Origin of the sequence: Escherichia sp. E4702 (genome assembly GCF_963883545.1) — a bacterium.
Lineage (GTDB): Bacteria > Pseudomonadota > Gammaproteobacteria > Enterobacterales > Enterobacteriaceae > Escherichia.
The window spans coordinates 57223-172565 of sequence record NZ_CAWORF010000003.1 but is presented as its reverse complement, the minus strand read 5'-3'; the positions used below and the strand labels follow the sequence as shown (position 1 = coordinate 172565).

The window sequence follows — 115343 nt, the reverse complement described above, 5'->3', positions numbered from 1 at the left end:
GTTAGAGGCAGGTAACAAAATGAAGAATTAAACGGCATAAAAAAGCATTATGCCGTCTTAAACTAGAGGATTATTTCAAATTCCCGACCAGGGCTTTACGGCTGTCTTCCAGAGTCACAACACGGCTACAAACATCTTTGCCAAATTGCTGGAAATCTTTTTCCTGCTTTTTCCACTCGGTCTGGATTGAGGATTGCAGTCCCCCCAGGCTTCCCAGCACATTCTGTAACGGGTTGCCGCCGCTTTTCAGCACCGCTTTCGCGCCCATTTCGTTAATGCTGTCCTGCAAAATTCCGCCCATCGCCTGATTCACTAACTGCTGACCTTCGGCGCGAACCTGATCAATGGCTTTATAGTGAAATGTCAGGCCATCGCTGCGCGTTTCGATAATACGATTCATCTGTTCTTTCAACTGCGCATCAAGTTTGGTCAGACGGCTGCGCATTTTGCTGCTTTCGCCCATCTCCTGAACGATAATTTTATCCAGCGCAACACGTGCTTTCTCTACGCGGCTTTTCGCACCTTCATCAATCCACGGCAGCGTGCTGCGCAGTTCGGCCTGATAATCCTTCGCCTGCTCGCGCTGGGCGGCGTTCAGTGAATATTGCTTGCCGTTGTACATCACATTGCCGTCTGGCGTGATCACCAGATTGCCGTTTTCGCCCTTCACCTGCACGGTTTGCGGGCTGACAATCACATCGTCACGCGGCGTGACGCTGCACTGGTAGTCGGCGTGAGCGGTCATTGCCGTCACTGAAAGTGCTGCCGCCAGCAGCATTTTGCGCATCATAGTCTTCCCTCAAGAACAAATCAGGCCAGCATTTGCTGGCCCCAGATTGATAACAAAGTACACGTTGTCCATGCCGGATGCGGCGTAAATGCTTTATCCGGCCTACTCGATCGTGCATCTTTGTAGGCCTGATAAGCGTAGCGCATCAGGCAGTTTTGCATTTGTCATCGCCCGTATGCTTTCTTAGTCCCACCAAACATCGAAAAGTTCGCTGGTGCGTACCTCATCCAGTTTGCGCTCTTCCAGCCACTTACGCACAATCGCCTGATGTTCTTCGGTGCATTTGCCGATTTCCTGCATGCAGATCAGACCTTCCCAGGCCAGATACCCGCTGCCGTCAAAGGCCAGTTTGTTCGGTTCGATAACCTCGTTAATAAAGTCATCAACGGTTTTATCAATCTGCTCTTCCGATGTACCTTCCGGGAATCGCCATGCCACCGAAAATCCTAATTCCTGGAATTCGTCGATGTGCATTTTTTTACGCAGACGACGGCTACGGTTCTTTGCCATTATTTCACCCTCTCGAACATTAAGTCCCATACTCCGTGACCAAGACGATGACCACGTTGTTCAAATTTCGTCACCGGACGTGATGCCGGGCGCGGTACGTAATCATTGCTCTCTGACAGGTTTTTATAACCGTCAATGGAAGACATCACTTCGAGCATATGTTCCGCATAAGGTTCCCAGTCGGTCGCCATATGGAATACGCCCCCCAGCTGCAGTTTGCTTTTTACCAGTTCGGCAAACGGCACCTGAACGATACGGCGTTTATTATGGCGCGCTTTGTGCCACGGGTCAGGGAAAAAGAGCTGAACCATGCGCAATGAATTGTCAGGAATCATTTTATGCAGCACTTCAACCGCGTCATGACACATCACGCGCAGGTTGCTTAAGCCCTCTTCATGCGCAGAAGCCAGGCACGCACCAACGCCCGGAGAATGCACTTCAATGCCGAGGAAGTCCTGCTCAGGGCGATCTTTGGCCATTGCCACCAGCGACGCGCCCATGCCAAAACCAATCTCAAGCGTCACTGGCGCTTCACGGCCAAAAAGCGCAGGGAAATCCAGCATATCTTCGCTGAACTCAACGCCCATCACCGGCCAGTAGTTTTCCAGCGCATGTTCCTGGCCTTTGGTCAGTCGCCCCTGGCGGCGCACAAAACTACGGATACGGCGCAGTGGGCGGCCGTTTTCATCAAATTCCGGTGAGATGACGTCGTTTTTCATAAAGATTTAGTCGCTTGTGAAAGTGTTCTGAAAACGGGCATTATCCAAAGTTAGTTGCCGGATGCAAGCATGATAAGGCCGTAGCTGCGGAAAGTTCCGGTTTACACCCCGCCGCGGCTGTGCTGCAATCTTGCCCCCAACAACAGTGAATTCGGTGACCATGCAAGCGTCGCAATTTTCAGCCCAGGTTCTGGACTGGTACGATAAATACGGGCGGAAAACGCTGCCCTGGCAAATTGACAAGACGCCCTACAAAGTATGGCTCTCAGAAGTGATGTTGCAACAAACTCAGGTTGCGACCGTTATCCCCTATTTTGAACGCTTTATGGCGCACTTCCCGACGGTGACCGATCTCGCCAATGCGCCACTGGACGAAGTTCTCCACTTGTGGACCGGGCTTGGCTATTACGCCCGCGCGCGCAATCTGCATAAAGCGGCACAGCAAGTTGCCACCTTACACGGTGGTAAATTCCCGGAAACCTTTGAAGAAGTCGCGGCGTTACCGGGCGTCGGGCGTTCCACTGCGGGCGCGATTCTCTCACTTTCTCTGGGTAAGCACTTTCCGATTCTCGACGGTAACGTCAAACGCGTGCTGGCGCGCTGCTATGCTGTAATCGGCTGGCCTGGGAAAAAAGAGGTCGAGAATAAACTATGGAGTTTGAGCGAGCAGGTGACGCCCGCGGTCGGCGTGGAACGGTTTAATCAGGCGATGATGGATTTGGGCGCGATGATTTGTACGCGTTCGAAGCCGAAATGCTCGCTCTGTCCGCTACAAAACGAATGTATTGCCGCCGCCAATAATAGCTGGTCGCTTTATCCGGGCAAAAAACCGAAACAGACGCTGCCGGAGCGCACCGGCTACTTTCTGCTGTTACAGCACGAAGATGAAGTATTGCTGGCGCAGCGCCCGCCGAGCGGATTGTGGGGCGGTTTATACTGTTTCCCGCAGTTTGCCGACGAAGAAAGTTTGCGGCAATGGCTGGCGCAACGGCAGATTGCTGCCGATAACCTGACGCAACTGACCGCGTTTCGCCATACCTTCAGCCATTTCCATTTAGATATTGTGCCTATGTGGCTTCCCGTGTCGTCATTCACCGACTGCATGGATGAAGGCAATGCGCTCTGGTATAACTTAGCGCAACCGCCGTCAGTTGGCCTGGCGGCTCCCGTGGAGCGTTTGTTACAGCAGTTACGCACTGGCGCGCCGGTTTAGCGCGTGAGTCGATAAAGAGGATGATTTATGAGCAGAACGATTTTTTGTACTTTCCTGCAACGTGAAGCAGAAGGTCAGGATTTTCAGCTGTACCCCGGCGAGCTGGGAAAACGCATCTATAACGAGATCTCCAAAGAAGCCTGGGCGCAGTGGCAGCACAAACAAACCATGCTGATTAATGAAAAGAAACTCAACATGATGAATGCCGAGCACCGCAAGCTGCTGGAACAGGAGATGGTTAACTTCCTGTTCGAAGGTAAAGAGGTGCATATCGAGGGCTATACGCCGGAAGATAAAAAATAAAAACAGTGCCGGAGTACGCCTCCGGCAACTTGCATAAAAACAAACACAACACGCACCCGGAATGATGAAAAAATATCTCGCGCTGGCTTTGATTGCGCCGTTGCTCATCTCCTGTTCGACGACCAAAAAAGGCGATACCTATAATGAAGCCTGGGTCAAAGATACCAACGGTTTTGATATTCTGATGGGGCAATTTGCCCACAATATTGAGAACATATGGGGATTCAAAGAGGTGGTGATCGCCGGTCCTAAGGACTACGTGAAATACACCGATCAATATCAGACCCGCAGCCACATCAACTTTGATGACGGCACGATTACTATCGAAACCATCGCCGGGACAGAACCTGCCGCGCATTTGCGCCGGGCAATAATCAAAACATTATTGATGGGCGACGATCCGAGTTCGGTCGATCTCTATTCCGACGTTGATGATATTACGATTTCGAAAGAACCTTTCCTTTACGGTCAGGTGGTGGATAACACCGGGCAGCCGATTCGCTGGGAAGGCCGTGCGAGTAACTTCGCGGATTATCTGCTGAAAAACCGCCTCAAAAGCCGCAGCAACGGGCTGCGTATCATCTACAGCGTGACCATTAACATGGTGCCGAACCACCTTGATAAACGTGCGCACAAATATCTCGGCATGGTCCGCCAGGCATCACGGAAATATGGCGTTGATGAGTCGCTGATTCTGGCGATTATGCAGACCGAATCTTCCTTTAACCCCTATGCGGTCAGCCGTTCCGATGCGCTGGGATTAATGCAGGTGGTACAACATACTGCCGGGAAAGATGTGTTCCGCTCACAGGGGAAATCCGGCACGCCAAGCCGCAGTTTCTTGTTTGATCCTGCCAGCAATATTGATACCGGCACCGCGTATCTGGCGATGCTGAATAATGTTTATCTCGGCGGAATTGATAACCCAACGTCGCGGCGTTATGCCGTCATCACCGCCTATAACGGTGGTGCAGGCAGCGTATTACGCGTCTTCTCGAACGATAAAATTCAGGCTGCCGCTATTATAAATACTATGACGCCGGGCGATGTTTATCAGACGCTGACAACCCGCCATCCGTCTGCGGAATCTCGTCGCTATCTTTATAAAGTGAACATGGCGCAGAAATCTTACCGCCGCCGATAATTTCACCTTTGTCTCTGACAATACTCCGAGACAAAGTGTTATACACATCACAATTTCGCCTTGCAAATTGAGATTATTTGCAATTATTTGCTACGGATAACAAAAAAACAGTCAGTGAAGTTGATAGAATCGCATCATCTTGCACGGTCAAATGTGCTTTTTAAAACACTCATCCGCATCACGATGTGAGGAAATTAACATGAATCTTAAGCTGCAGCTGAAAATCCTCTCTTTTCTGCAGTTCTGTCTGTGGGGAAGTTGGCTGACGACCCTCGGCTCATATATGTTCGTTACCCTGAAGTTCGACGGTGCTTCCATTGGCGCTGTTTATAGCTCGCTGGGTATCGCTGCGGTCTTTATGCCTGCTTTGCTGGGGATTGTGGCCGACAAATGGTTAAGTGCGAAATGGGTGTATGCTATTTGTCACACCATCGGCGCAATCACCCTCTTCATGGCGGCACAAGTTACCACTCCGGAGGCGATGTTCCTCGTGATATTGATTAACTCGTTTGCTTATATGCCAACGCTTGGGTTAATCAACACCATCTCCTACTATCGCCTGCAAAATGCAGGAATGGATATCGTGACTGATTTCCCGCCAATCCGTATCTGGGGTACTATCGGCTTTATCATGGCGATGTGGGTTGTGAGCCTGTCTGGCTTTGAATTGAGCCACATGCAGCTCTATATTGGCGCAGCACTCTCCGCCGTTCTGGTGCTGTTCACCTTTACGCTGCCGTATATTCCGGTTGCTAAACAGCAAGCTAATCAGAGCTGGACGACGCTGCTCGGCCTCGATGCATTCGCGCTGTTTAAAAACAAGCGTATGGCGATTTTCTTCATCTTCTCGATGCTGCTGGGCGCGGAACTGCAGATTACCAACATGTTCGGTAATACCTTCCTGCACAGCTTCGACAAAGATCCGATGTTTGCCAGCAGCTTCATCGTGCAGCATGCGTCAATCATCATGTCGATTTCGCAAATCTCTGAAACCCTGTTCATTCTGACCATCCCGTTCTTCTTAAGCCGCTACGGTATTAAGAACGTAATGATGATCAGTATCGTGGCATGGATCCTGCGTTTTGCACTGTTTGCTTACGGCGACCCGACTCCGTTCGGCACCGTACTGCTGGTTCTGTCGATGATTGTTTACGGCTGTGCGTTCGACTTCTTCAACATCTCTGGTTCGGTGTTTGTCGAAAAAGAAGTTAGCCCGGCGATTCGCGCCAGTGCGCAAGGGATGTTCCTGATGATGACCAACGGCTTCGGCTGTATCCTCGGAGGCATCGTGAGCGGTAAAGTGGTTGAGATGTACACCCAAAACGGCATTACCGACTGGCAGACCGTATGGCTGATTTTCGCAGGTTACTCCGTGATTCTGGCCTTCGCATTCATGGCGATGTTTAAATACAAACACGTTCGTGTCCCTGCCGGTACACAAACTGTTAACCACTAATTACGCAAAGAAAAACGGGGGGCCAGAAGGTGCCCCGTTTTTTATTCTTACTTCAACACATAACCGTATAACCGTTTCATTCCATCCGCATCGGTTTCGCTATAGACACCTTGTAGCTCCGGCGAAAATCCCGGCAGCAAATTCACGCCTTCTTCCAGCGCAAGGAAATAACGCTGGACCGCTCCGCCCCACATTTCTCCTGGCACCACGCAAAGCACGCCAGGTGGATACGGCAGCGCGCCTTCCGCCGCAATTCGCCCTTCGGCATCACGAATGCGCACCAACTCCACTTCACCACGAATATAAGCGCTATGCGCGTCCTGGGGATTCATCACCACTGGCGGGAAGCTCTGCTGGCGGAACATCGCTTTTTGCAGGTCTTTGACGTCGAAACTGACATACAGATCGTGCATCTCCTGACACAACTGGCGCAGGGTATAGTCGCGATAGCGCACCGGGTATTTGTTATAAACACTCGGCAACACTTCAGACAGCGGCGAGTCATCCTCAATATGTTGTTCAAATTGCGCCAGCATCGCCACCAGCTGTGCCAGCTTCTCGTGGCTTTCCGCCGGAGTTAATAAGAACAGAATGGAGTTGAGATCGCACTTCTCTGGCACAATGCCGTTCTCACGCAGATAGTGCGCCAGAATCGTCGCTGGAACGCCAAAATCACTATATTCGCCTGTTTCGGCATCGATACCCGGCGTGGTGAGTAACAGCTTGCACGGATCAACAAAATACTGATCCGCGGCATATCCTTCAAAGCCGTGCCACTTCGCCCCCGGCTCAAAACTGAAAAAACGGCGGTCGTTGGCTAACACTGACGTCGGATAATCCTGCCACAATTTGCCATCAACAACGGGCGGGATAAACGGGCGGAACAGCTTACAGCGCGCAAGAATCGCTTTCCGCGCTTCAATCCCTATCTCAACGCACTCAGCCCACAGCCGACGCCCACTCTCCCCTTCATGAATTTTGGCGTTAATGTCCAACGCAGCAAACAGCGGGTAAAACGGGCTGGTAGAGGCGTGCAGCATAAAAGCATTGTTCAACCGTTTATGCGGGCAAAAACGCGCCTGTCGGCGGATATGGTTATCTTTTTTATGGATCTGCGACGTCTGCGAGAATCCCGCCTGCTGTTTGTGCACCGACTGAGTCACAAAGATCCCCGGATCGTTTTCGTTAAGTTCTAACAGCAGCGGCGAGCTATCTGCCATCATCGGGATAAACTGTTCGTAACCGACCCATGCAGAATCAAACAGAATGTAATCACACAGATGCCCAATGGTATCGATCACCTGGCGGGCGTTGTAGATAGTGCCGTCATAGGTTCCCAGCTGAATAATCGCCAGGCGAAACGGGCGCGGCAGGTCGGCTTTTTCTGGCGCAACGTCTCGAATTTGCTGGCGCAGATACTCTTCATTAAAACAGTGCGCATCAATACCGCCAATGAAACCAAACGGGTTACGTGAAGCTTCCAGATAGACCGGCGTCGCCCCCGCCTGAATCAGCGCGCCGTGATGATTCGACTTATGGTTGTTACGGTCGAAGAGCACCAGATCGCCACGCGTTAACAGCGCATTCGTCACCACTTTATTCGCTGCCGATGTGCCGTTCAGCACAAAATAGGTTTTATCGGCATGAAAGACTTTGGCTGCGAATTTCTGCGCATCTTTCGCCGATCCTTCATGAATAAGCAGATCGCCCAGTTTCACATCGGCATTACACATATCGGCGCGAAAGACGTTCTCACCGAAGAAATCGTAAAAATGGCGTCCGGCTGGATGCTTCTTAAAGAACGCACCATGTTGATGCCCAGGGCAAGCAAAGGTGCTGTTGCCCATCTCAACGTACTGCGTCAGCGTGTCATAAAACGGTGGCAGCAAATTCTCTTCATACTGACAGGCTGCGGATTCCAGCTCCAGCCACTGCTGCTCATTGCCGTTGATGATAGCCGTAACGCCCGCGGGTAATTCAACCGCATCTTCAGAATACAAAAACACCGGCAGATGAAAACCGGTGCGCTTAAGTAACGCAAGGATGCCGCTACGACTATCCGCAGCGGTAATGACGACTGCCGCGACGTCCGTAAAATCAGTATCTTCCAGCGCCACCACGCGGCGATGGGTAGAAAGTCGGGAAACCAGTTCACCACTGGCGGCAATACTCATTGATTTCATAAGCGCAAAACCCGTTTCGGGGAAGTAAAAATACCGGGCAAGGTGGAACCCCCTGCCCCATGAGATGTGGGTCAAACTGGTCATCAGCTCCGACCGCCAGACATCAGTAAAAGCAGAAACGCTCTGATTTTACTGTTGCCCTGCAGTGAGCATACGTTAACGTCACCGCATAAAAAGCAGCGTCACAGAACAGGATACATTTCGCGCGAAACGGCGATAAGCGAAAGAATGTAAGGAGGCGGCGTGCATCAGGCAAGCTCCGTACAGGAAGGAGAAAATTCGCGCAATCATGGCACTTTTCGCTAACGCGTGCAAGCCAGGACTTTGCGACCAGACAAGCAATCGACGGGGCAAAAAGTTCATAATAAAAACATCAAACAACACAATTAACAGGAACTCTTGTGGTCATCGGCCCTTTTATCAACGCAAGTGCAGTATTACTGGGTGGCGCCCTCGGCGCACTGCTTAGCCAACGCTTACCGGAACACATCCGAGTCTCTATGACATCGATTTTTGGTCTGGCATCGCTGGGAATTGGTATTTTACTGGTGGTGAAATGTGCCAACCTTCCGGCGATGGTTTTAGCTACGCTACTCGGGGCATTAATCGGCGAAATTTGTCTGCTGGAAAAAGGCGTCAATACTGCGGTCGCTAAAGCGCAGAATCTGTTTCGTCACTCGAGCAAGAAATCTGCGCATGAATCTTTTATTCAGAATTTTGTCGCGATTATTGTCCTGTTTTGTGCCAGCGGCACCGGGATCTTCGGCGCGATGAATGAAGGGATGACAGGCGATCCGAGTATTTTAATCGCCAAGTCATTTCTTGATTTCTTTACAGCGATGATCTTCGCCTGTTCACTTGGCATTGCGGTATCGGTGATTAGTATTCCATTGCTCATCATCCAGTTAACGCTGGCGTGGGCTGCTGCGCTGATATTACCGCTGACCACACCGTCGATGATGGCGGACTTCAGCGCCGTAGGTGGTTTATTGCTGCTGGCAACCGGCTTACGCATCTGCGGCATAAAAATGTTCCCGGTGGTCAATATGCTTCCTGCCCTCCTTCTGGCAATGCCGCTTTCCGCTGCCTGGACCACCTGGTTTGCATGACATTACGAGCGATAACGGCAAACTGATGATAGATTGTGCAGTCTGCCGTAAATTGAAGAAATTTGATTGACGAGACGAGGCGAATCAGGTTTAATGCGCCCCGTTGCCCGGATAGCTCAGTCGGTAGAGCAGGGGATTGAAAATCCCCGTGTCCTTGGTTCGATTCCGAGTCCGGGCACCAAATTTATAAGGCCTCGCTGCAAAGCGGGGCTTTTTCTTTTTCTGGCTACGGTAAATTTCAGATCGTTGCTACAGGTCATTCGTAATCGTTAACGCCTTTTAATTTCAAAGCATTCTGTCTAATGTCGGCATATCTGGCGATGAGCTGTTTCAGATGCATCTCTGCCTCAGCCCCTGCGGCAGGAGGAAGTGGTTGTCCCGCCGACGACTGTTCCAGTATCCGCAGTTGCTCTTCAGCCGGTATGGATTGATTAAAAGACTGTATCGTTGAAAACACCACTGACTTCAGCTCGCTGACCGTCATGTATTTCCCCTTATGCTCATCCAGTCCGTTTAGTCGTTCACTCAGTTTCTGTAGCGTAACCATTCCCTGATGCCAGCCATTCAAATTTCCTGTCGGCAACGCAGCGACATTAAATTGTTGCTGCCACTGCTGTATCAGGGGCTTTGCGCGCTCCGGCCATATCACCTGGGCCTGTTCGACAAGCTGCCTTTCCCGGGTTATGAGCCAGTCCGGCGGTAGCTTGTCCAGAAGCGTAAGCTGCTGTTGTGTTTGCGTAATTAAAGCTTGTGGCAACGGCGATTGCTGACGCAATAAATCCAATTGTTCAGGCGTGAGTACGGCGGGTAACGGTGCCAGAGAGGCAGTAAACTGGGTTTGTAACGGGTCCGGCCGATGAAAAAACTGCCACGTCCATAGTGTTGCTGCACCTATCACCAGCATGGTACACATCCCACCGACAAAAGATTTCCATTTTTTTACTGGCTCAGGTATTGCCGGCAGAACCTCCACGTTCGGCTGTGTAACGTACACCCATTGCACTGCACTGTCTGGCGCCCGGATATCTTCAAACGAACGACCAGTATGGGAACCTGTTGTTATACCCACGTCATTCATGACCGGAGCATGCGAAACGATACCCGACTGAATTGTCGCCCCTGTACAGATTGTGTCATCGCTGTTCTCCAGCCTGACAGCGTTGTTATGTATCAGGGTACGCAATGTATCCAGCTGACTGAGATGTCTGAGTTCCAGGCGCTGTAAAACTGCCCCCAAACGGGTAAGCAGTTGCTCTGCCCGATACAGTTGGCTAAGGTCGCTGTATTTCAGCGGGAGTGAGCGCATCCGTTGTTGCAAACGCTGGCTCAGATTACTGAGGATCTCAATCCGAACATGGACAGGCTGTGGCCAAAGCACGCCCCACTGATGGCTTATCAGAGCCTCCAGTATTGCCAGCCCTTCATTCAGACCAAACAATCCGGCCAGCTGCGTACGGGCCAGCGTATACCAGGCCGCAGTCTGCAGCTCAACACCATTTTGCTCAAACAGTGAGAGACACAGTTTTTCGGCATAACGCCAGTTCACATCAGGACGTGCCGGATGCGTTAGCTTATTGAGTTCATCACACAAAGCGGCATAATCCGGTAGCCTTCGCGGGTCACCGCCGGTTTTGATTCTACGTGGGGTAATGTCATTCATGACCAGTTATCCATCTGACGTACTTGCGGTTATAGAAGATGATTGTTTATGCAGCTTCGTGTTCTGCATATTCAGGGCGTAGCAGAGACTGACGGGGTTAGGGAGAAACGCTAAAACCAGGCCTTAAATACGAGCTGCCGTGTCGAGATACTGCTGTTTCATGTGTCTCAACAGGACTCGCCCTTCAGGCATAAATTCAGTGCCATAACGCACCAGACCAACATCTTTGAGTTCAGCGTCAATGGCATAGCACAGCTCGCCAGGGACTGCCTGTTCCAGCAGAACAACGGTTATTTTTTTCAGACGCGGCTCATATTTGAGCAGTACGGTAGATAACGTCCCCATCATTTCATGCGCCGTCCCCGGCATTCCCTGGAGAATTTTGGTCATATCCGGTAGACCATAGTCCGGCAGATGTGCCAGCGTGCCGGCACGACTGTTAAGAATGCGCTGCATATTGTCCAGTACTGAAAGGATTATCTGGTTCTGCTCGCTAACCTGATTCAGATCCAGACCTCCGGTAAAATTCCCAAACAGGGTTTCATATAGCGACGGACGCGGAGTGTCATTCATCTTTCAACGCCTTCAGAGTCAACCGTTCACTCCCTGCTTCAATGATTCTGGCTGAATCCGGGTCAAGGTCGTCACGACTCAACACGATCCGCCAGGTGTTATTCACCGGATCCGGAGTGCCGGCCTTATCCAGGTCTAACATCGCTGCCCGGTCCGGATAACTTTGTGCAAACTCTTTCGCGGCTTCACGCAGGTAGCGCATTTCTGCGTCGTAATAACGCAGGGTTAAATCTTCCATAAAATAGTTACTCAAAATATAGGAAACAATGTTCTCTTCCCCAAAAGTGGAAGTTATCTCACCACTTCGCGAGTAGTCAGAGACATAGGTTTTATCTCCTCATTTAAAATCTCAAATTCAGTAGTTATTTTTCTGAATGACTGACCAGATGAAAAAATGTGAGAAAGTACCTTGCTATAAATTATGAGCCACGCTTATTCATCCTCCTTTTATCCAGCCAATAACTTTCTCTAACCACATAACACCGTGGCCCGCGCCGGATCGAGCTGAATCAGCCCGCCTAGCAATTTTTCCATAGCAGGCCCGAGGCGAATCTTGTCAGCCTCACTGCGGCTGGCTTTCAGTCTGAGGAGTTTCAGATGACGGGCCTGTACCTCAAACAGCAGCTCAGGTTCCCAGTCGCTAAGGGCCACTTCTCTGGCTCGCTCACCCAGTTCAGCAAACAGATGCACCGCGAGCTCATTTTTTCCGTACTGTTCTGCAATACGCCCCATTAGCAGGCGCAGCAGCCACTGCTGCCGCACAGTGGCGATGCCCGGTCGATGCTGTAACCAGCTCAGTGCCACATCCGGGCTTTCGCTGTCCGCCAGCGCCACGGCCTCCGGCTCCAGTGCCAGAATGTCGTCGTTCACTTCGGCCATACGGGCGGAAGGCGTTTCATTGCCCCACCCAGCACTAGTATCCAGTACGCTCTGCTGGATCCAGTTAAGCGTCACTTCATCAGCAAACGGCGTACCGTCACTGAATGCCAGCGTCTCCAGCCCGGATAGCCGGGTCAGTAGCCCCTTCAGATCAGCGGCAATAATGTCAGCCACTATCTCCTTACCGGACTTCGTCAGCGCCTGATGGATATACCATTGCAGATCCAGCCACAGGTGGTTGGCACCGCGGGAAAAGGTACTGTCTGCCGTTTCCAGAATTTCAGCCCAGTTTTGCTGCAGGTACAGGCGTTTGAGCAGCGCTCGCTGGTCTGCTCTTGGGGGTTCGATGCGAGTTCGCCCCTGTGCATCTGGAGCCGGAATAGCCTGCAGGGTATCGTGACGCAGACTTTTCATCAGATGGTGCGCCGACAACCAACCGTCGGGCTGTTCGCGCAGGTATTCGCTGAGAGTGCGCGCCTGCGCCAGCAAATCCTGACCGGAAGTGATTCTCCCGATAGCAGGGGCATCGCTGTGGCTCGCCGTGGAAAGTGTCTCAGTAGTACTGGCGTTCTGCGGTACAACTGCATCCACACCGCCCGCTTTCTGCAGTCGGTTTTCCAGCGCACCATACAGTGCGTTAAGTTCTGGGCGGGTTTCATCCGGCTCATTTTCGGTGAGCTGCGCTATCAGCAGCAGCGCACCGATGGTACGCAGCGCATCTTCCCTGACCACTTCAGGATACAGCGAAAGAGAGTCCGTCATGCGTGAACCTGCCAGCCACTCCAGTGCTGCCTTACGGCTGCGGTTGCGCTGTGGATGCAGTTGCACACCGAAGCGGTCTATCAGACCCGCCAGCAGTTCGAGCCCCTCTGCCAGCCCCTGCTCGCCTTCACGATGCAACCTGGCCCAGCAGTAATACGTCGCCACACGAATGTCTTTAGCGGTGGTGGTGAGCACTTTCTCCGCCAACTGGCAGATAAGCTCAGTATCCGCCCCGGAAAGTTTGTTGACCTCCTCGCGCATTTGCTGGAAGCCATCGTCATAACCTGGGTCATCTCCCACTGATGACTCTCCGGGTAACGGCTGCAGCCAATTGTTCCACTGCGCCACTCGCTCACGGGTCGCGTCAAGGAGTGTCGTCGGCTCTGTCTGACAGGCGCTAACCAGGGCATTTAACGTGCTCATCAATTGACCTCCGCTGCATCACGGTTCGTGCTGGCGACCGGGTCTGTCACTGCCACTTTCGCCGTGCTGAAGATGGTATCTGTCAGACTCATAAGGTTCCTTCAGTCATATTTAAACTCCAGCACAACCCCTTCTTCATCATTCCACCCCAGCGTCAACGACGCTGGCTTTTGTTTCGCCGCCATATGAGTCAGCAATTGCTGACTCAGCACCGGCAGAATTTGTTGGTTGAGTAGGCTGTCGACATTGCGCGCCCCGGTGTCCGGCAGCAGGCAGGCAGCGGTCAGCGCGTCGTACAGGCTTTCGTCAATCAGCGTGGTCAGGCCGTAGTGGCGCTGTAAGCGCTGGCTGACATGGGAGAGTTTCATCTCCACAATCGTGTGCATGGCTGCTTCTGCCAGCGGACGGTAAATCACGGTCTGGAAACGGGCGAGCAACGCGGGCTGGAAGTGGTCGCGCAGTGTCGGGCGCAGCAGTTCGTGCAGGTCTGCCTCGGTGGCTTCCGGTTGTTCGTTCAGCAACTGCATCAGGTGGTCGCTACCAAGGTTGGAGGTCATCAAAATAACGGTATTACGGAAGTCGATTTCTCGCCCTTCGCCGTCGCGCATAAAACCACGATCGAATACCTGATAGAACAGATTCATCACGTCACGGTGCGCTTTTTCGACTTCATCGAGCAGCACCACACTGTACGGACGCTTACGTACGGCTTCAGTAAGAATGCCGCCCTGGCCGTAGCCGACGTAACCAGGTGGAGAACCTTTCAGCTGGGAAACTGTGTGTGGTTCCTGGTATTCCGACAGGTTAATGGTAATCAGCGATTTTTCGCCACCGTACAGCGCATCCGCCAGTGCCAGCGCGGTTTCAGTTTTTCCTACACCACTTGGGCCAACCAGCAGGAATACACCCTGTGGACCGTTCTCAGAGGTGAGGCCGGTTTTAGCAGCGCGCAGGCGCCGGGCGATGGCTTCAAGCGCAATATTCTGACCGACTACACGTTTGCCGATTTCATTTTCCAGGGTAAGCAGTTCGGTCTGTTCGTCTTTCATCAGCGAAGAAAGCGGCACGCCGGTCCAGTCGGCAATCACTGTTGCAACAGTGCGCACATCCACATCCACCGACAACAACGGATTGCCCTGCTGTAAACCGCCCAGCTCCTGTTGCAGGGCATGCGTTTCGCTCTGACGGGAAATGTCCTGGCGGCTTTCCCGTAGTTGTTCAGTAAGTTTCAGTTCCTGGCCGTACTGGGTTTCAAGTTCGTGGAGTTCAACGATGACGTTTTTCTCTTCCTGTTCAATTGCCGTCAAGCGTTCACCGTGGTTTTGATTACCGACGGTAATGTCTTCCTGTAGCGCTTGTCTCTCCATTTCAAGAGAAGTAATCCGGGAACGGATACGGGTCAACTGTTCGGGTACGGTGTCGAGACTCATACGCACGCGAGCGCTTGCAGTGTCGAGCAGGTCAACGGCTTTGTCCGGGAGTTGACGGCCTGTCAGATAACGTCGGGATAACGTAACGGCAGCGCACACCGCATCATCAGTGATGTGCACATTATGATGTTCGGCATACCGGGATTTCAGGCCACGCAACATCAGACAAGCCGTGTCGTCGTCCGGTTCGTCAACTTTCACCATCTGGAAGCGGCGTTCGAGTGCGGCATCGCGCTCAAAGTATTGTTTATACTCAGACCAGGTCGTCGCGGCGATGGTACGTAACTCACCGCGCGCCAGGGCTGGTTTCAGCAGATTGGCAGCATCAGCACCACCCGCCTGGTTACCTGCGCCGATGATGGTATGGGCCTCATCGATAAACAGCAAGACAGGTACCGGAGACTGCTGTACAGCATTAATCACGTTTTTCAGGCGCTGCTCAAATTCCCCCTTCACTCCCGCCCCCGCCTGCAGCAGCCCGAGGTCAAGAGTGCGTAGCACCACCGGTTTGAGGGATTCAGGGACATTACCGTCAGAGATTCTGAGCGCCAGACCTTCTACCAGTGCGGTTTTCCCGACACCTGGCTCACCGACCAGGATTGGGTTGTTTTTTCGGCGACGAGAAAGAATGTCCACCATCTGGCGGATTTCACTATCGCGGCCAAATACCGGATCAATTTTGCCTTCACGCGCCTGGGCGGTGACGTCATGGGTGAATTTGTCCAGCGCATTCTGCAGCGCCGGACTCAGTTCCCCATCTTTCATCTCACTCCCTACTGGACGCCCGATAAACTCCACGTCCCCACCATGGCTCCCCGTGAGTTCGGCTTCCTGCTGTACCTGCGCACGCTCGTCTGACTGAGCATCCAGTAGCGGGCGCAGGCACTCCAACTGGCTCTGGCCCAGAGTCAGCAATGGCCACAGACCATCGCAGCGCACCAGCTTCTGTTTAGCCACCAGCGCCATCAGCAGGTGGTGACTTCGAATCTGTTCTTCTCCCGCCAGTGAGGCAATCAGCCAGGCTTGTTGCATCAATACCTGGATATTTTCTGAAAGCTGCGGGCGATGGCGCACCGAGCGCGGTTGTTTGTCGAGCCAGGCAAGTAAATCTTGCCAGAGAGTGTCCATGTCCCACTCGTAGCGGCGTGCCAGCACCGTGAGATCCCCCTCGCCCTGCTCAAGAAGTTTCAGCAGCCAGTGCTCTGGCAAAATTTCCGCATGCGCGCGAATCTGACAGAGTGAAGCCGCGCCTTCCATCGCACGGGCGCAATAAGGGTTCAGACGTCGCAGCAAAATGGCTGGATTTTCCATGAATATCTCTCTTTGTCGGTTTCTGAACACACTACCGCCCCTCGCTGTTTTCCGTGAGGAAGACCAAAGCGCATACGGTCGTGCTGACAGATTGTGGAGTTTTTGCTGAAAGCCCGTTGGCTTCAGACGTTCAGCAAAAACAAAAAACGGACAGAGAAACTCTGTCCGCTCGTGGCTTAGGCGGTGGCGCGTTCGTTCCAGGAATCGGAATGAATGATGTTGCCGTCTTTGTAGGTCCAGGTGATTTTTTCGTAACGCAGTTCAATGCGCTCAAGGTGGTTGTGCTTCTCTTTAGAAGGATCCTTGATGTCATACATTTCAGGATTCACCTTCACCACTTTCACGTTCTCAAGTTTGGTGTTGAAGTACTCCACTTCCTGGCCTGCGTCGTTGATTTTGTACCACTTGAATTCGGCAGACTTGAGGGTCTGACCGGTGGTCACTGCCTTGTACAAGTACGGGCTGGAGGAGTCGATTTCCTTGGTGAACAGGAACGGGGTATGGATACGGGTGCCGGTCAGTTTGCCTGTGTTGTTATCAGTCGGGATGTACAGGTTGTGTTCCTGAGCCACGACTTCGATGCTGCCTTCACGATCCTGAACGTCAACAGACCCTTTGATGTCCGCGCCGCCATCGTCCTTCAGCCAAAGATAAACAGGTATTGCCATGGAATTACTCTCCATTATGTTGTGATGCGCCATCATCCTGCGATGACGCCAGGGTGTGTCCAGGTATCTGACAGGCATTAGCCTGCGGTACCAGACTGATTTCGACACGGCGGTTGACCGCACGGCCCTCCGGGGTGTCATTGGTTGCGATCGGACGGCTTTCGCCATAGCCCTGTACCGCAAAACAGCTTTCCGGTACGTCACCGGTTTCATGCATCCAGCCGCGCACCGCTTCGACACGTTGCTGAGAAAGCGTCTGGTTTAGTTGTGCGTTCCCGGTGTTATCCGTGTGGCCAGCGACCACAATCAACCAGCCCGGTTTTGCTCTGGCTCCCACCAGTGAATTAACCAACATTTTGGTGGACCCGGCCTTCAGCACCGATTTGCCGGAATCAAATAGCGACATACTGTCGAGGCGGATAATCTTCTGCCCCGGGACGATTTTTTGGATAACAGGTGAAGAGAACGACGGTGGTGCCAGGTCATCCATGACGGCTTCAATAACAGGTACAAGACGCAGTCCCTGATACAGTCCGAGGCGATAACGCACAGGCTCACCGCGACGATGCCAGTCATCCAGCAGTGCACCATCAGCGCGCAGACGCTGTTGGGCCTGGAGTTTAGGTTCTGCCGGTGTGTCAGTAAGATGGTGGTATAAGGCAAGGTGGTCGCCGACATTGCGACGGATAAATCACAAACCGGAGGAAGATTATCCGCCAGGTCGGTATCAACAATCGTGCCATCCTGGAAACGTACTACCAGACGGGTAGCATTTAGCCGTGACAGCGCCAGGGCGGCGGTGTCAAATTCAGCATTCACCACGCCCCAGGGATGGGAAATCCCCATCCTTGCAACGGTATCGGCAATGTGCGCATTCCAGCGGGCCTGCTGCTGGAACTGTTGCGGGGCCAGCGCAGCCCCGTCCTCCCAAAGTGGGCGAAAAATTTTCATCCTTGATTTCCCCTCGCCTTACGACTTGGCTTTTGGCATCTGGGAAACCAGTGATAGGTTGATGTCCATCCCTTCCACCTGGAAGTGGGGGATAGCAAAGAGTTTCACGCGGAAGAAGCCTGGGTTATCCCCGATATCTTCCACCAGCACTTTCGCGTCACGCAGCGGGTGAGAAGCCTGCAAGTCATCGCCCGGATCGGTCATTTCTGTCACAAGACCACGAACCCAGGTATTAAGCTCCAGTTCCAGCAGACGACGATCCTTGGTTGTACCAATGTTTTCCCGTTGAATCAGCTTCAGGTAATGAGCGATTCGCGACAGCAGGAAGATGTACGGCAAACGCGCATTGATGCGGCTATTTGCAGTGGCATCAGCAGTGTCGTAGAGCGCAGGTTTTTGCGTGGAGTTCGCCGAGAAGAAACAGGCATAATCGCGGTTTTTGTAGTACGACAGGGGAATAAATCCAAGATTTGCGAACTCAAATTCGCGGGTTTCCGGGATCATCACCTCTGACGGAATTTTGACCTGATTACCCGTACCGAGATCATACAGATGAATGGGCAAGTCCTGCACTGCACCACCGGCCTGTGGGCCACGGATTTGCACGCACCAGCCGTTGTTGATGAAGCTTTTCACCATGTTGGCCGCAAAAGCGAAGGAGGCATTGGTCCACAGGTATTTATCGTGATCCGGGCCTTTTACTTCTTCAACATAGTTAAAACTACGTACCGGTACTGTGTCCGGGCCATACGGCAAACGGCCCAGCACGCGAGGCATGACCAGCCCCATGTATCGGGAGTCATCCGTATCCCTGAAACTTTTCCATTTAATGTACTCGGCGCGATCAAAGTAGTTACCAATATCTTTGATGGCCGCGACCTCTTCCATTGACTCTTTCAGGAAAAATTTCGGCCCCGCAGAACCGATAAAAGGCATATGTGCCGCAGCAGACACTTTTGACAAATTACGCATCAGCGCCACGTCCTGCGCAGAAGCATCAAACTCGTAAGAGGAAATCAGCGCGGCAATCGGCTCGCCGCCCGGCGTGTCATACTCATCGATGTATGTGTGTTTGTACAAACCACTCTGGATAATTTCCGGGCTATCTTCAAAATCCTGACGCAGGTCTTCTTTAGAGATATCCAGCAGTTCAACTTTCACGTTCTGGCGGAAATCGGTTTTATCAACCAACGATTTCACGCCCCGCCACAGGCTTTCTACCGCCTGAAAGGCCTCGTGATGCATAACTGCATCAAGTTGACGACTTATCTGGTAATCCAGTTCAGCGATATGGTGGTCAATCAAATTTTTGTCGAGCTTTTCAACTTTAGAGCCGGATTTAGTCAGACATTCCAGGAACACTTGCATCCCGGCCGTTAAACGTTCATCCGCGGTTGCATCCGACATCGCCTGTGCATCCTGCCAAATATCCAGTGCACTCAACTCTGAGACTGGACTCAGATTAATTTTTTCAAACAGGGACGCATAAACTCCACTTGCCACAGGACGTTCAAGGACCACACTCTCGCCAGCAGTGGCATTCTCATTATTTACAGACATCAACATATTCCTTATTAATCCGTTAAATCGTCATGATCGTTATGGCTGTTTTGGGGCCAGGGCTGAGAGTTCGGCTCTGAGTTCTGCGCTTAATGCCGGGTCCAGCAGAATATTTTCCAGTTCTTTGCGGAAAGCCTGGTTATCCAGAAGATTTGCTTTTAAATCACGAAGTAAATTACGCATGGAAAGCATGGCCTTCAGCTGTGGTATTTGCCGGGAGACTTGTTCCGGGGAAAAATCCTTTATACTGCGGAATGTCAGTTTGATGCTTTCTTCGCTATCGTCATCAGCAAGCGTATTTTTAACGATAAGATTTACTTTTGGCGAATAATCAAAAAGGACTGCATCAAAGTTATTTTTGTTAAGATTAACTTTTTTACGCTCTGATAATGGCGCGGATTCCTGACCATTACTAAAATCACCCGCAATAAGTAACTTAAGGGGTAATTCCATTTTTTTGCTTGCGCCACCTGTATGCAGTTCTAATTTTAGATTAATACGGGCCTTCGGGATCTCCCGCTGGAAGCTGTCACTCATAGTTCCCTCACGTAATTCAGTTAAAGTCAAATTAACAACAATATTTCCTTAACCGGATACTAGGGCAATATCAATTCCAAAAAAACAATATAGATCAATAAATTGAATATAAAAAACAATAAGAAATCTGCCAAAAAACAAGAATAATTTTAGACATATCAAGCAATTAAAAAACGACTTTATACATGTTCTGAATTATATTTTCATTACGTAACTACATTATTTTTTATACCCTAACCCAGATTGTACAAAGTGCGAAATGCTGACTTATTATATAACAATATTCTTCATGATCCTCAGGCGGCAGCCCTGAGTGTTTTTGCGATGTAATATCGAAGTAATTCGTTTGTATATAAAATCCATCACTATAGTAAACCGTGAATATTCACCATGCACTGGCATTTCCTCTTTGTACGCTCCAGCTTAAAGTCAAACCAGTTTCTATTAGGTTAAATACCGTAGAAAGAAGATTTACTTATTAATATTTTTATTTCAGGTAATCAGAATTTTGCATTTTTGCATCCAGAAGCACCTTCAGGAATACTCTGATTAAGCATAAACATTGATGCAGCGCAGCAAATTATTTATTTTCACCACTTATATTCACATAGACATTGTAATTGCACAGTAAAAGTAGGTACTTATGCGTAATGGAGTATTTCGGATTAGTAAGTATTTGGTTGTTATTACTGCGATATCCTGTATGTATACCGGATTTGCATTTGCAACGAACGTCACATTGAACTCTGTCCAGGTAAAACATCTGAATAGCGTTATCAATCGTGAGGTAAAAGGGAAGAATGACCGTAATTTTGTCAATAACAACTGGACTGAAGCTCAGCGCGTAGCCGAATTTATTTGCCGACCGCTCGCAATAAAAGAGCTGCAGAAGCAGTACCCCGACGTAGATAAGGTTATTTTCGATCAGGGAAAACATAATATGCAGCGACTGATCTCACCTGCACTACTGACAGGCAATGGCCAGTACCGTAGGGGGATTAGCTGGACGCCGTTTCACTACGAATGTCAACTGTCAGTAAAAACCGGGGAAGCAACAGGATTCAGGCTGACGAGAAACAGAGTCCTGACCATGGCTCCTGGGCCAGTTATCCGATCTGAAGGAGCCAACCAGTGAAAAATATACTTACGGCATTTCTCATCATTACGTTGCCTGCTTTCTCTGTCACGGCAGCCAGTTTTGACTGTCGGCTGGCCCGCAGTGCAGATGAAAAAGCGATTTGTGCATCGCGTACCCTCAATGACATGGATGTGGAGATGAGCGTTAAATACAAATTTCTCCACGGGCTTTACGCAATGGGCGCCGCCGGGGAACTAAAAGAATCACAGGCACAGTGGCTGGCAGAACGACGCCGTTGTGGCGGTGACAAACCCTGCCTGAGAGAAATATACAGAAAGCGCTTAACAACGTTGAACCATCTTTATGACGCGATTAACAAACCACTCTGAATCCAGAGTGGGCTCGTTGGTTGTTGGAAGTGCCTTCATGCGAGGCACTTCCTTATCAGTGTGCACAGTTATTGGTTAGCGAATGATAATCCCCATCATTATTTTTTAATTTAATAATAGTTTCCACGGAAAATATATACGGTGATAAATGCGCCCCTGTTTGATTTAAAAACATATTTATCGCCATAAATAATCAATCGCAAAACTATCATGCTGGTCAATATTCACCGCAAAAAATTTGTTATTCTCTTCTGCTTTACAGGGGGATTGTAAACCTGTTTATTATATTCAGCTTAAATAGTTAATCACAAAATATCATCGCCATTACTGACGTGTTTTATTTATTGATAACAGTGACATACGTTCTTTTTTTTATAAGCAAACAATCAATCACTAAATTGTTTTTCGACTTAATAGTTAATCGCGAAACATTTTAATGATTGATAAAAATCCTAAATTCCTTGTTCATAATGTAGGGGTGTGTTAAATAGGTGGGCAAAATTTGGTTCCCCCTTCTCGCCTGTAATATTGCAGCATCTTCGCACTTCCACGAGACATTGCGACTTAATAAGAAGGTGATAAGCCCTGCATAAGCACATGGGCTGACCATAGTTTTATATTCATTAAAACACTTTGTTATAACCAATTGATTTAATATCAATAATTTATTGTTGGTTCGGGTTTGTTGTGACTATGGCATTATTTCCGAGCAAAGGAGTTGATATGTCTGAAAGACATTTACCTGATGACCAGAGCAGTACTATCGATCCATATTTAATTACCTCGGTTTGCCAGACTCTGGCAGAACAAGGTGCTGCATTACAAAACTTGTCCAAACAGTTGGATTCCACTCAGTACCAACGTGCTCTTGAATTGATAATTAATTGTAAAGGACACGTTATTCTTTCGGGAATGGGTAAATCAGGGCATGTTGGTCGAAAAATGTCTGCTACTCTGGCCTCTACGGGTACGCCGAGTTTCTTTATTCATCCCGCAGAAGCTTTCCATGGCGATCTGGGCATGATTACGCCTTACGATCTTCTGATCCTTATTTCTGCCAGCGGCGAAACAGATGAAATCCTCAAGCTCGTCCCGTCACTGAAGAATTTCGGCAACCGAATTATCGCCATTACCAATAATGGAAATTCCACGCTGGCGAAAAATGCCGATGCCGTGCTGGAACTCCACATGGCGAATGAAACCTGCCCGAATAATCTTGCACCAACAACGTCTACCACGCTGACCATGGCGATCGGCGATGCATTGGCGATTGCCATGATCCACCAACGCAAATTTATGCCGAATGATTTTGCGCGCTATCACCCGGGCGGTTCATTAGGTCGTCGCCTGCTGACCCGCGTTGCGGATGTCATGCAGCATGATGTCCCTTCGGTTCATCTGGATGCGCCCTTTAAAACGGTGATTCAACGTATCACCAGCGGTTGCCAGGGAATGGTGATGGTAGAAGACGCAGAAGGCGAGCTGGCGGGCATTATCACCGACGGTGACCTGCGTCGCTTTATGGAAAAAGAGGATTCTCTGACATCCGCCACGGCGGCGCAGATGATGACGCGTGAACCGCTGACGTTGCCAGAAGAAACCATGATCATCGAAGCGGAAGAAAAGATGCAAAAACACCGCGTCTCGACGTTATTGGTGACCAACAAGGCGAACAAAGTCACTGGTCTTGTGCGCATTTTCGACTAATTAAGCAACAGGGCGCGAGAGTTAAGTCTCTCATTGAATTTGCGCCCCACTGAAACTCTGATAATCGTTACATGTTGATAAAATTGAAGTCTGCCGTATCCTGGATGCGTGCTCGTTTGTCTGTCATCTCACTGGCAGATATCCAAAAACACCTGGCGAAAATCATCATTCTGGCACCGATGGCAGTGCTGCTGATCTATCTGGCTATTTTCAGCCAGCCTCGCTATATGAGCGAGTCGAAAGTCGCCATTAAACGCTCAGATGATTTAAACAGTGGCAGCTTAAATTTTGGTCTGCTATTGGGTGCCTCTAACCCGAGTTCCGCAGAGGATGCGTTATATCTGAAAGAGTACATCAACTCTCCAGATATGCTGGCAGCGTTAGATAAGCAACTGAATTTTCGCGAAGCGTTTAGCCACAGCGGGCTCGATTTTCTTAATCATCTTAGCAAGGATGAAACCGCAGAAGGCTTCCTGAAGTACTACAAGGACCGTATCAACGTTTCGTATGACGATAAAACCGGATTGCTCAATATTCAGACGCAGGGCTTTAGCCCGGAGTTTGCGCTTAAGTTTAACCAGACCGTGCTGAAAGAGTCAGAGCGCTTTATCAATGAGATGTCACATCGCATTGCGCGTGACCAGCTTGCCTTTGCGGAAACGGAAATGGAAAAGGCACGCCAGCGTCTGGACGCCAGCAAAGCGGAACTGCTCTCTTATCAGGACAACAACAACGTTCTGGATCCACAGGCACAGGCGCAGGCAGCGAGCACGTTAGTGAATACGCTGATGGGCCAGAAGATCCAGATGGAAGCGGACCTGCGGAACTTGCTGACGTATCTGCGCGAGGACGCCCCGCAAGTTGTGAGTGCACGTAATGCGATTCAGTCATTGCAGGCACAAATCGATGAAGAAAAAAGCAAAATCACAGCGCCACAGGGTGACAAGCTAAACCGTATGGCGGTGGATTTTGAGGAAATTAAATCAAAAGTAGAGTTCAACACCGAGCTCTACAAACTGACGCTGACCTCCATTGAAAAGACCCGTGTAGAAGCGGCTCGTAAGCTCAAGGTGCTGTCTGTGATCAGTTCGCCACAGTTGCCGCAGGAATCCTCTTTTCCAAACATCCCTTATTTGATCGCCTGTTGGTTACTGGTGTGCTGCCTGCTGTTCGGCACCCTGAAACTGTTGCTGGCTGTTATTGAAGATCACCGAGATTAACGCTGTCGCTGAATGAGTTTGTGATGAAATTATTTAAATCAATTTTACTGATTGCCGCCTGTCACGCGGCGCAGGCCAGCGCGGCCATTGATATTAACGCTGACCCAAACCTGACAGGAGCCGCACCACTGCCCGGTATTCTGAGCGGACAAAAGTCGGATACGCAAAACATGAGCGGCTTCGACAATACCCCGCCGCCCGCACCGCCGATGGTAATGAGCCGTATGTTTGGTGCTCAACTTTTCAACGGCACCAGCGCGGATAGCGGTGCGACGGTAGGATTCAACCCTGACTATATTCTGAATCCTGGCGATAGCATTCAGGTTCGCTTGTGGGGTGCGTTCACCTTTGATGGTGCGTTACAGGTTGATCCCAAAGGTAATATTTTCCTGCCGAACGTTGGTCCGGTGAAAGTTGCTGGCGTCAGTAATAGTCAGTTAAATACCCTGGTCACATCCAAAGTGAAGGAAGTGTACCAGTCCAACGTCAACGTCTACGCCTCCTTATTACAGGCGCAGCCAGTAAAAGTGTACGTGACCGGATTTGTGCGTAATCCTGGTCTGTATGGTGGTGTGACGTCTGATTCGTTACTCAATTATCTGATCAAGGCTGGCGGCGTTGATCCAGAGCGCGGAAGTTACGTTGATATTGTAGTCAAGCGCGGTAACCGCGTGCGCTCCAACGTCAACCTGTACGACTTCCTGCTGAACGGCAAACTGGGGCTTTCGCAGTTCGCCGATGGTGACACCATCATCGTCGGGCCGCGTCAGCATACTTTCAGCGTTCAGGGCGATGTCTTTAACAGCTACGACTTTGAGTTCCGCGAAAGCAGCATTCCTGTAACGGAAGCGTTGAGCTGGGCGCGCCCTAAGCCTGGCGCGACTCACATTACGATTATGCGTAAACAGGGACTGCAAAAACGTAGCGAATACTATCCGATAAGCTCAGCGCCAGGCCGTATGTTGCAAAATGGCGATACCTTAATCGTCAGCACTGACCGCTATGCCGGCACCATTCAGGTGCGGGTTGAAGGCGCGCACTCTGGCGAACATGCCATGGTGCTGCCTTATGGCTCCACCATGCGTGCGGTTCTGGAAAAAGTCCGCCCGAACAGCATGTCGCAGATGAACGCGGTTCAGCTTTATCGCCCATCTGTGGCCCAGCGGCAGAAAGAGATGCTGAATCTCTCGCTGCAAAAGCTGGAGGAAGCATCTCTTTCCGCCCAGTCCTCCACCAAAGAAGAAGCCAGCCTGCGAATGCAGGAAGCGCAACTGATCAGCCGCTTTGTGGCGAAAGCGCGCACCGTGGTTCCGAAAGGTGAAGTGATCCTCAACGAGTCCAATATTGATTCTGTTCTGCTTGAAGATGGCGACGTCATCAATATTCCGGAGAAAACATCGCTGGTTATGGTTCATGGCGAGGTGCTGTTCCCGAACGCGGTGAGCTGGCAGAAGGGAATGACCACCGAGGATTACATCGAGAAATGCGGTGGCCTGACGCAGAAATCGGGTAACGCCAGAATTATCGTCATTCGTCAGAACGGTGCGGCAGTCAACGCGGAAGATGTGGATTCACTCAAGCCGGGCGATGAGATTATGGTTCTGCCGAAATATGAATCGAAAAACATTGAAGTTACCCGTGGTATTTCCACCATCCTCTATCAGCTGGCGGTGGGTGCAAAAGTGATTCTGTCTTTGTAAGGAATTGAGATGAGCAAAGCAGTTATTGTCATTCCGGCCCGCTACGGCTCCTCGCGCCTGCCGGGTAAGCCACTGCTCGATATTGTTGGCAAACCGATGATCCAGCATGTTTACGAGCGTGCGTTGCAGGTGGCGGGCGTTGCGGAAGTTTGGGTGGCAACAGACGACCCGCGCGTTGAACAGGCCGTGCAGGCGTTTGGCGGGAAAGCCATCATGACGCGCAACGATCATGAATCCGGCACCGATCGGCTGGTCGAGGTGATGCATACGGTGGAAGCAGATATCTACATTAACCTGCAGGGCGATGAACCAATGATTCGCCCGCGGGATGTAGAAACGCTGCTACAAGGAATGCGTGACGATCCCGCGTTGCCAGTGGCAACGCTATGTCACGCGATTTCTGCCGAAGAAGCGACCGAGCCAAGCACGGTAAAAGTGGTGGTAAATACCCGCCAGGATGCACTTTATTTCAGCCGTTCGCCGATTCCGTATCCGCGTAATGCTGAAAAAGCTCGCTACCTGAAACACGTCGGTATTTACGCTTATCGTCGCGATGTGCTGCAAAACTACAGTCAGTTACCCAGGACGGCATTAAGTCAAATCGAGGAACTGGAGCAGCTACGGTTGATGAACGCGGGGATCAACATTCGCACATTTGAGGTTGCCGCAACCGGTCCGGGCGTCGACACCCCGGCATGCCTTGAAAAAGTGCGCGCCCTGATGGCACAGGAACTGGCTGAAAACGCATGATTGGCATTTACTCGCCTGGCATCTGGCGTATTCCGCATCTGGAGAAATTTCTGGCGCAACCGTGCCAGAAACTTTCTCTGCTGCGCCCTGTTCCGCAAAACGTCGATGCTATCGCCGTGTGGGGGCATCGCCCCAGCGCGGCGAAACCAGTCGCCATCGCCAAAGCAGCGGGAAAACCGGTCATCCGTCTGGAAGATGGATTTGTGCGCTCGCTGGATCTTGGCGTCAATGGTGCGCCGCCGCTTTCTCTGGTGGTGGATGATTGCGGCATTTACTACGATGCCAGCATGCCTTCGGCGCTGGAGAAACTGGTACAGGATAAAGCCGGAAATGCAGCTCTGATAAGCCAGGCCAGAGAAGCGATGCACACCATCGTGACCGGGGATTTGTCGAAATATAATCTGGCGCCTGCGTTTGTGGCTGATGAATCAGAACATTCAGACATCGTTCTGGTTGTCGATCAGACATTTAATGATATGTCAGTGACGTATGGTAATGCGGGTCAGAATGAGTTTGCCGCCATGCTGGAAGCCGCGATTACGGAAAATCCTCAAGCCGAAATTTGGGTGAAGGTGCATCCGGATGTCCTGGAAGGAAAGAAAACAGGTTATTTCGCTGATCTGCGCGCCACGCAACGAGTACGTTTGATTGCCGAGAATGTCAGCCCGCAGTCGCTGTTGCGACACGTTTCCCGGGTTTACGTCGTGACATCCCAATACGGCTTTGAAGCCTTACTGGCAGGAAAACCAGTGACATGTTTCGGTCAGCCCTGGTATGCAGGCTGGGGCTTAACCGACGATCGCCATCCGCAGTCCGCTTTGTTATCCGCTCGACGCGGTTCTGCCACGCTGGAAGAACTTTTTGCCGCAGCATACCTGCGTTACTGTCGCTATATCGACCCGCTCACGGGGGCCGCAAGCGATCTATTTACCGTACTGCAATGGCTGCAATTACAGCGCAGCCATCAGCAGCAGCGTAATGGCTATTTATGGGCGCCAGGCTTAACGCTGTGGAAGTCGGCGATCCTGAAACCTTTCTTGCGAACGGCAACAAACCGGCTGAGTTTTTCACGTCGCTGTACTGCGGCGAGCGCCTGCGTGGTATGGGGTGTAAAGGGAGAACAGCAATGGCGAGCCGAAGCGCAGCGAAAATCACTGCCATTATGGCGAATGGAAGATGGTTTTCTGCGTTCATCCGGACTTGGCTCTGACCTGTTGCCGCCGCTATCGTTGGTACTGGATAAGCGCGGGATCTACTATGACGCCACGCGCCCCAGCGACCTGGAAGAGCTGCTTAACCATAGCCAGCTAACGCTGGCGCAGCAGATGCGGGCTGAGAAGTTGCAGCAACGCTTGGTTGAAAGCAAACTGAGCAAGTACAACCTGGGGGCCGATTTCTCTCTGCCTGCCGAGTCCAAAGGTAAAAAAATCATCCTGGTACCGGGTCAGGTAGAGGACGATGCATCTATTAAAACAGGCACTGTCTCGATTAAGAGCAACCTTGAGTTATTACGCACAGTACGCGAGCGTAATCCGCACGCCTACATTATTTATAAACCGCACCCGGATGTATTAGTGGGGAATCGCAAGGGCGATATTCCGGCAAAACTGACTGCTGAACTAGCTGATTATCAGGCACTGGACGCAGATATTATTCAATGCATTCAGCGCGCAGATGAAGTGCACACCATGACATCATTGTCCGGGTTTGAAGCGTTATTACATGGCAAGCAAGTTCATTGTTACGGCCTGCCCTTCTACGCCGGTTGGGGTTTAACCGTTGATGAACATCACTGCCCGCGCCGCGAGCGCAGATTAACGCTAGCAGACTTGATCTATCAGGCGTTGATTGTTTATCCAACCTATATCCACCCAACACGGCTACAACCTATTACGGTTGAAGAAGCTGCGGAATATTTAATCCAGACGCCGCGCAAGCCGATGTTTATTACCCGAAAAAAAGCGGGGCGAGTCATACGCTATTACCGCAAATTAATTATGTTCTGCAAGGTCAGATTTGGCTAAACAATTTCATAGTTGACTATTACGCAAATTATTTATGCAAGACAACGCACTAACCATTTTATTATCGGGTAAAAAATATCTGCTTTTGCAGGGACCGATGGGACCTTTTTTCAATGACGTCGCCGAATGGTTAGAGTCATTAGGCCGTAACGCTGTGAATGTTGTCTTCAACGGCGGGGATCGTTTTTACTGCCGCAATCGACAATACCTGGCTTACTACCAGACGCCGAAAGAGTTTCCCGGTTGGTTGCGAGATCTCCACCGGCAATATGACTTTGATACCATCCTCTGCTTTGGTGACTGCCGCCCATTGCACAAAGAAGCAAAACGCTGGGCAAAGTCGAAAGGGATCCGCTTTCTGGCATTTGAAGAAGGATATTTACGCCCGCAATTTATTACCGTTGAAGAAGGCGGAGTGAACGCATATTCATCGCTACCGCGCGATCCGGATTTTTATCGTAAGTTACCAGATATGCCTGCGCCGCACGTTGAGAACTTAAAACCTTCAACGATGAAACGTATAGGTCATGCGATGTGGTATTACCTGATGGGCTGGCATTACCGTCGTGAGTTTCCTCGCTACCGCCACCACAAATCGTTTTCCCCCTGGTATGAGGCTCGTTGCTGGGTTCGTGCGTACTGGCGCAAGCAACTTTACAAGGTAACACAGCGTAAGGTATTGCCGAGGTTAATGAATGAGCTGGACCAGCGCTATTATCTTGCCGTTTTGCAGGTGTATAACGATAGCCAGATTCGCAACCACAGCAATTATAACGATGTGCGTGACTATATTAATGAAGTCATGTACTCATTTTCGCGTAAAGCGCCGAAAGAAAGTTATTTGGTGATCAAACATCATCCGATGGATCGTGGTCACAGACTCTATCGACCATTAATTAAGCGGTTGAGTAAGGAATATGGCTTAGGTGAGCGAGTCATTTATGTGCACGATCTCCCGATGCCGGAATTGTTACGCCACGCAAAAGCAGTGGTGACAATTAACAGTACGGCGGGGATCTCTGCGCTCATTCATAACAAACCACTCAAAGTGATGGGCAATGCCCTGTACGACATCAAAGGCTTGACGTATCAAGGGCATTTGCACCAGTTCTGGCAGGCCGACTTTAAACCGGATATGAAACTGTTTAAGAAGTTTCGAGGGTATTTATTGGTGAAGACACAGGTTAATGGGGTTTATTATGGGGATAGATGTTTTGAACATGATTTTAAGGTGGATAAGGATTTTGGTAGTATTACGCGTCAAGTATGAAACATAATAGTTTAATAGATAATTTAAATTTAAGCCTCAATGAATTTTAATTAAAAAAACACAACTAACTATTAGATATATGCTAAAAAATTACGCTTTACAATTTGATTTATTAAGGTAGATATAATTTTCGATAGTTAACTACATCGCTAGAATTTTTACATATTGACTACAGTTCCGCTTCCAATATTTTTGATATATAATCTCTAGTTACATGTAAAAAACCATGCGTGATAACTAGTTTTATCTCGCATGGGAATTCCTTACGTGAAAATATTTTTATACAGCGAAATAGACTATTAAATCAATTCTTCTCCTGCTTTTTATTTATTTTATTCAATTCCAAAGCATTATATTTAAAATCTTCATAGTTTCCCTCAAGAAGGTATTGTGAAAGATTTTTAAATTTCTTATAAATAAAATCAATATTTGTAAGTTCTGGATGGGCTGCTAATGATTTATGCATCTGACTAAAAAAGTATTTCTTTTTTCTCATTCGATAGATTTTTATTTCTTATGATGGCTGCTAAATGTTCTGAGCATATGATCATCCATGCGTTGAACATTTTTTATTTTTTCAATCATTCCATTTTTACTAAGCAAAATATAGTTTAATCCACTTTGCAAAACAAAAATTCTATTTTCAACTGGGAAACTAACTTTAGAAAGATGTGGTTGATCGTGCCCGTTAAGAATATAATAATCCTTATCTGCTAAAACTGATACAGTATTAGCAACAGTTAATGCGTGACATGAAAAAATCATATCTTCGTAAACAGGTATTGATGGGTTGAATAAAACCCCATTATCAATAAGTAATTTTCTTTTAAATAATTTGAAAATTTTCAGTGATCTGAATAAATGATTCTTGATAATATCTGCTTTGTTAGCACTTTTTCTGAATGCCCGTACAGGTATTCCACGCCCTGTAGATGAGGCTTGTTTAAAATATACAATATCACTATTATTTTTATCTGCAATACGTAGTCCATCATAAAGTAATTCTGGATGAATTGCATCATCAGAATCTAAAAAGAAAACATAACGTCCTTTGGCTGCTTTTATTCCTTCATTGCGTGGAGCGGAAGCATTTCCAGAAGGAATTTCTCTGCGAATAACACGCCAATTTATGTCCGATGCAATAAAATACTCAATTGCTGAAATACTTTTATCTGTTGAACCATCGTCAATAAAAATCACTTCAAATCTGTTTTTATCTAGCGTTTGTGAATTAATGGACTTTATACATTCAACAATTAAAGCTTCCCTATTATGAACAGGAATTATAACTGAGATATCGAATTTAATATTTGAATCGATAGTATTTATAACGGACATTATTTTATATAAAGCACAGGGAAGAGCTTCAATTAAAATAACACAAGATGAAATTCTTTCTTTTTTTTCACTACCTTTTATGGTAAAAAAAGAACAGTCAGTACGAAGCACAAAATCCACGTTCAAGACTGTCTGGTTGGCGGTGAAGTCTAATGCGAATTTCACATCCTTATATTCAAAATCAACAACGAAGCAATTTTCATTGTAGAACCATGTTTTTTTGATGTATTCGCGTAGTGATGTCTGCTCAAAAAATCTCACTATATTTTCAGGCATAGCAGCAATATCATCTTTCATTTTTCAATCTCTAACATCAACAGCATTTAACAATATAAAAACACTACCACCTTAAGATGGAGAATTATATCTAAATATTATTACATAATTTAATGTTGTCATCTGTATAGAGTACTACAAAATGACACAATATACTTAATATTCATAACAGTTTTACTAATGGTTGTTTTGTCGCAGTTGAGTTTAGCATATCTAAATCTGTCTATATGCATTTTGAATATCTTTAAGCGCAGCGAATTATATGTATACATATAGTGGATGTGAAGTTCTGGTTATATAAAAAAACTCCACATTCTTTCGAAAGCGGGGAAGGCACGAAACAAAACTAATGGTACAAATTGTGTGATTGTATATCTTATTCCGCATTGAAGTAAAAGTGAATATCATAGTTTCTTTTTAGGGATAATTTCACTAAAAAAGCCCGCGGAAGCTGCGGGCATAAAACGCGGAAATGGTTAAATTCCAGATAGTTTAGGTCATGATTTTATCATATATATTATTCACAGTGAAGTAATTATATATTTGCGCATGTGCACTATTTCATCTAATTTAATAACAAATGGAATTATGCTGGGGTCAGTAGGGAAATTCATGATAGAAATACTCCCCATTTTCATGTGCTTTGTGCTGTGGTTGCACTGGTACTGGTCGGCTTTCTTACTGGAAATTGGACCTATTGTGTTATAGCTGGTTGGACATTCTTCATTGCGCGTGAACATGTCCAACCTGAATATCGCTGGATAAAAATATTCTGACATAGCAAGTGAAATAACATGCCATGGTGGGATAGTTTTAATTTCAGCATACAGGAAGGGCAATTCTGTTGGATTTTGCGGCTCCTGTTATGACGTGTTTGCTACTCTAGTTGTTGGTTAATCGCGGGTGGAAAATAAAGCTTATTGTGCTTCGGTGAAAGTAATTATTGTGGGTTAGTGTATTAGAAAATTAGCATTATATGCTGTATTGCTAAACTTTGTACTGACAGGTAACGATTCCACTTCAGACTGAAAGATCGGTTGTGAAAGCCCCAGAAGTAAATTCATCGTTGTTGACTGCCAAGAAGAAGTTTCAAGTACAATATAACCGTGTTGATGCATCAACCGCGCCAAGTATCGAGTGACTATCATTATGATTTTTATCTATGTAATGTGAGTCAACAAGATATAGATATGAATGAGAAGTTGAACGCTTATCGTCTAAAATCGAAGACGGGTTATGTACATAATGAGAGAATATTTAGTCATGAAGTGTTGCATAAGAGTAATCAATTAAAATAAGTTGAGACAAGATTAATAAAACATTCATTTTATACTCAATAATTCTCTTTGAAGAATTTATTTCTTTTCCGCATGTGCATCGTTGTATACTGGCAGAGCCATTGAATACGATCGGAATATGACATGCCAGCAATTTCCTCTGAAGGATAAGTTATAAAATAATCAAATAACTCATCTCGGATTTTTTCTGAATCTGAATCATACGATAAACAATCATTAACATCAAAAAAAGTTTTTGATGTATACGTGTTAAGCCTTTTAGGAATGTATAATTCATTGGTGTATTTTCTATCAATTAACGTTAGGCATGGTATTTTTTTTTCGTATAAATTGCATTTCCATTGCAGAAATATCAGTAATAGCAAACTTAACCGCCCCCCAATCATTAATTTTTTTAACATCTCCATTTTTTGCAATTAGTAAGAACTTAAAAACATTGAATTTTTTATTTTTTGGCGTGCAAACAAATACAAAGATCCCATTTTTCCTAAAATTTTTAATGGCTAAATTTAATTGTGATATATAAATCTTATCTCTGTGCCCTAGATTTGGATGAGGCTTAATGTATACATATTTTATTAATTCCCGCTTACAAAAATCAATTATTTTATTTATGTTTACCTCTTGTAATGAGCAGTAATTTTCTTCAGGCACTCCACCTTCCCATGTAGGAGCATAAACTAAAGCATTGCTATTAAAATCATAATGAAACTCATTATTTCCTAAAAACGTGTCTCCTAACGTGATTATACGTCCGCTTTGAACATCATAGGGAGAAAAAATTCCAGATTTAAGGAAACGATCTATCCCAACATTTCCTGATGTTACAACATAATCATAAATTCTTATAATTGGTTTAATTGAAGCTAATTTATGACTTTCACCATGAGTAACAAAAATATGTACCAAACTCCTATTGGCGACTAGTCTACAGTTAGACTGTGCATTGAAAAGATATAATACCACTTTTCCTTTATCGAGTTTATAATCTGCTTGTTTGCGTACAAATCTGAAAGGAATTTTATGTTTAATAAAAACATTCTTAAATGTATCTGCTATCTCTTTATAGTATTTACATATTACTTCAATACATTTATTTGAGTCAAAAACTTGTGTCTGGAAATAACCAATAAGTTGTTCCAAAGCTCCAATTATTTTAGTATCCAAATAAATATAATATAAATTACTTCCAGACACTTGCATCACCTCTTAACGACCATCTTTTCGAATATCAACAATCAACCCTGTATTTCTGGTTCCTAATATTTTAATAGTTGTTAATGCAACATCTTTTGCATTTAGTAAAAGTTCAGCTGGTTCAAGACCAAAATTAGCTGTACGCATTGGTGTTGCAGTTCTTTCCGGATTAATACAATTTACGCGAATATTCTCTGTTGTCCATTCTTCAGCAAGTGCTTGAGTGAAGTTAACTATTGCTGCTTTAGATGATGAATAGAGCGCGTATAATGAGCGTCCACGAGTATATGAACTTGACGTGAAATTAACAAGCATACCTGAACTTTCAGTTAAATATTTTTTAGATGCAATTGCAACATTTACTGCACCTGTATAATTTATTCCTATTAAATTATTAATTTCAGACTGAGATAAAGAATCAATAGGTTTTTTTATTAGCAGCCCAGCGGTATTGATAACATAATCGATTGTGCCACGTTCTTTTTTAACCACAGCCAGAAATTTATTGATAGAATGAATGTCAGTTATATCTACATTATTATAAGAGCGACTTGCAACATCCACATTTGCGCCCAACAAAATTGCTGAATTTTTTATTTCTAAACCAATACCACTTGACCCTCCAAAAATTACCAGATTCTTATTTTTTAAAAATGATAAATCATCTTCAGGATTATAAGAAATTTTATTAGCTTCTTGCAATAATTTTTCAGCAATAAAGAGATCTATAGGATGAGTAATTTTTATATTAGCTTCATTTCCTTTAACTGTAGCGACTCTAATACCCGGTATCATTGATCTAACAACACCACAGTCACAAGTAAATGTGAATCTCTGTTCTTTTATTGCTTTTTGATAAGCTTTTTTTATTGTGCCAAGTTTAAAAGCTTGTGGTGTTTGCCCTCTACGCATGAAAGCTCTATTGGGTATATTGGAAATACATTCATCATCAAAAACTTCGACTAAAGTATCTGATGAAGGGATTACAACATCGACAGCATCAAATTCTTTGAGAGCAAAAATACAGTCATTTATAATATGTTCATTTATCAATGGCCGTACTGCATCATGAATAAGAATATTACATTCATGATTATATCCCTCTAATCCAACAATAGCTGAATAAGTTGAATCAAACCGCTCTTTACCTCCAGCAAAGACTTTAACAACTTTCTTCCATTTATTTTTTTTGATTATATCCCATGTTAAATGCATATGCTCTGGTTGAGATACAATAATTATTTCATCAATATTATTAGATTTTTCGAATGCGTCTATCGTATACTCTATAACAGCTTTACCAGCTAGTTTTGTAAATTGTTTTGGCAGGGTGCCTCCGAAACGAGAACCTGTACCTCCAGATAAAATCACAGCGATATTCTTCATGTTTCAACTCTAAGCTTATAATTAAAGACTATAATAAGTAAAAAACAATAAATTACAGATATTGTTTTGATAAGATTTTTTAATTTATAATTAGTGTAGAACTTTAACGTTTTTAGCAATATTCGCGAGCACAGTTATTCATTCTTACTAATCGATATGCTTACTTTTATTTAAGCTGCGTTATTTTTTGAGGTTGTTCATAAATTTTTTTTTATTTCTTTAACAAACTTATCATTAAGAGTTTCTTCATAACCTAAAATGTAATTCATAGCAAATTTTCTTTTTTCCTCAAGATAATCATTGCCAGCTAATACAGAGCTTAACTTCTCTTCCAGTTCATTAAGTGTAGAAAAAGTATAACAATAATCGCCATAAGCCATATTAGAATTTGAGATATTAATTTCTCTATCTTGAGGAATATATACAAATATTGGCCCATTACCAGCGAGACATTCACTGATGACAGCAGAAATATCGCAAATGAATATGTTATAAGTAGCTAAAATTGTATCAACAGGAATAGTTCGCGGAATTATAGTAACTCTGCTTTCCTCATCAGAGTTATATTGTGATAAATTAACATCAAGGTTTTTTAACTCACTAATTCGTGACCCTGTTATATGGTGAAATTTGGCATCAATATGTAGTTTTAGATTATTTGCAACAGTTTGTATGATACCTCCAGAAATCAACGCAGAGGAATAGTTGCTTTCTTCAAAATGGCCTTCCCAGGTGGGCAAATAAAGTACACGATAGTTTCTTTCTTTCCAATTTGATTGGCATGCTTCTATAATTTTTTTACTGTTTGGCCTCCCAACTTTATTGAATATCATATGCTGGGTATTAAAATCACTGTTGCGAAATCTATCAATATGTGCTTCTCCTGCCGTCCATATCTCATCATATAACCTTAATCCCTTGTGCGCACTAGAGGCCTTATCGCTATCACCATGCCCAATAAAAATATGATTTAAATAACTAAACCGCACAAGATGTATATTGTTACCCGTACTTGAAGGATATAGAACAGTATTAACATATGGCATTTTATTTAAAAGATTTTCAATATCCTGAGCTCCTTTCGCATAGGATACATATGTCCAAGGAAAGTTCATCTTTACCCACTCAAATAAATTCAAATTACGCACTAATATTAAAAATTTAACATTACTGCGCATCAATACTGCAATCCAGGGTTTTAAATGTGCCACACCGGCATCGAAACTTTCTCCTGAATGTAAAATAACCCTGATGTCATCTAAGATATTAAAATGATCAAGACTATTTATTTTTGGCTTGGTTACGACTTTCTCTTTTTTACTTTCCACTTTTTTTTGTACCGGCATGTTTTTTTTCGCAACTGGTTTAGATGGTTCTGTATTACTTCGATTTATTTTCGCATCTCTAAAAAAAAAGTCTCGGTTTCGTGATTAACTTTGTTAGTTTACTCATTTTATCTCCTTGATTTTAAGATAAATATAATTTCACACACACATTTATATAATTCATGGCACGAGAGATAATTTATAAAAAATCAATTGCATTATTTATTAAACGCACAGATTTATGATAAATGTATCTAATGACTATATTTTTTGTTCTACAACATACTCCTCGATCCCCTCCTGAACATCCTCATGAAAACTAACCGCATTATCATCCTTAAACACAATCGCCACATCACAAAACTCTTTCAATGAATTCAAACTATGTGAAACCATTAAAAAGCTAGATTCTTTATGCCTTTCTTTAAACAATTGAGCGCATTTTTCTTTAAACCTGGCATCACCGACCGCCGTTACTTCATCGACGATATAATAATCAAACTTAAATGCCATGCTTAAACCAAAGCCCAGGCGAGATCGCATACCTGAGGAGTAAGTTTTAATCGGCATATCAAAGTACCTACCGAGTTCGGCAAATTCTTCAACAAACTCAATTTTCTCTTTCAGTTCTTCTTGCTTCGCGTATAACCGCGCAACAAATTTTACGTTTTCGCGTCCGGTTAAACTTCCCTGAAATCCACCTGCGAGGCCGACTGGCCATGATATTGTTTTATTGGTGATGATCTTTCCACTGTCGGGGCGGTCAATGCCGCCAATCATTCTCAGTAACGTTGATTTACCCGCTCCGTTGCGACCAATAAAGGCGACACTTTTTCCTGAAGGGATTTCAATATTTAAATCCTTAAAGACATAGTGTCGCCCCGTTGGCGTGCGATAGGACTTCGTCAAATTTTCAATCTTAATCATGATGTCAGCATTGCCTCTTCACGCGTTCGGTATAACGCCAGACCGATGAACAGGGTGACCAGAGTAAACATTGCCAGGTAGTTCAGACTCACGCCTTCGCTGATATAGCCAGGCATAACTGCCTCGCGGCTTAACTCCACGACATGTACTAATGGGTTCCAGAGTAGATACGACCAGTATTGCTTTGGAATCGAGTGTAAAGGGAACATGATGCAGGAGATGAAATACAGCGGCTTAAGTAGTATCGGCAGGACCTTTTGCATTTCAGGGAAGGTTTTGCCAACGACCATGAATATTAAGCCGACGCCACATGAAAGAATGATCAGCAGACTCCAGGTAAGCACAAGTTGTAAAAAGTTTGTTATTTCGAAATATTCGCCTGCCATCCAGACGATAAGCATGAGCAATATATAAACAGCAACGTAAATCAGTGTCTCAAGCAGTGCGCGTGCAATGATCGTATCGATGGGTTTTACTGGTCGATAATTAAACAACCCCTGGTTCGCTTCAATAGCACCTACAGAACGTTTGCTGATACTGCTAAAGATAAAAAAGGGAATCAGGCCATTAAGTAAAAACACCGGGAATGAGATGTCTGGCATCGTGCGGTGCATAATGTAACCAAAAATGCCCAACAGTATCAGCAAATGCGCAGAGGGTTCGAGAATCGCCCACAGATATCCCAGACGAAACTTACCAAAGCGTGTTCGTATTTCTCGTAGAAATAATGCCTCTACGGTGACTTTCTGGACTTCAAATCCACTTCTTGCCATTTGGTGATGTGATCCTATTCTCTTCAGGTATGCTACCGCCCCTGGCTTAACAGCTACCAATACACTGGAGGTAATACTTGTTTGTAACTGGATAAAATTCAGTCAGACGGTTTGACCTTTTTAATAGCCGCAAACAATTTCAGCAGAAATTATTTCCGCAGGGATAAATAGATCTATTTCCGTCTCGTTTCTTCTAATCCATTCTTCAGGCATGAATGTATTCGGTCTTCTGGTAATTTCAGAAAACTGGCCGTTTCAGAATGTTGAGTTAATTTCTCAGGAAATTATTTCTACCTCTTTTTGCTTAACCAATATGGCTTGAAAAAGACGTAAAGCAGCATGCGTTCTGGATTACTCCGGAACACACTTATTCAAAATGGGCTGCTAATTTCGCAAGAAATTATTTTTTACTATTACTGTTAACTACTTGATTATAATGCCACCTATGAATTTTATGCGTAACAACACCTGCAATCTGCCTCAAACCAGAACGCATGCGATTGATTACCAATAAATTGTTCACTGAGAAACTATTTCTCTATTTAAAATTCACTCGTGTACTTCTTATTTATATCTACAGCCCCCTCTTTACAGCCATATTTGTGATTTATATCACATTTAAATGGTGTTATTTAAGTCGCATCAATAATCCCGAAGGTAATTATTTTCGTTGATTAAAATATACATCTTGATTATTTTGTGTATTTATTTTAACCAGTGTTACAACCAACATCATCCCTCAGTAGATATACCTGAGCAGACATTTCTTAAAATCGACGAATAGTTTCCCTGGAAATTATTATACTTATTTGAAATTCCATTTCTGATTATCTCCAGGAATTTTACTAATTTCCAGGCTACACAAAATACAGATCACACAAGAATTATCCTATATGTTTTGGCCTATCAATTGTTACTCAATGATTTATTGCAACTATTAATAATCATACTGTGTCAAAACACTTAAGCAACTTTACAGTCTGAAAAAGGTGTCGATTCACAGGGACTACATGGTGAAAAACGAATTCCTACAGTATTGTCGATCATTCCGTGGTGGTCTGGAGGGATATAATTCTTGCTACATCGGAACTCAGCCCGGTGAGTGGGTTTGACAGTTCCGCACTCACCATTGGGCTAAGGGTTATCAGGTGGGGTTAAGGAAATGGCAATACCTACCCCCGCCCAAACTCCAGTCGCTGCACATTCACCATCCCCGGCTTCTCACCTGCGCTGACATCAATTTGTGTCACCCGCAGTGCATATTTTTCGTCCAGCGCGTTTAACCAGTTCAGCAGATCATTAAACACCACAGGTTCTATCCAGACCTGAATATTCTCCCCGCGCTCAGCTATCCGCTTGATGACCACTGAGTGCGCGGAAGCACTGTCACTGATGACCCTCGATACCTGTGCAGGCGTTGTCGTGGCGGATTTTCGCGCCGCAATAATATCCGGCGCGGCGCTCTTCATCCGGGAGTTCATCGCCACCAGCTGCTGCAACATCGTCTCCTGTTGCTCAATCCGTTCGCTCAAAGGCTGCCAGATGAGGACGTAATATCCTGCGCTAAACAGAAACACCGCCGCTGCCAGTAACATGCCCTTTTCACGCGGCGAACGCCCCGCCAGGTGTTGTGTCAGCCAGTGTTCGCCACGGCTTAACTGGCGTTCACGCCATTGCTGAAAATAGTGAATAAATTTATCGCGTAACATGTTATTTCCTCCGCAACGTTACGCCGCCGGAAACCGCATCACCCTCTTTCTGTAACGCGTCCTGTTGCACAACATAATCTGCCGCCAGTGCACTACGCAGTTTGTCGAAACTGGCAAAGTTCGCAGCCCGCAGCTGGAGGTGAAGAGTCTGCCGTTTTTGATCAAAGGTGAAACCACGCATCTCAATGTCGGTAAGTGACGCCGTTTTCAGGGTACTGGCGATCGCTGACAATTCTGCGAGCAGCCGGGTATCGTCGGCCTGCGGGCGATATTTTTTCAGCGCCATCGTCACCTGAGAGCGTAAATTCACAATCCGCTTCTGCTCCGGGAACAACGTTAAGAACTGTTTCTCGGCCTGGGCGCGGCTTTGCGCCACCTGTTCGCTGACGCTCCATAACGTCACGCCCCGTTCCACTGCCAGCGTAACCAGAATCAGCAATATCGGCAGAACCATCACCCGCCAGCGCGCCCACTGTTTTCGGTAGCTGACGCGAGGCTGCCATGGCCCTGTTAGCAGGTTCCCTTCCGGTTCGCCATAAGTGGTAATGGCGGGCAGGGCCGTAACGGTCAGGCGTTCGGCGTCTGCGCCAGACCATGCAGATAGCTCTTCCGGTGCAATACCGACCACGGTTAGCGAAAGCGGTAAATCCTGCTCATTGAGCTGGGCGCGGAACATGACCGGAGCCAGCGCCAGCCCGGCGCTCCATCCCCGGCATTCATCGATGCGGCAGATAACCCGTTGCGCATCGCCAACCATAAATCCACAAGGAATAGACATCCAGTCTGGCGCGACGGTAGCGCGGGTGATGCCGTTTTCCTGCAACCACTGCGCAATGTTGCGCATATGCTGTTGGTGAATCACTGCCACGGTTGCCAGTTGCTGGTCGATTTTCAACGGGGCGAAATGCAGTTCATCGATATCCTGGTTCAGCTCTTCTTCCAGTAAGGCGGGCAGAATAGTCGGTATCTGCTTGCGGGCGACATCAGGCAGTTCAACCTGCCAGACGCTGATCCATTCGCCGGGAATGTAGAGTCGAATCGCATCGGTTTGCAGCCATTGCTGAAGCTGTTCGTTGTCGACGTCAGGCCAGATACCGCACTCCACGTCGGGTGTACGGCGCTGCCAGCGGATGGGGTCGGTGGCGCAAAGCGGGAAAAAAATCTCAAGCATGGAACTCACTCACTTTCTCCTGTCTGATGCCAGAGAACCGAAAAGTGTTGTGGCCCCATGCGGACAATTAACGAATTCATCGTCAGTTCAATCTCATTCACGGTGATATCTGAACGCAGCCAGAAGTAATTGCTGTCCACGCTCAGGACGGTTTTTAGCTGTTTTTTAGTACGCTCATCGACGTCAGCAAGTAGCGGCTGTGCAAGAAACTGATCGACATCTTCCCAGCCCTTCGCCGGACGTTGTTGTAATAACGCCCGCGCCTGAACAGGACTTAACCACGGGTCAAACAGCGCCTCAAGAATCACACTTTGCGTGACGTCTAAGGTATTGATGTTGATTTGCTGGCGGGTCATCGGCAGCGCACAGACCAGCGGTTTCAGTTTTTGATAAAGCCCGGCGTCCATTCCCTGTACCACGCGCATCTCACTGATATCCGCCAGCGGTTGATTCGCGGCGTAGAATGGCACCGAACGGGCAAGATATTCGCTGTCTTCACGCCCCAGACGCGTCTGCACGCTGCGGTCCTCGTCAATAAACTCCCACAGGCTTTCGGCTATCAGTTCGGCCCGATAAGCAGGCACATCCAGGCGCGAGATCAGGGCAATCAGTTGTTGCACTGCGAGCGGACGCGACGCCGTTGTCGGCTGAGCAAGGGCATTCAGGTTAAAGCAGGCTTGTGCGTCACGCAGAGTGACAGCGATTTGCCCCTGCGGCAGTGGGAAAAAACGAGGACCAGAAGCCCACGGCTGTGCCAGATGCACGCGTTGTTCATTTTTCAGGCTCAGACTGAGCGCGCTCAGCGCCAGGCTTTCCGCACTGGCGCTGTACCACAGCGCCTGCTGATACTCCTGCTGGCTGCGCGTTCGCCCAAGTTGTTGCTGCATCCGCCCGGAAAGTGTGATGGTTACCAGCATCATAACTGCCAGCAATACCAGCACCACGACCAGTGCCATTCCGCGTTTTGGTGGTGAGATGATCATGATAATTGCGGCCCGCGTAACAACCAGATGCGTTCAATCTCGCCCCATTGCGGCGAATGCAGGGTCATACGCACCGCCACGGGGATCGCCTGAAGTGATGACCAGGTTTCCTGCCAGCGCGTGCCGTCGTAGAACTGCAAACGGAGCGAATCCGCCGGGATTAATTTTTGCGTTGTTGGCTTCACGCTGCCTGCTGCATCGGTCAGCGGCCAGGATAACCGTTCGATATAACCATCATGAATGCGGTAACCGACGGTGAGCAGATTACTGCGCGGCAGGCGCATCAACGGATTAACCACGCCGCCGCGCACAAAGCGCATCCCTTCACTCTCAGACGCCAGCACGCCAGCGCCAGCCAGTAACGCTGGTTCACGCTGGCCCTGCTCGCCTCTTACCGGACGCGGCATCATTTGTGTCAGATCGTGGGTCAGAAAACTCATCGTTTGCTGCATGAGGTTTAGTTTTTGATCGTGTCCGGCGACGGCGCTATTCACGCGCGTGACGCCGTTTGTCACCTGCTGCGCCATCAGTGCCAGCGAGGCAAAAATGGCAATTGCCACCAGCATTTCCAGTAACGTGAAACCAGCGCGAGTCCTTCTCACTGTTGGCCTCCCACGGCGCTAAACCAGGCGCGTCGTGACTGAATCACTGGCGAAAAGTCTTCGTGAAGACTGACTTCAATATCCACTGCCTGGAGCAGCGCGTTACCTGTATTCAGCGGTGTGGTTCGCCAGTACCAGCGGCTTCCTGCCATATCACTCTCACCCTGGTGCCTGACCGCTCGTTGTTCACGGGTCATCAGGTAAAGCAATGCGGTCTGGTTTTCAGCTACCCAGCCTGCTACCGTTTTTTCCTCAAGAACGTGCTGATTACTCAGCGCACCGCTGGCAATCTGTAACACCGCCGTGGCAGCCAGCGCAAAAATCGCCAGCGCGAGCATCACTTCCAGCAAGGTAAATCCGCGCTTCATGGCATCCTCTCATCACATTGATTGAGGGATAACGCGCCATCGTGCGCCAGTTTTACCGCCCAACATGCGTTTTGCGCCGCCGAGTAGAAGCGCAGCGTAAACGGCGTGGCGGGTTCAAAAGGCGAAAAACGGATCTGCGGAGTCTTCTTTTTCGCCTCTTTTTGCAGCTCCAGTTCAATATCGTGCAGCGTCAGGCGACGGCGTTGCAGCTCCAGCGCATACTCCTTCTGCCAGATATCACTTCCGGGTTGTAACAGCATTTGCACCTGTTTCGGCACCGTCACCTGTGCCGATAACCGGGTCGCAGAAACGGGCAACCACTGCCCCTGCCGACGCTGCATAAACTGGTATCCCGGCGGGTCGATTAGCACACCGAGGGTTTGCCCTTCAATCACTGCCCTGTCCTTAAACTGCGCAAAGCGAGTCAGAAAATCCTGCGCCGCTTTTTTCGCGGGCGATTCAGAATCGGTCGCAAACGTCTGTACCACGCCTGCACTGGCAAGGCCGATAAGGAAAATCACCAGCATGATTTCCAGAAGAGTGAATCCGCGTTCAGGCACTGATTACTGAAACTCCTGCAAATTCCAGTTACCGATATCTGCACCAGCACCTTCCCCGTTTTCCTGACCATCCGCCCCCAGGGTATAAACATCAAACAGTCCTTTTTCACCCGGGCTGAGATACTGATAATCATTACCCCACGGATCTTTTGGCAGCCGTTTGATGTATCCACCGGTACGGTAGTTGCGGGCGTCCGCCATATTGGCTGGTTGCTGGATCAGCGCCTCAAGCCCCTGCTCGGTAGTCGGATAACGCCCGTTATCCAGTCGGTACATATCCAGCGCATTCTCCAGCGCCACGATATCGCTGATGGCTTTTTGCCTGTCCGCTTTCTCTTTGTTGCCCAGCAGGTTAGGCACCACCAGACTTGCCAGAACGCCAAGAATAACAATCACCACCATCACTTCCAGCAGGGTAAAACCTGCCCGTGGTTTTTGTGTGCGGGATAACGAATTCATGTGATAACTCCGTAAATTACATTCCAACCATATTGTTCAGTTGCAGCATCGGTTCGAGGATGGCGATGACGATAAACAGCACCACACCCGCCATCATCACCACCAGAGCAGGCTCAAACAGCCCCAACGCCAGCCCCACCTGGGTATCAAATTCCCGTTCCTGGTTGACCGCGGCCTGTTCAAGCATGGTTTCCAGCTCGCCGCTCTGTTCGCCGGAGGCGATCATGTACAGCATCATCGGTGGGAACAGGCGCAACTCCGCCAGCGCGGCACGCAGGCTGCTTCCTTCGCGGATGCGATCTGCCGCCAGCAGCAGTTGTTGCTCGACATAGCGATTTGCCGACACAGCGGCAGCGGTCTGAATGCCTTCCAGTAGCGGAACACTGCTAGCGGTGAGGATGCTTAATGTGCGGGAAAACCGCGCCGTATTCAGCCCGCGCGCAACACGCCCCGTCACGGGCAGGCGCAGCAGGGTTTTATCCCGGCGCAGGCGCATAGCAGGATTTTTGAGTAGCCGTTGCCCCAGCACCAGAAGCCCCAGCAATCCCGCCAGCCAGTAAACACCACTGGCCTGTAACGCGTCGCTCATAGCGATGAGCATTCGGGTGGAGGCGGGTAGCGCGTGTCCGAGATGATCGAACTGTTCGATGATTTTCGGCACCACTGCCGTTAGCAAAATAGTGACCACACCCGTTGCCACCACCAGCAGAACCAGCGGATAGAGCATGGCTTGCAACAGGCGTGATTTCAGGCGCTGGCGTTGTTCGGTGTAATCTGCCAGGCGATTGAGCACCACATCGAGATGCCCGGTTTTTTCTCCGGCAGCAACCATCGAGCAAAACAGAGAATCAAAGACGCGGGGATGTTCGCGCAGGCTGTCCGACAGGGTATAACCTTCCTGAATCCGGCTGCGCAGCGCCATTCCGAGGCTTTTCACATGCAGTTTTTCACTTTGCTCACTGACCGCCTGCAAGCAGGTTTCCAGCGGCATTGCTGCCTGCACCAGCGTTGCCAGTTGGCGCGTGAACAGCGCCAGATCTGCCGCCGCCACGCGTCGATGTGCATGTCGCCGACGCTGCAACATTCCCCCTGCCGATGCATTCATCCGGGCTTCAATGTGCACGGGAATGAGGTCTTTACCGCGTAACAATTGACGGGCATGACGCGCGGAATCCGCCTCAATCATGCCTTTGGTTTTGCGACCATTACGCTCCAGCGCCTGATAGTAAAACAGTGCCATTACGCCTCCATGGTTACCCGCAGAACTTCATCGAGAGAGGTTTCTCCGGCGAGCACTTTCTCAATGCCGTTACTGCGGATACCCGCAGAGTGTTGCCGGACATAACGTTCCAGCTCCAGTTCCCCGGCCTGACGGTGGATCAAATCACGCAATGTGGCGTCCACCACAATCAGTTCATGGATGGCAGTACGTCCGCGAAAACCTTTGTGATTACAGGCGGGGCAGCCCTGCGGATGGTACAGGGTGACAGTACGGGCGTCGGTAATCCCGAGCAGGCGTTTTTCTTCGTCAGTGGCAGGCTGGGCCTGGCGGCAGTCGGTGCACAGCGTGCGGACCAGTCGCTGCGCCATCACGCCCGTCAAACTGGAAGAGAGCAGGAAAGGCTCAACGCCCATATCCTGCAAACGCGTGATCGCCCCCACCGCCGTGTTGGTATGCAGGGTTGAAAGTACCAGGTGTCCGGTCAATGACGCCTGAACGGCGATTTCTGCGGTTTCGGTATCGCGGATTTCACCGACCATCACCACATCCGGGTCCTGACGCAAAATCGCGCGCAGCCCACGGGCGAAGGTCATACCGACGCGGGTGTTGACCTGCGTCTGACCGATCCCTTCAATCATGTATTCGATGGGGTCTTCAACCGTGAGAATGTTGCGCGAGTGGTTGTTCAGCTCCTGCAATCCGGCGTACAGCGTGGTGCTTTTGCCGGAACCTGTCGGCCCCGTCACCAGAAAAATGCCGTGCGGTTTGTGCAGTAGCTGGCGCAACTGCACGGTCAGTTGCTGACTCAACCCCAGACGCTCCAGCGTCAGGCGGGCCTGGTTTTTGTCCAGCAGTCGCAGCACCACGCGCTCGCCCCAGGCAGAGGGCATAGTGGAGACACGCACGTCAATCGCCCGACCGCCCAGCAGCAGCGCAATACGTCCATCCTGCGGTACGCGCTTTTCGGCGATATCCAGCCGCGCCATCACCTTGATACGCGATACCAGCAGCGAGGCCAGTTTGCGCCCCGGGCGCAGCATTTCATGTAATGTGCCGTCAACGCGAAAACGGATCACCAGACTCTTTTCAAATGTCTCGATGTGAATATCCGAAGCGCCTTCTTTAATCGCCTCTGCCAGCATGGCGTTGATCAGTTTGATGATCGGCGCATCGTCGTCACTTTCCAGCAGATCTTCCGTTTCTGGCAGTTCTTCAGCGAGGGTAAAGAAGTCTTCGGCGGAACCGAGATCTTCCATCAGCTGGCGGGCCTCGGAAGAGTCCCGCTGCCAGACCGCATTCAGCCGCTGTTCAAATTCGGCCTCGTCGATTTGCCGCAGCGTAAAGGGCGCGTTCAGCCCCCGTTGCAGCTCCTGCAACACAGAGAGCGACAACGGATGAACATGGAGGATCTCCAGCGACGCTTCGCACCATGCCACCAGGCTAAACCGACGGCTGAAACTGTAGGGCAGACGCACGGTGTTAGCGGTGGTTTCCTGTGCTACAGGCACCATTAACGCGTTCTCCCGGCATTAAGGAACGCGCGAACTTCCGGCGGTAGAGCCTGATTTTGCGCAGGCAGTACCGGCTGCGCGGTGTGCGGCATCAGGCTTAAGCCTTGCTCATCGCGATAGATCTGCTCGGCGCGCATATAGTTATATTTGCGCTGCGACACGCCGTCTGCCGCCATACCGTCACGCAGAATGGTCGGGCGGATAAACACCATCAGGTTACGTTTTTCTTTTTTATCCGCCGTGGATTTAAACAGGTTACCAATCAATGGGATATCGCCCAGCAGCGGCACTTTCGCCACGCTTTCTCCCGCCTGGTCGTCCATCAGACCGCCAAGCACAATCAGCTCACCATCGTTAGCCAGCACGGTAGTTTTCAGTTTGCGCTCACCAAACACGACGTCGAGGCTGGTCTGTCCTTCCACCTTCGAGACTTCCTGCTCAATCACCATCTGTACCGCGTTACCTTCGTTAATCTGCGGCGTGACTTTCAGCATGATGCCGACTTTTTTCCTCTCTACCGTATTGAAAGGATTGCTGTTATTGGAACCAACGGTAGAGCCGGTTAATACCGGAACGTCCTGGCCCACCATGAAGAAGGCTTCCTGGTTGTCCAGCGTGGTGATGCTCGGCGTGGAGAGAACGTTCGAGCTGGAGTCGTTTTTAACCGCCTGTACCAGCGCCATCCAGTCGCCTTTCACCACGCCAACCGCGGTACCGCTAAAGCCGGAAAGTAGCTGGGCGAGCGTGGAGAGATCGCCGTTGGTGTCCGGGTTAATGGTGGTAGCGCCGTTTTCGCTGATCACCGTGGAGCCTTTCTGCGGTTTCGCCTGAGAAATCGCCGCCCCCAGCGTGCCGATAGGGATCTGCGTACCGTTAGCAAACTGCATTAATCCAGCATCTTTCGACGCCCACTGCACGCCGAAGTTGATATTGCTGCCTTCGGCAACTTCCACGATCAACGCCTCGACATGCACCTGAGCACGGCGAATATCCAGTTGTTCAATCACGCTTTGCAGCGACTGCATGATGTCCTGCGGCGCGGTAACAATCAGGGCATTACTGTGTTTGCTGGCGGCGATGGAGACAACCTCACGCCCGCTACCGACCGTGCCTTCCGCCTCTTCTTTAGCCGCCGTGAGCGTGCCGCTGACCTGCTTCAGCACATCGACCAGATCTTCGGCTTTGCTGTATTTGAGATAGAAAACCTGGCTGTTGCCGCTGCGCTCCATTTCTGAGTCCAGCCGACGGATCAGGCGGCGCATTTTGTCTCGCGTGGCGGGGTCACCGCTGACAATCACACTGTTGGTGCGTTCGTCGGCGACAATCTGTGATTTCAGCGTTGCAGGCTGGTTCTCGCCGCTATTTTTGGTCAGGCTTTCCAGCACGCGGGCAATTTCCGAAGCCGAGGCGTTATCCAGCGGGATCACCTCTTCGGTGCGGTTTCCCGCGTGATCCACACGCTGGATCACTTCCGTAAGGCGCTCCACGACTGAGGCGCGTCCGGTGAGCATAATTACGTTGGAGGGATCGTAATTAACAACGTTGCCTGAGCCCGCGCTGTCGATCATCTGGCGCAAAATCGGCGCCAGTTCGCGTACCGACACATTGCGTACCGGCACCACTTTGGTGACCATTTCATCGCCCGCGTAGTTGTCGTTGCCTTCACCGACCAGCGGCAGCGGCTCGACTTTCGCGGCGCTGGATTTCACCACCTTCAGCACGTCGTTTTCCATCGGTACGACGGCATACCCCTGTGCTTCCAGCAGGTTAAGGAATAGCTGGTAATACTGACGTTCATTGAGCGGGGTCATGGTGCGAATACTCACTTTCCCCTGTACGCCCGGCCCCATAATGATGGTCTTATTAAGGTTAGCGCCGACGGTTTCGATGAACGATTTCAGGTCGGTATCTTTAAAATTAGCGGTGAAAGTGGCTTCTTCCGCCCAGACCGGTGAACTGCATAATGCCGCTGCCAGCACCAGCGGCAGTAAACGCTTTTTTGTTTTGAGGCCAGTTGTCTTCTTACGCCAGACCGACAACGTAATATCACGCCAAAACACGATGAATGATTCTCCTGGATTAAATGCGGTTAGCGCAGCGCGATGGAAATGTCGTAGCGCGCACCCTTGCGTAAAACCGTAAGTTGAATGGAATCCATTGAAGGTAACTGCCGCATCAGAGCAATCATTGCTCGTGGATCAGTGAAATCCTGCTGATTTAGCGCAATGGCGATATCGCCTTCCTTGAAACCGCTGGCATCGAACAGAGAACGATCTGCCCCCGGTTTCACTGCATAACCGACAATCCCCTCCTTACGCACAGGCGTAAGCTGGATATAGTTAAAAATTTTCTGTGGATCTTTCGCCAGCGCCTGACGCACGGCAGCCGGGATCTCAACGGGCGCACTGACAGCAGGCTCAGCAACAACTTGCTTTGCTTCGTCACTGGCGGCTTTTTTGTTGGTCACGGCTACGGTGGAACGTTCCTCTTCTGCCAGGCTCAGGCGCTCTATTTTTCCCTGATAGCGCAGCATCACATGGTCGCGGTTGATTTCCTCAATCACCGCGTTGTGAGAACCAAGCCGTTCGCCCTGCAAATAGACCTGCTGTTTGCCGCCTTCTTCAATAACCGCGCCGGGTCTGGCGCCAAAGGCGATCCCGCGCAGTACCACGTTAAGACGCGTTTCTGCCACTGGCGCAGGTTCGGGTTGTTTTACGGGCGCGGCAACGGGCTGATATTTGCCAAACCAGTTTTGCTGGCTGATTAATTGCACGTCGTTTTTATCGAACGTTTTTGCATCCGCACGGGTCGGTTTATTCACCGATGGGGAAACCGATGCATATTCCGCAGAAAAGGAGATATAGCGCCAGAATGAGTACGCCATTTTTGCAGAAATAATAAGCAGCATCAGCCAGAACATCCCGCGTATAATTTTTCGCAGATGCTCTTTGTCTGTATTAAGAGATTGTCTCTGATTAAGAGTGTGACGAATTTTAGTCAGCCACTGAATGAGATAAATTCGTGCGTCACGAAAAACAACCCGCGCCAATTTATATACCCGACGTTATGCTTTGACTATTCCACAGGTGGTACGATCCAGTTTCCGCTGATACTGGTTACCTGTGCGTGTATCATTAATCGTTATGCTGTAATTAATTCCCTCGGTGATCATTAATTTCACCGTCGGATCAGCGCACATTTGTCGTTGATAGCTGGTTAAAAAGGCGTCAGGCGTCTGCGTGGTTTGTGTACCCGCTTCGCTGATAATGGTCATTTTTACCGTCGTGCCACTACTTTGCGCCAGCACTAAGGTATATCCCGCAGATTTAATTGGCAGGTTTTGACTGATATTTTGCGCCTGTTTTTTCGCCAGTAAACTGGCGTTTTCATTATGGCTGGCGCAGCCACTTAATAATCCTGTAACGCTCAACAATAGCGATATTAATACCCTCCCTGGCATCTTTTTTATCGACATGGTAAATAATCTCTAAGGTTATTAATAAGAGTAAAAATGTCACTTCGATAATGACGTTGTTATCATTAAAGCAATGCCTGTAGATAAAGTGTTGCTATACCGCCCAGACTTAAACACGGTCCAAAAGGCAGCGTCGTTGATCCTTTCTTTGTAATAACGGCATATATCAGGCCGCAGCATGAGGCGATTAAAGCAACATTGGGCAGCGACAACGCCCCCACCCAGCCACCTAAAGCGGCGAAGAGTAATACATCGCCCATGCCTAATGCTTCTTTACGCAGAACTATTCCGGCTATCCAGCGCAGGGAGTAAAAAGTGACAAACCCCACCAGTACGCCGGTAACTGCGTCTTGTAGCGTGAGCGGACTCTGCTGCGCCCATGCCGCAATCAGCCCGGTCCACAATACGCCCTGAGTAAAAACATCGGGCAGCCATTGGTTGTCGAGGTCGATGATGCTCGCGGCAATCAGCCAGGCGGATAATATCATCACCGCCAGCCCCCATCCACTTTCCGGCCACACCAGACTCGCCAGCAAAAAAGCGAGTGCCGTCAATAACTCCACCAGCGGATAACGCTTGCTGATTTTCGCCTGACAGTCGCGGCAGCGCCCTCTGAGCATCAGCCAGGAGAGCAGCGGAATGTTGTCACGTATCCGGATGGTCTGCTGACAATGTGGGCAGTGCGAACGCGGAAGCGCAAGGCTTATTTTTGACTGCGCACTCGGCATTTCACCATGGAACTCCGCCATTTGTTGGCGCAGCATGATGGGGTAACGCCAAATCACCACATTCAAAAAACTGCCGATGATCAATCCTCCGACGGTTGCCAGGACGGGCATCGCCGCGGGGTATTGCTGAAAAACATCAAAAAGCATGGTTAAAGGTTATTTGTTGTAACTTGCCGGATGCGGGCCTGCAGGTGTATGCCATATGGCTTTCCTCCAGGCCCGATAAGCTGGCGCATCGGGCAAATGTGTTAACCCGATGCGCCTTATTTCATGCCGGATGGGGCGTGAACGCCTTATCCGGGTTATTCAGCAGGCATCGAATACTCTGTAACCTTATTAATGGTTTCCGGCCCTTGCTTCGGTTTCGGCAGATCGAGTGACGCCAGCGTGTTGTAAGCCGACTGGCTCACACCGCCCTCGAAGCTCATCTCGCTTGCCCCCGGCAGCTGGTAAGCATTCGCGCCCGGATTCCATTTCTTAAAGAACTCCGAAAGATCCGTCTGGGCGACCCAGGAGGCGCACAGCATCAGCGTGTCGGCAGCGTTACCATTGGATTCAGCACAGTAATTCTTGCCACCAAAGGTCTTGTCACCAACATCATCGCCGCGCGCTTTACGATGCATCAACTGGAAGAGGTTCCAGCCTTTCATCCCCTCACGCTCGCTGTAGAACTCTGGCAGCTTGCTATCTGGATACCATTTCTTGATATCAAAGTTTTTCTCTGCCCATTCCTTCAGCTGCGCGTACATCAGCAGACGGTCACCCGCACCGCCGCGCGCCCATGCCTGACCGTTGCTCTCGTCCAGATATTCCGGCGCGACGGTAATATCTTCAGCGACACGGTTCATCTTGCCGAGATAGCGATCCTGCATGTACAGCGCCAGCACGTTGTTCGCCACTTCAGTTGCGCCCGGTACAGTCAGTGGTGTTTCTGCGGCGTTATGCCCTACTTCATGCCAGATCAGCCAGTCGTTCAGCGGCGTCGTCGGCAGCGTGGTGCTGTTCGTCGAGAAGCTGCTGTTCATTACCGGATAACCAGAGTGCGCATCACCGATGGAGATCTGCACATCGTTGGTGAAACGGTGTTTGTGACCCGGCAAGTTTTCAAAGGTAAACATCCGGTGGTCGCCGTTTTCGCCATCGCGTCCGTAGAAGTCATTCATCGAGCTGGCAAAGGTATCCAGATCCTCAGCGAATTGTTTCAGGCCGCCCGTGTAATTGCTGGCATTCAGGTTCTTCTTCGGAGTGGTATAGACGAACGACGCAGACTCCAGTTCGCCCAGCGGCGCAGGGGAGTTCAGATCGTTTTTCCATTCGCCGTCTTTATAGAACGGCGCTTTTACCACACCGGTAAAGGTGAAATTGGCTGACTCATTCTTTGAGCTGTTGCCCTTGATATAAATCAGACCACCGTAAGGCACCTTGAAGGTCACCGTGCCTTGAGCATCCAGATCATAGGTTTTCGTCACTTTTGGCGGACGGTTCAGAGCAACTTCATGCTTCTCACGTCCGGTCAGGTCGTCGGCCAGCGCCACGGTGACAGTCACAGGAACGTCCGCATTGGACTTAATGGTGACCTCTTTCTGAGCCGGAGCCCACAGGCCAGTAGACTGCATGTTACCCGCAAACCATTTGGTCGGATTCGAGTACAGGCTGATGCTTTCAGTAACCTCCTGCCCCTCTTCCGATACCGCCCCCGGATACTTCTCGACATCAACTTTGATGTTCAGATCCCACCAGGAACGGCCCAGCATCAGGCGCGTCAGCGGTTTTTCCATATAGTTGAGCGGATAGCTCGGGTTCATCATGCCCGCTTTGCTGCCTTCACCGTAGATCATCTTGTTATCGATCAGCGATTGTTTCAGCTCTGCGGAGCACAGCGTACCTTTGGTGTAAGCATCGTTGGCGTAGCAGTTCAGGAACTCGGTGAACGTTTTAAAGCCCAGCTCGTCATCCTTGCTGCTGTCATAGCTATATTCAATTTCATTCCACAGCCAGACCGACATGTTCTGGTACAGACGTTCCAGATCGACGCTGCTCAGACGCTCACCTTTGCGACCATTGGTCCGGAAGTAGAGCTCATGCTGATACAGGCGCTGAATGTTGGTGCCTAAATCCGCAGCCTGCACCATCGCTTTCGCAGTGTCGGCGCTGAGATTCAGTTGCGTATAGCGCGGAACAAACATGCCAGTATTATTCTCTGGCGTTACAGGAACTCCCGTGCCCGGGCGGTATTCCAGACAGTTGACCTCATAGTGATATGCCGGGTCCTTACATTCCTTTAATCCAGGAAACGCCTCAAAGATTTTTGCCTTTGCCGCCTCCAGAGACTCTTTTGTTTTAAACTCCGCCTCATCGATAAAGGCATAGCGTTTGACCTGTTTGCCATCGACATCTTCCTGCCAGCTGGCAACTTCCAGTTTCGGTTTCTTATCAGGTTTGTTATCAATCTGATATTTCCAGGTAACTTTTCCTGTTTGGGAATCAATGGTGTACGGCAGTTCACCTTCCACAACCGGATAACGTTCATAAACCCAAATGCCAGTCGCTCGACGCTGGCGCACGCGGTCTGGATAACCCTGCGGATCGGTATTCACCACCGATTTGTTAAGCGCCATCGACAGACCTGCGGCATCAAGCAGACGTACAAAGCCTGATGCGCTCTCTTCCTTAAGATTGCTCATCACATTTTCCATGATCAGCACCGATCCGCCTTTGTTCAGATAGGCGATCAGATCCGTCACATCCTGCTGGGTCAGCTTCGGTTTGCTGGTATCTGCACGCAGAGGCACTGCATAGGGATCGCCAGACCACTGAGTCACATACTCAAAGCCATTGAGGATCAGCAGAGGAACTTCATCTGGATTCAGATTGCCATAACTGGTCAACGGTTTAACCGTGATACCTGCGAAATCCTTATGGAAAGCAAACGGAGCACTATTTCCTAATACCTGACCCGCTTTTTTGAAATAAACCGTATCCAGGTTAGTGCCCACGGTCATACTGCTCTTCGCATCCGGCAGCCAGCGTTCATTTGACAGATAGCGCAGTACGTTCTCCATGAAGTTCTTCATGTCGTCCGGATCGCTGTCGAGCGTACACTGTCCGTCTTTATTAACGCTCCCGTTCCAGCTGTAACCGTTCGGGCAACGTAAAATGCTGTTGTAGTGCGGGTTACCGATAACCATCAGTTTGCCCTCACCGACTTGCCCCAGCGAGATAAATGGCAGGTTGAAGGTCGCGGTATCGCGCGTAACGTTTTCAGGTACCACAAGAGAAGGCGCTTCAGTAATGTACGCCAGCTCGTTTTTATCCCAGGCGCGTTTTTCGCCGAAGGCCAGCCAGTAGTTTTTATCATTACGCGCCATCAGAATCGGGAAGGCCGCGTTGGAGATATTCACCACTGCCTGACCGCGCGCATTACCGGTGCTGCCATAGAAGTTGGTAGAGTCATGGAAGACGTGGAATTTCGTCACAGATTTGTAATCTTTATCCACACCCCACAGCTTGTTGATAACGCCCTGAATCTGACCTTCGTTAACATTGCGTGCTGTCAACGAGAACCAACGCTGAGAGTTGCAGCCCCCAAGGGAGTCACAAATCGCCGTATCAATCTCTTTAGCCTGCCCGGATTCAAACTGCTCAAGAAATTCGTTTGTCCGCTCAAAGGTTTGATCGCCTTCGCTCAACGCCTCGCCATTGGATAACGAGAGATTGATAATCTCGTTGATCACGTTGGGATACTCGGCAAAGACCTTACGCACTACGTCCGGCACTTCACGCTCATCATTTTTTCCGGCCTGGGAGTAACGATGAATAAGCTGATCAATATTCGCGCCGCGAACTTCGTCGCCCAGTTCCGTCAGCGCAATAGTCGACTTATTGCCGCGTACTGAGCCCAGTTCAAAGGTGTCGATACCAAAGGAGATGGTTTCGCCCCAGCTGAAGTTGAATTTGCCGTTTTCTCCAGTTACGCCACGGCCTGAGCTGGTGTAGTAATTTACGCCAACCACACCATTGCCCATGCTATCTACCAGTCGGCCTTCGGAGAGAATGATTTCCGTAGGTTGATACTGATAAAACTGTTCCGCGTTAGCCGACACGAAGGAAGCGTTCAGATCCGGTTTTGTTCCCGGCGTGGTGACTGGCACAACCGGTGAAGTATGAGTGGATGGCGCTTTATCAGTCGCAGCATTGTTTTCCACCTCTTCATTGACCAGCTTTTTGAACTCTTCCGGTGCCAGATCGATTTGCTTATACAGCGAGTCGAAGCGTTTACTCTCGATCACCGAGGAGAACGTCAGGCAAACCTGTTCTGTATCCGCCGGACAACTATTCATGGAGGTTACCAGCGAGAGCGCATTGCTTTTCTTGTCATCGGACCCCGCCAGTTCTTGCGCATCCTCAAGGCTAAACGACACTTTTTCAACCGCACGCAAGCTACGCGCAGCTTCTGACTGAGTGTTGAAGGTGGCAATTGTCGTGTTACCTGCCACGCAAGTAACGTTCTCGCCAGGTGTAAAAGTAAAGCCGTCGCTGGATTCACCATTACAGGTAGCACCGATTACCCGCTGGCTTCCGCCCAGGGTCAGATAACCGGTTTTCGTAGGAACAGGTTCTGGCTCCGGTTCTGGTGTTGGCTCTGGATCAGGTGTCGGATCCGGCGTAGGTTCCGGGTCCGGCGTCGGCTCCGGGGTTGGCGTTGGATCGGGTTTCACTTCCGGCAAAGACCCAGTTCCAGAATCTACAGGCGGAGTATCGGAGGAAGAACCTGAACCGCCGCCGTCACAACCGGTTAATAAGGTTGCGCTTAAAATAGCCGCTAAAAGCGATTTTTTATATTTAAATTTCTTATTCATTAATAACGCAAGTGACAAAATATAGTTAAAAAATTCGTAACTGGGGAAATAGTTTTATGTTTTAGCTTCTCTAATAACTTCCTCCATTCTTAAAAAAACTGCATTATTGATAACGAAACAGGTGAAATTTATAAGAATATCCCCTATTCGATGTCAGACGGGGTATTTATAAAAAGATTCAACAAACAAAAAAGTAACAATTATTCACAATGTAACTATCCCAAGTTGTTGATAGTTTTAACGATTGCGATTGCAAAAGCAACAGATAGCACGGTGTTTGCTCATCAAGCGAACACAATTAATACAGACTTGTTTTGCGTGACAAAAAAATAGATATTCTCAACCCCTTAATTATTTAGCAAGTTATCTGAACATAAAATATTATTTATGCGTGGATAATAAACCACGAAATAATTTTACAATTATTTAGCCAGGATAATGAAACGAGAATAGAAAGAAGCCGGATGATATTAACGATCATCCGGCATTATTGACTTACGAAACTAACATCCCGGTAAACACATACGCCTGCAGCAGGGTGATAATGCCGATAACGCTGGCAAAAATCAGACTGTGCTTCACGGTGTAGCGGAACAGTTCAGATTCTCGGCCCACCATGCCCGTCGCGGCGCAGGCCACGGCGATAGATTGTGGGGAGATCATCTTGCCAGTTACGCCGCCGCTGGTATTTGCTGCCACCAGCAGAGTGTCAGAGACGTTGATTTGCTGCGCCGTGGTTGATTGCAGTGAACCAAACAGAGCGTTCGAGGAGGTGTCCGAGCCGGTAAGGAATACCCCCAGCCAGCCGAGGAATGGCGAAAAGAACGGGAACATCACACCAGTACCCGCCAGTACCAGCGCCAGCGTGGTGGACATACCGGAATAGTTGGTCACGAAGGCAAATGCCAGCACCATGCCAATCGATAGTATCGGCCACTTCAGGCTAATTAGCGTTTCGGCAAAGACGCCAATACCTTTCTTGATCCCCACGCCGAGGATGAAGATAGAGATAATCGCTGCAATGAAAATAGCGGTGCCGCCAGCAGAGAGCGGGTCGAATTTAAACACCGCGTCCATTGGCGTCGGCTGGGCGACAATGGGGGCCGCTTTCAAGACTTGTTGATGCAAATGAGGGATCTGGAAATTAATCACCAGCGAATAAAACGCGCCGCCCGGAGCAAATAACGCTTTAAACGGTTTCATGGTCCAGATGGTGACCAGTACCGTTAAGATTAAAAACGGTGACCACGCGCGAATGATTTGCCCCAGACTATATTCTGACGGTACCGGGCCGCCAGAAGACGGTTTATTCACCACCATCGCACCTGCGGATTGCCCCATGCTGATTGCCGTTTCGGTATTTTTCGGTCGCCAGACTTTAAGGAATAAAGAGAGTGAGACGATACTCACCAGCGCCGAAGTAATATCCGGCAGTTCCGGGCCAATATAGTTAGAGGTAAAGAACTGAGTGACAGCGAAGCTTCCCCCTGCAACCAGCGCCGCGGGCCACGTCTCTTTCACCCCTTTCCAGCCGTCCATCATTGCTACCAGCCAGAACGGCACCAGTACCGACAGGAACGGCAACTGGCGTCCTGCCATAGCACCAATGTCGAACGGATCGATTCCGGTCACCTGACCGGCGACCAGAATTGGCACGCCCAACGCACCAAACGCCACCGGCGCAGTGTTAGCTATCAGACACAGCCCCGCCGCGTATAACGGTTTGAAGCCCAGCCCCACCAGCAGTGCGCCAGTAATCGCCACCGGCGCACCAAAGCCAGCCGCCCCTTCCAGCAACGCGCCAAAGGAGAAACCAATCAGTAACACCTGCAAACGCTGATCGTCGGTGATGGAGATAACCGAGCTGCGGATAATATCAAACTGACCGCTGGCAACGGTTAATTTATACAGGAATACCGCCGCGACAATAATCCACGCAATAGGCCATAATCCATAAATAAAGCCATAGCCCGCAGCAGCAAATGCCATATCAATCGGCATTTTAAAGGCGAATATCGCAATCAGGATAGATAATATAAGGGTTATTGCTCCGGCGACATGTCCTTTCAGACGTAATACCGCAAGTGCAACGAAGAAGAATATTATTGGGATCAGGGCAACCAGAGCGGATAGCCCCAGTCCTCCCATCGGCATATACATTTGGGTCCAGGTAACCATATTGTTCAGTCTCTTATTATCTTTATATGCTTGATATGATTAAGGTTGTAATAAGCAAAAGAGGACTGAACTGTAAAATATAGGCGTTATACTTTACAGCAACAGTACGCTGCTAACGCAATTGCTACCTCTGGCATAACAAGTATATCGGGTAAGGGTTTCTGTTCCGCACACGCAGGTGCAGAGTATCGTTAAGATGTCCATATTGTTGTTTTAATCCCGCTAGTGATGCGCTACGGGTATTTAATATTGTTAAACCCTGATAATCGCTCCGGTTATTTCCGGGATAAATGTACTAGCGCAGTAACTATAATAGCCCCGACAATAAAACTTGCCGGGGCTTTTTTTGACGCTATTAATGACTTTCTTTTTCACGTAAACGCCAGGCGTGTAATAACGGTTCGGTATAACCGTTTGGCTGTTTCACGCCGAGGAAGATCAAATCGCTGGCGGCTTTAAAGGCACACGAGTTAGCGAAATTCCCCGCCATCGGACGATAAGCCGGATCGCCAGCGTTTTGCTGATCAACCACCTTCGCCATGTTCTCCAGCGACGCCTGCACCTGCTCTTTGGTCAGGATGCCGTGACGTAACCAGTTGGCAATATGCTGGCTGGAGATGCGCAGCGTTGCACGGTCTTCCATCAGCGCCACGTTGTGAATATCCGGCACTTTTGAACAACCAATCCCCTGCTCTACCCAACGCACCACGTAGCCCAGAATTCCCTGCACGTTGTTATCCAGCTCTTGTTGGATCTCTTGCGCCGACCAGTTAGCGTTTTCAGCAACCGGAATGGTCAGCAGATCGTCCAGCAGCGGTTCAAATTCAGCATTGAACTCGGTCTGGGCAATGTTGGCTTGCACGCTCTGTACGTTGGTTTGGTGGTAGTGCAGCGCATGGAGCGTAGCGGCAGTTGGCGACGGAACCCAGGCCGTGTTTGCCCCGGCACGTAACTGGTCGCCCTTCTGGCTGTACATGTCTGCCATCAGGTCCGGCATTGCCCACATGCCTTTGCCGATTTGCGCTTTACCGCGCAGCCCGCAGAACAGACCGGAAAGCACGTTATTGCGCTCGTAGGCTTTGATCCACGGCGTCGATTTCATCTGGTTTTTACGCAGCATCGGGCCCGCTTCCATCACCGAATGCATCTCATCGCCAGTACGGTCGAGGAAACCGGTATTGATGAACGCCACGCGGTTGCGCGCCTGAGCGATACAGCTACGCAAGTTCAGCGAGGTCCGGCGTTCTTCATCCATAATGCCCATTTTCAGGGTATTCGGTGCCATACCGAGCATTGCCTCAACGCGGGTAAACAGTTTGTTGGCGAACGCCACTTCCTGCGGACCGTGCATTTTCGGCTTCACAATATAGACGCTGCCAGTGCGCGAGTTTTTCTGCACTTTTAAATCATAGAGGGCGATCGCGCCAGTCATGACGCCATCAAGAATGCCTTCCGGGATTTCATTGCCTTCGCTGTCCCAAATCACAGGAATGGTCATCAAATGACCCACGTTGCGGATAAACAGCAACGAGCGTCCGTGCAGAGAAATTTCAGAGCCATCGGCGGCGGTGTACTGACGATCGTCATTCAGTTTACGCACGATTTGCCGACCGTTTTTCTCCATTTTCTCTTGCAGAGTCCCCTGCATCAGGCCCAGCAAGTTGCGGTACAGCAGGATTTTATCTTCCGCATCAACCGCCGCGACCGAATCTTCACAGTCGAGAATGGTACTGATGGCGGCTTCAACGATAACGTCGTTGATGTGCGCCGGATCGTCTTTGCCAATCCGCCCGTTGGCATCGATTTGCAGCTCAATATGCAGGCCGTTATTTTTCAGCAAAATGCAGGTCGGCGCAGCGGCATTGCCACGGTAACCGACAAACTGTGCCGGAGTACGTAACGTGGTTTCTTTACCATTTTTCAACTGGATACGTAATTGTTTGTTGACCACCTTAAACGCCACGACATCCTGATAGCTGCCGTTTTCCAGCGGTAGAGATTCATCGAGGAAACGCCGAACCCAGGCGATAACCTGCTCACCGCGCTGCGGATCGTAGCCGCTGACCATCGCCCCTTCCTGCGGGATGATGTCGCTGCCGTATAACGCATCGTACAGTGAGCCCCAGCGAGCGTTCGCCGCGTTCAGCGCGTAGCGGGCGTTCATTGCCGGAACCACCAGCTGTGGCCCCGCCTGACTGGTGATTTCACTGTCGATGCCCGTGGTTTCCACCGTAACGTGGTCCGGCTGCGGCACGAGATAGCCCAGTTCACGCAGGAAAGATTTATAAGCCGCTTTGTCTTTTACCGGACCCGGATTGCTGCGATGCCATTCGTCCAGCGCCGCCTGAATGCGATCGCGTTCTGCCAGTAAGTGACGATTTTCTGGCGCCAGATCGTGAACGATCTCATCAAAATTGCGCCAGAACGCCGCAGCGTCCAGCCCTGTTCCCGGTAAAACTTCTTCATCCACAAAACGTTTAAAATTGGCGTCAATGCGTAAACGGCCCTGGGTTATGGTTTGACTCATTGTTTATCTCCTCGTTTTCGCTTATTTCGCCAACACCGCTGCTGCCGCTTTCGCGACCTGCGCATCCTGTGCTCCGGTTAAACCAGAAACGCCCACGGCACCAATAATTTGTCCATCAACAACAACCGGTACGCCACCTTCCAGCGACGTCAGTAACGGCGCAGTCACGAACGCGGTACGTCCGTTGTTCACCATCTCTTCATAGCCCTTAGTTTCACGACGCCCCAGCGCGGCGGTACGCGCTTTCTCCTGGGAGATGTAAGCCGCAATCGGCGCGCAATCGTCCATGCGACTTAACGCCAGCAGATGACCGCCGTCATCGGCAACAGCAATGGAAACAGACCAGTTATTTTTCTGCGCCTCTTCCTGACCTGCGGCAATAATTGCACTCGCCATTTGCTGGCTAAGAATGACTTTAGTTTTCATTTTGTTATTCCTTTTCAAGGGCTTGTTCTACAATTTCAATCCAGTGACGCACAGAGGTTCGACCGGCGCTCGCCAGATGCGTCTGGCAACCAATGTTGGCGGTGACGATCATTTCCGGTTTGCCGCTTTCCAGCGCATTCATTTTGTTATCCCGCAGCTGGCGCGCCAGATCGGGATGCGTTAATGCATACGTTCCCGCCGACCCGCAGCACAGATGGCTGTCGGGAACGTCCGTTAAGGTAAATCCAAGACGAAGTAACACTTTTTCCACTTCGCCGTTCAGCTTTTGCGCATGTTGTAGGGTACACGGGCAGTGGAAGGCCAGTTTTTTATCGCCGCGAATTGCCAGTTTTTCCAGCGGTTCCTCGCGCAGAAGTTCGACTAAATCGACCGCCAGCTCACTGACCTGACGCGCTTTATCGGCATACAGCGCATCGTTTTTCAGCATCTGCCCGTACTCTTTGACAAACGCACCGCAGCCGCTGGCAGTCTGCAAAATTGCCTCGGCACCTGCTTCAATCGCGGGCCACCAGGCATCAATATTATTTCGCGCCCGCGCTAGCCCTTTCTCTTGCGCATTAAGATGATAGTCCACCGCGCCACAACAGCCTGCTTCATTAGCTGGCGTGACGCTGATCCCCAGACGATCCAATACTCGCGCAGTTGCCGCGTTGGTGTTGGGCGAAAGCGTAGGCTGGGCGCAGCCTTCCAGCATTAAAACCCGACGCTTATGGCGCAGCGGTGGACGCGGTTTAGCTTTCACCATTTCGGCGGGCAATTTTGCTTTTATCTGTTCTGGCAAAAACGGTCGCAGCACCAGCCCTACCTGCGTCAATGCGCGAAAGACCGCCGGACGCGGCACTACCTGGCGCAATCCTTCGCGCAGCATTCGCTCCGGCAGTGGGCGTTTCACTTTCTGCTCGACAATATCACGCCCGATATCCAGCAAATTGTGATAGCGCACACCAGAAGGACAGGTGGTTTCACAATTGCGGCAAGTGAGACAGCGATCGAGATGCTCCTGTGTTTTAAGCGTGACTTCGTTGCCTTCCAGCACCTGTTTAATCAGATAGATGCGCCCGCGCGGCCCGTCCAGTTCATCGCCCAGAAGCTGATAGGTTGGGCAGGTTGCGGTACAAAATCCGCAGTGAACACAGGCGCGCAGGATGCTGTCGGCTTCCAGCGCACGCGCGTTCTGCCGCATCTCTTCGGTTAACCGGGTTTGCATAGCCTGCTCCTCAAAGTTCCGCGTACATGCGACCGGGGTTAAACACGCCGCAAGGGTCGAGCTGCTGTTTAAGCTGCTGGTGATAGCGCAATAAAGGAGCCGGTAGCGGGGCAAAGCCGCCATCTCCGGCACTAAAGCGGGTCGCATGACCGCCAGCGTTGCGGGCGATGCGATGGATTTGATTGTCATCGGCTGTCGATTTCAGCCAGCGTAACGCCCCGCCCCAGTCGATCAGTTGTTCGCCGGGTAAATCCATCATCGGCGCATCGCTGGGTAATGAAATGCGCCATAAGGTACCTGGTAACGAGAAGAACGGCAGTTGTTGTTCACGCAATTGCTGCCAGAACTGATCCGCAACCTCTTCGCCACCCAGCAGTTCACGTGCCGCTTTCACCGATCCTTCACCGCCTTCAAGACGGATCCACAACGCGTTGTCGAAGTAACATAAGCCACTAATGGGTAGCGGCTGAAGTTGCCACTGGGCGATTTCACTCATGGCTTCTTGCAGGCTGATTTCCCGACGCAGGCTCAGGGTGGCGCGCGGTCGCGGTAACACTTTCATTGAGATTTCAGTGAGCACGCCAAGACAACCGTAGCTTCCGGCCATTAATCGCGAGAGATCGTATCCGGCAACGTTTTTCATCACTTCGCCGCCAAAACGCAGATGTTTTCCTGTGCCGGTAATGATGCGCGTGCCGAGGACAAAATCGCGGACCGAACCGCTCCACGGGCGACGCGGCCCCGCCAGCCCGCAGGCGACCATCCCGCCCCAGGTAGCTTCTTCACCATAATGCGGCGGCTCGCAGGGGAGCATTTGCCCGGCGCTCTCCAGCGCCGCTTCAATCGCCACCAGCGGCGTTCCGGCACGCGCGGTGATCACCAGCTCGGTCGGGTCGTAATTAACAATGCCGCGATGACAACGCACATCCAGCGTTTGCCCGGTGACAGGGCGACCTAAAAAGGCTTTGCTATTGCTTCCCTGAATCACCAGCGGCGCTTTATTACTAATCGCCTGATTCACCTGTTCCAGCAGCGCCTGGCTGTAATCACACTCGCGTAGCATCAGAAACGCTCCAGTTCAGGGAAAGGTAAATGACCGTGATGTACGTGCATGGCACCAAATTCAGCACAGCGGTGTAGCGTGGGAATGTTTTTCCCTGGGTTCAGCAAACCATCGGGATCAAACGCCGCCTTGACCGCATGGAAGGTCGTGATTTCATCGCTGTTGAACTGGGCGCACATTTGATTGATTTTTTCGCGCCCGATGCCATGTTCCCCACTGATGCTGCCGCCAACTTCAACGCAGAGTTCGAGGATCTTCCCGCCCAGCTCTTCCGCGCGGGCAAATTCGCCGGGTTCGTTGGCATCGAAAAGGATTAACGGGTGCATGTTGCCGTCTCCGGCATGAAAGACGTTGGCGACGCGTAAATCATATTGCTGCGATAAACGGGCAATGCCTTCCAGTACGCCAGGCAGGGCGCGACGCGGGATGGTGCCATCCATGCAGTAGTAATCCGGGGAGATGCGCCCCACCGCCGGAAAGGCGTTCTTGCGGCCAGCCCAGAAACGTACGCGCTCTGCTTCGTCCTGTGCCAGACGGACGTCAGTCGCGCCCGCTTTCAACAAGATGTCGTTAACCCGCTCGCAGTCTTCCTGTACATCAGACTCCACGCCGTCCAGCTCGCATAACAAAATCGCTTCGGCGTCGACGGGATAACCGGCATGAATAAAATCTTCCGCCGCGCGGATCGACAGGTTATCCATCATCTCCAGCCCGCCGGGGATAATGCCATTAGCGATGATGTCACCAACCGCAAGTCCGGCTTTTTCTACCGAGTCAAAGCTGGCTAACAACACGCGCGCCACGGGCGGCTTCGGCAGCAGTTTTACCGTTACTTCGGTGGTCACGCCGAGCATACCTTCCGATCCGGTGAACAGCGCCAGCAGGTCAAAACCAGGTGAATCCAGCGCGTCCGATCCCAGCGTCAGCGCCTCGCCGTCCAGCGTTTGCACTTCAATTTTCAGCAGGTTATGTACGGTCAGACCATATTTCAGGCAGTGGACGCCACCAGCATTTTCCGCCACATTGCCGCCAATCGAACAGGCGATTTGTGAGGAAGGATCCGGCGCGTAATAGAGATTATGCGCCGCTACGGCCTGGGAGATCGCCAGGTTACGCACGCCCGGCTGCACGCGCGCACGGCGCCCGACGGGGTTAATGTCGAGGATCTCTTTAAAGCGCGCCATCACCAACAACACACCTTTTTCCAGCGGCAGCGCGCCGCCAGAAAGCCCGGTGCCTGCGCCACGGGTCACCACCGGCACACGCAGGCGGTGGCACACAGCCAGAATCGCCGTCACCTGTTCCATCTGCTTAGGCAGAACAACCAGTAATGGACGCGTGCGATACGCGCTCAACCCGTCACACTCGTAAGGAGTGATCTCCTCATCGGTATGCAGGATCTCCAGTCCAGGGACATGCTCACGCAGTGCCATCAGTACCGATGTGCGGTCGACATCGGGTAAAGCGCCATCAAGACGCTCTTCGTACAAGATGCTCATGAGTAGGGTTCGCTTTGTTGTGTTGTGTGGCAGCTGATTTTTGCGCGCTGCTTCTGTGAACAGTTATTAAGCGGGCTTTTCGTTTTCGTCTATCTCTTTAGCTACCGGTCAGACCATTTTTTTTCCAGCTCTGTGACTTCGCATTGGTTAACTTAATGTTAAATTGATGTAACATAATCACTTGCGTGATGTGCGTGTTTTGCGAGTTAAGAACAGAAAAATTGGTCCTACCTGTGCACGAGGTCCGGGAATGAAAGATGAACGTCGCCCTATTTGCGAAGTAGTTGCTGAAAGTATCGAACGGTTAATTATCGACGGCGTGCTGAAGGTCGGGCAGCCGCTTCCTTCGGAGCGTCGACTGTGTGAAAAGCTCGGCTTCTCGCGTTCCGCACTGCGTGAAGGGCTGACCGTGCTGCGCGGGCGCGGGATTATTGAAACAGCGCAGGGTCGCGATTCTCGTGTCGCACGGCTTAATCGGGTGCAGGACACCAGCCCGCTAATTCATCTGTTCAGCACGCAGCCGCGAACGCTGTACGATCTGCTTGATGTTCGCGCATTGCTGGAAGGCGAATCGGCAAGGTTGGCGGCTACGCTGGGAACCCAGGCTGATTTTGTTTTGATAACCCGCTGTTATGAAAAAATGCTCGCCGCCAGTGAGCACAACAAAGAGCTTTCGCTGATCGAACATGCACAGCTGGATCACGCTTTCCATCTCGCCATTTGTCAGGCTTCCCACAATCAGGTGCTGGTGTTTACGCTGCAATCATTGACCGATCTGATGTTTAATTCGGTGTTTGCCAGCGTGAATAATCTCTACCATCGACCACAGCAAAAAAAGCAGATCGATCGCCAGCATGCGCGGATCTATAACGCGGTGTTGCAGCGACTCCCGCATGTCGCCCAGCGCGCCGCCCGCGATCATGTGCGGACCGTGAAAAAGAATCTCCACGATATCGAGCTGGAAGGCCACCATTTGATTCGTTCGGCGGTGCCGCTGGAGATAAACAAAGGGGGGATGTGAGCAGCGTTTTCCACCTATCCCCGAGGCGAGGGGGCTGTCTTGTGCGCTTAATGGGATCTGGAGTTAAATCTGCTTTTCATACAAGCGGTAACGCTTGTACGGCTCCGCCCCAATGCGTTCCAGCATGTTATTCATGCCTGTATTGGTTTCGAGGATCCATGACATCTCCAGCGCATCGATATTCCGGCGGGCAAACGGATCATGTAAGGCTTCAATCAATAACAGAGCAATCACCGGGCCGATGCGGCTGAACTGATACTCGTCGCGAACCCCCATTAGCGGCACTCGCGCGGTCCGCACACCGCTGACTTTCAAGCGCCACAGCAATTTTGCCCAGCCGAAGGGAAAGAGCGATCCGTTCAGATCGGCAATCGCCTCGTTGATGTTCGGTAAGCCGACAATAAACGCGCAGGGTGCAGAATCAATCTCGGCGATGTAGATCATATCGTCCGGCACCAGATACTTAAGTTGATCGCCCATGGTCGCAAATTCATGTTCGGTAAACGGCACAAATCCCCAGTTGTGCTGCCAGCCGGAGTTGAAAATCTCACGCAGGATCTGCATCTCTTCGGCAAACCGCTGACGATTGATGCAGCGAATGGTCACCTTTTTGCGCACCTGATCCATCAGTTTTTTTAGCGCCGGAGAGAAAGTGAGATCGGTTCGCTGCATCCACCACGCCAGTAAATCAATACCTTTGTGATAACCCAGTTGTTCAATATGCGCGGCATACCACGGTTTACCGTGCGGCATCATCGCGCAGGGAGGTGTATCGAAACCTTCAATCAGTAATCCACTTTCCTGATTGATATTCAGGCTAAAAGGTCCGCTGATCTTGCTTGCACCTTGTGACTTCAACCACGCTTCCGCTGCGCCAAACAACGCGGCAAAAACCTGCGAGTCATCAATGGCGTCAATCATGCCGAAATGACCGGTATCTTCGCCGTAACGCTCGCGGTGTAAGGTATCGATTTGCGCGGTAATGCGCCCTACTACCTGCCCTTCTTTTTTCGCCACCCATGCCTGCCAGATGATATGGTCCGTCCCCGGATTCTTCGCTGACAGATGCTCGCTGCGTTCAATGAATAAAGGAGGGATCCAGTTCGGATCATCGGGATAAAGTGACGACGGAAAAGCGATAAATGCTTTTAAGTCGTTTTTATTTATTACTTTTTCAATTTTAATCATCAGCAGATCGCATTCCATATCTTAGTGGATAACAAATAATTAATGCTGAAAATAAACAGCAACGGACGGCACCTTAAAAATCCATTCGGTGAATACAAGAAAAAATAAAATAATATTTATGAATAATTACGATAAACCAGAGCTACCATTAGCCGATCAACATGACTATTGTGGACTTAATGCGACCCGCCAGAGCATTATCTTAATATATTCATCAATTAAATATTATTCACAATAAACAGAGTTAAGATTTAAAGCATTATTTAAATCAATGTTCAATATCACACCAATGAAAATACTATCTCATTTATCTTTTATGCATATATAATCCACCGCATTATTGTCACTTTATTTTTGATATCCAATTTTTTCGTGGTGTATATGTCCAATAAAATTTTTACGCATTCCCTGCCTATGCGCTATGCCGATTTTCCAACGCTTGTTGATGCTTTGGACTATGCCGCGCTGGGAAGCGCCGGAATGAGTTTTTATGACAGGCGTTGCCAACTTGAAGAAAAATTGGAATATCAGACACTAAACGTGCGCGCCGAAACAGGAGCAAAGCGGCTGCTATCGCTGAACCTGAAAAAAGGCGATCGCGTGGCGCTGATTGCCGAAACCAGTAGCGGGTTTGTCGAGGCATTTTTTGCCTGCCAGTATGCTGGATTAGTTGCCGTACCATTGGCGATTCCAATGGGCGTCGGTCAGCGTGATTCCTGGAGCACCAAACTGCAAGGTTTACTGGCAAGCTGCCAACCAGCCGCGATAATCACTGGCGATGAATGGTTGCCGCTGGTCAATGCCGCGACGCATGACAACCCCAAATTACATGTTTTAAGCCACGCCTGGTTTAAGGCATTACCAGAAGCCGATGTTGCACTCCAGCGTCCAGTTCCAGACGATATCGCCTACCTCCAGTACACCTCCGGCAGCACCCGTTTTCCCCGTGGCGTTATCATCACTCACCGCGAAGTGATGGCCAATCTACGGGCCATCAGCCACGACGGCATTAAATTACGTCCGGGCGATCGCTGTGTCTCCTGGCTGCCTTTCTACCATGATATGGGGCTGGTCGGTTTTCTCCTGACACCTGTCGCCACGCAGCTTTCGGTGGATTATTTACGTACCCAGGATTTTGCCATGCGCCCACTCCAATGGCTTAAATTGATCAGTAAAAATCATGGCACGGTTTCCGTTGCGCCGCCGTTTGGCTATGAATTGTGCCAGCGCCGCGTGAATGAAAAAGATCTCGCTGAACTGGATCTTTCCTGCTGGCGCGTTGCGGGTATTGGCGCAGAACCCATCTCAGCAGAACAACTCCATCAGTTCGCTGAATGTTTCCGTCAGGTTAACTTTGACGATAAAACCTTTATGCCCTGCTACGGACTGGCAGAAAACGCGCTGGCCGTTAGCTTCTCCGATGAAGCCTCGGGGGTTGTGGTTAACGAAGTGGATCGCGACATCCTTGAATATCAGGGTAAAGCCGTGACGCCAGGTGTTGAAACACGTGCCGTATCAACTTTCGTCAACTGTGGTAAGGCGTTGCCGGAACATGGCATTGAAATCCGTAATGAAGCAGGTATACCAGTAGCGGAACGTGTGGTGGGCCATATTTGCATCTCCGGCCCCAGCCTGATGAGCGGTTACTTTGGCGATCAGGCTTCACAAGACGAAATTACCGCGACGGGCTGGTTAGATACCGGCGATCTCGGCTATCTGCTGGACGGTTATCTGTATGTCACCGGGCGCATTAAAGACCTGATTATTATTCGTGGGCGTAATATCTGGCCGCAGGATATCGAATACATTGCGGAACAGGAGCCAGAAATTCACTCTGGCGATGCCATTGCGTTTGTTACCGCCCAGGAAAAAATCATTTTGCAGATCCAGTGTCGGATCAGCGACGCAGAGCGCCGCACGCAGCTTATCCACTCGCTGGCGGCGCGGATACAAAGCGAATTTGGCGTAACCGCGGCTATCGACCTGTTACCGCCCCACAGCATTCCTCGCACATCTTCCGGCAAGCCCGCCCGCGCAGAAGCCAAAAAACGTTATCAGAAAGCCGTTGCCGCCAGTTTCCATGTGCAGGAATCTCTCGCATGAATCAAACTGTCGCGGTGACGGGCGCTACCGGGTTTATCGGTAAATATATTATCGATAATCTGCTCGCCCGCGGCTTTCACGTCCGCGCATTGACGCGTACTTCCCGTGCTCACCATAACGATAACGTTACCTGGGTGCGCGGTTCGCTGGAAGATACGCATTCACTTAGCGAGTTGGTTGCTGGTGCCGGTGCTGTGGTCCATTGCGCCGGACAAGTGCGCGGACACAAAGAAGAGATTTTTACCCGCTGTAACGTTGACGGCAGCCTGCGCCTGATGCAGGCGGCAAAAGAGAGCGGTTTTTGCCAACGTTTTCTGTTTATCTCTTCGCTGGCGGCGCGCCATCCCGAACTCTCCTGGTACGCAAATTCCAAACACGTCGCCGAACAACGGCTGACTGCAATGGCGGACGAAATTACGCTGGGCGTTTTTCGCCCGACAGCCGTGTATGGTCCCGGCGATAAAGAGTTAAAACCGCTGTTTGACTGGATGCTGCGCGGCCTGCTGCCACGTCTGGGCGCACCAGATACACAGCTCTCTTTCCTGCACGTCACCGATTTCGCGCAAGCCGTGGGTCAGTGGTTAAGCACCGATTCCGTACAGACGCAAACGTATGAATTATGTGATGGTGTCGCCGGTGGCTATGACTGGCAGCGCGTGCAACAACTGGCCGCAGCCGCCCGTCAAGGAGCTGTACGGATGGTCGGCATTCCTCTGCCATTGCTCACCTACCTTGCAGATGTCAGTACCGCGTTGAGTCGCCTGGCAGGTAAAGAACCTATGCTGACCCGCTCAAAATTGGGTGAATTAACTCATGTTGACTGGTCGGCAAGTAATAACCGTATTTCTGAAGATATTAATTGGTTTCCCGGGATTAGCCTGGAACACGCATTACGCAACGGGCTATTTTGATTGTCTTGTTTAAAGGTGTGTTAACGTTTCTATGGTAAATCGTGAAATAGTAATGGATTACATCCTTTCCTGTTTACAGGATTTGGTCGAAAACGGTGTGGAAATTAAGCCTGACAGCGATCTCGTCAACGATCTCGGCCTGGAGTCGATCAAAGTGATGGATCTCTTAATGATGCTTGAAGACAGATTTGATATTTCCATTCCTATTAATATTCTGCTGGATGTCAAAACCCCTGTGCAATTAATGGAAACACTACTTCCATGGCTGGAGAATAAATAATGGGGCTATACGATAAATATGCGCGTCTTGCGGGCGAGCGACTGCAATTTAGCGATAACGGGTTAACGCCGTTTGGCACCTGTATTGATGAAGTGTATTCCGCCACCGAAGGGCGTATCGGCAATAAAAAAGTGATCCTGGCCGGGACCAATAATTATCTCGGTTTAACCTTCAATCATGATGCCATCGCCGATGGTCAAGCAGCGTTAGCGACGCAAGGCACCGGCACCACCGGCTCACGTATGGCGAATGGCAGTTATGCACCGCATCTGGCGTTAGAGAAAGAGATTGCCGAGTTTTTCAATCGCCCTACCGCTATCGTTTTTTCAACCGGTTATACCGCTAATTTGGGCGTCATCAGCGCACTCGCCGACCATAACGCCGTGGTGTTGTTGGATGCCGACAGCCACGCCAGTATTTATGACGCCTGTTCTCTCGGCGGCGCGGAGATTATTCGTTTCCGCCATAATGACGCCAACGATCTGGAGCGTCGCATGGTTCGCCTCGGTGAACGGGCAAAAGAGGCGATTATCATCGTTGAAGGCATCTACAGTATGCTCGGTGACGTTGCGCCGCTGGCGGAAATTGTTGATATCAAACGTCGTCTCGGCGGATATTTAATTGTCGATGAAGCTCACTCGTTCGGCGTGTTAGGCGCAACGGGGCGCGGACTGGCTGAAGCTGTCGGCGTTGAAGATGATGTGGATATTATCGTTGGCACCTTCAGTAAAAGCCTGGCTTCTATTGGTGGTTTTGCCGTGGGTTCGGAAGCGATGGAAGTGCTGCGCTACGGCAGCCGTCCGTATATTTTTACCGCCTCTCCTTCTCCTTCCTGCATTGCAACCGTGCGCTCGTCGTTAAGAACCATTGCCACTCAACCAGAGCTGCGGCAAAAGCTGATGGATAACGCCAACCATCTGTATGACGGTCTGCAAAAACTGGGTTACGAGTTAAGCTCACATATTAGCCCAGTAGTGCCAGTAATAATCAGTTCGAAAGAGGAAGGTTTACGCATCTGGCGTGAGCTTATTTCGCTGGGCGTGTATGTGAATCTTATCCTGCCACCTGCCGCGCCGGCGGGCATGACGCTGCTGCGCTGTAGCGTTAATGCTGCCCACAGTCGCGAGCAAATTGATGCCATCATTCAGGCGTTCGCTACTCTGAAGCAGTAACGTGAGCCCGCCGTGGTGTTGCGCCACGGCGGGTTTAATGTTGACTGTCATACCAATACACCAGGCTCAACGCCACCAGTACAAACGCTATCGGTAAACCGAGCGCGGTAACGGGTGCGCTCAACGCAAATAGCAATCCCAGATTGACCATGATTTGGTAGCTGATCCAAGTGAGTAAGCCAACGATGACGCCTACAGCGAGACGGCTACCCATCCCTGGCGAGCGCGGGGCGCTAAAGGTAAACGGTACAGCCAGCAAAATCATCGCCAGGGTTAAGATCGGTTGCCCCAGTTTTTCCCACAGTGCAAGGCGGTATTCGCTGCTGGGTTGCCCGGTTTCCTGCAAATAATGGATGTAATGATTAAGCTGACGGACAGAAAAAGTATTCCCCGGCATCGATAACTCTTCAAGATTCATACTGGTGAAGGCCGATTGCCAGGCAAGATTATCTAATGTTTCCAGCGTTTCTTTGCCATTCAGCCATTTTTTATGATTCACACCATGCAAGATCCACGTTTTGTCGTCTTCAATGGTGGCGCTGCGTGCATAAATGTAGGATTCGAGCGAGAGATTGTCGCGGTAATGAAATATCTCCACGCCCACCGGCTGGCCCTGCTCGTTTAGCGATTTCACCGTCACAAATTCATTACCGCGCCTGGCCCACAGCATATTGCCAGTAATGTCATTGTCCTCCCCCAACGCGGTGGCGGTCGATTTGATTTGCAACGCCTGTTGCTGCAATGGCGACGCCACCCACTCATCTATCGCGCCTAACGAAACAGTCCACAATATCCCGGCGACCAGCGCCACCAGTGCAATACGGAAGATAGAAAACCCCGTGCTGCGAATGGCGGTAAGCTCACTGTTTTTCGATAACTGCCCGAGACCAACAATCCCACCCAATAAGGCGATAAACGGCGAAAGTTCGACCAGTGTGCGCGGTAAGGTCATTAGCACCACCAGCACTGCCTGAGTCCAGCGATAACCGCCCGGACTGACATCATCCAGTTCGTTAATCAGGTTGAAGGTGGTAAAAAGCGGCAGCAATAGCCCTGCGGCGGCGGCAAAACCGAGAAAGAGGTAACGGATTAAATAGCGACTGAAAACATTCATCGGGAAAATTTCTGCAGCAAGGAGAAGTCGCGTGCGACCAGCATCAACAGGCCCATTAGCATGAGTCCGGGCACTAACCACAAACCAGGAATGAGGGGAATAGCGCCGTTAGCCACCAGCGTACGGCAGACGTCGCCGCCATAAAAAATGGCAACAAACAGCAACGTCAGTGGCAGTAACGTTGAAAATCGCCCTTGCCGCGGTTTTACCCGACTTAAAGAAATAGCCAGCAGAGCCATTAACAACGCTGTCAGGCCACGGCTTTGTCGCCATTGCAGTTCGGCATGATCGGCAGGAAATACAGAGCGCGCCAATTCCGCGACCGATTTCGCTTTACGTTTGACGTTGGCACTTTGATCCAGTGGATTGAGATGTAACTGCAGATTACGGTAGATCTGTTCGTTGTCGTCACTGCCCTGATGATCGAGTATATAAGCCGTGCCGGTATGCAACATAACGGTTGGCTTCTCCGGAGAGGGGTCAACAACATCAAGCGAACGGGCGCGGAAAACGCGGGTTCGATTGGCGGTAGAGGTGTAAATCAGCGCGTCAGTCAGGCGATTATTGTCTTGATCAACCGTCTGCGAAAGGATCATTCGTCCGTTATCGTTAGTGTTAAATTTCTTTGCCCGCAACTGGCGAACATCCAGCTCCGACTGCGACTGTTGTTCCAGTTGATAAATCTGCGCATAAGCCCAGGGCCGACCATACATCGACAACAGCGTGACAAAAATGCTTAATGGAATTGCCAGATACAGAACGGCTTTATACAAACGTGTGGGACTGGCGCCCGCCGCAGAGATAGCGGTAATTTCCGAGTCGGTATACATCTGCCCTAGCGTCACGCCAACTGACACATACAGGCCCACTGGGAGTAACATTTCAAGCGCTATCAGCACTTTGTAGAAAACAACATTAAGTACCACATCAAGCGCTAAAGTCCCATTGGCTGCTTCGGTCAGGTAACGCTGTGCAGAGTAACTGGCGAAGATAAAGATCAAAAAACCAACGATAATCAGCACCAGACGGCGTGTACCACGCATGATGTAGTGTTCAACCAGCTTCATCTCACTAACGCCCTCAATCCTTTGAGTTTTTTATTCATTGATCAGCTTCTGCGCCAACGCAATGACCTGATCAACTTCTTCTGGCGTCAGGCTGCCGTCCTTCGCCCACTGAATTTGCCCGTATTTATTCAGCACCAGAATGGTTGAACTCTGTTCCGGCAGTTGCCAGGCAACGCGCCCCAGACCGCTGCCGTCGATTACGAATTGCGCCCACGGATAACGGCGTTTATTTTTTTCAATTTTACCTGTCACAAAATAGCCGGTGCCAAAGATGGCATCATCGGTGTTCACAATGGTGGTGGGCTGAAAACGATCCTGAGGAAAGTTTGCTGTTTCTACTGCTTTGATTAACAGAGAGTTCTTCTTCTTCGCTGACTTTCGCCCGGCGATATACTGAATAATGCGGACTTTTCCTTTCAGTTGCGTGCTGTTCCACTTTTGATAGTAAATTTCGTCATTTTTGAGCAGTAATTCGCCACCGTCCTGAATATAAACAGGTGTGACCGGTTTTCCGATGACGAAATTGTGCGCAGTAGCGCAGAACGAGAAGAGTGAAAATATCAGCGCAGTAATCAGACGAGAGGGCATCATTACTCCGGTTATAGCGGAAAACGCGAAATCAGCAGTTCTAAGCGCTGACGAATATCGCTGTCGAGTGCCACTGGCGCATCATACGATTGGCGATTGTCCAAATCATCCGCCACCATGTCGTCGTGCTTATCCCCCATCAGGCCATTAATGGCCGCCAGGAAGCGGGAAATCTGCAACGCCTCTGTATTTTCGGGATCAAGCGATCTTAGAGTGTCGTAATAAGAAACCTGCTGACTGATGATTTTTCGCACATCATGAAATTCCCTGCCGGTTAGCTGCGGCCTGGCAATAATTTCTTTCAGGATGCGCATTTGCTTCTGCCGATAAGCGATAAAACCATTAACGCTTTCTAGCTGGCTATGGCGTAATGAATAGTTCACCAGCCACCAGACAGGAGAGCTTAAATAAATACGTAACAGGTTGCCGTAATACGACACAATATTTTTCTTACCGTTACGAAAACCATCCTGAAAACGCCCCAGAAAAACGGTCGTTTTGCCAAATAAAAAACCAGCCTGATGCTTCTTTAAATACAGCCGTTGCGCAAAACGCAGATGCTTGTAGCGCGCTCGCATGTATTTATACTGTTTGCGTTCTTCGTCGGTAAGAGAGTCACCTTTAGCCTGCTTCAGAGTCAGGTGGAGCAACGCCTTGCGATTGACGCCGTCCAACCAGAATCTCAGGCATAATGCATAATTATCATGAATAATTTCCGATGAACAACGCAGTGCGATCGTTGGTGGTAAGCTAACTTGAGCGTCAACAACATCATCTTCTTCGACCGCGATAAATAAACGCTCACTGACCTCAAGTGGAAAATATTTTTTCATCATTGGGATTTTTCTCCCACTGCGTTATAGGCCAATAAATGGCGTTGAAAGAACGCCTTTAATGTCGGAATTAACGAGAGCACCACATCAAGACATTGCCCACCGAAGTAAGCAAATGCTGCCCCCAGCACGCCAAACAGATGGCAGAACATGAACAGCAACACGATGTAGCCGATAGAGGCGATGGTTTGTGCCACGAGAAAAGCACGCTGTTTCCCTGCCATTAGCAATAATGACTCCTGTGGGAAACCCAGCATCGAAATAACAATGGCTCCGAGCATCACCTGGATCAGGTCATACGCTTCGAGATACTTAACACCAAACACCAGTGAAATAAGTGGCTTGCCAACGATTAACACGGCCAGCGCCACCAGAATGCCAATCCCACCTGCCAGCAATCCAGACTTCACGCCCAGGAGCCACGGTCTGGTGGTTCGTGGATCTAATCGCATGACTTCAGGGTAAAAACTCTTACCCAACAAACTGGCGGGCGTCCCGGCGGCATCGAAGAATGTCATGGCGATTTTAAATAACCCGGCAGCAGCTGGCCCTAATACGATCCCCACCAGTACCGTGCTACATGAATTACGCGCCGACCAAATGGAATGGGCAATGTTGGTTGACCAGACAAAACTCCATGCGCCTTTGATGTGTCGGGCAGACTCAAACAGATTCAATTTGAACGCGTTATGGATATTTCTGCGGCGTAATTCGCGCGCGGCAAACCACCAGTACATGGTGCCGCCAACCAGATTCGATGCGTACCAGGCGATAACAAATCCGGCAAAGCCAAAGTTAAAATACCAGGCTATTACGCTGCCCGCCGCACGCAGAAAAGGTTTCGTCGCCTGCTGTACAGCAATTAAGTCGAAGCGATCAACCGCACGCAGAATGCCGGTCGGCGTGGAGGAAGCCATTGAAGGAATGAGCGTGCAATAGAGCGCCGCCAGCCAAAAGCTTTGGTCATCCAGACCTAATGAATGGGAAAGGAATGGCAGTAAGGCAATGCCGCCGACAATCGCCACCGCGCCGCTGACGATATCCAGCGAGAAGGAAAATGAGACAACGTTACGGAATTGCTGGGGATTATTGTTGGTTAATGCTGGCGTTCCGTACTGCACCACCAACTGCCATGTCTGAAACTTAATAAAATCACTAATCGACTTGGCATAAGACTGTATGACGACAAGTACGCCAAACATCGCTGGCGTCATTCCTTTACCGGCGCACGAAAGCGCCAGTAAGCCCAGCAAGGCACTCACGACATTGCTGGAACCTAACCAGGCGCTGTTACGAATAATGGTGCGAAAGGCTCCATCTGCAAACCAATGTTTGATGTTAAAACCTGCCAATTCAGCCTGACCTTATCGTTGAAAAATGAAAAATATCCAGCCTGCCTTAAGTCAAACTTCGGCGGTCAGAAACGATGGCAACCAGAGAAACCGCTTTCAGTGCCTGTTCCAGCACTTCGCTGTAGGGCGCTCTGGAATCAATCTCTAAAATTTTTGTGCCGTTATAGCCAATCTTCGACATGACGCCGATTTTGTCCTGCAGCTCGGCATAGTCATGGTCAGGCTTGCGGGAAATGGCAGTATCAATATCAATCCCCAAACGAATGATTAATTCAGGACGGTACTGCGCCATTTGTTGGTATAACTGTCGCTCGCGCTGCGCCAGAAATTGGTTGATTTTCCCGGTCGCGCGCTCGACGCCAATCCCCGGCCCGTCATAATAAAAACCGGAAATTTCCGCCTGCGGAAAGCGATCGCTGACCACCAGAACGCCGCTTTGCGCCAGTCGCTGGACCTTGCGCAGATTCGCCATTCTTCGCAGCGAGAAGCAGTACATAATCACCGCCGCCCAGAGCGCCGGAGAGCGAGTTTTCATGCTTTGGGTTTTCGAGGATTTTGCCGCCAGTCGCCGCTCCAGCCAGACACCAACCAACGGTAATCGTTTGATTTTGTCACCGTCTTCGCCCGAGAGCAGCCCCAGATAGCGCCGCTCGGTTTGCCAGTGCTGTTGCAATGATTTCACCAGATCGGTGGTCAGCGTGGATTTGCCGGTGCCATCGCACCCGACCACCGCAATTAGCCCCGGAATGTAGCTGGGCTGCGGCGCGGTAGTGCTGTTAACAGCTTGCGTTTGTAGTGCATCCATTCTTTAAATCATCCCCTATCCATTTTGGTGATCAGGAAAGTGCGGCGTGAATTGCACGTAGTGACGCTTGCAGGATTTCATCGGCTGGTTGCCGACCATCCAGTTCAAGGATCCTGGCGCCGTTGAAAGTCAGTTGCGGCGTAACGGCGATTTTTTCCTGTAACGCTGCCAGTTGATGGTCAGGTTTACGCGAAAACGCGGTTTGTTCATCAATGCCAAGACGAATCAACAATACGGGCAAATAAGACGCCATCCATTGGTACAGCTTCAGCTCGCGCTGCCTTAACATTTTTACCCAGCCATTACCGCCTTTAGTTTTAGCCAGTTGTGGGCCATCAAAACGAAAGCCAGGGACTTCAACCTGCGGGTAACGGTCGGTAATCAACAAAAAGCCATGCTGGCTTTTTCTCAACATTTTGCGAAACTTGTACGCACGCCAGCAGGAAAGCGAATAGATAACCAGCGCGGTAATATTGCCGGGCGGTGTTGAGGGCTTTTCATGCACATGAGCTGCCTTACCCCGCAGATAACGCCCAAAAGGGGCGCCAATTATAGGGAACTGTGAAATCCATTCGCCAATTCGTCCGGACGATTGCCCGAGATAAATGTGTTCTGTTGGCATTATTGCTGCCAGTTCATTCACCAGGCTTGCCGTGAGGGTCGATTTACCTGAACCATCACATCCTACAATGGCAATAACACGCACTGGCGTGGAATTAATTATTGACATATTACGTTGATTCACGAAAAACCCGGCAGCAAATAATGTATTGAATATTACGTGGTCCGTGCTCAGAATATCCGTTCAACCTTATTGTGACAATGGTTAATTGTGACATTGACCTGAATTACGCTTTCATAAAAACATATTAACCAGATAAATATTTTGGATGGATATTTAAATTTAAGGATATATTCATGCAGTCAATAACACCTCCATTAATAGCCGTTATTGGTAGTGATGGTTCAGGCAAGTCAACGGTGTGTGAACATCTCATTACCGTTGTCGAAAAATATGGCGCCGCAGAAAGAGTTCATCTCGGAAAACAAGCCGGTAATGTCGGTCGTGCAGTGGTAAAACTGCCCTTAATGGGAAAGTCGCTTAATAAATCTATTGAACGCAATAAAGTGAAAACAGCAAAAAAATTACCTGGACCAGTTCCGGCGCTGGTAATTACAGCGTTTGTCGCCCGCCGCTTACTGCGCTTCCGTCATATGCTTGCCTGTCGTCGTCGCGGGTTAATTGTTTTGACCGACCGTTATCCGCAGGACCAGATTCCTGGCGCTTATGATGGTACGGTGTTCCCGCCTAACGTTGAAGGTGGCCGGTTTGTGTCATGGCTGGCAAGTCAGGAACGTAAAGCATTTCACTGGATGGCGAGCCATAAGCCCGATCTGGTCATCAAACTCAATGTCTCCCTGGACGTGGCCTGCGCACGTAAGCCTGACCACAAACGAGAATCTCTGGCGAAGAAAATTGCCATAACGCCAAAGTTAACCTTTGGAGGCGCGCAACTGGTTGATATCGATGCCAACCAACCGCTGGAACAAGTGCTGGTTGATGCGGAAAAAGCGATAATGGATTTTATGACAGCGCGAGGTTATCGCTAGTCAGAAGTGATAATGCCCGATCGCAGGACCGGGCATTAACAGGAAGGTTAGATAAGCTGCAATGCAATCCAGTACAGACTACCAGACAGAAAAATTGCCGCCGGTAAGGTAAACACCCACGCCATCAGGATACTGGTTACCGTTTTACGCTGTAACCCACCGCCATCTACCACCATCGTCCCCGCCACCGCAGAAGAGAGTACGTGAGTTGTGGAAACAGGCATCCCAATATAACTGGCAAGACCGATAGATACCGCCGCCGTCATCTGCGCCGCCATCCCTTGCGCATACGTCATGCCGCGCTTACCAATTTTCTCACCGATGGTCATCGCTACACGGCGCCAGCCAATCATGGTGCCTATACCCAACGCCAGTGCTACCGCCATGATGATCCACACCGGAGCGTACTCAATGGTGCTTAACATATCGCTGCGCAGTTTTTTCAGCAGGCTCTGGTCTTCTTTGCTAACGCCTGGCAGTTTCGCCAGCTTCGCAGAGGTATCAGAGATACAAAGCATAATACGGCGCAGCTGACTGCGTTGACTTACGTTTAACGGCTCGTAGCTTTCCATATTGCCCGGCAGCATCGTTTTAACGCGCGCAATCGCATCAAAGGTATTTGCCGGATGACAGTGAAACTCCGTCACTTGCGTGCCATCAGTCGATGCCGCAGGCAATGGAGGTTCCATCGCAATTAACTTCTGCGGCAGTTCAGGATGCTGTTGCAGATAGTGTTCGAAGTTAGTCACTGCATCGCGGGTACGGGTAATTTCATAGCCAGACGCATTCATATTGACGACGAAACCAGCGGGCGCTATCCCCACCAGCACCAGCATCACCAGGCCGATCCCTTTCTGCCCGTCGTTCGCGCCGTGCGAAAACGCCACGCCCGCAGCGGAAACAATCAGCGCAATACGCGTCCAGAATGGCGGCTTACGTTTGCCTTTTTTCTTTTTGCGATCTTCAGGAATGCGGTGAATACGGTCACGCTTTTTCGTCCCGCTCCAGAAACGGCGCAGCAGGAAAATCAGACCACCCGCAATGACCAGGCCGACGATGGGGGAGACAATTAACGAGGAGAAAATCTTGGTCACTTCACGCAGGTTTAACGCATCCATCACCGACGAGCCGGTTAACAGCGCGTTGGTCAAGCCGATGCCGATAATCGCGCCAATCAATGTGTGTGAACTGGAGGCCGGTAAACCAAAGAACCACGTTCCCAGGTTCCAGATAATCGCCGCCAGCAGCATGGAAAAGACCATCGCCAGACCGTGGGTTGACCCCATATTCAGCAACAAATCGGTTGGCAACATATGGACGATGGCATAGGCGACGCTAAGTCCGCCAAGCAATACGCCAAAAAAGTTAAAAAATGCCGCCATCACCACGGCAAGTTGTGGCTGCATGGCACGAGTATAAATAACGGTTGCCACCGCATTCGCCGTGTCATGAAAACCATTGATTGCTTCGTAGAACAACACAAATGCCAGAGCAAGTAATAACAAAAGCCCTGTGTATATATCAAGGCCAACAAATAAATTTAGCATATATTAGATTACGCCATTTTGAATTTACGAACGGACGCATTATCAGTGACTTTAACGGCGTGGGCAAAGTGAAATATCATTTTTTAACGATAAAAAGAGTGTTATTTCTTTAGTATCAGATAATAAGTTGCTATTCAAAATTTTAAGAAATAATTAATGGCGAATCATTTCAATCATTAATACATTCATATTGTGAATTTATTAAGTTAATGTATTTCAATATTCAATATTTTGAGCATTCCATGAACAATTTTCCGTGCTGATTATTTTTGATAATCAGCACGGGTTTGCGAAAAAGTCTATTACTCTTTCAGCACAATTAACGGTTCAATATCACTCTCTTTTTTGATGACCAGAGATTCATCGCCGCGCAAACACGTCCCGCCGTAGTTGCCGCCCACGGTGAAGGTACATACCTGAATGTATTTACCGTCCACTTTTGGCAGGCACCACAGTTGCTGGTAGATATTTTTCTGCTCGGCAAATTTACCGCTGGTTTGGTCGAGCACCTCTTCATGATGGCTGACCAGGTCGATATTGCTACCACAGCGACCGGCAATCGGTTTCACGGCGTAACCAGTTTTCACCAGTTCATCATTAACAGTGAAATCGGTATCCAGCAGATAACGATGATGCGGGAACAGCGACCAGAGAATTGGCAGAATCGCTTTGTTGCCAGGGATCACCGTCCATAGCGGTTCAAAGACCAGCACTTCCGGGCGTAGCAGAACGTCGATCAGGCGCACTTCATTTTGCGGGTGACCAGTGCGAATTGGCACCGCAGCAAATTCACGGTCACTGACTTCACGAATCTGATCAAACGCCGTTTCCCACGCCCAGGTCTTCCACACGCAGTTAACCAGTCGCCCTTCCCCATCAATCAGTTGTCCGGCAGCATCCCAGCCCAGTTCATCTAGCCCGCGCAAGATACGCGTTTCAAAGCCCGCCTGTTGCAGCGCCTGCTCCATAAACTGCGCGTGATAGTTTTCCTCGATATCTTTGTCCTGCATGATATGGACAAATGGACGCGCGCGACTGTGTTTCCACGCGCCAGCCAGTTCGTTAATCAGCCCTTCCGCCGGATTGAAGCCATTGCCTTTATAGCCCTGCTCCGCCCAGCGTTCGAGGATCAAGCCCGCTTCAGTATGACAAGAGGCTGAATCGGCGTTGTATTCATAGACCTTCAGGCCACGTTCATCCATACAGAAATCCATACGACCGGTGATCATATGGTGGCGACGACGCTGCCAGGAGAGGCGCAAACGCGGCCAGAGGATTTTCGGAATGTCGAACAACGCCAGCAGGTTGTCATCTTTCAGCACTTTATCGGTGGCGTGAAGATACATCAGGTGCAGCTCGTTGGTGGCTTTAACCAGTTCCTGTTCGGCGCTCTCCGTAATGGTGTAGTAATGATACGGATCCTGATTGATCACCTGACCGTTGGCCTGCACGTAGGCGTTTTGCAGCGGATCTTTTTCATCCAGCCATTTACCGTCAAACTGGCCTTTGTCTTCCAGGCGCGCTCCGCTGATCTTCAACAAATCGCCTGCGATTTCCGGCTGCGGTAAGCTGTATTCAGTATCTTCCGTCTGGATCATCCAGCCCAGAATAGTGGTGTCATCGAAGGTGTCTTTGAGGGTATAGCAGCCGTTTTCTACCACCATCTCCAGCTCGCGCGTCCACTGTTGCCCTTGCGGCAACGGGGAATGAATCACGTTCTGTTCCGCAATACGGACTTTGTTGCCATGCAATTGGGTAATGATGGCGACATGGCCGGTGTCTTTAAATTCACCGCCTTTATCCCAGATAAGAAGCGCGCCCGCGACCGGCGCACGCGGCGAACCGTTAGGAAATGCCTGCAATGGCAGAATGTTGTCATTAACCACTTCACGCAGGAAGCGCAGCGAGAAAATCTCCCACGCCATGCCCACGTCAGTGAAGACCACACCGTAGTTCAGAAAGAGAAAACGGCGAGCAAACTCAACGCATTGCCATTTGTGGCCCATATATTCGTCGTCGATATAGCTACGGAATACGGCGTCATCTTCGTATTCCTGCGGATCGAGAGAACTGTAATCTGAAGAGTAGATTGCTACACCACCGGGGGCGTAGCCCAATAACGTCCCGAACGGGGCATCCTGGCTGGTCGTTCCTTTGCTCATCACTTTACCTTTAACAATACAACCTAAGCAGTTGGCGTAATTGTTGTGCTCTGATTACCTGCTCAGCGACATTAACCGGACAGAGGTTAGACTTATCATACACCTCAACGCAGCGGCTGGCGCAAAGGGTTAAAAAATTCACATTCTGCACAGCAAGTGACCTGCTACACTGCTTCAACACTACCACTCAGAAGGCAACTCACTATGGCAGACAATACTTATCAGCCCGCGAAAGTCTGGACGTGGGATAAATCCGCTGGCGGCGCGTTCGCCAATATCAATCGCCCGGTTTCTGGTCCGACACATGAAAAAACGCTGCCCGTTGGCAAACACCCATTGCAACTCTATTCGCTGGGAACGCCGAACGGTCAGAAAGTAACGATTATGCTTGAGGAGCTGCTGGCGCTGGGCGTCACCGGCGCAGAGTACGACGCGTGGCTGATTCGCATTGGCGATGGCGATCAATTCTCCAGCGGTTTTGTCGAAGTGAACCCGAACTCGAAAATTCCCGCTCTGCGCGATCATACACATAACCCGCCGATCCGCGTGTTTGAGTCAGGATCGATTCTGCTTTATCTGGCCGAGAAATTTGGCTACTTCCTGCCGCAGGATCTGGCGAAGCGAACTGAAACGATGAACTGGTTGTTCTGGTTACAGGGCGCTGCGCCGTTCCTCGGCGGTGGTTTTGGTCACTTTTATCATTACGCGCCAGTGAAAATTGAGTACGCCATTAACCGCTTTACCATGGAAGCCAAGCGCCTGCTCGACGTGCTGGATAAGCAACTGGCGCAGCATAAGTTTGTTGCGGGCGATGAGTACACCATTGCGGATATGGCGATTTGGCCGTGGTTTGGCAACGTGGTGTTAGGCGGCGTGTATGATGCCGCAGAGTTTCTTGATGCGGGCAGTTATAAGCACGTGCAACGCTGGGCGAAAGAAGTGGGCGAACGTCCGGCAGTGAAACGTGGGCGTATTGTTAACCGCACCAACGGACCGCTGAACGAGCAGTTGCATGAACGCCATGACGCCAGTGATTTCGAGACAAATACGGAAGATAAGCGCCAGGGGTAATGGTTACCGTTCGTCGCAGCAAGCCATCCAGACCAATGTAGGCCGGATAAGGCGTTCACGCCGCATCCGGCAATCAGGCACAATGCCTGATGCGACGCTCGCGCGTCTTATCAGGCCTACGAAAGCATCCGGCTTTAATCATCACGCGCTGGTAATGTCGTAATCCATTTGGCGCAGCGCGTCTAATGTGGCTTTGGCTTCATCTTCGTCGATGATGCTCATGGCAAATCCGACGTGCACCAGTACCCACTGGCCCAGCAGATCGGCAGGGTTACCTTCGCAAATCAGGGCGATATTCACGTCACGCTTGATACCACATACTTCAACCTGCGCAAGCTGGTGAATATCTTCACCGACAGCCAGCACCTGGCCTGGAACGCCAATACACATTGTTAACTCCGGTTATTCAACTTCAATACTTTTGACGATCAGCGAATCGCCGGTATCGACACGCAACCGCTCGCCGTGACAGAGCGGGCACTGCGCATCGTGCTGATGAATCTCCACCACCTGGCTGCAATCCCAACACCAGGCCTGGGCGGGTTTATAGACGATATGTAAATCGCACCCTTGCGCCACCGTTCCCTGGCAGACAATTTCAAAACTAAAACGGACGGCGCTCTCCTCAACGCAGGAGAGCGCACCAATTTCCAGCCACACGGCGGTGACGCGCTTAACATCGTGCTGCTCCGCCTGCCGTTGGATAATCTCAACGGCGCTCTGGCAAAGCGACAACTCATGCATTTTCGCCACTCCTGCGACCAAACAGCAGGGCGCGACGCCCTGCATGTGGTACATCCGGATTAGTGACTGGCAGCGAAAGGATCATTCGTGCGCAGTCATCCGTCAGGCGTTGGCCCTCTTCAATCGACATGCTGTGCGAAAGCGGCGATATCAGCGAACAGGAGAGGTATTGCGACACACCGTCCAGTTCGCCAACGGTAAAGGTCATAGTGCCATACGGCAGTTGCAGACCGATTTTTTCACTCACTTTGCGCAGCGGCCAGAGTTGATCCGGGCCGGGGAAGATAACTGCACTCAGCATCCACGGGGTGATCACACACCCCGTCCACTGACCTTCGAACAGCGTAAAATCAGAAACATACACCGGCATTGAAGGATGCAGAAAAGAGAGATCGTGCATCGAACGCCGGGCAATTTCTTCAAACGCTGCCTGTACTTGCGCCTTCGGGGAGGTCTGGAAACCTGCTATCTCTTCAGTCATGAATCGCCTCCCGTGGGATAGCTTCCACGCCAGATTCACGCAGCGCAGCCAGAACCTGCTCAAGCGCAGGTTCAATCATCGCTTCGACCGTCGGCGTCAAGCCGATGTGCGGCTCCAGTGATTCCGGAATTACGCCGACCAGGGTCAGCTTTTTCGGAAACTCGCCGGTGAAGCGCAGGGCCGACAAGACGTCGGCCAGGCCAAGCTGATGCGGAGAGATTTTGTTGGTAAACAACGCCGGAACTTCTTCATCCCGCAGGATCATCATCGTTCCCGGCGCGCTCTTCTTCGACACAATGGCATCCGCAATAATCAGATGATCGCGATTTGCCATGTCGCCAAGCAGCTCCATTCCCGCCGTGCCGCCATCGAGGATCTCAACATAATCCGGCAGAATGTATCGTTGCTCTAACGCTTCAACAATCCGCACACCGATGGCTTCATCGGTCAGCAAAATATTGCCAACCCCTAAGACTAAAATACGCATTACAGAACCTTCACTGAAACCACTTCGTTGCCGTCGGCATCCACTACGTGCACCGCACAGGCCATGCACGGGTCGAAGGAGTGAATGGTACGCACCACTTCCAGCGGTTTATTCGGATCGGCAACCGGTGTACCCACCAGCGACTGCTCGTAAGGACCGACGTCATCATTGAAGTTACGCGGACCAGAGTTCCAGGTTGATGGAACAACCGCCTGGTAGTTGCTGATGATACCGTCTTTAATAACCATCCAGTGAGAGAGCATACCGCGCGGCGCTTCGAGGAAGCCAACGCCTTTGAACTCGCCCGTTGCCGGAATGTTCGGCTTCACAAAGGTGGTGTGATCGCCTTTGCCGATATTGGTGATCAGTGCACTGTATTGGTTTTGCAGGATATCCTGCAATTCGCAGCAGTGAACGGTACGACCAATAATACGGCCCAGCGTGGAGTGCAGCTGCGCCACTTCCAGCGTGTTGCCAGTCAGTTTCTGATAAATCGCAACGATTTCATTCAGTTTGTTCTGGGTAGACTCGCGACCTGCCGCCAGTTTTACCAGCATGTTAGCCAGCGGACCCACTTCTACCGTTTTGCCGTAGAAAGTCGGTGATTTCACCCAGGAATATTTACCGTCGTCAGACCAACCATCATAAGCCGGAATAGTGGTACCTTCCCACGGTGCCTGCGGCGCTTCGTCCTTATACCAGGAGTGCTTCGCGCTTTCCTGAATTCCTTTGATCAGGTATTCATCGGAATGAGAAGTGATCGGACGATACGAGGACAGATCCGCATTCTCAATGTAGCCGCCCGGGAACAGGAAGCTACCGTTTTTGCTGTCGGTCGGGAATTCCGGCACGCTCAGGTAGTTCACCGCACCTTTACCGCGCGTCAGCCATTCCGGGTAGAACGCGGCGATAACTGCGGTATCAACCTTGTAAACCAGCTCAACAAAGTCGCTCAGCTTGTCGATGAAAGACTTGATGTACATCAGGCGCTCAAGGTTCAGCACGCCCAGACCGTCGAGGTTGATCGGGTTCGCGACCCCACCTACCGCCAGGTTCTGAATGTGCGGCGTTTTACCGCCCAGCAGCGCCACGACGCGGTTAGCGTCACGCTGGCACTCCAGCGCTTGCAGGTAGTGCGCTACCGCAATCAGGTTCACTTCCGGCGGCAGTTTCATCGCCGGGTGACCCCAGTAGCCATTGGCGAAAATACCCAACTGACCGCTGGCAACCAGATCTTTGATCTTGTTCTGAACTTTGGTGAACTCTTCCGGGCTGTTCAGATGCCAGGTCGAAACGCCTTTCAGCATTTCGGAGGCTTTGGTTGGATCAGCTTGCAGTGCAGAAGTGATGTCCACCCAGTCCAGCGCCGAGAGCTGATAGAAATGAACGATATGGTCATGCGTGGTGTGCGCAGCCAGAATGATGTTACGGATGTATTGCGCGTTAACCGGAACGTCGATATTCAGCGCACTTTCTGCCGCACGGACGGAAGACAGCGCGTGAGTAGTAGTACATACGCCACAGATACGTTGCACAATCATCCATGCATCGCGCGGATCGCGGTTTTTCACGATCTCTTCCATGCCGCGCCACATGGTACCGGAAGCCCATGCTTTCGAAACGACGCCATTTTCGATTTCGCAATCGATGCGTAAATGCCCTTCAATTCGGGTTACCGGATCAATAGTAATTCTCTGGCTCATGCTTTGCTCGCCTCATGACGATTATGATCGTTTTGTTTTAAAGGAGGAAGTATCGGCAGTAGACGAATGAGTACGATGTAAGCGCAAATCTCAATAGCCACAAAACCAATAGAAATCAACAGTTCTTCCCAGGTCGGGAAGTAGGCGTAACCGCCGCCCGGGTTGAATGCCACCAGCGAATAGGTCAGACGCCAGGTTGCACAACCTAACAGCGCGCTCAGTGCCGACAGGAACAGCATGCGGGAATCATTACGCAGCTTCGCCACACGCAGAACCACCAGCGGGAAGAGCATCAGCAGGACTTCAATCCAGAACATCACGGAGTAGAAGTCACCGGCAAACGCTAACGACAGCTTGTCGCGATAGATAAGCTCGCCAAAGCGCAGCACGATGAAAATCGCCAGCAACACACTGATGGTGTTGGTCAGCTTGACGAACAGACTCTTTTCATCCGGACCGTTGCCACGCAGACCCGCCTGCACCAGCGAACCTTCAAAGATGACAATCGAGAAGCCCATGATGAACGCCGTCAGCAGCGAGAACAGCGGCAACATTTCATAGCTCTGCCACAGCGGATGCACCTTGTAGCCCGCCGAGATCATCAGCGACCCCATTGAAGACTGGTGCATAGTTGGCAGCAGCGCACCGAGCGCGATGATGAAGAACATCACCTTGTTCAGACGCTTGAGCGACACTTTCCAGCCCAGACGTTCAAACAGTGCCGGAGCAAACTCCAGTGCCATCACGCCGATGTAGATGGTCATACAGACCGCCGTCTCGAACAGTACCGAGTTCACGTTGAAGTGACCCGGAATGTAGAAGTACGGCAGGTTCCAGTAGCGACCAACGTCGATGGTGATCGACAAACCACCCAGTGAGTAACCAAACAGACTCGCCAACAGCGCCGGACGCACCAGCGGATGGTATTGCCCACGGTTAAAGACGTATACCGCCCACGCCAGCGCCCAGCCGCCACAGGCGAAGCCGGTGCCGATCAGCAGGTCAAACGCGATCCACACGCCCCACGGGAAGCCGCCGTTCAGGTCAGAGACAGAGCCCAGACCGAACACCAGACGCTTCACAATCAGGAGCATACAGATGACGATTAACGGTCCAAAAATCATGACCGGTTTACTGATGATTTTGCCGCCCAGCGGTTGTGGATCATGACTCATGATCGTCTCCTCCGTCGTGATGGTCGTTTTTGGTGTTGCGACGAACCAGCACGGTTAAGCCCGCCAGCACAGCCAGTGGTAGCATCATGCCTTTATACAGGGTGTGTTGAATATTTTCTGAACGCGCGCCAGTTGAAAGATCGTCCAACTTCGGCAGGTCGAGATTTTCATAAGGCACACCCGTCAGTACCAGAACCTGAGTACCGCCGCCCTCTTTCTCGCCGTACAGATGCGGATAATATTTCGGCACCGTATGCAGGTAAGTGTCGCCAGATTTCAGCGTCTGACGCGGATAGTGGTATTCGCTGCCAGGCTTTAGCGCCAGACGTTTTTTCGCCTCCGCCATCAGCTCTTCACGCGTCCCAAAAATCACCGCGCCCGCTGGGCATACTTCTACGCAGCCAGGCAGACCGCCTTTATCGAGACGTTCCACACCTTTCTGGTTGCACAGTTCGCACTTATGCAGCGCACCAAACGGGTTGTTGTAGTCGTACTTCGGCACGTTGTACGGACAGGCAACCATGCAGTAACGGCAGCCGGTGCACACATCTTTGTCGTAATGGACAATGCCGGTTTTCGGATCTTTTTTCAGCGCAGAGACCGGACACACGGAGACACAGTTCGGATCAACGCAGTGCATACACTGTTTCTTAATGTACGCGTAGCCGTTCTCCTCCTGGTCTTTGTTGACGCCAGTGCCGCTGGTCCACACCTGAATGATGTTATTGGTATACGGCGACAGTTTGTCGTTGTTCGACCAGGTCTGTTCCCCTTGCGGGTTACGTTCAGGGAAGTTGATATCCTGACACTTGGTGACGCAAGCCTGACAGCCTACGCACAAAGTCGAGTCGTACAACATCCCCAGCGATCCCGGAATTGGCGGGCGGTTTTCAGCAGCCGCATGGCTGACAGATGGCAGTGCGCCCGTCAGCAATGCCCCGCAGGAGGCTGCTTTAATAAAATTACGTCTGTTCACGGTTATTCTCCCCGTGAGTCAGCGTTATCTTTCTTTTGCTGACGACCCAGTTCACGCACCGCCATCACGCTGACACCGGCAACCAGCCCAACCACACCGCCGAGCAAACCGATAGCGCCCGCAGAGACGTTGCCGCCTTCTTTAGCGTTGACATCCGGTTTCTGTGAACGCGGAGTCTGGTTTTCGACGTTGGCAAGCTGATGGATGCCTTTATGGAAGCCGATACCTTCTTCGTTACAGCCATAGCATGGGTGACCAATTGCCACCGGCCACACGCCGCCCACGTCGCAGAATTGCAGCGTTGAGCAGTTGCCGTAAGTTTCTGGCCCTTTACAGCCGAGGTGGTACAGGCACCAGCCTTCGCGGTGGCCATCATCACCGAACTCTTTGGCAAAACGACCAGCATCAAAGTGCGGACGACGTTCACAGTGTTCGTGAATCAGACGACCATAGGCGAAGGTCGGACGGTTTTTGTCATCCAGCTTCGGCGGTTTGCCGTAAGTGATGAGGTGCGCAACGGTCGCGAGGAAGTTGTGCGGGTTTGGCGGGCAGCCAGGAATGTTGATTACAGTTTTGCCTGGCAGAACTTCTTGCAGGCTGACTGCGCCGGTTGGGTTAACCCCAGCCGCGGCAACACCGCCCCACGCGGAGCAGGAACCGATAGCGATAATTGCTGCTGCGCCTTCTGCCGCTTTGCGGATGTGGTCCACAATCGGCTCACCGGCAACCATGCAATAAATACCGTTATCTTTTAATGGGATGGAACCATCCACAACCAACACATACTGCCCTTTGTATTTCTCGAGCGCGTTGTGTTTGTTCTCTTCAACCTGATGGCCGAAGGCGGCAGAAAGCACTTCGTGATACTCCAGAGAGATAGTCTCCAGCACGAGGTTTTCTACCGTTGGATGCGTCGCACGAAGCAGAGATTCCGTACAACCGGTGCATTCCTGCGCGCCAATCCAGATAACCGGCGGGCGCTGCGGGTTAGTGACCGATTCGGCCATCTCTGCGGCGGCTTTGCTACTTAACCCCATGGTGGCGGCTAATGCTGCACAAAGCTTCATGAAATCACGACGATTAATGCCGTGAGAATGGATGAGGGTGTTATCTCCAGTCATTTATAGTTATTCCGTTGCGAAGACCTGGCATATATTTTGCCTCAACCGCAAAATCAATAATGCGATCGATGCGCCATTTACCACACATTTATTATGGTTATCATTACAATGATACTGCGGCGGGGCGCTAAAACGAAGGGAATAAGCATTAGTGTAATTAATTAAAGCAAGATAATACGTATGTTTGATCAATTTTCGAGGCGATAACAAGCCATAAAAAAGCGCAACGTAGAACAGGAATTATTCTCACGAAAGAAATCCATTACCATCTCTTTATCCAGCCCATAACGGCGCGTCAGAATACCCGCTTCCCAGGCGCTGAGCTGGCGATCGCCGGTCTTTTCATACATCCGGTGCGAGTAGCCTAATACAAAACCACGTTTATAATCGGCGCAAAATTTAGTCACATAAACTGCACTGTCGGCATGCGTTGCTTTTAATCCCGCCATTAAGCCTTTACCGAAATGGTTATTCATCGTTTACCTCAAACGTTATATATCAGTATATATAGCGATATTTTAGGCAAACTCCGACTTTTACGCACGCTATTTTTTCCTGCACATGTAGGACGTTATCCTTTAAGGGATAAACACTTCAGGAAAGATATTTATCGAACCATGTCAGCGTCCTTTGCCAGGCAAGATCGGCGGCTGATTTGTCATAACGTGGCGTGGAATCATTATGGAATCCATGGTTAACCCCCGGATAAATATACGCTTCATAGACTTTGTTATTGGCCTTCAACGCCGCCTCGTAAGCGGGCCAGCCCTCGTTGATTCGGGTATCCAGTTCCGCGTAGTGGAGCAGTAAAGGCGCTTCAATCTTCGCTACATCGGCAGTGGGTGCCTGACGACCATAAAACGGCACCGCGCAGGCCAGTTCCGGATACGCCACGGCAGCCGCGTTCGAGACACCACCGCCATAGCAAAATCCGGTTATGCCAACTTTGCCCGAGGCTTGGGGATAGCGTTGCATAAACTCAATTGCGGCAAAGAAATCATTCATCAGTTTGGTTGGATCAATCTGCTGTTGCAGTTCGCGGCCTTTATCATCATTTCCCGGGTAACCACCAACGGAACTTAAACCGTCGGGTGCCAGAGCAATGTATCCCGCTTTAGCCACCCGCCGTGCTACATCTTCGATATACGGATTCAGCCCACGATTTTCATGCACGATCACCACAGCGGGTGTTTTGTCGCTCATCTTCGCAGGCTTCACCAGATAACCACGTACCTCGCCGTGACCATTTGGCGAAGGATACGTGATGTACTCAGCGACAATCTCCGGGTCAGTAAACTCCACCTGGGTCGCCCACGCGTAATTTGGCTTGAGCAAATCAAACAACGCTAACGCCGTCATCCCGCCCACCGCGTACTTCGCTGCCAGGTTGAGAAACTCACGTTTTGATATTTTCCCATGAGCGTAATAGTCGTAGTAATCCAGCAACTCTTGCGGAAAATCTTTGGCGGTCAAACGCGGCATCGTTTTACTCCTCAGCTGTTGTTTTTTTAAGCAAAGCATAAGCGTGTGTTTTTGCCCAGTTTTTCGTCACTCTGTGAGCCAGACTACGGGATACGCGCAGGCGAATCGCTAAACTAGAAACATTGTTTCGAAATTGAACGGTGGAAAGGAGAGGTCATGGTCTGGTTAGCGAATCCCGAACGTTACGGGCAGATGCAGTACCGCTATTGCGGAAAAAGTGGTTTACGCCTACCCGCGTTATCGCTCGGTTTATGGCACAATTTCGGTCACGTTAACGCGCTGGAATCACAGCGTGCGATCCTGCGTAAAGCGTTTGATTTAGGCATTACGCACTTTGATTTAGCCAACAATTACGGGCCGCCTCCAGGAAGCGCAGAAGAGAACTTTGGTCGCCTGCTGCGCGAGGATTTTGCCGCTTATCGCGATGAACTGATTATCTCTACCAAAGCCGGATACGATATGTGGCCCGGCCCATACGGCTCTGGCGGTTCACGTAAATACCTGCTTGCCAGTCTCGACCAAAGCCTGAAACGTATGGGGCTGGAATATGTCGATATCTTTTACTCGCACCGTGTCGATGAAAATACGCCGATGGAAGAAACCGCCTCTGCGCTGGCTCATGCGGTACAAAGCGGCAAGGCGCTGTATGTTGGGATCTCCTCTTACTCGCCAGAGCGGACGCAAAAAATGGTCGAGTTGCTGCGCGAGTGGAAAATTCCGCTGTTAATTCATCAGCCTTCATACAATTTACTGAACCGCTGGGTGGATAAAAGCGGCCTGCTGGATACCCTGCAAAATAACGGCGTGGGCTGCATTGCCTTCACCCCACTGGCCCAGGGATTGCTGACCGGAAAATATCTCAACGGCATTCCTGAAGATTCACGGATGCATCGCGAAGGTCATAAAGTGCGCGGCCTGACACCGAAAATGCTCACCGAAGCTAACCTCAACAGCCTGCGGTTATTGAATGAAATGGCACAGCAGCGCGGTCAGTCTATGGCGCAAATGGCGTTAAGCTGGTTGCTGAAAGATGAGCGAGTGACGTCGGTATTGATTGGTGCCAGCCGTCCGGAGCAACTGGAGGAGAACGTGGAGGCGCTGAATAATCTGACGTTTAGCACCGAGGAGTTAGCGCAGATTGACCAGCATATCGCTGATGGCGAGCTGAATCTGTGGCAGGCGTCGTCCGATAAATGACGTATTGATAACGGGCGCGAGAACCGCGCCCGAATCAGATCAGTGATTATGACGAGTTAGTCGGTCAAGATAGCCCATCACAAATGCAGAAAGCACAAACGTCAGATGGATAATGACGTACCACATCAGTTTGTTATCCGGGACATTTTTCGCATCCATAAAGACGCGCAGTAAGTGAATGGAAGAGATTGCCACAATCGACGCTGCCACTTTGTTTTTTAGCGACGTTGCGTCCATTTTCCCCAGCCAGTTCAGTTTCTCTTTGTTCTCGGAGATATCCAGCTGCGAGACGAAATTCTCATAACCGGAAAACATCACCATCACCAGCAAACCGCCAACCAGCGTCATATCCACCAGCGACAGCAACACGAGGATCAAATCTGATTCTGCCATTGAGAAGATATTCGGCAGGACGTGAATAATCTCCTGAAAGAACTTCAGCGCCAGGGCAACCAGCGCCAGCGAAAGGCCAAAGTACACGGGGGCAAGCAGCCAGCGAGAAGCATACATTGCATTTTCAAGAAAACGTTCCATACATTCCTGTCGTGTAGTTAAAACGGGCAACAGTATATCGCAATTGAGTAAACAGCGCGCAACAGCAAATCAACATATACGTTAAACCGTTGTCGCATGATTCTGAGATTTAGGGATCTTCCTGGTTCCCTGATTACCGTGGCGCGTGCGTCTACCCTTAAAGGACGTTGAACCTGAAGGGAGAAAAACGATGTCTCATTTAAAAGACCCGACCACGCAGTATTACACTGGTGAATATCCCAAACAGAAACAACCGACGCCAGGCATCCAGGCCAAGATGACACCGGTACCGGATTGCGGCGAAAAAACCTATGTTGGTAGCGGTCGCCTGAAAGATCGTAAAGCACTGGTGACAGGGGGCGATTCCGGAATAGGTCGCGCTGCCGCCATCGCTTACGCGCGTGAAGGGGCTGACGTGGCGATCAGTTATCTTCCCGTGGAAGAAGAAGACGCTCAGGATGTGAAAAAGATCATTGAAGAATGCGGACGCAAAGCCGTTCTGCTGCCAGGCGATTTAGGCGATGAGAAATTCGCCCGTTCGCTGGTTCACGAAGCGCATAAGGCCTTAGGCGGGCTGGATATTATGGCGCTGGTCGCCGGGAAACAGGTTGCCATTCCTGATATTGCAGAGCTCACCAGCGAACAGTTTCAAAAGACCTTTGCCATCAACGTTTTTGCGCTGTTCTGGCTAACCCAGGAAGCAATTCCCCTGCTACCGAAAGGCGCCAGTATCATCACCACTTCGTCAATCCAGGCCTACCAGCCAAGCCCGCATTTGCTGGACTATGCGGCTACGAAGGCGGCGATTCTGAACTACAGCCGTGGCCTGGCAAAACAGGTCGCGGAGAAAGGTATTCGGGTGAATATTGTCGCGCCAGGCCCTATCTGGACAGCACTGCAAATTTCCGGCGGACAGACGCAGGATAAGATCCCGCAGTTTGGTCAGCAAACACCGATGAAACGTGCGGGGCAACCGGCGGAGCTGGCCCCTGTATATGTTTATCTGGCAAGTCAGGAGTCGAGCTATGTCACCGCAGAAGTGCACGGCGTGTGTGGCGGCGAACATTTAGGCTAAAAAAATGCCCGGTTGTGTGATAGCAACCGGGCATCATTGTGCTTTTAACCTGGCCGGATGCGGCGTAAACGCCTTATCTGGCCTACAAACTTATGAAAACTCAATATGTTGCGATAGATTTTGTAGGCCTGATAAGCGTAGCGCATCAGGCAATTCTCTTTACTTCGCTTTGGCTGTTTCTTCGCCGACCAGACCAATCTTCAGGTAACCTGCCTGATGCAGCTTATCCATTACCTTCATCAACATCTCGTAGTCGACGGTCTTATCTGCACGGAAGAAGATGGTGGTGTCTTTCTTACCTTCGGTTAACGCATTCAGCGCCGTAACCATCGTTTCATCGGTGACCGGATCGTTACCGATAAACATTGAGTTGTCCGCCTTCACCGACAGATAAACCGGTTTTTCCGGGCGCGGCTGCGGCGTGCTGGTAGAAGCAGGCAAGTTCACCTTCACATCTACCGTCGCTAACGGTGCCGCCACCATAAAGATAATCAGCAGAACCAACATCACGTCGATAAACGGCGTCACGTTGATATCATGCATTTCGCCGTTATCGTCGAGGTTTTCGTTAAGATGCATTGCCATCGGACATTATCCTGCGCGTAATTTTTGTGCAACACGAACCGGATGCGCAGCGGCGCTGGCTTCCAGATCCAGGTCACGGCTTTGCAGCAACAATACCTGCGCTGCGACATCGCCAAGCATCGCTTTAAAGCCGCCAATCTGGCGTGCAAATACGTTATAGATAACGACCGCCGGAATCGCTGCCACCAGACCGATTGCCGTTGCCAGCAACGCTTCTGCAATACCCGGTGCAACCACTGCCAGGTTGGTAGTTTGCGTTTGCGCGATACCAATAAAGCTGTTCATGATGCCCCAGACCGTACCAAACAGACCAACGAACGGCGAAATTGCGCCGATGGTAGCAAGATAACCGTTACCGCGGCCCATTTGACGACCTACTGCGGCGACCCGACGCTCAAGGCGGAAACTGGTACGCTCTTTAATACCTTCGTTATCGTCGCTGCCTTCCGACAGTTCCAGCTCATTTTGCGCTTCATTGAGCAAATGCAAGCTTAAGCTTTTGCTACCAAAATCAGCGGCGATATCGCTGGCCTGGTTTAAAGAGCGTGCTTCAGCCAGCAGTTGCTGCTCGCGCTTCAGGCGACGCTTCTGGTTGAAAAACTCTACGCTCTTACTGAAAAAGATTGCCCAGGTGACTACGGAGGCCAAAATAAGCCCAATCATCACGCACTTAACGACAATATCGGCGTGCTGATACATACCCCAGACGGAAAGGTCCGTCTGCATTAAATTATTACCCACTGTGTATCTCCAGGACGCAAGTCACAAAATCTGCGCACAATAATATCAAAACGACGTCGAATTGATAGTCGTTCTCATTACTATTTGCATACTGCCGTACCTTTGCTTTCTTTTCTTTGCGTTTACGCAGTAAAAAAGTCACCAGTACACCTTTTGCGAAATTTTTCTGCTTTATGCCAATTCTTCAGGATGCGCATAACCTCATTCGTGCTAGTTTAGACATCCAGACGTATAAAAACAGGAATCCCAACATGGCAGACAAACAACTTGATACTCAACTGGTCAATGCAGGACGCAGCAAAAAATACACTCTCGGCGCGGTAAATAGCGTGATTCAGCGCGCCTCTTCGCTGGTCTTTGACAGTGTGGAAGCCAAAAAACATGCGACGCGCAATCGCGCCAATGGCGAGTTGTTCTATGGACGGCGCGGAACGTTAACCCATTTCTCCTTACAAGAAGCGATGTGCGAACTGGAAGGTGGCGCAGGTTGCGCACTGTTTCCTTGCGGGGCGGCAGCGGTTGCCAATTCCATTCTTGCTTTTGTTGAACAGGGCGATCATGTGTTGATGACAAATACCGCCTACGAGCCGAGCCAGGATTTCTGTAGCAAAATCCTCAGCAAGTTGGGCGTAACGACATCATGGTTTGATCCGCTGATTGGTGCCGATATCGTTAAACATCTGCAGCCAAACACTAAAATCGTGTTTCTGGAATCGCCAGGCTCCATCACCATGGAAGTCCACGACGTTCCGGCGATTGTTGCCGCCGTACGCAGTGTGGTGCCGGACGCCATCATTATGATCGATAACACCTGGGCTGCCGGAGTGCTGTTCAAAGCTCTTGATTTTGGTATTGATGTTTCTATTCAGGCCGCCACCAAATATCTGGTAGGGCATTCGGATGCGATGATTGGCACTGCTGTGTGCAATGCCCGTTGCTGGGAGCAACTGCGGGAAAATGCCTATCTGATGGGGCAGATGGTCGACGCCGATACCGCCTATATGACCAGTCGTGGCCTGCGTACACTGGGCGTGCGTCTGCGCCAACATCATGAAAGCAGCCTGAAAGTGGCTGAATGGCTGGCCGCACATCCGCAGGTTGAGCGAGTTAACCACCCTGCTCTGCCAGGCAGTAAAGGCCACGAGTTCTGGAAACGAGACTTTACAGGTAGCAGCGGACTATTTTCCTTTGTCCTGAAGAAAAAACTTAATGACGAAGAACTGGCGAACTATCTGGATAACTTCAGTTTATTCAGCATGGCCTTCTCATGGGGTGGGTATGAATCCTTGCTCCTCGCGAACCAGCCAGAACATCTCGCCGCCATCCGCCCGCAAGGTAAGATCGATTTTAGCGGCACCTTGATTCGCCTGCATATTGGTCTGGAAAACGTCGACGATCTGATTGCCGATCTGGACGCCGGCTTCGCGCGAATTGTGTAACATTGCCAAATTTGGACAATTTTGCAGACATTTAATTGTGAATAGTCTTAAATTGTTGCGTCCGGGATCAAGGCGTCCCGGACGATTCAGGAGTACAATAGTCAAATTAAGGCTTAAACGCTGTTCCACAGGAAAGTCCATGGCTGTTATTCAAGATATTATCGCTGCGCTCTGGCAACATGACTTTGCCGCGCTGGCGGACCCTCACATTGTTAGCGTTGTTTACTTTGTCATGTTTGCCACGCTGTTTTTAGAAAACGGCCTGCTGCCCGCCTCATTTTTGCCTGGCGACAGCTTGTTGATTCTGGCTGGCGCATTGATTGCCCAAGGGGTTATGGATTTTCTGCCAACAATCACGATACTGACTGCCGCAGCCAGCCTGGGTTGTTGGTTGAGTTATATTCAGGGGCGCTGGCTGGGTAATACCAAAACGGTGAAAGGCTGGCTGGCACAGCTTCCGGCCAAATATCACCAGCGCGCCACCTGTATGTTTGACCGCCACGGTCTGCTGGCGCTGCTTGCTGGACGTTTCCTCGCCTTTGTCCGCACGCTGCTGCCAACCATGGCGGGGATTTCCGGTCTACCAAACCGCCGCTTCCAGTTTTTCAACTGGTTAAGCGGGTTGCTATGGGTCAGCGTGGTAACCAGTTTTGGCTATGCCTTAAGCATGATCCCGTTTGTAAAACGCCATGAAGATCAGGTGATGACGTTCCTGATGATCCTGCCGATTGCCTTGCTAACCGCTGGCTTGTTAGGCACGCTGTTCGTGGTGATTAAAAAAAAGTACTCTAGTGCCTGACGATTTCCTCCGTTCCCGGTGGCCATGCCGGGAACACATTTAACTCCCCTGCATCGCCCGCATTCTGGCTGCATCTTCTCCCGGCGTCACACCGAAATAACGTTTAAACTCACGGCTAAATTGCGACGCGCTTTCATAGCCGACGCGCATCGCCGCCGCGCTGGCCTTCATGCCGTCGTGGATTATCATCATTCGCGCCTTATGCAGACGGTAATTCTTCAGATACTGCAACGGCGAGGTACTGGTGACAGACTTAAAATTATGGTGGAACGCTGAAACGCTCATATTGGCTTCTGCTGCCAGTTGCTCAACGCTCAGGTTTTCGGTGTATTTATTCTCAATTCGTTTCAGCACGCGGCTAATCAGGCTGAAATGCGTCTGGCGACTGACCAGTGCCAGCAACGCGCCGCCGCAAGGCCCCGTCAGCACATAGTAAAGAATTTCGCGGATAATCTGTTTACCGAGAATGCGCGCATCCAGCGGTCGTTCCATCACATCCAGTAACCGCTCCGCCGCGCATAAAATCTCTTCGGACAATGTAGCGGAATTAATACCGCTGGCAGCCATCGACGGCTGGAAATGTTCATCTTCGCCAATGTCCATCAACAGCTCTTGTAACTGTAAAATATCAACATTGAGACGCACCCCCGCCAGTGGCACCTCTGGCGTGGCATAGGTTTCGCACTCAAACGGCAACGGCACCGTCAGCAGCAGGTATTCATTGGCGTCATAGCGAAACACGCGTTCATTGATATAACCGATTTTATGCCCAGAAAAGAGAATTATGATGCCAGGTTCATACATCACTGGCGTACGCGCACCGGGGTTCTCGCCATACAATAAGCGCACATCAGGCAACATATCTGACAAACTATTTTCTTTATCTTTCAGTCTATTAATTTTATCCGTCAGTAGGCGGCATATCTCTTCACGTTTCATATCGCGTAATTTCTTAGGAATAATGCGGCAATTTGATTGTGCGCAATTTTGTACCATTTCTCCAGTACTCTGGAGAAATAGGCAAGACATTGGCAGAAATGAGCATTGAGAGCCACGGCGCTGGCGACCACAATGAAAAACATCAGGCAGACCGATCTCTGCCCTCATATTGACCCAGCAAAGGGAGCAAGTAATGAACAACTTTAATCTGCACACCCCAACCCGCATTCTGTTTGGTAAAGGCGCTATCGCTGGTTTACGCGAGCAAATTCCTCATGGCGCCCGCGTATTGATTACCTACGGCGGTGGTAGTGTGAAAAAAACCGGCGTCCTCGATCAAGTTCTGGACGCACTGAAAGGTATGGACGTGCTGGAGTTTGGCGGTATCGAACCAAACCCGGCTTATGAAACGCTGATGAACGCCGTAAAACTGGTTCGCGAACAGAAAGTGACTTTCCTGTTGGCGGTTGGCGGCGGGTCCGTGCTGGATGGCACCAAATTTATCGCCGCAGCGGCAAATTATCCTGAAAACGTCGATCCGTGGCATATCCTGCAAACTGGCGGCAAAGAGATTAAAAGCGCTATCCCGATGGGCTGTGTGCTGACGCTGCCTGCAACTGGTTCAGAATCCAACGCAGGCGCGGTTATCTCCCGTAAAACCACTGGCGACAAACAGGCGTTCCATTCTGCCCATGTTCAGCCGGTATTTGCCGTACTCGATCCGGTTTATACCTATACCCTGCCGCCGCGCCAGGTGGCTAACGGCGTAGTGGACGCCTTTGTGCACACCGTAGAACAGTATGTGACCAAACCGGTTGATGCCAAAATTCAGGATCGCTTCGCAGAAGGTATTTTGCTGACGCTGATCGAAGATGGCCCGAAGGCCCTGAAAGAACCAGAAAACTACGATGTGCGCGCCAACGTTATGTGGGCGGCGACCCAAGCGCTGAACGGTTTGATCGGCGCTGGCGTACCGCAGGACTGGGCAACGCATATGCTGGGCCACGAACTGACCGCTATGCACGGTCTGGATCACGCACAAACTCTGGCTATCGTCCTGCCTGCACTGTGGAATGAAAAACGCGACACCAAGCGTGCGAAACTGCTGCAATACGCTGAACGCGTCTGGAACATCACCGAAGGTTCCGACGACGAGCGCATTGACGCCGCGATTGCCGCTACCCGTAACTTCTTCGAGCAATTAGGCGTGCCGACGCATCTTTCCGACTACGGTCTGGACGGCAGTTCTATCCCGGCATTGCTGAAAAAACTGGAAGAACACGGCATGACCCAACTGGGCGAAAATCATGACATTACACTGGAAGTCAGCCGCCGCATCTACGAAGCCGCCCGTTAAGCTTTTTACGCCTCAAACTTTCGTTTTCGGGCATTTCGTCCAGACTTAAGTTCACAACATCTCACCGGAGCCTGCTCCGGTGAGTTCATATAAGGAGGAACGTATGGCTAATCCAACCGTTATTAAGCTACAGGACGGCAATGTCATGCCCCAGCTGGGACTGGGCGTCTGGCAAGCAAGTAATGAGGAAGTTATCACCGCTATCCAAAAAGCGTTAGAAGTGGGTTATCGTTCAATTGATACCGCCGCAGCCTACAAGAACGAAGAAGGTGTCGGCAAAGCCCTGAAAAATTCCGCACTTAACAGAGAAGATCTGTTCATCACCACGAAACTGTGGAACGACAACCACAAGCGCCCCCGCGAAGCCCTACTCGACAGTCTGAAAAAACTCCAGCTTGATTATATCGACCTCTACTTAATGCACTGGCCCGTTCCCGCAATCGACCATTATGTCGAAGCATGGAAAGGAATGATTGAGCTGCAAAAAGAGGGATTAATCAAAAGTATCGGCGTCTGCAATTTCCAGATCCACCATCTTCAGCGTCTGATTGATGAAACTGGCGTGGCGCCTGTCATTAACCAGATAGAACTTCACCCGCTGATGCAGCAACGTCAGTTGCATGCCTGGAACGCCACACACAAAATCCAGACCGAATCCTGGAGCCCATTAGCCCAGGGCGGGAAAGGCGTATTCGATCAGAAAATCATTCGCGATCTGGCAGATAAGTATGGCAAAACCCCGGCGCAGATTGTTATCCGCTGGCATCTGGATAACGGTCTGGTTGTAATCCCGAAATCGGTCACCCCTTCACGAATTGCCGAAAACTTCGATGTCTGGGATTTCCGTCTCGACAAAGACGAACTTGGTGACATTGCAAAACTCGACCAGGGTAAACGCCTCGGCCCCGATCCCGACCAGTTCAGCGGCTAACGCACAAATTCTCCCGGTAGCGGTAATATTCCGCTACCGGACTTTTCAGAAATCATTTATTCCCCTCGCCTCCCGCCCGTTGTTACTCTCCCCTGTTCAGGAACACCAAATATAAGGACATCATCATGCGGAGCTGGAAGCTCTTAAAGGAACAACTCATCTACACCAGGGATAAACGCGACAGAGAGGTGAAAAACAGATGAAAATAATGATTCTGTTTTTGGCAGCCTTTTTAAGTTTTACCCTCCAGGCGCAATCCCCCTCGCTAACCGCTGAACAAACAGTCAGGCAGATTTATCAACACTATACCGGTGGGGCTAGCGTTCCTTATTTCGCTGATAACAGTGAGCAAGCAATAACATCAACGCGAATGCAAAAGGCGCTAACCTTGAATGACAATCTCACACTGCCGGGTAATATTGGCTGGCTGGATTACGATCCGGTTTGCGATTGTCAGGATTACGGCGATCTGGTGTTAGAAAGTGTCGCGGTTACTCAAACGGATGCCGATCACGTGGATGCCCTTGTGCGATTTCGTCCCTATAAAGACGATAAAGAAAAGACCACGCAAACACTGAAGATGGTGGCAGAAAATGGTCGTTGGGTGATTGATGATATTGTCAGCAATCATGGCAGCGTCTGGCAGTCGGTTAATGGTGAGAATGAAAAAATAATGGCGGTACTGGCATCGCTGCAAAAAGAGCAGCCTGAAGCCTTTGTCGCCGAGTTGTTTGACCATATCACTCATTATAGCTGGCCCTGGACGTGGGTTGTTTCCAACACCTATCGCCAGGCTGTTAATGCCTTCTATAAAACCACCTTCAAGACTGACAGTAACTCCGATGAAAATATGCAATTAGAGCGGCAATTTATCTACGACAACCCAATCTGTTTTGGCGAAGAGTCGTTATTTTCACGCGTTGATGAAATTCGTGTGCTGGAGAAAACTGCCGACTCCGCTCGTATTTATGTTCGTTTTGCATTGACCAATGGCAACAGCGAAGAGCAAGAATTTGTTTTACAGCGGCGTGAGGGTAAGTGGGAGATTGCCGATTTTATCCGCCCAGGCAGCGGAAGCTTACTTAAACAGATTGAAGCGAAGACTGCCGCCAGATTAGCTGAATAATTAACACCAGATAAAGGAAACTGGAAATGAATAATCAACTGTTACTCTTTTTTCTAATGTTCATACTCACAGGCTGCGTCAGTAATGAAAAAATCAGTCATGTAGAAAATGATATTCATCTGATAAATATAAAAATCGATCAACTCCAACAAGATATCGACGCTTTACGTCAGGAAATTCAGATAGCGAAAGAAGCGGCAGAAAAAGTTAACACACGGCTGGATGATGAAGGGAGATGGCCTGACGGAATTTGGGCGCACCCGCCACGGTGGTAATACTCCACTAAACGTCAATCAACTATTAACCATAACAATAAAAGACAGGGAGAAATAAATAATGAAAAAGACTTTCAGCGTGGGAATACTAATTCTGATAACCGGCTTATTAAGCGGGTGCGTCAATGAGCAAAAGGTCAATCAACTGGCGAGCAATGTGCAAACATTAAATGCCAAAATCGCCCGGCTTGAGCAGGATATGAAAGCATTACGCCCGCAAATCTATGCGGCAAAATCTGAAGCTAACAGAGCCAATACGCGTCTTGATGCGCAGGACTATTTCGATTGCCTGCGCTGCTTGCGTATGTATGCGGAATGATAAAAATATCCCCGGCAGCATTCAGTTACCGGGGATGTTTTTTTAACGTCCAACCGCCGCTTTAGGGCGTTTCTTCGCGCCAGCATTCACCGGACGAGATTGCGTAGACGACGCTTTTTTTGCCGTAGCAGGCGTCTGACGCTGGGTCGCCATCGGCGTATGTTTGGTCAACGCCGGACGGGTATTGCGGTTCTGACGGCGAGCTTCGCGCATCTCTTCAATGGTTGGCGCAGGCACTAAGCAATCGCGACGGCTGCCAATCAGATGCTTTTTACCCATCGCTTCCAGCGCCTGGCGGATTAACGGCCAGTTTGCTGGATCGTGGTAACGCAACAACGCTTTATGCAAACGACGCTGTTTGTCGCCCTTCGGTACGAAGACGTCTTCACTCTTATAACCAATCTTCGCCAGCGGGTTTTTGCCGGTGTAATACATGGTGGTCGAGTTAGCCAGCGGCGACGGGTAGAAGTTCTGTACCTGGTCGAGACGGAAACGATGCTTTTTCAGCCACAACGCCAGATTCACCATATCTTCATCACGCGTACCGGGGTGTGCAGAGATGAAGTATGGGATCAGATACTGCTCTTTACCTGCCTGTTTCGAGTAGGTATCGAACAGCTCTTTAAAGCGGTCATAGCTCCCCATGCCCGGTTTCATCATCTTCGACAACGGCCCTTCTTCGGTATGTTCCGGGGCAATCTTCAGATAACCGCCGACGTGATGGGTCGCCAGCTCTTTGATATAGCGCGGGTCTTCCACGGCAATGTCGTAACGCACGCCGGAAGCGATGAGGATCTTCTTGATACCTTTGAGATCGCGAGCACGGCGATAGAGATTGATCGTCGGTTCGTGATTCGTGTCCATATGCGGACAAATATCCGGGTAAACGCACGACAAGCGACGGCAGGTCTGTTCAGCGCGTGGCGATTTGCAGCGCAACATATACATGTTGGCAGTTGGCCCACCGAGATCGGAAATCACGCCAGTAAAGCCAGGAACGGTGTCGCGGATCGCTTCAATCTCATTAATGATCGAATCTTCCGAACGGCTCTGAATAATGCGCCCTTCATGCTCGGTAATAGAGCAGAAAGAGCAGCCGCCAAAGCAGCCGCGCATAATATTGACCGAGAAACGAATCATTTCGTAAGCCGGAATCCGGGCATTACCGTAAGCCGGATGCGGCACGCGCTTATACGGCAGCGCAAAGACGCTGTCCATCTCTTCGGTAGAAAGCGGAATAGCAGGCGGGTTGATCCACACATAGCGGTCGCCATGTTTTTGCATCAACGCGCGGGCGCAGCCTGGGTTAGTTTCGTGGTGCAGAATACGCGAAGCATGAGCGTATAGCACTTTGTCGCCCTTCACTTTCTCGAATGAAGGCAGCAACACGTAGGTTTTTTCCCACGGTTTCGGGCGCGGCGGCTGCACGGTAACGGCTTTGGCTTCTTGTTTTTTCGGCGCCACTGGTTTGTTATCCGCGCACGGCAGGTCTTCACCATACGGATGCGGGATCGGGTCGATTTTCCCCGGGGTATCGAGACGGGTGGAATCCACGCCGCTCCAGCCTGGCAGCGCCTCTTTCACGATTATCGCGGTATTACGCACATCGCGGATTTCACTAATCGGCTCGCCCATCGCCAGACGATGCGCCACTTCCACCAGCGGACGTTCACCGTTACCGAACATCAGCATGTCGGCTTTCGAATCCACCAGCACGGAACGGCGCACGGTATCGGACCAGTAATCATAATGCGCGGTACGGCGCAGACTAGCCTCAATACCGCCGAGGATCACCGGCACATCTTTCCACGCTTCTTTACAACGCTGGGTATAAACCAGTGTGGCGCGATCCGGGCGCTTACCCGCGACGTTATCCGGTGTGTAGGCATCGTCATGACGCAAACGGCGATCGGCAGTGTAACGGTTGATCATCGAGTCCATATTGCCTGCGGTAACGCCGAAAAACAGATTCGGTTTACCCAGACGCATAAAATCGTCTTTGCTGCTCCAGTCCGGCTGGGCGATGATCCCAACGCGAAAGCCCTGCGCTTCCAGCATACGACCGCAAATCGCCATCCCGAAGCTTGGGTGATCGACATACGCGTCGCCTGTAACCAAAATGATGTCGCAGCTATCCCAGCCAAGTTGATCCATCTCTTCACGAGACATCGGCAAAAACGGTGCCGGTCCAAAACAGGCGGCCCAGTACTGCGGCCAGGAGAACAGGTCGCGATCCGGTTGGATCAGGGAGATAGAGCTCATTTTGCTTCCAGAAATGGTAAAAAAATAATCAAAGGCCGGGGATTATACGCTGTATCGCGCGCGGAAATGAAGTGATGTTGATAAACGGTGACAAAATACCTGGTGAAGTTTTCACTGCCGATCGAGGCAAACACATTTAAGGCTAGCGGTAGCGTGGCAACTGCCGCTACTATTTATGCCGATCAGCAACGTTCAGGTCATGTTGCACGACGATCAGCTAACCGAGGACACCCACAGTAAGGCAAGGTATGGAACAGGTTATTACAAAGCGCCGCTATTACGATATTGGTCTACAGATTGAAGAGCTGCTGTATTCAGGCGTATTTAAAGCCGGAGAGCGCTTACCTTCAGAACGTGAACTGAGCGAGCGGTTTAATACCAGCCGGACTACCATTCGTGAAGCTATCATTATGCTGGAACTCAAAGGCGTGCTGAATGTGAAGCAAGGGTCAGGGATCTTCTTTGTCGATTCCACCGATAAGCTCAATCAGAAATCATTAATGCCTTATTCAGAAATTGGCCCGTTTGAACTGTTGCAGGCGCGTCAGGTGATCGAGAGCAATATTACTGGTTTTGCAGCCAGCCAGATCAGCTTTAACGAATTACAAGAATTAAAGAAAATCATTAGCTTGCAGGAAAAGGCTATCGCAGCGGAAAGTGATAAATTTGAAGAGTTGGATCACCGTTTTCATAGCCTTATTGCCGAAGCGACGCAAAATCGGGTACTCATCAAACAAGCCGCTGAATTATGGCGGGCAGTGCGCACAGAAAACCCCCGCTGGAAGAAGCTGAACTACAAATACCTTCACGAAAAGCATTTGCGTCTGCAATGGCTGGAAGATCACCAGGCTATTTTCCTTGCGCTGCAACAGAAAGATTCAGAGCTTGCCAGGGAAGCATCCTGGAACCATCTGGAAAACAGCAAAAATGAACTGATCAAAATCTTCAAACAAGACGCTTCCATCAGCGACTTTGATGACTTTTTCTTCGCTCGTTAACCTTCATTAGTCCAGAGCTGACGTAAAAAATGACGCTGGCTCTGCGTTCCGCCCTCCACTGGTACACGCTCTCTTTTTAATTGGTCTAATAAATCGATTATCATCAGATATCTTAGATTAGCGGCAATTATCCCAAAAACTGACACCTAAAAAACTTTCCTTTCAATTTATTCTTATAACTCATTGATATAGATATAAATAACACCTCGTTGTTCTGTTCCGTACTTTTACCTTTCTCTGCAAGCGTGATGCATCTCTCTGTTTTTGGTCTAGTGAATTATGTAAATTGGTCTACACACACCAGCTACCAGGAGTAAGAGCATAATGTCAGGGAACGAAAGCATCGCTGTCGCCAACTATGATCAGGTAACCATCTGGCCCCGAGGCGGGTTGCAGGCAGATATTGTCCATATTGGTTTTGGCGCTTTTCATCGCGGACATCAGGCTGTCTACACGGATCTCACTAATCAGCTTTCGGACACCCGCTGGGGGATCTTTGAGATCAACCTGTTTGGTGATGCTCAACTGATCGAAAACTTAAATGCGCAAAATGGGCTGTTTTCGGTGGTGGAAACGTCTGCATCGCAATCTACCTCACGCCTTGTGCGTTCGGTGACTGGCGGTATTCATACCCCCGTGGATGGCATTACCGCAGCAATCCAGAAATTGACTGAACCTCAGGTAAAAATCGTTTCATTAACCATCACCGAGAAAGGCTATTGCCTCGATTCGCAAACGCGATCACTTGATCTCACCAATGGATTAATCAAACACGATCTACAAAACCCGGATGCGCCTCAGTCGGCTATTGGCTTGATCGTCTGTGCTTTGCAACAACGTAAAGCGGCAGGACTCGCCGCTTTTAGCGTGCTCTCCTGCGACAACTTGCCAGACAATGGGCATCTGACGCGAAATGCCGTTCTCGGTTTTGCCCGACAACTGGATCAGCCCCTGGCTCAGTGGATCGAAGAAAATGTCTCATTTCCAGGCACGATGGTAGATCGCATTGTTCCGGCAATGACCGAATCGCAATTCGCCTTACTGGAAACTAAAACCGGTTATGCCGATCCCTGCGGGATTGTCTGCGAATCATTTCGTCAGTGGGTGATCGAAGATAATTTTGTTCACGGGCGACCACAATGGGATAAAGCAGGCGCGATGTTTGTCAGCTATGTTCAGCCTTATGAAGAGATGAAGTTACGCATGTTAAACGGTAGCCATTCATTTCTGGCTTATAACGGCTCACTGGCAGGCTATGAATTTATCTGGCAATGCATGGAAGACGCTGATTTTCGTTCCATTACCCGCCAGTTGATGATTAATGAACAAGCCCGAACACTTAATCCAGACTTAAATATCGATGCCCAGGAATACGCCGACCTGTTAATTGAACGCTTTAGCAACCGTAATGTTGCACACCGTACCGGGCAAATCGCTATGGACGGTTCGCAAAAGCTTCCCCAGCGAGCGCTGACTCCCTGGCTGAAATTGCATCAGCAAAAACAAAACAATGCTGTTCTGTCACTGCTCGTTGCTGGTTGGTTGCATTATGTCATTGAAGCTGTTGAGAAAAGCCAGTCTGTCGCTGATCCAATGAGTGAACAATTTCATGCGCTAATTAAGGAACAACAAGACGCATGGCAACAAGCGCTCGCGTTACTGCACTTTAGCGCCATATTTGGTGAATTAAGCAATCATCAACCATTTATAAATGAAATAAAAATCGCTTTTGCGAATATAAAAAACAAAGGCATCAAGGCCACCATCAGCCAGTTATTATCGGATAAGCAAAAATGAAAACATTAATTTGTCAGCAGCCTGGCGTTATGGAATATGTGGAAAAGGATATTCCCACACCAGCAGATAATGAAGTGCTATTAAAAATCAAAGCTGTGGGTATTTGTGGTACTGATATTCACGCATTTGCCGGTAGGCAGCCTTTTTTTAGCTACCCTCGCGTACTAGGTCATGAAATATGCGCCGAAGCAGTTTCGCGAGGCAGTCAGTGCCAGACTGCACAATCAGGCCAGCGCTATTCCGTTATCCCATGCATTCCGTGTGGCGAGTGCGCCGCCTGTCGGGAAGAGAAAACGAACTGCTGTGAACGTGTTTCGCTGTATGGCGTGCATCAGGATGGGGGTTTTAGTGAGTACCTTGCGGTACGTGAAGACAACCTTGTGCCGCTCCCTGACGAGGTCAGCGACAGCGCCGGCGCATTGGTTGAATGCTTCGCCATTGGAGCACATGCCGTTCGTCGGGCTGAGATCAAGGCTGCACAAAACGTACTGGTGATTGGCGCCGGGCCAATCGGTCTGGCAACAGCAGCCATCGCCCGGGCTAAAGGGGCGCAGGTTGTTGTTGCTGATATTGATAGTCAACGTCGCCAGCACGTTGTGGATAATCTTGCTATTAATGCCTTCGATCCCACACAGGAAGATTTTATTACCGCGCTTCGTGAGGCTTTTGGCGGCGAACTGGCTTGCGTCGTACTTGATGCTACGGGAAATAAAGCCTCGATGAGTCAGGATGTAAATCTTATTCGTCATGGCGGCAAAATTGTTTTCATCGGTTTGTATATCGGTGAACTCGTTATTGACGATCCAACCTTCCACAAAAAAGAGACAACGTTACTCAGCAGTCGTAATGCCACACGGGAAGATTTCGCATTGGTAATTGAACTGATGCGCAGCAATAAAATTCACGAAAACTTAATGAAAAATCAGGAGTTTGATTTCTTTAGTGTTGGCGAAGATTACCAGCGTAACGTTGTAGAAAATAAAAATATGGTCAAGGGTGTGATCACTTTTTAAGGGAACAAAGATGACAACTGTTTATGTCGGTGAAGCAAATTTAAAATCACTGGTACACCACAAATTATATACTGCCGGGCTGGATACTAACACCGCACAACAAGTTACGGATGTTTTAGTACATGCCGATATTACCGGTGTGCATTCTCACGGTGTTATGCGTGTCGAACATTATTGCACTCGCCTTGCTGCCGGAGGGTTAAATAAAACCGCGCAATTTAGTATTGAGCAAATATCACCGTCAGTGGCCATTCTCGACTCTGATGACGGGATGGGGCATTCAGCATTAATTAGTGCCACAGAGCACGCCATCAAACTGGCACAGGAAGAAGGTCTTGGGTTTGTTAGCGTTAAAAACGCCTCTCACTGTGGCGCGTTATCTTATTTTGCAGAGATGGTCACCAACCAAGGATTGATTGCTATCGTAATGACGCAAACCGATACCTGCGTAGCGCCTCATGGCGGTGCCGGGCGCTTTTTGGGAACTAACCCCATCGCCTTTGGCTTTCCGGTGGAAAACAGCCATCCGATGATTGTTGATATGGCGACCAGTGCCACGGCTTTCGGCAAAATACTTCATGCAAAAGAAACCGGAAAACATATTGGTGAAGGGCTGGCGATAGATAAAGACGGTTATGGCACCACTGATCCGCACAAGATTGAAAACCTGCTACCTTTCGGCCAACACAAAGGTTCAGGAATTGCGCTGGCTATAGATGCACTGACTGGCGTGCTGATGAATGCGAATTTTGGCAACCATATTGTTCGTATGTATGGTGATTATGACAAGATGCGTAAGCTGGCAAGTTTGGTCATTGCCATCGATCCGAAAAAGCTCGGCAATCCTGTTTTTGCAAAAACCATGGCGCAAATGGTCACGGAGCTGCATGCCGTTAAACCAGTTCCCGGCGTTGAAAAAGTATTAGCACCGAACGATCCACAAATGCACTATAAAGAAAAATGTCAGCAGGAAGGCATTCCAGTTCCGGCAGGGATTTTCCATTATCTGACAACGAATTAATAACCACTTTTTATTATAACGATAGAAAAGCGCTGTATTTATCGTTTCTGTTATATTAACCAGGAGCAGGATATGAAAGCACTTCGTCCTCTGACGGCATCGCTTATGCTGTTAACCAGTTGTTTATTAATTTCCAATACCACACTGGCGAAAACAACATTAAAACTCAGTCATAATCAGGATAAAAGCCATGCTGTCCATAAAGCATTAAGCTATTTAGCTGATAAAACAAAAGAATATTCAAACGGTGAATTAGTTATTCGTATTTACCCAAATGCGACATTGGGTAACGAGCGCGAATCACTGGAGTTAATGAACTCAGGCGCATTACAGATGGTGAAAGTGAATGCTGCGTCACTGGAATCTTTCGCCCCGGATTACAGTCTTTTCAGCCTGCCTTTCTTATTCCGTGACCGTGATCATTATTATCGCGTTCTGCAAAGTGATTTAGGTAAAAAAATACTCAAATCATCAGAAAGCAAAGGCTTCGTCGGTATCACGTATTATGACGGCGGTGCGAGAAGTTTTTATTCCAATAAACCGATTACAAAACCTGAAGATTTAGCAGGAATGAAAATTAGGGTTCAACAAAGCCCCAGCGCCATTGCAATGATGAAAGCACTTGGCGGTGTCGCCACACCGATGGCTCAGGGAGAACTTTACACTGCGCTCCAGCAAGGTGTTGTTGATGGCGGAGAGAACAATACCGTTGTCTATTCTGATATGCGTCACGCCGAGGTGGCAAAAGTCTATTCACGTGATGAGCACACCATGGTGCCTGATGTGTTAATTATCAGCACCAATGTGTTGAATAAACTTGGCGACAAAGAGCGTACGGCATTATTAAAGGCAGCCGATGAATCAATGATGCAAATGAAAGATGTCATCTGGCCTGCCGCTGAAAAAGAAGCCTACGACAAAATGAAAGAGATGAACGCAACAGTGGTTGATGTTGATAAATCCGCTTTCAAAGAACGCGTAAAACCGCTATACGATGAATTCAAGGCGAAAGATGCACAATCGGCTAAAAACCTTGAGCAAGTAGAAAGTATGTAACCTTAATGGGCAGGTAATTCCTGCCCTTTCATGGAAGACTTATGCGCACACTCACTCATATTCTTAACAAGATCCTTTCCGGATGTTGCAGCATCATTCTTGCCATTATGGTGTTCTGCGTAACCTGGCAAGTTATTGCTCGTTTTATTTTTAATGCTCCCAGCACCGTGCTTGATGAATTTACCCAAATTTTATTTATGTGGATGATATTATTAGGCGGTGTATATACAGCCGGTTTAAAAAAACATCTGGCTATTGACTTGTTGGCGCAGAAACTTCCTGCGGTATCTGTTCTGACACTTGACAGTTTTATCCAAATTATCATTACCGTCTTTGCAATTATTTTCATGATCTATGGCGGAAATATTGTTGTTGAAAAGGCCCAACATGTTGGACAAATTTCCCCTGTATTAAAATGGCCAATGGATAAAGTCTATTGGGTTATGCCTGTCAGTGGTTTTATTCTGGTCTGGTATTCAGTGATGAATATTATCGATAACTATAGAAAATGGAATTCTCATTAACGAGGGATGTATGGACTTTGAATATATCTACCCCATCTTAATTTTATTTGGTAGTTTTGCCGTCATGCTGGCAATAGGTGTGCCAATTACTTTTGCCATTGGCCTTTCTTCACTGTTATCTATTATTACTGCCTTACCACCCGATGCCGCCATTTCTGTGATTTCGCAAAAAATGACAGTAGGACTGGATGGCTTTACGTTATTAGCCATTCCCTTTTTCGTGTTAGCCGGAAACATTATGAATACCGGAGGCATCGCCCGACGACTGGTTAACCTGGCGCAAGCATTAGTTGGGCGTCTTCCTGGCTCACTGGCTCATTGTAATATTCTCGCGAATACACTGTTTGGTGCGATTTCAGGTTCAGCTGTGGCATCAGCTGCCGCAGTAGGTGGCATTATGTCACCACTGCAGGAAAAAGAGGGCTATGATCCGGCGTTCTCTGCGGCGGTTAATATTGCCTCTGCACCTATTGGCCTGATGATCCCACCGAGCAATGTGTTGATTGTCTATTCACTCGCCAGCGGAGGGACTTCTGTTGCTGCGTTGTTCTTAGCCGGATACTTGCCAGGCATTCTCACCGCTATTGCTTTAATGTTTGTGGCTGCACTTTATGCGCGACGTAACCATTATCCGGTAGCCGAACGCATCAATTTTCGTCAGTTTTTGCAGGTATTCCGCGAATCAATTCCCAGCCTGATGCTTATTTTTATCATTATTGGCGGTATTATCGCAGGGGTATTCACGCCCACAGAAGCATCAGCAATTGCGGTAATTTATAGTTTAGTCCTGGCAATGATTTACCGTGAAATCACCATCAAGAAACTCAATGACATCCTGTTAGACTCCGTAGTAACCAGTTCAATTGTTCTGTTGCTGGTAGGCTGCTCTATGGGGATGTCATGGGCCATGACGAATGCTGATGTTCCTGAGTTGATCAACGAACTGATTACCAGTGTTTCGGATAACAAATGGGTCATTCTATTTATTATTAATATTATTCTGTTGATCGTCGGTACCTTTATGGATATCACGCCGGCGATCCTGATATTTACACCTATTTTCCTGCCGATCGCCCAACATCTGGGGATTGATCCCATTCACTTCGGCATAATTATGGTTTTCAACTTAACCATTGGCCTTTGCACACCACCTGTCGGCACCATTCTGTTTGTGGGGTGCAGCATTGGTAAGGTCAGTATCGACAGGGCAATAAAACCATTACTGCCGATGTTTCTGGCATTGTTTGTAGTAATGGCAATTATTTGTTATTTCCCGCAGCTTAGTCTGATGCTGCCAGGATTATTTTCAACCTGACAAACAGACGGGCCTGAATGATTCAGGCCCGTCTGTTTACGTCTTTCCTCACCGTGACTGCATATCGCCAGGAGATTTAATTGGTCCATTACGGTATCGGATTGACCAACAGCTGCCCTATCGAGCCGCGATCGGCCATTTCCAGCGTCTGGCTATTAAAGTAGAACGGGAAGTGCGCCCAGGAAGGCTGACCGAAATAGACAAGCAGCTCCACTTGTCCGTCGACCCAAACGGTATCTTTCCAGCCTCTGTCTTCCGGGAACGGCATTGCGCCGTTAACGTTACGGATCTGGAACATCACGCCTTCAATATGGAACGCTTGCGGTTCGTCCGCGCGTACGGTCCAGCGCTCCCACGTTCCTTGCTGCGCGGTGACATCAATACGGTTGACGTCCCACAACTTCCCATTGATACCAGGATCGTCACCCAGGCTAATATCACGACTACGAATCGGTGAACCGGCCATAATTTCAGTCGGCAACAGGCGCATCGGCAGGCTGTCAGTGACCAGCGGCAATAGCCCAGTTGGGCGCAGCGTTAGCACCAGCGTAGAAACCAGAATGCTGGATGGCTCAAAGAAGCCACGAATACGATCAACAATACTCGCCGCTTCGCCACAGGTGATAGACACTTCATCACCGTTGCTCATATCCACCAGAATCTCGCGACGCTCGCCCGGTGCCAGCGAAAGTTGCTTCACCGATACAGGAGCAGGCAGGAATCCCTGATCGCCTGAAATTACATGCAATGGGCGTCCGTCACTCATCTGTAGTTGATAGCGACGAGAGTTCGACGCGTTCAGCAGTCGCAAGCGCACCCAGCCACGCGAGACTTCAACGTACGGGCTTTGTACACCGTTAACCAGCAGCGTATCACCAACAAAGCCGCCGCTTCCCGGTTCGTTGTATTCTGGCGTACCAAAGTTATCCAGCCGTTTATCCTGAATAATGACCGGAAAATCATCCACACCATAATGGTTGGGAATAGGCAGCGACTTGCTGACTTCATCTTCCACCAGCCACATCCCGGCAAGGCCGTTATAGACCTGCTGAGCCGTGCGGTTGGGGGTATTGGCGTGATACCACAGAGTAGCTGCGTTCTGGCGAATAGGCAGTACGGGTGCCCAGTCAGCGTTTGGCGACATCATCCGTGCCGGACCGCCCATCAGCGGGCCTGGTACCTGTAGCCCGGCCACCGTCATTGAGACATTTTCTGTCAGGCGGTTGCTGTAAATAAGCTTAACATCGTCGCCCTTCCAGACGCGGATAGTCGGCCCCAGGTAACGGCCATTGATTCCCCAGACCGACGCGCGCGTTCCTGGCGTAAATGACCAGTGCGCACGTTGTACAGTCATAAACAGCGGTTGCCCACGGCGAGATTCAAGCAGCGGCGGAACGGGTAGCGGTTGCTGTTGCCCGGCTGCGCTGGCCTTCAGGGGAACAGCGCCTGCACAAAGTGCAATCCCCGATGCCTGAATGAACTGACGCCGACTGAGTGACATATTTGCTCCATGTAAAACTGGCTAAAGTAATACCGTGCAGGAAAGTGTTCCCGCAAAAATACAGATTGCCGACTTAAACTTTTCCGGCGGCTTCGCGTTCTGCGACTTCTTTATCGAGCTCGGCGATTTTTTGTTCCA

The 115343-nt window shown here is 49.8% G+C and carries 101 protein-coding genes, 1 tRNA gene and 4 pseudogenes (1 of these 106 running past the window's edge); 37 read left to right on the top strand and 69 right to left on the bottom strand.

Annotated features, from left to right (window positions below; genetic code table 11):
- Positions 1-70: 70 nt before the first annotated feature.
- From AACU94_RS01330 to trmB, 3 genes are all read right to left on the bottom strand, one after another.
- Positions 71-790 carry a YggN family protein gene (locus tag AACU94_RS01330; protein ID WP_000984799.1) on the bottom strand — a complete coding sequence of 240 codons (720 nt, stop codon included), beginning with the start codon at positions 788-790 and terminating at the stop codon, positions 71-73.
- 183 nt (positions 791-973) lie between these two features.
- Positions 974-1300 carry a YggL family protein gene (locus tag AACU94_RS01325; protein WP_001107564.1) on the bottom strand — a complete coding sequence of 109 codons (327 nt, stop codon included), beginning with the start codon at positions 1298-1300 and terminating at the stop codon, positions 974-976.
- Positions 1300-2019 carry a tRNA (guanosine(46)-N7)-methyltransferase TrmB gene (gene trmB / locus AACU94_RS01320; RefSeq protein WP_000786911.1) on the bottom strand — a complete coding sequence of 240 codons (720 nt, stop codon included), beginning with the start codon at positions 2017-2019 and terminating at the stop codon, positions 1300-1302. The genes AACU94_RS01325 and trmB overlap by 1 nt, the downstream gene beginning before the upstream one ends.
- 160 nt (positions 2020-2179) lie before the next feature.
- On the opposite strand from trmB, the gene mutY reads away from it, so the two are divergent.
- The 4 genes from mutY (at position 2180) to nupG (ending at position 6135) form a co-directional block, all read left to right on the top strand.
- Positions 2180-3232: an A/G-specific adenine glycosylase gene (gene mutY, locus AACU94_RS01315; protein ID WP_135488790.1), complete on the top strand. Its 1053-nt coding sequence runs from the start codon at positions 2180-2182 to the stop codon at positions 3230-3232.
- 27 nt (positions 3233-3259) lie between these two features.
- Positions 3260-3535: an oxidative damage protection protein gene (locus AACU94_RS01310; RefSeq protein WP_000091700.1), complete on the top strand. Its 276-nt coding sequence runs from the start codon at positions 3260-3262 to the stop codon at positions 3533-3535.
- A 64-nt stretch (positions 3536-3599) separates the two neighbouring features.
- The gene (gene mltC, locus AACU94_RS01305) at positions 3600-4679 is read left to right on the top strand and encodes a membrane-bound lytic murein transglycosylase MltC (RefSeq protein WP_130208053.1); all 1080 of its coding nucleotides are present in this window, start codon (positions 3600-3602) and stop codon (positions 4677-4679) included.
- A gap of 199 nt (positions 4680-4878) precedes the next feature.
- Positions 4879-6135 (top strand): nucleoside permease NupG, encoded by a 1257-nt coding sequence (gene nupG, locus AACU94_RS01300; protein WP_130207923.1) that lies wholly within the window; start codon positions 4879-4881, stop codon positions 6133-6135.
- Positions 6136-6182: 47 nt separating this feature from the next.
- On the opposite strand, the gene speC is transcribed toward nupG, so the two are convergent.
- Both speC and AACU94_RS24665 read right to left on the bottom strand, forming a co-directional pair.
- Positions 6183-8318 carry an ornithine decarboxylase gene (gene speC / locus AACU94_RS01295; RefSeq protein WP_135488789.1) on the bottom strand — a complete coding sequence of 712 codons (2136 nt, stop codon included), beginning with the start codon at positions 8316-8318 and terminating at the stop codon, positions 6183-6185.
- Between the two features lie 162 nt (positions 8319-8480).
- The gene (locus AACU94_RS24665) at positions 8481-8567 is read right to left on the bottom strand and encodes a hypothetical protein (RefSeq protein WP_420899808.1); all 87 of its coding nucleotides are present in this window, start codon (positions 8565-8567) and stop codon (positions 8481-8483) included.
- A 152-nt stretch (positions 8568-8719) separates the two neighbouring features.
- Between AACU94_RS24665 and AACU94_RS01290 the strand changes: the two genes are divergently transcribed.
- Both AACU94_RS01290 and AACU94_RS01285 read left to right on the top strand, forming a co-directional pair.
- Entirely contained in the window at positions 8720-9427 is a 708-nt protein-coding gene (locus tag AACU94_RS01290; RefSeq protein ID WP_130207927.1) for a DUF554 domain-containing protein, read from the top strand.
- 105 nt (positions 9428-9532) lie between these two features.
- A tRNA-Phe gene (locus AACU94_RS01285) sits at positions 9533-9608 on the top strand.
- Between the two features lie 75 nt (positions 9609-9683).
- Here AACU94_RS01285 and AACU94_RS01280 read toward each other — a convergent pair.
- From AACU94_RS01280 to tssB, 11 genes and pseudogenes are all read right to left on the bottom strand, one after another.
- Positions 9684-11087, bottom strand: a complete 1404-nt coding sequence (locus tag AACU94_RS01280) for a VasL domain-containing protein (RefSeq protein WP_135488788.1) — start codon at positions 11085-11087, stop codon at positions 9684-9686.
- A 123-nt stretch (positions 11088-11210) separates the two neighbouring features.
- Positions 11211-11660 carry a type VI secretion system baseplate subunit TssE gene (gene tssE / locus AACU94_RS01275; protein WP_135488787.1) on the bottom strand — a complete coding sequence of 150 codons (450 nt, stop codon included), beginning with the start codon at positions 11658-11660 and terminating at the stop codon, positions 11211-11213.
- Positions 11653-11778, bottom strand: a pseudogene (locus AACU94_RS01270) (type VI secretion system lipoprotein TssJ); the annotation flags it as partial. The gene tssE and the pseudogene AACU94_RS01270, both read right to left, overlap by 8 nt.
- A pseudogene (locus AACU94_RS01265) lies at positions 11767-11898 on the bottom strand (type VI secretion system baseplate subunit TssF); the annotation flags it as partial. The pseudogenes AACU94_RS01265 and AACU94_RS01270, both read right to left, overlap by 12 nt.
- Positions 11899-12128: 230 nt before the next feature.
- Positions 12129-13724, bottom strand: coding sequence for a type VI secretion system protein TssA (gene tssA, locus AACU94_RS01260; protein WP_135488785.1), 1596 nt, complete (start codon positions 13722-13724; stop codon positions 12129-12131).
- A 101-nt stretch (positions 13725-13825) separates the two neighbouring features.
- Positions 13826-16465 (bottom strand): type VI secretion system ATPase TssH, encoded by a 2640-nt coding sequence (gene tssH / locus AACU94_RS01255; protein ID WP_135488784.1) that lies wholly within the window; start codon positions 16463-16465, stop codon positions 13826-13828.
- Positions 16466-16641: 176 nt separating this feature from the next.
- Positions 16642-17133 carry a type VI secretion system effector Hcp gene (gene hcp / locus AACU94_RS01250; RefSeq protein ID WP_024558534.1) on the bottom strand — a complete coding sequence of 164 codons (492 nt, stop codon included), beginning with the start codon at positions 17131-17133 and terminating at the stop codon, positions 16642-16644.
- Between the two features lie 4 nt (positions 17134-17137).
- Positions 17138-17815 (bottom strand): annotated as a pseudogene (locus tag AACU94_RS01245) (OmpA family protein); the annotation flags it as partial.
- Positions 17812-18084, bottom strand: a pseudogene (tssK, locus tag AACU94_RS01240) (type VI secretion system baseplate subunit TssK); the annotation flags it as partial. The pseudogenes tssK and AACU94_RS01245, both read right to left, overlap by 4 nt.
- Positions 18085-18102: 18 nt before the next feature.
- Positions 18103-19650: a type VI secretion system contractile sheath large subunit gene (gene tssC, locus AACU94_RS01235; protein WP_130207939.1), complete on the bottom strand. Its 1548-nt coding sequence runs from the start codon at positions 19648-19650 to the stop codon at positions 18103-18105.
- A gap of 33 nt (positions 19651-19683) precedes the next feature.
- Positions 19684-20181, bottom strand: a complete 498-nt coding sequence (gene tssB / locus AACU94_RS01230) for a type VI secretion system contractile sheath small subunit (protein WP_135403996.1) — start codon at positions 20179-20181, stop codon at positions 19684-19686.
- A gap of 643 nt (positions 20182-20824) precedes the next feature.
- On the opposite strand from tssB, the gene AACU94_RS01225 reads away from it, so the two are divergent.
- From AACU94_RS01225 to AACU94_RS01190, 8 genes are all read left to right on the top strand, one after another.
- Complete coding sequence (locus AACU94_RS01225; protein ID WP_135403995.1) at positions 20825-21316, top strand: hypothetical protein; 492 nt, start codon at positions 20825-20827, stop codon at positions 21314-21316.
- Positions 21313-21648 (top strand): lysozyme inhibitor LprI family protein, encoded by a 336-nt coding sequence (locus AACU94_RS01220; RefSeq protein ID WP_135488783.1) that lies wholly within the window; start codon positions 21313-21315, stop codon positions 21646-21648. The genes AACU94_RS01225 and AACU94_RS01220 overlap by 4 nt, the downstream gene beginning before the upstream one ends.
- 723 nt (positions 21649-22371) lie before the next feature.
- A complete protein-coding gene (locus AACU94_RS01215) occupies positions 22372-23355 on the top strand; it encodes a KpsF/GutQ family sugar-phosphate isomerase (RefSeq protein ID WP_130258027.1) in 984 nt (327 codons plus the stop codon).
- A gap of 71 nt (positions 23356-23426) precedes the next feature.
- The gene (locus AACU94_RS01210; protein ID WP_135488782.1) at positions 23427-24575 is read left to right on the top strand and encodes a capsule biosynthesis protein; all 1149 of its coding nucleotides are present in this window, start codon (positions 23427-23429) and stop codon (positions 24573-24575) included.
- Between the two features lie 23 nt (positions 24576-24598).
- Positions 24599-26275 (top strand): polysaccharide biosynthesis/export family protein, encoded by a 1677-nt coding sequence (locus AACU94_RS01205; RefSeq protein WP_135488781.1) that lies wholly within the window; start codon positions 24599-24601, stop codon positions 26273-26275.
- A gap of 9 nt (positions 26276-26284) precedes the next feature.
- Entirely contained in the window at positions 26285-27025 is a 741-nt protein-coding gene (gene kdsB, locus AACU94_RS01200) for a 3-deoxy-manno-octulosonate cytidylyltransferase (protein WP_135488780.1), read from the top strand.
- Positions 27022-29049, top strand: coding sequence for a capsular polysaccharide biosynthesis protein (locus AACU94_RS01195; protein WP_135488779.1), 2028 nt, complete (start codon positions 27022-27024; stop codon positions 29047-29049). The genes kdsB and AACU94_RS01195 overlap by 4 nt, the downstream gene beginning before the upstream one ends.
- A gap of 34 nt (positions 29050-29083) precedes the next feature.
- Positions 29084-30319, top strand: a complete 1236-nt coding sequence (locus AACU94_RS01190) for a capsule biosynthesis protein (RefSeq protein ID WP_135488778.1) — start codon at positions 29084-29086, stop codon at positions 30317-30319.
- A gap of 507 nt (positions 30320-30826) precedes the next feature.
- On the opposite strand, the gene AACU94_RS01185 is transcribed toward AACU94_RS01190, so the two are convergent.
- From AACU94_RS01185 to glcD, 26 genes are all read right to left on the bottom strand, one after another.
- Positions 30827-31954: a glycosyltransferase family 2 protein gene (locus tag AACU94_RS01185; protein ID WP_240726419.1), complete on the bottom strand. Its 1128-nt coding sequence runs from the start codon at positions 31952-31954 to the stop codon at positions 30827-30829.
- Positions 31955-33522: 1568 nt separating this feature from the next.
- Positions 33523-34428, bottom strand: a complete 906-nt coding sequence (locus AACU94_RS01175) for a hypothetical protein (RefSeq protein WP_240726418.1) — start codon at positions 34426-34428, stop codon at positions 33523-33525.
- Positions 34429-34440: 12 nt separating this feature from the next.
- Positions 34441-35814, bottom strand: a complete 1374-nt coding sequence (locus AACU94_RS01170; RefSeq protein WP_135488777.1) for a bifunctional cytidylyltransferase/SDR family oxidoreductase — start codon at positions 35812-35814, stop codon at positions 34441-34443.
- A 197-nt stretch (positions 35815-36011) separates the two neighbouring features.
- Positions 36012-37160 (bottom strand): hypothetical protein, encoded by a 1149-nt coding sequence (locus AACU94_RS01165; protein ID WP_240726416.1) that lies wholly within the window; start codon positions 37158-37160, stop codon positions 36012-36014.
- A 240-nt stretch (positions 37161-37400) separates the two neighbouring features.
- Complete coding sequence (locus AACU94_RS01160) at positions 37401-38066, bottom strand: ABC transporter ATP-binding protein (RefSeq protein WP_135488776.1); 666 nt, start codon at positions 38064-38066, stop codon at positions 37401-37403.
- Positions 38063-38839, bottom strand: coding sequence for an ABC transporter permease (locus tag AACU94_RS01155; protein WP_130207971.1), 777 nt, complete (start codon positions 38837-38839; stop codon positions 38063-38065). Before AACU94_RS01155 ends, AACU94_RS01160 begins: the two co-directional genes overlap by 4 nt.
- A 1172-nt stretch (positions 38840-40011) precedes the next feature.
- Positions 40012-40548: a GspM family type II secretion system protein YghD gene (gene yghD, locus AACU94_RS01150; RefSeq protein ID WP_135488775.1), complete on the bottom strand. Its 537-nt coding sequence runs from the start codon at positions 40546-40548 to the stop codon at positions 40012-40014.
- Position 40549: 1 nt separating this feature from the next.
- Entirely contained in the window at positions 40550-41728 is a 1179-nt protein-coding gene (gene gspL / locus AACU94_RS01145; protein WP_135488774.1) for a type II secretion system protein GspL, read from the bottom strand.
- The gene (gene gspK, locus AACU94_RS01140; protein WP_135488773.1) at positions 41725-42702 is read right to left on the bottom strand and encodes a type II secretion system minor pseudopilin GspK; all 978 of its coding nucleotides are present in this window, start codon (positions 42700-42702) and stop codon (positions 41725-41727) included. Before gspK ends, gspL begins: the two co-directional genes overlap by 4 nt.
- Positions 42699-43304: a type II secretion system minor pseudopilin GspJ gene (gspJ, locus tag AACU94_RS01135; protein WP_135488772.1), complete on the bottom strand. Its 606-nt coding sequence runs from the start codon at positions 43302-43304 to the stop codon at positions 42699-42701. Before gspJ ends, gspK begins: the two co-directional genes overlap by 4 nt.
- Positions 43301-43672, bottom strand: coding sequence for a type II secretion system minor pseudopilin GspI (gspI, locus tag AACU94_RS01130; protein ID WP_135488771.1), 372 nt, complete (start codon positions 43670-43672; stop codon positions 43301-43303). The genes gspJ and gspI overlap by 4 nt, the downstream gene beginning before the upstream one ends.
- Positions 43669-44232: a type II secretion system minor pseudopilin GspH gene (gspH, locus tag AACU94_RS01125; protein WP_001115146.1), complete on the bottom strand. Its 564-nt coding sequence runs from the start codon at positions 44230-44232 to the stop codon at positions 43669-43671. Before gspH ends, gspI begins: the two co-directional genes overlap by 4 nt.
- A gap of 3 nt (positions 44233-44235) precedes the next feature.
- Complete coding sequence (gene gspG, locus AACU94_RS01120; protein WP_001087289.1) at positions 44236-44691, bottom strand: type II secretion system major pseudopilin GspG; 456 nt, start codon at positions 44689-44691, stop codon at positions 44236-44238.
- A gap of 16 nt (positions 44692-44707) precedes the next feature.
- The gene (gene gspF, locus AACU94_RS01115; RefSeq protein ID WP_135488770.1) at positions 44708-45931 is read right to left on the bottom strand and encodes a type II secretion system inner membrane protein GspF; all 1224 of its coding nucleotides are present in this window, start codon (positions 45929-45931) and stop codon (positions 44708-44710) included.
- Positions 45931-47424: a type II secretion system ATPase GspE gene (gspE, locus tag AACU94_RS01110; protein WP_135488769.1), complete on the bottom strand. Its 1494-nt coding sequence runs from the start codon at positions 47422-47424 to the stop codon at positions 45931-45933. The genes gspF and gspE overlap by 1 nt, the downstream gene beginning before the upstream one ends.
- A complete protein-coding gene (gene gspD, locus AACU94_RS01105; protein ID WP_130218097.1) occupies positions 47424-49484 on the bottom strand; it encodes a type II secretion system secretin GspD in 2061 nt (686 codons plus the stop codon). The genes gspE and gspD overlap by 1 nt, the downstream gene beginning before the upstream one ends.
- A 29-nt stretch (positions 49485-49513) precedes the next feature.
- A complete protein-coding gene (gene gspC, locus AACU94_RS01100; RefSeq protein ID WP_135488768.1) occupies positions 49514-50473 on the bottom strand; it encodes a type II secretion system protein GspC in 960 nt (319 codons plus the stop codon).
- Between the two features lie 15 nt (positions 50474-50488).
- Positions 50489-50899, bottom strand: coding sequence for a type II secretion system pilot lipoprotein GspS-beta (gspS2, locus tag AACU94_RS01095; RefSeq protein WP_001504708.1), 411 nt, complete (start codon positions 50897-50899; stop codon positions 50489-50491).
- A 65-nt stretch (positions 50900-50964) separates the two neighbouring features.
- Positions 50965-51774, bottom strand: coding sequence for a prepilin peptidase PppA (pppA, locus tag AACU94_RS01090; RefSeq protein WP_135488767.1), 810 nt, complete (start codon positions 51772-51774; stop codon positions 50965-50967).
- Positions 51775-51929: 155 nt separating this feature from the next.
- Complete coding sequence (sslE, locus tag AACU94_RS01085) at positions 51930-56486, bottom strand: lipoprotein metalloprotease SslE (RefSeq protein WP_135488766.1); 4557 nt, start codon at positions 56484-56486, stop codon at positions 51930-51932.
- A 495-nt stretch (positions 56487-56981) separates the two neighbouring features.
- Complete coding sequence (glcA, locus tag AACU94_RS01080; RefSeq protein WP_000259282.1) at positions 56982-58664, bottom strand: glycolate permease GlcA; 1683 nt, start codon at positions 58662-58664, stop codon at positions 56982-56984.
- 355 nt (positions 58665-59019) lie between these two features.
- Positions 59020-61191, bottom strand: a complete 2172-nt coding sequence (glcB, locus tag AACU94_RS01075; RefSeq protein WP_135488765.1) for a malate synthase G — start codon at positions 61189-61191, stop codon at positions 59020-59022.
- Positions 61192-61212: 21 nt separating this feature from the next.
- Positions 61213-61617, bottom strand: a complete 405-nt coding sequence (locus tag AACU94_RS01070) for a GlcG family protein (RefSeq protein ID WP_000853256.1) — start codon at positions 61615-61617, stop codon at positions 61213-61215.
- 4 nt (positions 61618-61621) lie between these two features.
- Complete coding sequence (gene glcF / locus AACU94_RS01065; RefSeq protein ID WP_135488764.1) at positions 61622-62845, bottom strand: glycolate oxidase subunit GlcF; 1224 nt, start codon at positions 62843-62845, stop codon at positions 61622-61624.
- A 10-nt stretch (positions 62846-62855) separates the two neighbouring features.
- On the bottom strand, positions 62856-63908 hold the full coding sequence (gene glcE / locus AACU94_RS01060) for a glycolate oxidase subunit GlcE (protein WP_135488763.1): 1053 nt from the start codon (positions 63906-63908) through the stop codon (positions 62856-62858).
- Positions 63908-65407 carry a glycolate oxidase subunit GlcD gene (gene glcD / locus AACU94_RS01055; protein ID WP_135488762.1) on the bottom strand — a complete coding sequence of 500 codons (1500 nt, stop codon included), beginning with the start codon at positions 65405-65407 and terminating at the stop codon, positions 63908-63910. The genes glcE and glcD overlap by 1 nt, the downstream gene beginning before the upstream one ends.
- A 250-nt stretch (positions 65408-65657) precedes the next feature.
- On the opposite strand from glcD, the gene glcC reads away from it, so the two are divergent.
- Complete coding sequence (gene glcC / locus AACU94_RS01050) at positions 65658-66428, top strand: transcriptional regulator GlcC (RefSeq protein WP_135488761.1); 771 nt, start codon at positions 65658-65660, stop codon at positions 66426-66428.
- Positions 66429-66491: 63 nt separating this feature from the next.
- On the opposite strand, the gene yghO is transcribed toward glcC, so the two are convergent.
- The gene (gene yghO, locus AACU94_RS01045; RefSeq protein ID WP_205713089.1) at positions 66492-67634 is read right to left on the bottom strand and encodes a protein YghO; all 1143 of its coding nucleotides are present in this window, start codon (positions 67632-67634) and stop codon (positions 66492-66494) included.
- A 363-nt stretch (positions 67635-67997) separates the two neighbouring features.
- On the opposite strand from yghO, the gene AACU94_RS01040 reads away from it, so the two are divergent.
- The 4 genes from AACU94_RS01040 to spt are packed head-to-tail and all read left to right on the top strand — an operon-like array spanning position 67998 to position 72082.
- A complete protein-coding gene (locus AACU94_RS01040; protein WP_240726414.1) occupies positions 67998-69719 on the top strand; it encodes a fatty acyl-AMP ligase in 1722 nt (573 codons plus the stop codon).
- Positions 69716-70630: an NAD-dependent epimerase/dehydratase family protein gene (locus AACU94_RS01035; protein WP_135488759.1), complete on the top strand. Its 915-nt coding sequence runs from the start codon at positions 69716-69718 to the stop codon at positions 70628-70630. Before AACU94_RS01040 ends, AACU94_RS01035 begins: the two co-directional genes overlap by 4 nt.
- Before the next feature lie 31 nt (positions 70631-70661).
- Positions 70662-70910, top strand: a complete 249-nt coding sequence (locus AACU94_RS01030; protein WP_001697422.1) for an acyl carrier protein — start codon at positions 70662-70664, stop codon at positions 70908-70910.
- Entirely contained in the window at positions 70910-72082 is a 1173-nt protein-coding gene (gene spt, locus AACU94_RS01025; protein WP_130223993.1) for a serine palmitoyltransferase, read from the top strand. The genes AACU94_RS01030 and spt overlap by 1 nt, the downstream gene beginning before the upstream one ends.
- Before the next feature lie 34 nt (positions 72083-72116).
- Here the strand turns inward: spt and lptG are convergent, their stop codons facing one another.
- Genes lptG through AACU94_RS00990 form a run of 7 tightly spaced genes read right to left on the bottom strand, consistent with a single transcriptional unit; the run spans position 72117 to position 78586 of the window.
- Positions 72117-73196, bottom strand: coding sequence for an LPS export ABC transporter permease LptG (lptG, locus tag AACU94_RS01020; RefSeq protein WP_130223991.1), 1080 nt, complete (start codon positions 73194-73196; stop codon positions 72117-72119).
- The gene (gene lptF, locus AACU94_RS01015) at positions 73193-74263 is read right to left on the bottom strand and encodes an LPS export ABC transporter permease LptF (protein ID WP_130218124.1); all 1071 of its coding nucleotides are present in this window, start codon (positions 74261-74263) and stop codon (positions 73193-73195) included. Before lptF ends, lptG begins: the two co-directional genes overlap by 4 nt.
- Positions 74264-74293: 30 nt before the next feature.
- The gene (locus AACU94_RS01010; protein WP_130218311.1) at positions 74294-74851 is read right to left on the bottom strand and encodes a YtfJ family protein; all 558 of its coding nucleotides are present in this window, start codon (positions 74849-74851) and stop codon (positions 74294-74296) included.
- Positions 74852-74862: 11 nt separating this feature from the next.
- Positions 74863-75687, bottom strand: a complete 825-nt coding sequence (locus AACU94_RS01005; protein ID WP_130223987.1) for a hypothetical protein — start codon at positions 75685-75687, stop codon at positions 74863-74865.
- Positions 75684-77036, bottom strand: a complete 1353-nt coding sequence (locus AACU94_RS01000; protein ID WP_130223985.1) for a lipopolysaccharide biosynthesis protein — start codon at positions 77034-77036, stop codon at positions 75684-75686. Before AACU94_RS01000 ends, AACU94_RS01005 begins: the two co-directional genes overlap by 4 nt.
- Positions 77037-77082: 46 nt before the next feature.
- Positions 77083-77841, bottom strand: a complete 759-nt coding sequence (locus tag AACU94_RS00995) for a hypothetical protein (RefSeq protein ID WP_130218130.1) — start codon at positions 77839-77841, stop codon at positions 77083-77085.
- A gap of 31 nt (positions 77842-77872) precedes the next feature.
- Positions 77873-78586 (bottom strand): dTMP kinase, encoded by a 714-nt coding sequence (locus AACU94_RS00990; RefSeq protein WP_135488758.1) that lies wholly within the window; start codon positions 78584-78586, stop codon positions 77873-77875.
- 173 nt (positions 78587-78759) lie between these two features.
- Here AACU94_RS00990 and AACU94_RS00985 point away from each other — a divergent pair, with 173 nt between their 5' ends.
- Positions 78760-79452 (top strand): dTMP kinase, encoded by a 693-nt coding sequence (locus AACU94_RS00985; RefSeq protein WP_130208019.1) that lies wholly within the window; start codon positions 78760-78762, stop codon positions 79450-79452.
- 47 nt (positions 79453-79499) lie between these two features.
- On the opposite strand, the gene pitB is transcribed toward AACU94_RS00985, so the two are convergent.
- Together pitB and gss are read right to left on the bottom strand one after the other, a co-directional pair.
- The gene (gene pitB, locus AACU94_RS00980) at positions 79500-80999 is read right to left on the bottom strand and encodes an inorganic phosphate transporter PitB (protein ID WP_130223981.1); all 1500 of its coding nucleotides are present in this window, start codon (positions 80997-80999) and stop codon (positions 79500-79502) included.
- A gap of 302 nt (positions 81000-81301) precedes the next feature.
- Positions 81302-83161 carry a bifunctional glutathionylspermidine amidase/synthase gene (gene gss, locus AACU94_RS00975; protein WP_135488757.1) on the bottom strand — a complete coding sequence of 620 codons (1860 nt, stop codon included), beginning with the start codon at positions 83159-83161 and terminating at the stop codon, positions 81302-81304.
- A 204-nt stretch (positions 83162-83365) separates the two neighbouring features.
- On the opposite strand from gss, the gene yghU reads away from it, so the two are divergent.
- The gene (gene yghU, locus AACU94_RS00970; RefSeq protein WP_126665286.1) at positions 83366-84232 is read left to right on the top strand and encodes a glutathione-dependent disulfide-bond oxidoreductase; all 867 of its coding nucleotides are present in this window, start codon (positions 83366-83368) and stop codon (positions 84230-84232) included.
- A 141-nt stretch (positions 84233-84373) separates the two neighbouring features.
- On the opposite strand, the gene hybG is transcribed toward yghU, so the two are convergent.
- The 10 genes from hybG to yghX all read right to left on the bottom strand — a co-directional run bounded on the left by hybG (position 84374) and on the right by yghX (position 92401).
- A complete protein-coding gene (hybG, locus tag AACU94_RS00965) occupies positions 84374-84622 on the bottom strand; it encodes a hydrogenase maturation factor HybG (RefSeq protein WP_000334896.1) in 249 nt (82 codons plus the stop codon).
- Positions 84623-84634: 12 nt separating this feature from the next.
- The gene (gene hypA, locus AACU94_RS00960) at positions 84635-84976 is read right to left on the bottom strand and encodes a hydrogenase maturation nickel metallochaperone HypA (RefSeq protein WP_000544957.1); all 342 of its coding nucleotides are present in this window, start codon (positions 84974-84976) and stop codon (positions 84635-84637) included.
- Positions 84969-85457, bottom strand: coding sequence for a hydrogenase-2 assembly chaperone (gene hybE / locus AACU94_RS00955; RefSeq protein WP_135488756.1), 489 nt, complete (start codon positions 85455-85457; stop codon positions 84969-84971). Before hybE ends, hypA begins: the two co-directional genes overlap by 8 nt.
- A complete protein-coding gene (locus AACU94_RS00950; protein ID WP_001221953.1) occupies positions 85450-85944 on the bottom strand; it encodes a HyaD/HybD family hydrogenase maturation endopeptidase in 495 nt (164 codons plus the stop codon). Before AACU94_RS00950 ends, hybE begins: the two co-directional genes overlap by 8 nt.
- On the bottom strand, positions 85944-87647 hold the full coding sequence (gene hybC, locus AACU94_RS00945) for a hydrogenase 2 large subunit (protein WP_074524442.1): 1704 nt from the start codon (positions 87645-87647) through the stop codon (positions 85944-85946). Before hybC ends, AACU94_RS00950 begins: the two co-directional genes overlap by 1 nt.
- The gene (hybB, locus tag AACU94_RS00940; protein ID WP_000017694.1) at positions 87644-88822 is read right to left on the bottom strand and encodes a Ni/Fe-hydrogenase cytochrome b subunit; all 1179 of its coding nucleotides are present in this window, start codon (positions 88820-88822) and stop codon (positions 87644-87646) included. Before hybB ends, hybC begins: the two co-directional genes overlap by 4 nt.
- A complete protein-coding gene (gene hybA, locus AACU94_RS00935) occupies positions 88812-89798 on the bottom strand; it encodes a hydrogenase 2 operon protein HybA (RefSeq protein ID WP_001081870.1) in 987 nt (328 codons plus the stop codon). Before hybA ends, hybB begins: the two co-directional genes overlap by 11 nt.
- Positions 89799-89800: 2 nt before the next feature.
- Complete coding sequence (gene hybO, locus AACU94_RS00930; RefSeq protein WP_135488755.1) at positions 89801-90919, bottom strand: hydrogenase 2 small subunit; 1119 nt, start codon at positions 90917-90919, stop codon at positions 89801-89803.
- 188 nt (positions 90920-91107) lie between these two features.
- Positions 91108-91395, bottom strand: a complete 288-nt coding sequence (yghW, locus tag AACU94_RS00925) for a DUF2623 family protein YghW (protein WP_135488754.1) — start codon at positions 91393-91395, stop codon at positions 91108-91110.
- Between the two features lie 118 nt (positions 91396-91513).
- Complete coding sequence (yghX, locus tag AACU94_RS00920; RefSeq protein WP_135488753.1) at positions 91514-92401, bottom strand: YghX family hydrolase; 888 nt, start codon at positions 92399-92401, stop codon at positions 91514-91516.
- Between the two features lie 156 nt (positions 92402-92557).
- On the opposite strand from yghX, the gene gpr reads away from it, so the two are divergent.
- The gene (gene gpr / locus AACU94_RS00915; protein WP_135488752.1) at positions 92558-93598 is read left to right on the top strand and encodes an L-glyceraldehyde 3-phosphate reductase; all 1041 of its coding nucleotides are present in this window, start codon (positions 92558-92560) and stop codon (positions 93596-93598) included.
- Positions 93599-93637: 39 nt separating this feature from the next.
- Here the strand turns inward: gpr and AACU94_RS00910 are convergent, their stop codons facing one another.
- Positions 93638-94132, bottom strand: a complete 495-nt coding sequence (locus tag AACU94_RS00910) for a TIGR00645 family protein (RefSeq protein WP_000439331.1) — start codon at positions 94130-94132, stop codon at positions 93638-93640.
- 190 nt (positions 94133-94322) lie between these two features.
- On the opposite strand from AACU94_RS00910, the gene yghA reads away from it, so the two are divergent.
- Positions 94323-95207 carry an NADP(+)-dependent aldehyde reductase gene (gene yghA / locus AACU94_RS00905; protein ID WP_135488751.1) on the top strand — a complete coding sequence of 295 codons (885 nt, stop codon included), beginning with the start codon at positions 94323-94325 and terminating at the stop codon, positions 95205-95207.
- A gap of 159 nt (positions 95208-95366) precedes the next feature.
- On the opposite strand, the gene exbD is transcribed toward yghA, so the two are convergent.
- Together exbD and exbB are read right to left on the bottom strand one after the other, a co-directional pair.
- Positions 95367-95792, bottom strand: a complete 426-nt coding sequence (gene exbD, locus AACU94_RS00900) for a TonB system transport protein ExbD (RefSeq protein WP_130208035.1) — start codon at positions 95790-95792, stop codon at positions 95367-95369.
- A 6-nt stretch (positions 95793-95798) separates the two neighbouring features.
- The gene (gene exbB, locus AACU94_RS00895; protein ID WP_130208037.1) at positions 95799-96533 is read right to left on the bottom strand and encodes a tol-pal system-associated acyl-CoA thioesterase; all 735 of its coding nucleotides are present in this window, start codon (positions 96531-96533) and stop codon (positions 95799-95801) included.
- A 251-nt stretch (positions 96534-96784) separates the two neighbouring features.
- Between exbB and metC the strand changes: the two genes are divergently transcribed.
- A complete protein-coding gene (gene metC, locus AACU94_RS00890) occupies positions 96785-97972 on the top strand; it encodes a cystathionine beta-lyase (RefSeq protein ID WP_135488750.1) in 1188 nt (395 codons plus the stop codon).
- Between the two features lie 139 nt (positions 97973-98111).
- Positions 98112-98771, top strand: a complete 660-nt coding sequence (yghB, locus tag AACU94_RS00885) for a DedA family general envelope maintenance protein YghB (protein ID WP_064529651.1) — start codon at positions 98112-98114, stop codon at positions 98769-98771.
- 39 nt (positions 98772-98810) lie between these two features.
- Here yghB and yqhC read toward each other — a convergent pair whose 3' ends face one another.
- Entirely contained in the window at positions 98811-99710 is a 900-nt protein-coding gene (gene yqhC / locus AACU94_RS00880) for a DNA-binding transcriptional regulator YqhC (RefSeq protein WP_138158408.1), read from the bottom strand.
- A 193-nt stretch (positions 99711-99903) separates the two neighbouring features.
- On the opposite strand from yqhC, the gene yqhD reads away from it, so the two are divergent.
- The 5 genes from yqhD to yqhH all read left to right on the top strand — a co-directional run bounded on the left by yqhD (position 99904) and on the right by yqhH (position 103718).
- The gene (gene yqhD / locus AACU94_RS00875) at positions 99904-101067 is read left to right on the top strand and encodes an alcohol dehydrogenase (protein WP_130218152.1); all 1164 of its coding nucleotides are present in this window, start codon (positions 99904-99906) and stop codon (positions 101065-101067) included.
- Between the two features lie 103 nt (positions 101068-101170).
- Complete coding sequence (gene dkgA, locus AACU94_RS00870; protein ID WP_130218154.1) at positions 101171-101998, top strand: 2,5-didehydrogluconate reductase DkgA; 828 nt, start codon at positions 101171-101173, stop codon at positions 101996-101998.
- 199 nt (positions 101999-102197) lie between these two features.
- The gene (locus AACU94_RS00865; RefSeq protein WP_135488749.1) at positions 102198-103124 is read left to right on the top strand and encodes a YbjP/YqhG family protein; all 927 of its coding nucleotides are present in this window, start codon (positions 102198-102200) and stop codon (positions 103122-103124) included.
- 26 nt (positions 103125-103150) lie between these two features.
- Positions 103151-103399: a hypothetical protein gene (locus AACU94_RS00860; RefSeq protein WP_130223961.1), complete on the top strand. Its 249-nt coding sequence runs from the start codon at positions 103151-103153 to the stop codon at positions 103397-103399.
- Positions 103400-103460: 61 nt separating this feature from the next.
- Positions 103461-103718, top strand: coding sequence for a lipoprotein YqhH (gene yqhH, locus AACU94_RS00855; RefSeq protein WP_130257988.1), 258 nt, complete (start codon positions 103461-103463; stop codon positions 103716-103718).
- Between the two features lie 42 nt (positions 103719-103760).
- Here yqhH and AACU94_RS00850 read toward each other — a convergent pair whose 3' ends face one another.
- Positions 103761-105980, bottom strand: coding sequence for a YgiQ family radical SAM protein (locus AACU94_RS00850; protein ID WP_000095187.1), 2220 nt, complete (start codon positions 105978-105980; stop codon positions 103761-103763).
- A 248-nt stretch (positions 105981-106228) separates the two neighbouring features.
- On the opposite strand from AACU94_RS00850, the gene AACU94_RS00845 reads away from it, so the two are divergent.
- The 7 genes from AACU94_RS00845 to AACU94_RS00815 all read left to right on the top strand — a co-directional run bounded on the left by AACU94_RS00845 (position 106229) and on the right by AACU94_RS00815 (position 113704).
- Entirely contained in the window at positions 106229-106978 is a 750-nt protein-coding gene (locus AACU94_RS00845) for a FadR/GntR family transcriptional regulator (RefSeq protein WP_130218160.1), read from the top strand.
- A gap of 324 nt (positions 106979-107302) precedes the next feature.
- Entirely contained in the window at positions 107303-108775 is a 1473-nt protein-coding gene (locus tag AACU94_RS00840; protein WP_135488748.1) for a mannitol dehydrogenase family protein, read from the top strand.
- Positions 108772-109788: a zinc-binding alcohol dehydrogenase family protein gene (locus tag AACU94_RS00835; protein WP_135488747.1), complete on the top strand. Its 1017-nt coding sequence runs from the start codon at positions 108772-108774 to the stop codon at positions 109786-109788. The genes AACU94_RS00840 and AACU94_RS00835 overlap by 4 nt, the downstream gene beginning before the upstream one ends.
- Before the next feature lie 10 nt (positions 109789-109798).
- On the top strand, positions 109799-110809 hold the full coding sequence (locus tag AACU94_RS00830; RefSeq protein ID WP_135488746.1) for an Ldh family oxidoreductase: 1011 nt from the start codon (positions 109799-109801) through the stop codon (positions 110807-110809).
- A 72-nt stretch (positions 110810-110881) separates the two neighbouring features.
- A complete protein-coding gene (locus AACU94_RS00825) occupies positions 110882-111865 on the top strand; it encodes a TRAP transporter substrate-binding protein (RefSeq protein WP_135488745.1) in 984 nt (327 codons plus the stop codon).
- 41 nt (positions 111866-111906) lie between these two features.
- Complete coding sequence (locus tag AACU94_RS00820; RefSeq protein ID WP_135488744.1) at positions 111907-112389, top strand: TRAP transporter small permease; 483 nt, start codon at positions 111907-111909, stop codon at positions 112387-112389.
- 10 nt (positions 112390-112399) lie between these two features.
- The gene (locus AACU94_RS00815) at positions 112400-113704 is read left to right on the top strand and encodes a TRAP transporter large permease (protein WP_135488743.1); all 1305 of its coding nucleotides are present in this window, start codon (positions 112400-112402) and stop codon (positions 113702-113704) included.
- Between the two features lie 88 nt (positions 113705-113792).
- Here AACU94_RS00815 and ftsP read toward each other — a convergent pair whose 3' ends face one another.
- Positions 113793-115205: a cell division protein FtsP gene (gene ftsP, locus AACU94_RS00810; RefSeq protein WP_130218174.1), complete on the bottom strand. Its 1413-nt coding sequence runs from the start codon at positions 115203-115205 to the stop codon at positions 113793-113795.
- 73 nt (positions 115206-115278) lie between these two features.
- A protein-coding gene (gene plsC / locus AACU94_RS00805; protein WP_000965725.1) for a 1-acylglycerol-3-phosphate O-acyltransferase crosses the window boundary here: on the bottom strand, positions 115279-115343 show its final stretch. Its footprint extends 673 nt past the window's final position; 65 of the gene's 738 nt are visible here — the last part of the coding sequence; its start codon lies off the right edge, out of view; it ends in the stop codon at positions 115279-115281.

Bases quoted from the DNA above. Each gene is read 5' to 3' on its own strand.
- glcB (WP_135488765.1), bottom strand. From the start codon at position 61,191: ATGAGTCAAACCATAACCCAGGGCCGTTTACGCATTGACGCCAATTTT.
- AACU94_RS00995 (WP_130218130.1), bottom strand. From the start codon at position 77,841: ATGGATGCACTACAAACGCAAGCTGTTAACAGCACTACCGCGCCGCAG.
- yghX (WP_135488753.1), bottom strand. From the start codon at position 92,401: ATGCCGCGTTTGACCGCCAAAGATTTTCCGCAAGAGTTGCTGGATTAC.
- metC (WP_135488750.1), top strand. From the start codon at position 96,785: ATGGCAGACAAACAACTTGATACTCAACTGGTCAATGCAGGACGCAGC.
- AACU94_RS01195 (WP_135488779.1), top strand. From the start codon at position 27,022: ATGATTGGCATTTACTCGCCTGGCATCTGGCGTATTCCGCATCTGGAG.
- AACU94_RS01040 (WP_240726414.1), top strand. From the start codon at position 67,998: ATGTCCAATAAAATTTTTACGCATTCCCTGCCTATGCGCTATGCCGAT.
- yqhH (WP_130257988.1), top strand. From the start codon at position 103,461: ATGAAAAAGACTTTCAGCGTGGGAATACTAATTCTGATAACCGGCTTA.
- mltC (WP_130208053.1), top strand. From the start codon at position 3,600: ATGAAAAAATATCTCGCGCTGGCTTTGATTGCGCCGTTGCTCATCTCC.
- AACU94_RS00950 (WP_001221953.1), bottom strand. From the start codon at position 85,944: ATGCGTATTTTAGTCTTAGGGGTTGGCAATATTTTGCTGACCGATGAA.
- speC (WP_135488789.1), bottom strand. From the start codon at position 8,318: ATGAAATCAATGAGTATTGCCGCCAGTGGTGAACTGGTTTCCCGACTT.
- AACU94_RS00865 (WP_135488749.1), top strand. From the start codon at position 102,198: ATGAAAATAATGATTCTGTTTTTGGCAGCCTTTTTAAGTTTTACCCTC.
- AACU94_RS01205 (WP_135488781.1), top strand. From the start codon at position 24,599: ATGAAATTATTTAAATCAATTTTACTGATTGCCGCCTGTCACGCGGCG.
- yqhD (WP_130218152.1), top strand. From the start codon at position 99,904: ATGAACAACTTTAATCTGCACACCCCAACCCGCATTCTGTTTGGTAAA.
- hybO (WP_135488755.1), bottom strand. From the start codon at position 90,919: ATGACTGGAGATAACACCCTCATCCATTCTCACGGCATTAATCGTCGT.
- AACU94_RS01070 (WP_000853256.1), bottom strand. From the start codon at position 61,617: ATGAAAACTAAAGTCATTCTTAGCCAGCAAATGGCGAGTGCAATTATT.
- hypA (WP_000544957.1), bottom strand. From the start codon at position 84,976: ATGCATGAGTTGTCGCTTTGCCAGAGCGCCGTTGAGATTATCCAACGG.
- AACU94_RS24665 (WP_420899808.1), bottom strand. From the start codon at position 8,567: ATGCACGCCGCCTCCTTACATTCTTTCGCTTATCGCCGTTTCGCGCGA.
- gspE (WP_135488769.1), bottom strand. From the start codon at position 47,424: ATGGTGCCTGTAGCACAGGAAACCACCGCTAACACCGTGCGTCTGCCC.
- AACU94_RS00830 (WP_135488746.1), top strand. From the start codon at position 109,799: ATGACAACTGTTTATGTCGGTGAAGCAAATTTAAAATCACTGGTACAC.
- AACU94_RS00840 (WP_135488748.1), top strand. From the start codon at position 107,303: ATGTCAGGGAACGAAAGCATCGCTGTCGCCAACTATGATCAGGTAACC.
- dkgA (WP_130218154.1), top strand. From the start codon at position 101,171: ATGGCTAATCCAACCGTTATTAAGCTACAGGACGGCAATGTCATGCCC.
- yghD (WP_135488775.1), bottom strand. From the start codon at position 40,548: ATGTTACGCGATAAATTTATTCACTATTTTCAGCAATGGCGTGAACGC.
- AACU94_RS01325 (WP_001107564.1), bottom strand. From the start codon at position 1,300: ATGGCAAAGAACCGTAGCCGTCGTCTGCGTAAAAAAATGCACATCGAC.
- hybB (WP_000017694.1), bottom strand. From the start codon at position 88,822: ATGAGTCATGATCCACAACCGCTGGGCGGCAAAATCATCAGTAAACCG.
- AACU94_RS00850 (WP_000095187.1), bottom strand. From the start codon at position 105,980: ATGAGCTCTATCTCCCTGATCCAACCGGATCGCGACCTGTTCTCCTGG.
- AACU94_RS01005 (WP_130223987.1), bottom strand. From the start codon at position 75,687: ATGATGAAAAAATATTTTCCACTTGAGGTCAGTGAGCGTTTATTTATC.
- AACU94_RS01030 (WP_001697422.1), top strand. From the start codon at position 70,662: ATGGTAAATCGTGAAATAGTAATGGATTACATCCTTTCCTGTTTACAG.
- yghU (WP_126665286.1), top strand. From the start codon at position 83,366: ATGGCAGACAATACTTATCAGCCCGCGAAAGTCTGGACGTGGGATAAA.
- lptF (WP_130218124.1), bottom strand. From the start codon at position 74,263: ATGAAGCTGGTTGAACACTACATCATGCGTGGTACACGCCGTCTGGTG.
- AACU94_RS00825 (WP_135488745.1), top strand. From the start codon at position 110,882: ATGAAAGCACTTCGTCCTCTGACGGCATCGCTTATGCTGTTAACCAGT.
- hcp (WP_024558534.1), bottom strand. From the start codon at position 17,133: ATGGCAATACCTGTTTATCTTTGGCTGAAGGACGATGGCGGCGCGGAC.
- yqhC (WP_138158408.1), bottom strand. From the start codon at position 99,710: ATGAAACGTGAAGAGATATGCCGCCTACTGACGGATAAAATTAATAGA.
- AACU94_RS01010 (WP_130218311.1), bottom strand. From the start codon at position 74,851: ATGCCCTCTCGTCTGATTACTGCGCTGATATTTTCACTCTTCTCGTTC.
- yghB (WP_064529651.1), top strand. From the start codon at position 98,112: ATGGCTGTTATTCAAGATATTATCGCTGCGCTCTGGCAACATGACTTT.
- kdsB (WP_135488780.1), top strand. From the start codon at position 26,285: ATGAGCAAAGCAGTTATTGTCATTCCGGCCCGCTACGGCTCCTCGCGC.
- AACU94_RS01225 (WP_135403995.1), top strand. From the start codon at position 20,825: ATGCGTAATGGAGTATTTCGGATTAGTAAGTATTTGGTTGTTATTACT.
- pitB (WP_130223981.1), bottom strand. From the start codon at position 80,999: ATGCTAAATTTATTTGTTGGCCTTGATATATACACAGGGCTTTTGTTA.
- glcE (WP_135488763.1), bottom strand. From the start codon at position 63,908: ATGCTACGCGAGTGTGATTACAGCCAGGCGCTGCTGGAACAGGTGAAT.
- pppA (WP_135488767.1), bottom strand. From the start codon at position 51,774: ATGCTTTTTGATGTTTTTCAGCAATACCCCGCGGCGATGCCCGTCCTG.
- glcC (WP_135488761.1), top strand. From the start codon at position 65,658: ATGAAAGATGAACGTCGCCCTATTTGCGAAGTAGTTGCTGAAAGTATC.
- tssE (WP_135488787.1), bottom strand. From the start codon at position 11,660: ATGAATGACACTCCGCGTCCGTCGCTATATGAAACCCTGTTTGGGAAT.
- tssH (WP_135488784.1), bottom strand. From the start codon at position 16,465: ATGGAAAATCCAGCCATTTTGCTGCGACGTCTGAACCCTTATTGCGCC.
- AACU94_RS01035 (WP_135488759.1), top strand. From the start codon at position 69,716: ATGAATCAAACTGTCGCGGTGACGGGCGCTACCGGGTTTATCGGTAAA.
- AACU94_RS01155 (WP_130207971.1), bottom strand. From the start codon at position 38,839: ATGGCAAGAAGTGGATTTGAAGTCCAGAAAGTCACCGTAGAGGCATTA.
- yghW (WP_135488754.1), bottom strand. From the start codon at position 91,395: ATGAATAACCATTTCGGTAAAGGCTTAATGGCGGGATTAAAAGCAACG.
- tssB (WP_135403996.1), bottom strand. From the start codon at position 20,181: ATGAGTGACAGCTTCCAGCGGGAGATCCCGAAGGCCCGTATTAATCTA.
- glcF (WP_135488764.1), bottom strand. From the start codon at position 62,845: ATGCAAACCCGGTTAACCGAAGAGATGCGGCAGAACGCGCGTGCGCTG.
- gspF (WP_135488770.1), bottom strand. From the start codon at position 45,931: ATGGCACTGTTTTACTATCAGGCGCTGGAGCGTAATGGTCGCAAAACC.
- AACU94_RS01190 (WP_135488778.1), top strand. From the start codon at position 29,084: ATGCAAGACAACGCACTAACCATTTTATTATCGGGTAAAAAATATCTG.
- AACU94_RS01210 (WP_135488782.1), top strand. From the start codon at position 23,427: ATGTTGATAAAATTGAAGTCTGCCGTATCCTGGATGCGTGCTCGTTTG.
- exbD (WP_130208035.1), bottom strand. From the start codon at position 95,792: ATGGCAATGCATCTTAACGAAAACCTCGACGATAACGGCGAAATGCAT.
- AACU94_RS01330 (WP_000984799.1), bottom strand. From the start codon at position 790: ATGATGCGCAAAATGCTGCTGGCGGCAGCACTTTCAGTGACGGCAATG.
- AACU94_RS01160 (WP_135488776.1), bottom strand. From the start codon at position 38,066: ATGATTAAGATTGAAAATTTGACGAAGTCCTATCGCACGCCAACGGGG.
- gspG (WP_001087289.1), bottom strand. From the start codon at position 44,691: ATGAATTCGTTATCCCGCACACAAAAACCACGGGCAGGTTTTACCCTG.
- mutY (WP_135488790.1), top strand. From the start codon at position 2,180: ATGCAAGCGTCGCAATTTTCAGCCCAGGTTCTGGACTGGTACGATAAA.
- AACU94_RS00835 (WP_135488747.1), top strand. From the start codon at position 108,772: ATGAAAACATTAATTTGTCAGCAGCCTGGCGTTATGGAATATGTGGAA.
- gspI (WP_135488771.1), bottom strand. From the start codon at position 43,672: ATGAAGCGCGGATTTACCTTGCTGGAAGTGATGCTCGCGCTGGCGATT.
- yghO (WP_205713089.1), bottom strand. From the start codon at position 67,634: ATGGAATGCGATCTGCTGATGATTAAAATTGAAAAAGTAATAAATAAA.
- gspK (WP_135488773.1), bottom strand. From the start codon at position 42,702: ATGATCATCTCACCACCAAAACGCGGAATGGCACTGGTCGTGGTGCTG.
- AACU94_RS01280 (WP_135488788.1), bottom strand. From the start codon at position 11,087: ATGAATGACATTACCCCACGTAGAATCAAAACCGGCGGTGACCCGCGA.
- sslE (WP_135488766.1), bottom strand. From the start codon at position 56,486: ATGAATAAGAAATTTAAATATAAAAAATCGCTTTTAGCGGCTATTTTA.
- lptG (WP_130223991.1), bottom strand. From the start codon at position 73,196: ATGAATGTTTTCAGTCGCTATTTAATCCGTTACCTCTTTCTCGGTTTT.
- AACU94_RS01215 (WP_130258027.1), top strand. From the start codon at position 22,372: ATGTCTGAAAGACATTTACCTGATGACCAGAGCAGTACTATCGATCCA.
- hybC (WP_074524442.1), bottom strand. From the start codon at position 87,647: ATGAGCCAGAGAATTACTATTGATCCGGTAACCCGAATTGAAGGGCAT.
- gss (WP_135488757.1), bottom strand. From the start codon at position 83,161: ATGAGCAAAGGAACGACCAGCCAGGATGCCCCGTTCGGGACGTTATTG.
- AACU94_RS00910 (WP_000439331.1), bottom strand. From the start codon at position 94,132: ATGGAACGTTTTCTTGAAAATGCAATGTATGCTTCTCGCTGGCTGCTT.
- AACU94_RS00845 (WP_130218160.1), top strand. From the start codon at position 106,229: ATGGAACAGGTTATTACAAAGCGCCGCTATTACGATATTGGTCTACAG.
- tssA (WP_135488785.1), bottom strand. From the start codon at position 13,724: ATGAGCACGTTAAATGCCCTGGTTAGCGCCTGTCAGACAGAGCCGACG.
- AACU94_RS00860 (WP_130223961.1), top strand. From the start codon at position 103,151: ATGAATAATCAACTGTTACTCTTTTTTCTAATGTTCATACTCACAGGC.
- tssC (WP_130207939.1), bottom strand. From the start codon at position 19,650: ATGTTGATGTCTGTAAATAATGAGAATGCCACTGCTGGCGAGAGTGTG.
- AACU94_RS01185 (WP_240726419.1), bottom strand. From the start codon at position 31,954: ATGAAAGATGATATTGCTGCTATGCCTGAAAATATAGTGAGATTTTTT.
- AACU94_RS01170 (WP_135488777.1), bottom strand. From the start codon at position 35,814: ATGAAGAATATCGCTGTGATTTTATCTGGAGGTACAGGTTCTCGTTTC.
- trmB (WP_000786911.1), bottom strand. From the start codon at position 2,019: ATGAAAAACGACGTCATCTCACCGGAATTTGATGAAAACGGCCGCCCA.
- nupG (WP_130207923.1), top strand. From the start codon at position 4,879: ATGAATCTTAAGCTGCAGCTGAAAATCCTCTCTTTTCTGCAGTTCTGT.
- ftsP (WP_130218174.1), bottom strand. From the start codon at position 115,205: ATGTCACTCAGTCGGCGTCAGTTCATTCAGGCATCGGGGATTGCACTT.
- AACU94_RS01310 (WP_000091700.1), top strand. From the start codon at position 3,260: ATGAGCAGAACGATTTTTTGTACTTTCCTGCAACGTGAAGCAGAAGGT.
- spt (WP_130223993.1), top strand. From the start codon at position 70,910: ATGGGGCTATACGATAAATATGCGCGTCTTGCGGGCGAGCGACTGCAA.
- glcA (WP_000259282.1), bottom strand. From the start codon at position 58,664: ATGGTTACCTGGACCCAAATGTATATGCCGATGGGAGGACTGGGGCTA.
- AACU94_RS00985 (WP_130208019.1), top strand. From the start codon at position 78,760: ATGCAGTCAATAACACCTCCATTAATAGCCGTTATTGGTAGTGATGGT.
- hybG (WP_000334896.1), bottom strand. From the start codon at position 84,622: ATGTGTATTGGCGTTCCAGGCCAGGTGCTGGCTGTCGGTGAAGATATT.
- AACU94_RS00815 (WP_135488743.1), top strand. From the start codon at position 112,400: ATGGACTTTGAATATATCTACCCCATCTTAATTTTATTTGGTAGTTTT.
- AACU94_RS01165 (WP_240726416.1), bottom strand. From the start codon at position 37,160: ATGCCGGTACAAAAAAAAGTGGAAAGTAAAAAAGAGAAAGTCGTAACC.
- hybE (WP_135488756.1), bottom strand. From the start codon at position 85,457: ATGACTGAAGAGATAGCAGGTTTCCAGACCTCCCCGAAGGCGCAAGTA.
- AACU94_RS00820 (WP_135488744.1), top strand. From the start codon at position 111,907: ATGCGCACACTCACTCATATTCTTAACAAGATCCTTTCCGGATGTTGC.
- yghA (WP_135488751.1), top strand. From the start codon at position 94,323: ATGTCTCATTTAAAAGACCCGACCACGCAGTATTACACTGGTGAATAT.
- gpr (WP_135488752.1), top strand. From the start codon at position 92,558: ATGGTCTGGTTAGCGAATCCCGAACGTTACGGGCAGATGCAGTACCGC.
- glcD (WP_135488762.1), bottom strand. From the start codon at position 65,407: ATGAGCATCTTGTACGAAGAGCGTCTTGATGGCGCTTTACCCGATGTC.
- gspS2 (WP_001504708.1), bottom strand. From the start codon at position 50,899: ATGTCGATAAAAAAGATGCCAGGGAGGGTATTAATATCGCTATTGTTG.